General features: G+C 30.6%; 131 protein-coding genes, 2 tRNA genes and 1 pseudogene (1 of these 134 running past the window's edge). 101 read left to right on the forward strand and 33 right to left on the reverse strand.

Annotation, left to right across the window (positions count from 1 at the left end):
- The 10 genes from dnaA (at position 1) to CLLT_RS00050 (ending at position 9,878) form a co-directional block, all read left to right on the forward strand.
- Positions 1-1,329: a chromosomal replication initiator protein DnaA gene (gene dnaA, locus CLLT_RS00005; RefSeq protein ID WP_012660755.1), complete on the forward strand. Its 1,329-nt coding sequence runs from the start codon at positions 1-3 to the stop codon at positions 1,327-1,329.
- 132 nt (positions 1,330-1,461) lie between these two features.
- Positions 1,462-2,529, forward strand: coding sequence for a DNA polymerase III subunit beta (gene dnaN / locus CLLT_RS00010; protein WP_012660756.1), 1,068 nt, complete (start codon positions 1,462-1,464; stop codon positions 2,527-2,529).
- A gap of 9 nt (positions 2,530-2,538) precedes the next feature.
- Positions 2,539-4,857 carry a DNA topoisomerase (ATP-hydrolyzing) subunit B gene (gyrB, locus tag CLLT_RS00015; RefSeq protein ID WP_012660757.1) on the forward strand — a complete coding sequence of 773 codons (2,319 nt, stop codon included), beginning with the start codon at positions 2,539-2,541 and terminating at the stop codon, positions 4,855-4,857.
- A gap of 8 nt (positions 4,858-4,865) precedes the next feature.
- Positions 4,866-5,858 (forward strand): adenosine deaminase, encoded by a 993-nt coding sequence (locus tag CLLT_RS00020; protein ID WP_012660758.1) that lies wholly within the window; start codon positions 4,866-4,868, stop codon positions 5,856-5,858.
- A complete protein-coding gene (locus CLLT_RS00025) occupies positions 5,855-6,856 on the forward strand; it encodes an HrgA protein (protein ID WP_070255805.1) in 1,002 nt (333 codons plus the stop codon). Before CLLT_RS00020 ends, CLLT_RS00025 begins: the two co-directional genes overlap by 4 nt.
- Positions 6,832-7,215 (forward strand): preQ(1) synthase, encoded by a 384-nt coding sequence (queF, locus tag CLLT_RS00030; protein ID WP_012660760.1) that lies wholly within the window; start codon positions 6,832-6,834, stop codon positions 7,213-7,215. The genes CLLT_RS00025 and queF overlap by 25 nt, the downstream gene beginning before the upstream one ends.
- Before the next feature lie 171 nt (positions 7,216-7,386).
- On the forward strand, positions 7,387-8,637 hold the full coding sequence (gene sorA / locus CLLT_RS00035) for a sulfite:cytochrome c oxidoreductase molybdopterin oxidoreductase subunit (protein WP_074692278.1): 1,251 nt from the start codon (positions 7,387-7,389) through the stop codon (positions 8,635-8,637).
- A 2-nt stretch (positions 8,638-8,639) separates the two neighbouring features.
- A complete protein-coding gene (sorB, locus tag CLLT_RS00040) occupies positions 8,640-8,975 on the forward strand; it encodes a sulfite:cytochrome c oxidoreductase monoheme cytochrome C subunit (protein WP_012660762.1) in 336 nt (111 codons plus the stop codon).
- A gap of 42 nt (positions 8,976-9,017) precedes the next feature.
- Positions 9,018-9,659: an outer membrane beta-barrel protein gene (locus CLLT_RS00045; protein ID WP_115613967.1), complete on the forward strand. Its 642-nt coding sequence runs from the start codon at positions 9,018-9,020 to the stop codon at positions 9,657-9,659.
- A 9-nt stretch (positions 9,660-9,668) separates the two neighbouring features.
- Positions 9,669-9,878, forward strand: a complete 210-nt coding sequence (locus tag CLLT_RS00050) for an alkylphosphonate utilization protein (RefSeq protein WP_039617052.1) — start codon at positions 9,669-9,671, stop codon at positions 9,876-9,878.
- Between the two features lie 13 nt (positions 9,879-9,891).
- Here CLLT_RS00050 and thyX read toward each other — a convergent pair whose 3' ends face one another.
- Positions 9,892-10,524, reverse strand: coding sequence for an FAD-dependent thymidylate synthase (gene thyX / locus CLLT_RS00055; protein ID WP_039617054.1), 633 nt, complete (start codon positions 10,522-10,524; stop codon positions 9,892-9,894).
- Positions 10,525-10,624: 100 nt separating this feature from the next.
- On the opposite strand from thyX, the gene pyrG reads away from it, so the two are divergent.
- From pyrG to CLLT_RS00070, 3 genes are all read left to right on the forward strand, one after another.
- Entirely contained in the window at positions 10,625-12,262 is a 1,638-nt protein-coding gene (pyrG, locus tag CLLT_RS00060; protein WP_039627637.1) for a CTP synthase, read from the forward strand.
- Complete coding sequence (recJ, locus tag CLLT_RS00065; RefSeq protein WP_074692275.1) at positions 12,252-13,823, forward strand: single-stranded-DNA-specific exonuclease RecJ; 1,572 nt, start codon at positions 12,252-12,254, stop codon at positions 13,821-13,823. Before pyrG ends, recJ begins: the two co-directional genes overlap by 11 nt.
- A 68-nt stretch (positions 13,824-13,891) precedes the next feature.
- The gene (locus tag CLLT_RS00070) at positions 13,892-14,470 is read left to right on the forward strand and encodes a lytic transglycosylase domain-containing protein (protein ID WP_012660768.1); all 579 of its coding nucleotides are present in this window, start codon (positions 13,892-13,894) and stop codon (positions 14,468-14,470) included.
- 9 nt (positions 14,471-14,479) lie between these two features.
- On the opposite strand, the gene prfA is transcribed toward CLLT_RS00070, so the two are convergent.
- The 6 genes from prfA to rsmA form a co-directional block, all read right to left on the reverse strand.
- On the reverse strand, positions 14,480-15,547 hold the full coding sequence (gene prfA / locus CLLT_RS00075) for a peptide chain release factor 1 (protein ID WP_012660769.1): 1,068 nt from the start codon (positions 15,545-15,547) through the stop codon (positions 14,480-14,482).
- A gap of 3 nt (positions 15,548-15,550) precedes the next feature.
- Positions 15,551-15,814, reverse strand: a complete 264-nt coding sequence (rpsT, locus tag CLLT_RS00080; RefSeq protein WP_012660770.1) for a 30S ribosomal protein S20 — start codon at positions 15,812-15,814, stop codon at positions 15,551-15,553.
- Positions 15,815-15,898: 84 nt separating this feature from the next.
- Positions 15,899-16,039, reverse strand: a complete 141-nt coding sequence (locus CLLT_RS00085) for a hypothetical protein (protein WP_153801289.1) — start codon at positions 16,037-16,039, stop codon at positions 15,899-15,901.
- Between the two features lie 63 nt (positions 16,040-16,102).
- Positions 16,103-16,864, reverse strand: a complete 762-nt coding sequence (locus CLLT_RS00090) for a pseudouridine synthase (RefSeq protein WP_074692273.1) — start codon at positions 16,862-16,864, stop codon at positions 16,103-16,105.
- Between the two features lie 9 nt (positions 16,865-16,873).
- The gene (locus tag CLLT_RS00095) at positions 16,874-18,832 is read right to left on the reverse strand and encodes a ribonuclease J (RefSeq protein WP_012660772.1); all 1,959 of its coding nucleotides are present in this window, start codon (positions 18,830-18,832) and stop codon (positions 16,874-16,876) included.
- The gene (gene rsmA, locus CLLT_RS00100) at positions 18,798-19,619 is read right to left on the reverse strand and encodes a 16S rRNA (adenine(1518)-N(6)/adenine(1519)-N(6))-dimethyltransferase RsmA (RefSeq protein ID WP_074692270.1); all 822 of its coding nucleotides are present in this window, start codon (positions 19,617-19,619) and stop codon (positions 18,798-18,800) included. The genes CLLT_RS00095 and rsmA overlap by 35 nt, the downstream gene beginning before the upstream one ends.
- Before the next feature lie 90 nt (positions 19,620-19,709).
- On the opposite strand from rsmA, the gene CLLT_RS00105 reads away from it, so the two are divergent.
- The 4 genes from CLLT_RS00105 to CLLT_RS00115 are packed head-to-tail and all read left to right on the forward strand — an operon-like array spanning position 19,710 to position 22,431.
- Positions 19,710-20,243, forward strand: coding sequence for a nucleoside phosphorylase-I family protein (locus CLLT_RS00105; RefSeq protein WP_012660774.1), 534 nt, complete (start codon positions 19,710-19,712; stop codon positions 20,241-20,243).
- 10 nt (positions 20,244-20,253) lie between these two features.
- Positions 20,254-21,324, forward strand: coding sequence for a dual-specificity RNA methyltransferase RlmN (gene rlmN, locus CLLT_RS00110; protein WP_074692267.1), 1,071 nt, complete (start codon positions 20,254-20,256; stop codon positions 21,322-21,324).
- Positions 21,321-21,431, forward strand: coding sequence for a hypothetical protein (locus tag CLLT_RS07890; protein WP_230107697.1), 111 nt, complete (start codon positions 21,321-21,323; stop codon positions 21,429-21,431). The genes rlmN and CLLT_RS07890 overlap by 4 nt, the downstream gene beginning before the upstream one ends.
- Positions 21,421-22,431, forward strand: a complete 1,011-nt coding sequence (locus CLLT_RS00115; RefSeq protein ID WP_074692265.1) for a radical SAM protein — start codon at positions 21,421-21,423, stop codon at positions 22,429-22,431. The genes CLLT_RS07890 and CLLT_RS00115 overlap by 11 nt, the downstream gene beginning before the upstream one ends.
- Here CLLT_RS00115 and CLLT_RS00120 read toward each other — a convergent pair.
- Positions 22,428-23,330, reverse strand: a complete 903-nt coding sequence (locus tag CLLT_RS00120; protein ID WP_070255760.1) for an RluA family pseudouridine synthase — start codon at positions 23,328-23,330, stop codon at positions 22,428-22,430. The two genes, CLLT_RS00115 and CLLT_RS00120, sit on opposite strands and share 4 nt — an antisense overlap.
- A 79-nt stretch (positions 23,331-23,409) precedes the next feature.
- Here CLLT_RS00120 and purB point away from each other — a divergent pair, with 79 nt between their 5' ends.
- The 7 genes from purB to CLLT_RS00155 all read left to right on the forward strand — a co-directional run bounded on the left by purB (position 23,410) and on the right by CLLT_RS00155 (position 33,492).
- Positions 23,410-24,738 carry an adenylosuccinate lyase gene (purB, locus tag CLLT_RS00125; RefSeq protein WP_070255757.1) on the forward strand — a complete coding sequence of 443 codons (1,329 nt, stop codon included), beginning with the start codon at positions 23,410-23,412 and terminating at the stop codon, positions 24,736-24,738.
- Between the two features lie 13 nt (positions 24,739-24,751).
- On the forward strand, positions 24,752-27,127 hold the full coding sequence (locus CLLT_RS00130) for a ribonucleoside-diphosphate reductase subunit alpha (protein ID WP_074692305.1): 2,376 nt from the start codon (positions 24,752-24,754) through the stop codon (positions 27,125-27,127).
- A 15-nt stretch (positions 27,128-27,142) separates the two neighbouring features.
- Complete coding sequence (locus CLLT_RS00135; RefSeq protein WP_074692262.1) at positions 27,143-29,128, forward strand: OPT family oligopeptide transporter; 1,986 nt, start codon at positions 27,143-27,145, stop codon at positions 29,126-29,128.
- Positions 29,125-29,931 carry an undecaprenyl-diphosphate phosphatase gene (locus CLLT_RS00140; protein ID WP_012660781.1) on the forward strand — a complete coding sequence of 269 codons (807 nt, stop codon included), beginning with the start codon at positions 29,125-29,127 and terminating at the stop codon, positions 29,929-29,931. The genes CLLT_RS00135 and CLLT_RS00140 overlap by 4 nt, the downstream gene beginning before the upstream one ends.
- Before the next feature lie 106 nt (positions 29,932-30,037).
- The gene (gene thrS, locus CLLT_RS00145) at positions 30,038-31,849 is read left to right on the forward strand and encodes a threonine--tRNA ligase (protein WP_012660782.1); all 1,812 of its coding nucleotides are present in this window, start codon (positions 30,038-30,040) and stop codon (positions 31,847-31,849) included.
- Positions 31,846-32,367 carry a translation initiation factor IF-3 gene (infC, locus tag CLLT_RS00150; RefSeq protein WP_012660783.1) on the forward strand — a complete coding sequence of 174 codons (522 nt, stop codon included), beginning with the start codon at positions 31,846-31,848 and terminating at the stop codon, positions 32,365-32,367. The genes thrS and infC overlap by 4 nt, the downstream gene beginning before the upstream one ends.
- A gap of 33 nt (positions 32,368-32,400) precedes the next feature.
- Positions 32,401-33,492, forward strand: coding sequence for a DNA adenine methylase (locus CLLT_RS00155; protein WP_012660784.1), 1,092 nt, complete (start codon positions 32,401-32,403; stop codon positions 33,490-33,492).
- Here the strand turns inward: CLLT_RS00155 and CLLT_RS00160 are convergent.
- The 3 genes from CLLT_RS00160 to CLLT_RS00170 form a co-directional block, all read right to left on the reverse strand.
- Positions 33,489-34,355 (reverse strand): helix-turn-helix transcriptional regulator, encoded by an 867-nt coding sequence (locus CLLT_RS00160; RefSeq protein WP_012660785.1) that lies wholly within the window; start codon positions 34,353-34,355, stop codon positions 33,489-33,491. The two genes, CLLT_RS00155 and CLLT_RS00160, sit on opposite strands and share 4 nt — an antisense overlap.
- Before the next feature lie 78 nt (positions 34,356-34,433).
- Complete coding sequence (locus CLLT_RS00165) at positions 34,434-35,858, reverse strand: VWA domain-containing protein (protein WP_012660786.1); 1,425 nt, start codon at positions 35,856-35,858, stop codon at positions 34,434-34,436.
- Positions 35,859-35,889: 31 nt separating this feature from the next.
- Complete coding sequence (locus CLLT_RS00170) at positions 35,890-37,575, reverse strand: BspA family leucine-rich repeat surface protein (protein ID WP_074692260.1); 1,686 nt, start codon at positions 37,573-37,575, stop codon at positions 35,890-35,892.
- 172 nt (positions 37,576-37,747) lie between these two features.
- On the opposite strand from CLLT_RS00170, the gene rpmI reads away from it, so the two are divergent.
- From rpmI to CLLT_RS00185, 3 genes are all read left to right on the forward strand, one after another.
- Positions 37,748-37,939 carry a 50S ribosomal protein L35 gene (gene rpmI / locus CLLT_RS00175; protein ID WP_012660788.1) on the forward strand — a complete coding sequence of 64 codons (192 nt, stop codon included), beginning with the start codon at positions 37,748-37,750 and terminating at the stop codon, positions 37,937-37,939.
- Between the two features lie 97 nt (positions 37,940-38,036).
- Positions 38,037-38,390, forward strand: coding sequence for a 50S ribosomal protein L20 (gene rplT / locus CLLT_RS00180; protein ID WP_074692257.1), 354 nt, complete (start codon positions 38,037-38,039; stop codon positions 38,388-38,390).
- Positions 38,368-39,276, forward strand: a complete 909-nt coding sequence (locus CLLT_RS00185) for a DNA ligase (protein ID WP_074692254.1) — start codon at positions 38,368-38,370, stop codon at positions 39,274-39,276. Before rplT ends, CLLT_RS00185 begins: the two co-directional genes overlap by 23 nt.
- Positions 39,277-39,285: 9 nt before the next feature.
- On the opposite strand, the gene CLLT_RS00190 is transcribed toward CLLT_RS00185, so the two are convergent.
- The 3 genes from CLLT_RS00190 to CLLT_RS00200 are packed head-to-tail and all read right to left on the reverse strand — an operon-like array spanning position 39,286 to position 41,670.
- On the reverse strand, positions 39,286-40,095 hold the full coding sequence (locus CLLT_RS00190) for a metal ABC transporter permease (RefSeq protein WP_012660791.1): 810 nt from the start codon (positions 40,093-40,095) through the stop codon (positions 39,286-39,288).
- Complete coding sequence (locus tag CLLT_RS00195; RefSeq protein ID WP_012660792.1) at positions 40,088-40,837, reverse strand: metal ABC transporter ATP-binding protein; 750 nt, start codon at positions 40,835-40,837, stop codon at positions 40,088-40,090. Before CLLT_RS00195 ends, CLLT_RS00190 begins: the two co-directional genes overlap by 8 nt.
- Positions 40,834-41,670 (reverse strand): metal ABC transporter solute-binding protein, Zn/Mn family, encoded by an 837-nt coding sequence (locus CLLT_RS00200; protein ID WP_012660793.1) that lies wholly within the window; start codon positions 41,668-41,670, stop codon positions 40,834-40,836. The genes CLLT_RS00195 and CLLT_RS00200 overlap by 4 nt, the downstream gene beginning before the upstream one ends.
- 60 nt (positions 41,671-41,730) lie before the next feature.
- Here CLLT_RS00200 and CLLT_RS00205 point away from each other — a divergent pair, with 60 nt between their 5' ends.
- Entirely contained in the window at positions 41,731-42,429 is a 699-nt protein-coding gene (locus CLLT_RS00205) for a class I SAM-dependent methyltransferase (RefSeq protein WP_012660794.1), read from the forward strand.
- Positions 42,430-42,438: 9 nt separating this feature from the next.
- On the opposite strand, the gene pyrC is transcribed toward CLLT_RS00205, so the two are convergent.
- Genes pyrC through CLLT_RS00225 form a run of 4 tightly spaced genes read right to left on the reverse strand, consistent with a single transcriptional unit; the run spans position 42,439 to position 45,558 of the window.
- Positions 42,439-43,431: a dihydroorotase gene (gene pyrC, locus CLLT_RS00210; protein WP_074692249.1), complete on the reverse strand. Its 993-nt coding sequence runs from the start codon at positions 43,429-43,431 to the stop codon at positions 42,439-42,441.
- A gap of 8 nt (positions 43,432-43,439) precedes the next feature.
- Positions 43,440-43,670 carry a helix-turn-helix domain-containing protein gene (locus tag CLLT_RS00215; protein WP_012660796.1) on the reverse strand — a complete coding sequence of 77 codons (231 nt, stop codon included), beginning with the start codon at positions 43,668-43,670 and terminating at the stop codon, positions 43,440-43,442.
- Positions 43,655-44,026, reverse strand: coding sequence for a diacylglycerol kinase (locus tag CLLT_RS00220; RefSeq protein WP_012660797.1), 372 nt, complete (start codon positions 44,024-44,026; stop codon positions 43,655-43,657). The genes CLLT_RS00215 and CLLT_RS00220 overlap by 16 nt, the downstream gene beginning before the upstream one ends.
- Positions 44,026-45,558: a phosphoethanolamine transferase gene (locus tag CLLT_RS00225; RefSeq protein ID WP_012660798.1), complete on the reverse strand. Its 1,533-nt coding sequence runs from the start codon at positions 45,556-45,558 to the stop codon at positions 44,026-44,028. Before CLLT_RS00225 ends, CLLT_RS00220 begins: the two co-directional genes overlap by 1 nt.
- A 98-nt stretch (positions 45,559-45,656) precedes the next feature.
- Here CLLT_RS00225 and CLLT_RS00230 point away from each other — a divergent pair, with 98 nt between their 5' ends.
- The 7 genes from CLLT_RS00230 to dcuC all read left to right on the forward strand — a co-directional run bounded on the left by CLLT_RS00230 (position 45,657) and on the right by dcuC (position 52,429).
- On the forward strand, positions 45,657-46,415 hold the full coding sequence (locus CLLT_RS00230; RefSeq protein WP_012660799.1) for an exodeoxyribonuclease III: 759 nt from the start codon (positions 45,657-45,659) through the stop codon (positions 46,413-46,415).
- A gap of 69 nt (positions 46,416-46,484) precedes the next feature.
- Positions 46,485-46,559: transfer RNA gene (locus tag CLLT_RS00235), tRNA-Glu, on the forward strand.
- Between the two features lie 209 nt (positions 46,560-46,768).
- Positions 46,769-47,383 (forward strand): BspA family leucine-rich repeat surface protein, encoded by a 615-nt coding sequence (locus CLLT_RS00240; RefSeq protein WP_074692246.1) that lies wholly within the window; start codon positions 46,769-46,771, stop codon positions 47,381-47,383.
- A 131-nt stretch (positions 47,384-47,514) separates the two neighbouring features.
- Positions 47,515-49,794, forward strand: a complete 2,280-nt coding sequence (locus tag CLLT_RS00245; RefSeq protein ID WP_074692243.1) for an anaerobic ribonucleoside triphosphate reductase — start codon at positions 47,515-47,517, stop codon at positions 49,792-49,794.
- Positions 49,766-50,275 carry an anaerobic ribonucleoside-triphosphate reductase activating protein gene (gene nrdG, locus CLLT_RS00250; RefSeq protein WP_074692240.1) on the forward strand — a complete coding sequence of 170 codons (510 nt, stop codon included), beginning with the start codon at positions 49,766-49,768 and terminating at the stop codon, positions 50,273-50,275. The genes CLLT_RS00245 and nrdG overlap by 29 nt, the downstream gene beginning before the upstream one ends.
- 67 nt (positions 50,276-50,342) lie before the next feature.
- Positions 50,343-50,996, forward strand: coding sequence for a superoxide dismutase [Fe] (sodB, locus tag CLLT_RS00255; RefSeq protein WP_074692238.1), 654 nt, complete (start codon positions 50,343-50,345; stop codon positions 50,994-50,996).
- A 59-nt stretch (positions 50,997-51,055) separates the two neighbouring features.
- Positions 51,056-52,429: a C4-dicarboxylate transporter DcuC gene (gene dcuC / locus CLLT_RS00260; protein WP_074692236.1), complete on the forward strand. Its 1,374-nt coding sequence runs from the start codon at positions 51,056-51,058 to the stop codon at positions 52,427-52,429.
- 22 nt (positions 52,430-52,451) lie between these two features.
- Here the strand turns inward: dcuC and purM are convergent, their stop codons facing one another.
- Complete coding sequence (purM, locus tag CLLT_RS00265) at positions 52,452-53,441, reverse strand: phosphoribosylformylglycinamidine cyclo-ligase (RefSeq protein ID WP_074692233.1); 990 nt, start codon at positions 53,439-53,441, stop codon at positions 52,452-52,454.
- A 58-nt stretch (positions 53,442-53,499) separates the two neighbouring features.
- Between purM and coaE the strand changes: the two genes are divergently transcribed.
- The 3 genes from coaE to CLLT_RS00280 are packed head-to-tail and all read left to right on the forward strand — an operon-like array spanning position 53,500 to position 55,523.
- Complete coding sequence (coaE, locus tag CLLT_RS00270; RefSeq protein ID WP_074692230.1) at positions 53,500-54,081, forward strand: dephospho-CoA kinase; 582 nt, start codon at positions 53,500-53,502, stop codon at positions 54,079-54,081.
- Positions 54,082-54,091: 10 nt separating this feature from the next.
- Positions 54,092-54,841: a diaminopimelate epimerase gene (gene dapF, locus CLLT_RS00275; protein ID WP_074692228.1), complete on the forward strand. Its 750-nt coding sequence runs from the start codon at positions 54,092-54,094 to the stop codon at positions 54,839-54,841.
- On the forward strand, positions 54,816-55,523 hold the full coding sequence (locus CLLT_RS00280; RefSeq protein ID WP_012660808.1) for a glucosaminidase domain-containing protein: 708 nt from the start codon (positions 54,816-54,818) through the stop codon (positions 55,521-55,523). Before dapF ends, CLLT_RS00280 begins: the two co-directional genes overlap by 26 nt.
- Here the strand turns inward: CLLT_RS00280 and CLLT_RS00285 are convergent.
- Together CLLT_RS00285 and CLLT_RS00290 are read right to left on the reverse strand one after the other, a co-directional pair.
- A complete protein-coding gene (locus CLLT_RS00285) occupies positions 55,520-56,581 on the reverse strand; it encodes an ATP-binding protein (RefSeq protein ID WP_012660809.1) in 1,062 nt (353 codons plus the stop codon). The two genes, CLLT_RS00280 and CLLT_RS00285, sit on opposite strands and share 4 nt — an antisense overlap.
- A gap of 19 nt (positions 56,582-56,600) precedes the next feature.
- A tRNA-Ala gene (locus CLLT_RS00290) sits at positions 56,601-56,676 on the reverse strand.
- Between the two features lie 226 nt (positions 56,677-56,902).
- On the opposite strand from CLLT_RS00290, the gene rpsJ reads away from it, so the two are divergent.
- From rpsJ to map, 29 genes are all read left to right on the forward strand, one after another.
- Positions 56,903-57,214, forward strand: coding sequence for a 30S ribosomal protein S10 (gene rpsJ, locus CLLT_RS00295; RefSeq protein ID WP_012660810.1), 312 nt, complete (start codon positions 56,903-56,905; stop codon positions 57,212-57,214).
- A gap of 9 nt (positions 57,215-57,223) precedes the next feature.
- The gene (gene rplC, locus CLLT_RS00300; RefSeq protein ID WP_070255705.1) at positions 57,224-57,799 is read left to right on the forward strand and encodes a 50S ribosomal protein L3; all 576 of its coding nucleotides are present in this window, start codon (positions 57,224-57,226) and stop codon (positions 57,797-57,799) included.
- A complete protein-coding gene (rplD, locus tag CLLT_RS00305) occupies positions 57,796-58,410 on the forward strand; it encodes a 50S ribosomal protein L4 (protein ID WP_012660812.1) in 615 nt (204 codons plus the stop codon). The genes rplC and rplD overlap by 4 nt, the downstream gene beginning before the upstream one ends.
- 1 nt (position 58,411) lies before the next feature.
- Positions 58,412-58,693, forward strand: coding sequence for a 50S ribosomal protein L23 (locus tag CLLT_RS00310; protein ID WP_012660813.1), 282 nt, complete (start codon positions 58,412-58,414; stop codon positions 58,691-58,693).
- Between the two features lies 1 nt (position 58,694).
- Entirely contained in the window at positions 58,695-59,525 is an 831-nt protein-coding gene (rplB, locus tag CLLT_RS00315; protein ID WP_074692225.1) for a 50S ribosomal protein L2, read from the forward strand.
- 1 nt (position 59,526) lies between these two features.
- Entirely contained in the window at positions 59,527-59,808 is a 282-nt protein-coding gene (gene rpsS / locus CLLT_RS00320) for a 30S ribosomal protein S19 (RefSeq protein WP_012660815.1), read from the forward strand.
- A gap of 11 nt (positions 59,809-59,819) precedes the next feature.
- Entirely contained in the window at positions 59,820-60,194 is a 375-nt protein-coding gene (rplV, locus tag CLLT_RS00325) for a 50S ribosomal protein L22 (RefSeq protein WP_012660816.1), read from the forward strand.
- A 1-nt stretch (position 60,195) separates the two neighbouring features.
- Positions 60,196-60,897 (forward strand): 30S ribosomal protein S3, encoded by a 702-nt coding sequence (rpsC, locus tag CLLT_RS00330; protein WP_074692222.1) that lies wholly within the window; start codon positions 60,196-60,198, stop codon positions 60,895-60,897.
- A 2-nt stretch (positions 60,898-60,899) separates the two neighbouring features.
- Positions 60,900-61,325 (forward strand): 50S ribosomal protein L16, encoded by a 426-nt coding sequence (rplP, locus tag CLLT_RS00335; RefSeq protein ID WP_012660818.1) that lies wholly within the window; start codon positions 60,900-60,902, stop codon positions 61,323-61,325.
- The gene (rpmC, locus tag CLLT_RS00340; protein ID WP_012660819.1) at positions 61,312-61,497 is read left to right on the forward strand and encodes a 50S ribosomal protein L29; all 186 of its coding nucleotides are present in this window, start codon (positions 61,312-61,314) and stop codon (positions 61,495-61,497) included. Before rplP ends, rpmC begins: the two co-directional genes overlap by 14 nt.
- Positions 61,498-61,506: 9 nt before the next feature.
- The gene (gene rpsQ / locus CLLT_RS00345) at positions 61,507-61,758 is read left to right on the forward strand and encodes a 30S ribosomal protein S17 (protein ID WP_012660820.1); all 252 of its coding nucleotides are present in this window, start codon (positions 61,507-61,509) and stop codon (positions 61,756-61,758) included.
- Positions 61,758-62,126, forward strand: a complete 369-nt coding sequence (gene rplN / locus CLLT_RS00350; protein ID WP_070255702.1) for a 50S ribosomal protein L14 — start codon at positions 61,758-61,760, stop codon at positions 62,124-62,126. The genes rpsQ and rplN overlap by 1 nt, the downstream gene beginning before the upstream one ends.
- Entirely contained in the window at positions 62,126-62,353 is a 228-nt protein-coding gene (gene rplX / locus CLLT_RS00355; RefSeq protein ID WP_039664935.1) for a 50S ribosomal protein L24, read from the forward strand. Before rplN ends, rplX begins: the two co-directional genes overlap by 1 nt.
- 1 nt (position 62,354) lies before the next feature.
- Complete coding sequence (gene rplE, locus CLLT_RS00360) at positions 62,355-62,900, forward strand: 50S ribosomal protein L5 (RefSeq protein ID WP_012660823.1); 546 nt, start codon at positions 62,355-62,357, stop codon at positions 62,898-62,900.
- 1 nt (position 62,901) lies between these two features.
- Positions 62,902-63,087 carry a type Z 30S ribosomal protein S14 gene (locus CLLT_RS00365; RefSeq protein ID WP_012660824.1) on the forward strand — a complete coding sequence of 62 codons (186 nt, stop codon included), beginning with the start codon at positions 62,902-62,904 and terminating at the stop codon, positions 63,085-63,087.
- A 12-nt stretch (positions 63,088-63,099) separates the two neighbouring features.
- Positions 63,100-63,495, forward strand: a complete 396-nt coding sequence (gene rpsH, locus CLLT_RS00370; protein WP_012660825.1) for a 30S ribosomal protein S8 — start codon at positions 63,100-63,102, stop codon at positions 63,493-63,495.
- 76 nt (positions 63,496-63,571) lie between these two features.
- Positions 63,572-64,108, forward strand: coding sequence for a 50S ribosomal protein L6 (gene rplF / locus CLLT_RS00375; protein ID WP_012660826.1), 537 nt, complete (start codon positions 63,572-63,574; stop codon positions 64,106-64,108).
- 10 nt (positions 64,109-64,118) lie between these two features.
- Positions 64,119-64,475 (forward strand): 50S ribosomal protein L18, encoded by a 357-nt coding sequence (gene rplR / locus CLLT_RS00380; RefSeq protein ID WP_074692220.1) that lies wholly within the window; start codon positions 64,119-64,121, stop codon positions 64,473-64,475.
- A 16-nt stretch (positions 64,476-64,491) separates the two neighbouring features.
- Entirely contained in the window at positions 64,492-64,935 is a 444-nt protein-coding gene (gene rpsE / locus CLLT_RS00385; RefSeq protein ID WP_039617161.1) for a 30S ribosomal protein S5, read from the forward strand.
- Positions 64,936-64,938: 3 nt separating this feature from the next.
- Positions 64,939-65,331, forward strand: a complete 393-nt coding sequence (gene rplO, locus CLLT_RS00390) for a 50S ribosomal protein L15 (protein WP_074692217.1) — start codon at positions 64,939-64,941, stop codon at positions 65,329-65,331.
- Entirely contained in the window at positions 65,331-66,593 is a 1,263-nt protein-coding gene (secY, locus tag CLLT_RS00395) for a preprotein translocase subunit SecY (protein WP_012660830.1), read from the forward strand. The genes rplO and secY overlap by 1 nt, the downstream gene beginning before the upstream one ends.
- Positions 66,594-66,633: 40 nt before the next feature.
- Positions 66,634-67,374: a glutamate racemase gene (murI, locus tag CLLT_RS00400; protein ID WP_012660831.1), complete on the forward strand. Its 741-nt coding sequence runs from the start codon at positions 66,634-66,636 to the stop codon at positions 67,372-67,374.
- 115 nt (positions 67,375-67,489) lie between these two features.
- Positions 67,490-68,521, forward strand: a complete 1,032-nt coding sequence (locus CLLT_RS00405) for a type II asparaginase (protein ID WP_255198459.1) — start codon at positions 67,490-67,492, stop codon at positions 68,519-68,521.
- A gap of 80 nt (positions 68,522-68,601) precedes the next feature.
- Positions 68,602-69,249 (forward strand): ferritin family protein, encoded by a 648-nt coding sequence (locus CLLT_RS00410; protein WP_074692212.1) that lies wholly within the window; start codon positions 68,602-68,604, stop codon positions 69,247-69,249.
- A gap of 54 nt (positions 69,250-69,303) precedes the next feature.
- Positions 69,304-69,777 (forward strand): DNA-deoxyinosine glycosylase, encoded by a 474-nt coding sequence (locus CLLT_RS00415; RefSeq protein ID WP_070255693.1) that lies wholly within the window; start codon positions 69,304-69,306, stop codon positions 69,775-69,777.
- Complete coding sequence (gene rnhB, locus CLLT_RS00420; protein WP_074692209.1) at positions 69,777-70,328, forward strand: ribonuclease HII; 552 nt, start codon at positions 69,777-69,779, stop codon at positions 70,326-70,328. The genes CLLT_RS00415 and rnhB overlap by 1 nt, the downstream gene beginning before the upstream one ends.
- A 420-nt stretch (positions 70,329-70,748) precedes the next feature.
- The gene (locus CLLT_RS00425) at positions 70,749-72,032 is read left to right on the forward strand and encodes an aromatic amino acid transport family protein (RefSeq protein ID WP_049752003.1); all 1,284 of its coding nucleotides are present in this window, start codon (positions 70,749-70,751) and stop codon (positions 72,030-72,032) included.
- An 11-nt stretch (positions 72,033-72,043) separates the two neighbouring features.
- Positions 72,044-73,411, forward strand: a complete 1,368-nt coding sequence (locus CLLT_RS00430) for an L-serine ammonia-lyase (RefSeq protein WP_070255690.1) — start codon at positions 72,044-72,046, stop codon at positions 73,409-73,411.
- 89 nt (positions 73,412-73,500) lie between these two features.
- Positions 73,501-74,256, forward strand: coding sequence for a type I methionyl aminopeptidase (map, locus tag CLLT_RS00435; protein ID WP_070255687.1), 756 nt, complete (start codon positions 73,501-73,503; stop codon positions 74,254-74,256).
- A 16-nt stretch (positions 74,257-74,272) separates the two neighbouring features.
- On the opposite strand, the gene CLLT_RS00440 is transcribed toward map, so the two are convergent.
- From CLLT_RS00440 to CLLT_RS00450, 3 genes and pseudogenes are all read right to left on the reverse strand, one after another.
- Entirely contained in the window at positions 74,273-76,075 is a 1,803-nt protein-coding gene (locus tag CLLT_RS00440; RefSeq protein WP_012660839.1) for a methyl-accepting chemotaxis protein, read from the reverse strand.
- Positions 76,059-76,982, reverse strand: a complete 924-nt coding sequence (locus CLLT_RS00445; RefSeq protein WP_370510396.1) for a cytochrome-c peroxidase — start codon at positions 76,980-76,982, stop codon at positions 76,059-76,061. The genes CLLT_RS00440 and CLLT_RS00445 overlap by 17 nt, the downstream gene beginning before the upstream one ends.
- Before the next feature lie 53 nt (positions 76,983-77,035).
- Positions 77,036-78,328 (reverse strand): annotated as a pseudogene (locus CLLT_RS00450) (MFS transporter).
- Between the two features lie 133 nt (positions 78,329-78,461).
- Here CLLT_RS00450 and infA point away from each other — a divergent pair.
- From infA to flgE, 19 genes are all read left to right on the forward strand, one after another.
- The gene (gene infA / locus CLLT_RS00455) at positions 78,462-78,680 is read left to right on the forward strand and encodes a translation initiation factor IF-1 (RefSeq protein WP_012660842.1); all 219 of its coding nucleotides are present in this window, start codon (positions 78,462-78,464) and stop codon (positions 78,678-78,680) included.
- A 176-nt stretch (positions 78,681-78,856) separates the two neighbouring features.
- On the forward strand, positions 78,857-78,970 hold the full coding sequence (rpmJ, locus tag CLLT_RS00460) for a 50S ribosomal protein L36 (protein ID WP_002781429.1): 114 nt from the start codon (positions 78,857-78,859) through the stop codon (positions 78,968-78,970).
- Positions 78,971-78,973: 3 nt separating this feature from the next.
- On the forward strand, positions 78,974-79,339 hold the full coding sequence (rpsM, locus tag CLLT_RS00465) for a 30S ribosomal protein S13 (protein WP_012660843.1): 366 nt from the start codon (positions 78,974-78,976) through the stop codon (positions 79,337-79,339).
- A 9-nt stretch (positions 79,340-79,348) separates the two neighbouring features.
- Complete coding sequence (gene rpsK, locus CLLT_RS00470; protein WP_012660844.1) at positions 79,349-79,741, forward strand: 30S ribosomal protein S11; 393 nt, start codon at positions 79,349-79,351, stop codon at positions 79,739-79,741.
- A gap of 30 nt (positions 79,742-79,771) precedes the next feature.
- Positions 79,772-80,398: a 30S ribosomal protein S4 gene (gene rpsD, locus CLLT_RS00475; protein WP_012660845.1), complete on the forward strand. Its 627-nt coding sequence runs from the start codon at positions 79,772-79,774 to the stop codon at positions 80,396-80,398.
- A 14-nt stretch (positions 80,399-80,412) separates the two neighbouring features.
- Complete coding sequence (locus CLLT_RS00480) at positions 80,413-81,426, forward strand: DNA-directed RNA polymerase subunit alpha (RefSeq protein ID WP_012660846.1); 1,014 nt, start codon at positions 80,413-80,415, stop codon at positions 81,424-81,426.
- Between the two features lie 3 nt (positions 81,427-81,429).
- Positions 81,430-81,783 carry a 50S ribosomal protein L17 gene (gene rplQ / locus CLLT_RS00485; RefSeq protein ID WP_012660847.1) on the forward strand — a complete coding sequence of 118 codons (354 nt, stop codon included), beginning with the start codon at positions 81,430-81,432 and terminating at the stop codon, positions 81,781-81,783.
- Between the two features lie 110 nt (positions 81,784-81,893).
- Positions 81,894-82,793: an ATP phosphoribosyltransferase gene (gene hisG / locus CLLT_RS00490; RefSeq protein ID WP_012660848.1), complete on the forward strand. Its 900-nt coding sequence runs from the start codon at positions 81,894-81,896 to the stop codon at positions 82,791-82,793.
- 9 nt (positions 82,794-82,802) lie between these two features.
- On the forward strand, positions 82,803-84,083 hold the full coding sequence (hisD, locus tag CLLT_RS00495; RefSeq protein ID WP_070255684.1) for a histidinol dehydrogenase: 1,281 nt from the start codon (positions 82,803-82,805) through the stop codon (positions 84,081-84,083).
- Positions 84,080-85,147, forward strand: coding sequence for a bifunctional histidinol-phosphatase/imidazoleglycerol-phosphate dehydratase HisB (gene hisB / locus CLLT_RS00500; RefSeq protein WP_070255681.1), 1,068 nt, complete (start codon positions 84,080-84,082; stop codon positions 85,145-85,147). The genes hisD and hisB overlap by 4 nt, the downstream gene beginning before the upstream one ends.
- Positions 85,144-85,698, forward strand: coding sequence for a hypothetical protein (locus tag CLLT_RS00505; protein WP_070255678.1), 555 nt, complete (start codon positions 85,144-85,146; stop codon positions 85,696-85,698). Before hisB ends, CLLT_RS00505 begins: the two co-directional genes overlap by 4 nt.
- Positions 85,695-86,540, forward strand: a complete 846-nt coding sequence (locus CLLT_RS00510) for a DNA-methyltransferase (protein WP_070255676.1) — start codon at positions 85,695-85,697, stop codon at positions 86,538-86,540. The genes CLLT_RS00505 and CLLT_RS00510 overlap by 4 nt, the downstream gene beginning before the upstream one ends.
- Positions 86,537-87,118, forward strand: a complete 582-nt coding sequence (hisH, locus tag CLLT_RS00515) for an imidazole glycerol phosphate synthase subunit HisH (protein WP_074692207.1) — start codon at positions 86,537-86,539, stop codon at positions 87,116-87,118. Before CLLT_RS00510 ends, hisH begins: the two co-directional genes overlap by 4 nt.
- A 6-nt stretch (positions 87,119-87,124) precedes the next feature.
- Positions 87,125-87,859 carry a 1-(5-phosphoribosyl)-5-[(5-phosphoribosylamino)methylideneamino]imidazole-4-carboxamide isomerase gene (hisA, locus tag CLLT_RS00520; RefSeq protein WP_070255670.1) on the forward strand — a complete coding sequence of 245 codons (735 nt, stop codon included), beginning with the start codon at positions 87,125-87,127 and terminating at the stop codon, positions 87,857-87,859.
- Complete coding sequence (gene hisF, locus CLLT_RS00525; RefSeq protein ID WP_074692204.1) at positions 87,841-88,608, forward strand: imidazole glycerol phosphate synthase subunit HisF; 768 nt, start codon at positions 87,841-87,843, stop codon at positions 88,606-88,608. Before hisA ends, hisF begins: the two co-directional genes overlap by 19 nt.
- Before the next feature lie 11 nt (positions 88,609-88,619).
- Positions 88,620-89,246 (forward strand): bifunctional phosphoribosyl-AMP cyclohydrolase/phosphoribosyl-ATP diphosphatase HisIE, encoded by a 627-nt coding sequence (hisIE, locus tag CLLT_RS00530; protein ID WP_070255666.1) that lies wholly within the window; start codon positions 88,620-88,622, stop codon positions 89,244-89,246.
- A 626-nt stretch (positions 89,247-89,872) separates the two neighbouring features.
- Positions 89,873-90,514: a methyl-accepting chemotaxis protein gene (locus CLLT_RS08020; RefSeq protein ID WP_255198460.1), complete on the forward strand. Its 642-nt coding sequence runs from the start codon at positions 89,873-89,875 to the stop codon at positions 90,512-90,514.
- Positions 90,515-90,858: 344 nt separating this feature from the next.
- Positions 90,859-91,464 (forward strand): NYN domain-containing protein, encoded by a 606-nt coding sequence (locus CLLT_RS00540; protein WP_074692202.1) that lies wholly within the window; start codon positions 90,859-90,861, stop codon positions 91,462-91,464.
- Positions 91,465-91,599: 135 nt separating this feature from the next.
- Positions 91,600-94,074 carry a flagellar hook protein FlgE gene (flgE, locus tag CLLT_RS00545; RefSeq protein WP_074692199.1) on the forward strand — a complete coding sequence of 825 codons (2,475 nt, stop codon included), beginning with the start codon at positions 91,600-91,602 and terminating at the stop codon, positions 94,072-94,074.
- A gap of 167 nt (positions 94,075-94,241) precedes the next feature.
- On the opposite strand, the gene CLLT_RS00550 is transcribed toward flgE, so the two are convergent.
- Positions 94,242-94,823 carry an ATPase gene (locus CLLT_RS00550; protein ID WP_012660859.1) on the reverse strand — a complete coding sequence of 194 codons (582 nt, stop codon included), beginning with the start codon at positions 94,821-94,823 and terminating at the stop codon, positions 94,242-94,244.
- Positions 94,824-94,951: 128 nt separating this feature from the next.
- Positions 94,952-96,193: a multidrug effflux MFS transporter gene (locus tag CLLT_RS00555; protein WP_074692197.1), complete on the reverse strand. Its 1,242-nt coding sequence runs from the start codon at positions 96,191-96,193 to the stop codon at positions 94,952-94,954.
- Between the two features lie 122 nt (positions 96,194-96,315).
- On the opposite strand from CLLT_RS00555, the gene CLLT_RS00560 reads away from it, so the two are divergent.
- From CLLT_RS00560 to CLLT_RS00615, 12 genes are read left to right on the forward strand one after another with little or no spacing between them, the layout of a single operon-like run.
- The gene (locus CLLT_RS00560; RefSeq protein ID WP_041570315.1) at positions 96,316-96,585 is read left to right on the forward strand and encodes a NifU family protein; all 270 of its coding nucleotides are present in this window, start codon (positions 96,316-96,318) and stop codon (positions 96,583-96,585) included.
- Entirely contained in the window at positions 96,572-97,111 is a 540-nt protein-coding gene (locus CLLT_RS00565; RefSeq protein WP_012660862.1) for a hypothetical protein, read from the forward strand. The genes CLLT_RS00560 and CLLT_RS00565 overlap by 14 nt, the downstream gene beginning before the upstream one ends.
- Positions 97,095-98,378 carry a UDP-N-acetylmuramoyl-L-alanyl-D-glutamate--2,6-diaminopimelate ligase gene (locus CLLT_RS00570; RefSeq protein ID WP_074692194.1) on the forward strand — a complete coding sequence of 428 codons (1,284 nt, stop codon included), beginning with the start codon at positions 97,095-97,097 and terminating at the stop codon, positions 98,376-98,378. The genes CLLT_RS00565 and CLLT_RS00570 overlap by 17 nt, the downstream gene beginning before the upstream one ends.
- Positions 98,379-98,684, forward strand: a complete 306-nt coding sequence (locus CLLT_RS00575) for a YbaB/EbfC family nucleoid-associated protein (RefSeq protein ID WP_039667857.1) — start codon at positions 98,379-98,381, stop codon at positions 98,682-98,684.
- Positions 98,681-99,760 (forward strand): DUF7488 domain-containing protein, encoded by a 1,080-nt coding sequence (locus CLLT_RS00580; RefSeq protein WP_074692191.1) that lies wholly within the window; start codon positions 98,681-98,683, stop codon positions 99,758-99,760. Before CLLT_RS00575 ends, CLLT_RS00580 begins: the two co-directional genes overlap by 4 nt.
- Positions 99,760-100,605: a polyprenyl synthetase family protein gene (locus CLLT_RS00585; protein WP_074692299.1), complete on the forward strand. Its 846-nt coding sequence runs from the start codon at positions 99,760-99,762 to the stop codon at positions 100,603-100,605. The genes CLLT_RS00580 and CLLT_RS00585 overlap by 1 nt, the downstream gene beginning before the upstream one ends.
- A gap of 3 nt (positions 100,606-100,608) precedes the next feature.
- The gene (gene tkt, locus CLLT_RS00590) at positions 100,609-102,513 is read left to right on the forward strand and encodes a transketolase (protein WP_074692189.1); all 1,905 of its coding nucleotides are present in this window, start codon (positions 100,609-100,611) and stop codon (positions 102,511-102,513) included.
- A 1-nt stretch (position 102,514) separates the two neighbouring features.
- Positions 102,515-103,615 (forward strand): MlaE family lipid ABC transporter permease subunit, encoded by a 1,101-nt coding sequence (locus CLLT_RS00595; RefSeq protein WP_370510397.1) that lies wholly within the window; start codon positions 102,515-102,517, stop codon positions 103,613-103,615.
- Positions 103,612-104,334, forward strand: coding sequence for an ABC transporter ATP-binding protein (locus CLLT_RS00600; RefSeq protein ID WP_074692183.1), 723 nt, complete (start codon positions 103,612-103,614; stop codon positions 104,332-104,334). The genes CLLT_RS00595 and CLLT_RS00600 overlap by 4 nt, the downstream gene beginning before the upstream one ends.
- Positions 104,334-105,161, forward strand: coding sequence for an MlaD family protein (locus CLLT_RS00605; protein WP_074692180.1), 828 nt, complete (start codon positions 104,334-104,336; stop codon positions 105,159-105,161). Before CLLT_RS00600 ends, CLLT_RS00605 begins: the two co-directional genes overlap by 1 nt.
- A 1-nt stretch (position 105,162) precedes the next feature.
- Positions 105,163-105,756 carry an ABC-type transport auxiliary lipoprotein family protein gene (locus CLLT_RS00610; protein WP_074692177.1) on the forward strand — a complete coding sequence of 198 codons (594 nt, stop codon included), beginning with the start codon at positions 105,163-105,165 and terminating at the stop codon, positions 105,754-105,756.
- A 43-nt stretch (positions 105,757-105,799) separates the two neighbouring features.
- Positions 105,800-106,321, forward strand: coding sequence for a flagellar FLiS export co-chaperone (locus tag CLLT_RS00615; protein WP_074692175.1), 522 nt, complete (start codon positions 105,800-105,802; stop codon positions 106,319-106,321).
- A 31-nt stretch (positions 106,322-106,352) separates the two neighbouring features.
- On the opposite strand, the gene CLLT_RS00620 is transcribed toward CLLT_RS00615, so the two are convergent.
- Entirely contained in the window at positions 106,353-106,892 is a 540-nt protein-coding gene (locus CLLT_RS00620) for a superoxide dismutase family protein (RefSeq protein ID WP_074692172.1), read from the reverse strand.
- A 102-nt stretch (positions 106,893-106,994) separates the two neighbouring features.
- Here CLLT_RS00620 and CLLT_RS00625 point away from each other — a divergent pair, with 102 nt between their 5' ends.
- Complete coding sequence (locus CLLT_RS00625) at positions 106,995-107,873, forward strand: helix-turn-helix domain-containing protein (RefSeq protein ID WP_012660874.1); 879 nt, start codon at positions 106,995-106,997, stop codon at positions 107,871-107,873.
- 65 nt (positions 107,874-107,938) lie between these two features.
- The gene (locus CLLT_RS00630) at positions 107,939-108,775 is read left to right on the forward strand and encodes an NHL repeat-containing protein (protein WP_074692169.1); all 837 of its coding nucleotides are present in this window, start codon (positions 107,939-107,941) and stop codon (positions 108,773-108,775) included.
- 20 nt (positions 108,776-108,795) lie between these two features.
- On the opposite strand, the gene CLLT_RS00635 is transcribed toward CLLT_RS00630, so the two are convergent.
- The 6 genes from CLLT_RS00635 to CLLT_RS00660 all read right to left on the reverse strand — a co-directional run bounded on the left by CLLT_RS00635 (position 108,796) and on the right by CLLT_RS00660 (position 113,017).
- Positions 108,796-109,053, reverse strand: coding sequence for a TFIIB-type zinc ribbon-containing protein (locus CLLT_RS00635; RefSeq protein WP_012660876.1), 258 nt, complete (start codon positions 109,051-109,053; stop codon positions 108,796-108,798).
- A 49-nt stretch (positions 109,054-109,102) separates the two neighbouring features.
- Positions 109,103-109,792, reverse strand: a complete 690-nt coding sequence (ung, locus tag CLLT_RS00640; RefSeq protein WP_012660877.1) for a uracil-DNA glycosylase — start codon at positions 109,790-109,792, stop codon at positions 109,103-109,105.
- Between the two features lie 8 nt (positions 109,793-109,800).
- Positions 109,801-111,108, reverse strand: coding sequence for a sensor histidine kinase (locus CLLT_RS00645; protein ID WP_012660878.1), 1,308 nt, complete (start codon positions 111,106-111,108; stop codon positions 109,801-109,803).
- Complete coding sequence (locus CLLT_RS00650) at positions 111,098-111,784, reverse strand: response regulator transcription factor (protein ID WP_074692167.1); 687 nt, start codon at positions 111,782-111,784, stop codon at positions 111,098-111,100. Before CLLT_RS00650 ends, CLLT_RS00645 begins: the two co-directional genes overlap by 11 nt.
- A 1-nt stretch (position 111,785) precedes the next feature.
- Positions 111,786-112,202, reverse strand: a complete 417-nt coding sequence (locus CLLT_RS00655; RefSeq protein WP_074692164.1) for a DUF1104 domain-containing protein — start codon at positions 112,200-112,202, stop codon at positions 111,786-111,788.
- Between the two features lie 62 nt (positions 112,203-112,264).
- Positions 112,265-113,017, reverse strand: a complete 753-nt coding sequence (locus CLLT_RS00660) for an SIMPL domain-containing protein (RefSeq protein WP_074692162.1) — start codon at positions 113,015-113,017, stop codon at positions 112,265-112,267.
- A 74-nt stretch (positions 113,018-113,091) separates the two neighbouring features.
- Here CLLT_RS00660 and mutY point away from each other — a divergent pair, with 74 nt between their 5' ends.
- Positions 113,092-113,435, forward strand: the start of a protein-coding gene (mutY, locus tag CLLT_RS00665; RefSeq protein ID WP_234944979.1) for an A/G-specific adenine glycosylase. Its footprint extends 700 nt past the window's final position; only the first 344 of its 1,044 coding nucleotides appear in the window; the start codon lies at positions 113,092-113,094; its stop codon lies beyond the right edge, outside the window.

Raw genomic sequence — 113,435 nt, forward strand, 5'->3', positions numbered from 1 at the left:
ATGAATATAAAAGATTTTTTACTTGAGTTTAAAACTGAAATTAGCAATAACGAATACAATACTTACATTTCTCACTTACAATTTAGTGAAAAGTTAAGTAAAAATAATATCTTAGTATTTATAGCACCAAATCATTTTTTAGCTAAATTTATACAAACAAAATACGCACAAAAATTAGCTTATTTTTATGAAGTAAAAACAGGAATTAATCCTCAAGTTAAAATCATCACAAATAATCAAAAAATAGAGAAAAAACATTTTTCTACAGATATTTCACAAATTAAATTTCAAAGTACTATTTTAAATCCTTCTTTTACTTTTGAAAGCTTTGTTGTAGGAGATTCTAATCAATTTGCCTATGCAACTTGCAAAGCCATAACCGATAAAAGCAAACTTGGAAAATTATATAATCCTATCTTTATCTATGGCCCTACAGGACTTGGAAAAACTCACTTGCTTCAAGCTGTTGGAAATGTATGCTTAGATAATGGATATAAGGTTATTTATGCTACAAGTGATAATTTTATCAATGATTTTACCATGCATTTAAATAACAAAACCATGAGTAAATTCCATGAAAAATATAAAAATTGTGATGTTTTACTTATCGATGATGTGCAATTTTTAGGTAAGACTGATAAAATCCAAGAAGAATTTTTCTTCACTTTTAATGAAATCAAAGAAAAATTTGGACAAATCATCATGACAAGCGATAATCCCCCAAATATGCTAAAAGGCATAACAGAACGCTTAAAAAGTCGTTTTGCAAATGGAATTATCGCAGATATCACTCCACCTCAACTTGATACAAAAATCGCAATTATTAAGAAAAAATGCGAATTTAATGCTATTTATCTCAAACCTGAAGTCATAAGTTATATCGCTACTTCAATGGGAGATAATATCCGAGAAATCGAAGGTATGATCACTAACTTAAATGCTCAAGCAAGACTTTTTAATCAAGAAATTACTTTAGAAATCGTTAAAAGCTTTATGAAAGATCACATTAAAGAAACAAAAGAAAATATCAGTGTTGAAGATATACTTGCTGATGTTTCAAAAAGCTATAATCTTAAACCTAATGATATAAAATCAAATAAAAAAACACAAAATATCGTTATGGCAAGAAGGGTTGTGATATTTTTAGCAAGAGAGCTAACGACTATGTCTATGCCTCAACTTGCTAGATTTTTTAATATGAAAGATCACACCGCCATTTCACATAATATTAAAAAAATTCAAGAACTAATGAGTGAAAATGAAAACTTAAAAGCCATAGTAGAAGAATTAAGAAATAAAATTTTGACAAAAATAAAAAGCACCCTGTGAATAAAAGTGAAAAACAAAAAATTTTATTCTACAAGTAAAATTTCTATAAAAAAAGACTTTTAAAAAGCATTTCACATTTTCACATTGCCTATTATTATGATAAAATAAATTTAAAAAATAAAGGAAATAAAAATGAAAATTAGCGTAAATAAAAACACTCTTGAATCAGCTATAGTTTTAACAAATTCTTATGTTGATAAAAAAGACTCTAGTAATATAGCTTCACATTTACTTTTTGAAGTAGTTGATGATAAATTAATTATAAGAGCAAGCGATTATGAAATAGGAATTAATTATAAAATTAAAAAAATTAAAGTAGAAAATTCAGGATTTGCAACAGCTAATGCAAAAAGTATATTAGATATTATCAAAAGCTTAAATAATGAAGATGTTATTTTAGAAACTATAGAAAATTTCCTTTTTATTAGACAAAAAGGAACCAAATATAAACTTCCTATGTTTAATTATGAAGATTTTCCAAATTTCCCAAGCACTGAAGGAAAAGATAAATTTGATATTGACTCAAGTGATTTAAGTAGATCTTTGAAAAAAATCTTACCAGCAGTAGATACAAATAATCCAAAATATTCACTAAATGGTGCATTACTTGATATAAAAACAACACATATTAATTTTGTAGGAACAGATACAAAACGTTTAGCTGTTTTTACTTTAAATAAAACAAGTGAGAAAGAATTTAATCTTTGTATTCCTAAAAAAGCTATTTTAGAAATGCAAAAAATATTTTTTGAAAAAATAGAAATTTATTATGATGAAAATATGCTTATAGCAAAAAATGATAATTTTGAATTTTTTACAAAACTTATTAATGATAAATTCCCTGATTATGAAAGAGTTATCCCAAAAAATATCACAAAAGAATTTATTTTTAAAACTGAAGATTTTCAAGATGCATTGAAAAAAATCAATGTAATTACTGAAAAAATGAAATTAATTTTTCACAAAGATAAACTTGTGTTTGAAGGTATTAGCTTAGATAATATGGAAGCAAAAACTGAACTTGAAATGGAACTTAATGTAGATGAAGAATTTAATCTTTGCATAAAAAATAAATTCATTACAGACTTTTTAAATTCTATAGAAAGTGAAACATTTAAACTTAGTATAAATGAACCTCACATGGCATTTTTAGTTTCAAGTGAAGAATTACAAACTGTTATTATGCCAGTAATTTTATAAGGAATATAAATGCAAGAAAATCAAAATTATAATGCTGGAAATATAAAGGTTTTAAAAGGCTTAGAAGCTGTTAGAAAACGCCCAGGTATGTATATAGGAGATACAAACATAGGTGGGCTTCATCATATGATTTATGAAGTAGTTGATAATTCTATAGATGAAGCTATGGCAGGTTTTTGTGATACTATAAATGTAGAAATTACCACTGAGGGTTCTTGTATAGTTAGTGATAATGGTAGAGGAATTCCTGTTGGAATGCATCCTACTGAAAATATGCCTACTTTAACCGTTGTTTTAACCGTTTTACACGCAGGTGGTAAATTTGATAAAGATACTTATAAAGTTAGTGGTGGTTTACACGGGGTTGGTGTAAGTGTTGTTAATGCTTTATCAAAAAAATTAGTTGCTACAGTGCATAGAGATGGTGAAATTTATAGACAAGAATTTTCAGAAGGAAAAGTAACAAGTGATTTTGAAACCATAGGAACTAGTAAAAAAACAGGGACTATTATAGAATTTTGGCCAGATGATCAAATATTTGAAATAACTAATTTTGATTATGAAATTTTAGCAAAAAGATTTAGAGAACTTGCATATTTAAACCCAAAAATAACTATAAATTTTAAAGACAATCGCATAGGAAAAGCAGAAAGTTTTCATTTTGAAGGTGGTATAAGTCAATTTGTAACAGACTTAAATAAAAAACAAGCTTTAACTAAGGCTATATTTTTTAATGTAGATGAAGAAGATGTAAATGTAGAAGTTGCTTTACTTTACAATGATAGTTATAGTGAAAATTTACTTTCTTTTGTAAACAATATTAAAACTCCAGATGGTGGAACTCACGAAGCTGGTTTTAGAATGGGTCTTACAAGAGTAATAAGTAATTATATAGAAGCAAATGCTAGTGCTAGAGAAAAAGATTCTAAAATCACAGGTGAAGATGTAAGAGAAGGTTTGATAGCTGTTGTTAGTGTAAAAGTTCCTGAACCTCAATTTGAAGGACAAACCAAAGGAAAATTAGGCTCAAGCTATGTTCGTCCTATAGTTTCTAAGGCTTCTTTTGAATATTTAACAAAATATTTTGAAGAAAATCCTATAGAAGCAAAAGCTATAATGAATAAAGCTTTAATGGCTGCTCGTGGTAGAGAAGCTGCGAAAAAAGCAAGAGAATTAACAAGAAAAAAAGAAACTTCAAGTGTAGGAACTTTACCTGGAAAATTAGCTGATTGTCAAAGTAAAGATCCAAGTGAGAGCGAAATTTATTTAGTTGAGGGTGATAGTGCTGGAGGTTCAGCAAAACAAGGTAGAGAAAGAACTTTTCAAGCTATTTTACCTTTAAGAGGAAAAATACTTAATGTTGAAAAAGCAAGACTTGATAAAATTTTAAAAAGCGAACAAATTCAAAATATGATCACAGCTTTTGGTTGTGGAATAGGAGATGAATTTGATATAGAAAAATTAAGATATCATAAAATCATCATCATGACCGATGCTGATGTAGATGGTTCTCATATACAAACTTTGCTTTTAACATTTTTCTTCCGTTTTATGAATGAACTTGTAGCAAATGGACATATTTATCTAGCTCAACCACCTTTATACCGCTATAAAAAAGGACAAAAAAAAGAAATTTATTTAAAAGATGAAAAAGCTTTAAATGATTATCTAATAGAAACTGGTATAGAAAGTTCAAATTATGAAGGCATAGGCTTAAATGATTTAAAAGATTTTTTAAAAATAGTTGCTGCTTATAAAAATGTTTTAAAAGAATTAGAAAAAAGATTTAATGTAATTTCAGTGATTAGATATTTGATAGAAAATCCTGATTTTATTAAAGCTTCTAATGAAGAATTATTTAAAGTGGTAAAAGAATTTTTAGAAAAACAAAATCACAATATCTTAAATTCATATATCAATGAAAGTGAAATTCGTCTTTATGTGCAAACTGAAAATGGTTTAGAAGAGCTTATAATAAATGATGATTTATTTACAAATCCTTTATACGAAGAAGCAAATTATATTTATCAAAAAATTAAAGATAGGGATTTGAAATTTGATAAAGATATTTTAGAAATTTTAGATGATGTTGAAAAAAATGCTAAAAAAGGTGCTTATATACAGCGTTATAAAGGTCTTGGTGAAATGAATCCTGATCAACTTTGGGAAACTACTATGGATCCAAATAATCGTCGTTTATTAAAAATTACTATAGAAGATGCTCAAAGAGCTGATGAAACATTTAATCTTTTCATGGGAGATGATGTAGAACCACGCCGTGAATATATACAAGCACATGCTAAAGATGTTAAACATTTGGATGTTTGATTTTTAAAATGAAAACTTTTTTACAAAATATCCCAAAAGTAGAATTACACTTACACATTGAAGGCTCATTAGAGCCTAAAATGATGTTTGAATTAGCTAAAAGAAATAACATCACTTTAAAATATAAAAGTGAAGATGAGATTAAAAAAGCTTATGATTTTTCGAATTTGCAAGATTTTTTAGATATTTATTATCAAGGTGCAAATGTCTTACAAACCAAGCAAGATTTTTATGATCTAACCTTTGCTTATATGAAAAAGTGCAAAGAGCAAAATGTAGTTCATACTGAAATTTTCTTTGATCCTCAAACTCATACTGCTAGAAATATACCTTTAAAAGATGTTATAGAAGGAATTTGGCAAGCTTTGCAAAAAGCAAAAGAAGAATTTGGAATTTCAAGTTTTTTAATCGCTTGTATTTTAAGACATTTAAGTGAAGAAGAAGGCTTGAAAACTTTAGATGAACTTTGTTTATATAAAGATAAAATCAAAGCCATAGGACTTGATAGTTCTGAACTTAACAATCCTCCTTTTAAATTTAAAAATTTATTTCAAAAAGCTAAAGAAGAAGGCTTTTTGTTAGTTATGCATGCGGGTGAAGAAGGAAGTAGTGAGTATATCAAACAAGCTTTAGAGCTTGGTGTAAATAGAATTGATCATGGAGTAAGATGTCAAGAGGACTTAGAGCTTGTAAAACAATTAGCTAAAAGTCAAATTCCACTAACAATATGTCCTTTATCAAATATAAAATTAAAAGTTTTTCAAAATATGCAAGAACATAATATTTTAAAACTTTTAAAACAAAATCTCTGTGTTTGTGTAAATTCAGATGATCCTGCATATTTTGGTGGATATATCTTAGAAAATTTTATAGCCTTAGATGAAACTTTTAAGCTTAGTAAAGATGAGGTTAAAAAACTTTGTATTAATGCTGTAAATGCATCATTTTTAAATATAAATGAAAAAGAAAAGTTGGTAAAACAAATTAAGGCTTATAAATGAAATATAGTTTTTTGGATTTAATCAAAGAAGTTTTGAGTGAGTGTGAGTTTCCACTTAGTGGTAATGAAATTTGGAATTTAGCTTTAATCAAAGGTTATGATAAAAAATTGCAAAGTTATAAGGATGGAACTTTAACTAAAACTCCTATTCATAGCTTATTGGCAAAAGTTTATACAAATTTAAAAAAAGAAAATTCTATTTTTTTAATAGCATCAAAAAGTCCTACAAAATTTTGGTTAAAAGCTCGTGAGCATGAGTTAAATTCTAAAAAAATAGAAGACATACAAAAAAAAGAAGAAAAACAAAAAACAAAAAATCATTTTCATGAAAGAGATTTGCACCCTTTAGTTGTTAAATTTTTATACGATAATGCTAATTTTAACCTTTTTAGTAAAACTATTTTTCATGAAAAAAGCACTAGGGCAAAAAGTGGTGAAAATGAATGGATACATCCTGATATTGTCGGAGTGCATTTTCCGTTTAAGGATTATGAAAATGATTCTTTTGAACTTTTTAAGAATTTAAATCAAATTTCTTATAAACTTTATAGTTTTGAACTTAAAATTAGACTTGATTTTTCAAATTTAAGGCAATGTTATTTTCAAGCTGTGAGTAATTCTAGTTGGGCTAATGAAGGATATTTAATAGCATTAGAGTATGATGAAGAAATTTTAGATGAACTTTGGAGATTAAATAATGCTTTTGGTATAGGATTTATCAAACTTGATGTGAGTGATTTAAATTCTTCTCAAATTATTATTCCAGCGAAAGAAAAATTAAATTTAGATTTAAAAACTTTGGATTTGTTAGTATATAAAAATACAGATTTTAAAAATTTTATAGAAAATATAAACAAAGATATAAATGTAGGTGATTACAACCGTATAGGAATTTCATTTTATGATGAAATTTTAGAAGATGAAGAGATGGAAAAATATATAATAGATAAAAAAATCATAATAAAGGAAAAACAATGCGATACGGTGAAAAAGAGATAAAAGAATTTGATGTTGAAAATATGGAAGTTTGGCCAAATGATGCTAAAAATGATTATGTGATTAAAATAACTTTACCTGAGTTTATGTGTTGTTGTCCGCGTAGTGGGTATCCTGATTTTGCTACTATTTATCTTGAATATATACCAAATAAATTAGTAGTAGAGCTTAAAGCCATAAAACTTTATATCAATACTTTTATGTATAGAAATGTTTCACATGAAGCAAGTATTAATGAAATTTACAATACTTTAAAAGAAAAACTCGATCCAAAATGGATAAAAGTAGTAGGTGATTTTAATCCGCGTGGTAATGTGCATACTGTTATAGAATGTAGATCTGATTTAGTAGTGCCACAATGATTTTAAGATTGAATAAGTCTTAAAATCAATATTATATTAACTTTAAAAATACAAAAATTAAACCACTTTACTTTTAGAAACACTTCATTATAAATAAGACTATTTTTATATTATTTTGTGTAAAAATGTTTTAGAATTTTATTTGTAAAATTTATATTTGAAGGATAACATATGCAAGATTATTTAGAACAAAATTCTCAAGAAGACCGTAGAGGATTTTTAAAAAATTTAGGTATTACTCTTTTAGGAGCTAGTGCCTTAGCAAACGTTTCACTTGATAATTATTTTTTAGGAAGTAAAGTACTTGCTAAAGAATTGGACACATTTAAAATCGAAGGTAAAAAAGATGTGATTTATCATGGGGAAAGACCTATGACAGCTGAAACACAAATTTATGCTTTAGATTCTGATTTTACTAAACCTGAGAATTTCTTTGTAAGAAATAATGGTGTTCCACCAGAAATGAGTAAAATAAAAGAAAGAATGAAACAAGGTTGGACACTTGAAATTGGCGGAGAAAGTGTAAAAACTGCAAAAACATATACTCTAGATGAGCTAAAGAAAAAATTCAAACATTATACCTATGCATTGACTTTAGAATGCGGTGGTAATGGAAGAGGTGAAGTTATACCTAGTACTAAAGGGACTCAATGGGGTTATGGAGCTGTTGCTTGTGGTAGATGGACAGGAGTTAGACTAAAAGATATTTTAGAAGATTGTGGTGTAAAAGATGATGCTGTTTATATAGGATATTATGGAATTGATACTAAATTAAATGGCGAAGAATCTTCTCCTATTAGTAGAGGTGTGCCTATTAAAAAAGCTATGCAAGAAGAAACTTTAGTTGCTTGGGCATATGAGGGCAAAGATATACCTTGGATTAATGGTTATCCACTTCGTTTAGTATGTGGAGGATATCCTGCAAGTACAAGTGGCAAATGGCTTTCAAAAATTGTTGTAAGAAATAAAGTTCATGATGGTGAAAAAATGGATACTTCTTATAAAGTTCCAGTAAATCCTGTAAAACCAGGTGATTTTACAAGTAAAGGTGAAATGAAAATCATAGAATCTATGCCTGTAAAATCTATCATAACAAATATCAAAAACAACGATAAAGTAAAAGCAAATAAAAAATTTGAAGTTAGAGGGAAAGCTTGGGCAGGTGAGTTAGAAGTAAAAGAAGTTTATGTAAGTAATGATTATGGTGTAACTTGGACTAAAGCAAAAGTTGAAAAACCATTAAACCGTCTTGCATGGCAAAAATGGAGCACTCAAATTTCAATTCCATCAAAAGGATATTATGAAATTTGGGCTAGAGCGGTTGATAGTGAAGGAAATAGTCAGCCTATGGTTTTAGCTCAATGGAATCCAAATGGATATATAAACAATGCTTGTCATAGAGTAAATGTTTATGGAGTATAAAAATGTTTAAAAAAATTGCTTTAATTTTATGTATAGGATTAACTTTATCTTTTGCAGCAGAGCAACCTAAAGTAAATCCTGACACAGGTTTGATTATTGATTCAGATTCACCTTTAGTAGAGGCACATTGTCTTGCTTGTCATGGATCAGGTTTGATAACAAATATGCGTGCAAGTAAAGAAGCTTGGCTTGCTGCAATTAGATGGATGCAAGCTTCTGAAGGTTTATGGGAAATTCCAGCTAATGATGAGGAAAGAATTCTTAATTATCTTACAAAATATTACGGAGAAAAATACGACACAAGAAGAAGAATTCCTTTAGTTTTATTAGAAAAATAATCAAATATTTTGTATTATTATACAAATTAATGGAGGAAAACTATGAAATTAAAAATATTTTCTTTAGTTGTATGTGTTGCTTTAACTTCAAATTTAGCTTTAGCTGATGAAAATTCAGGTTTGCTTTTAGGTATTGATGCAGGATGGTTCCATACTAAGGTAAAATCTGATCTTGATAATACTAAAAATAATAAAAAATTTAATGGTGATTTAGAAGGTGATGTTCCTGTTTTTGGTTTAAAAATAGGTTATCGCTTGAGTGAAAATCATAGACTTTATGGTGCTTATAATTATTCAAGTGAATTTAGTGATGTAATCAATACCACAAGATTAAAAATTGATGGAGAATTTACTACACATAAGTTTTTACTTGGTTATGATTTTACTCCAAAAATCTTTGAAAAAACAAGAGCAGTTTTAGGTGTATATGGTGGTTATGCAAGAACGGATATGACTTTAAAAACAAGTATATTATCATTATCTCAAGACTTTGATGGTTATACGTATGGGGCAAAAATCGGTGCTTTATATGAGTTAAATCAAGCAAATGAAATTGAGTTTGGTTTTAAAGCTGAACAAACTCATTATGATACAAGAAATTTCAGCACTGCTAATTCATCAAACTTTTATGATCCTAAACAAACAAATTATGGTTTATATCTAGGATATACTTATAAATTTTAAGGAGAATATATGCCAAAAGATGCAAATGGAACCGAGCTTAATGCAGGTGATAGTGTAAGTGTTGTGAAAGATTTAAAGGTTAAAGGTGCAAGTACTACTTTAAAGCGTGGCACGACTATAAAAAATATTAAACTTACAAACAAAGACACTGAAATTGAAGCTAAAGTAGATAAATTTGGTGTGATTGTTTTAAAAACTGAATTTCTTAAAAAAATATAGTAAAAATTCCCAATCAATCTTGGGAATTTTCTTCTTGATAAACACAATGCTTAAAAATAAATTGATGTTCCTCAGGTAAGTTCTCAAATAAAGCATTTGCGAGTTGTCTTATCTCCCAAAGGGCTGATTTTGAGCTTCTTAGAGTAATAAAATTTTGCAAACTTCTTGCATTAATCGTTAAAGTTAATTCTGTTTTATAGCTTTCTGGTAAGCAGTATTTTGCTATGTCTAAACTAATACTATTTTGCAAAATCAAACGCAAATTTTCTAAAGCTTTGATACTTGCATTATCTACTACTTCATTTCCGGTTAATACCAAGTATCTTTTAGCATTTTCAAAGTCATTTTCTTTAAATTCACTTTCATTTCTTAGCTCTTTTAAAGTATATCTTGTGCTTTTTACACTAGGACTAGTATGGCGGTGTCTTGCGACTTCTTGCAAGCATGCTCTTGAAATACCTTGTATATAAAAAGTATAGTTTAAATGCTCTAAGGTTGAAGCATGTTTAAATTTATTTCCCACTCGATCGATTAATTCTTTATCTTTTTCGCCACCACAATCGCCTTTGTCAAAACTTTGCCAACATGTTCTTGTTGCATGAGAGCATACAGAAAGTGGAGTATGGTTTAATAATGTGATTTTCATCAAAAAATTCCTTCAAAAATAATTGAATTTTACACAAATGTTTATAAAAATAAAATTTTTTATTCGTTATAATTTCAAAAAAAGAAATTAAGGTTATTTTATGAAATTAAAACAAACTAAGTATATTTTTGTAACCGGTGGTGTTTTAAGCTCATTAGGAAAAGGTATAGCAGCAGCTTCTATAGCTACGATTTTAAAAAATTCAGGTTTAAAAGTAAGTATTTTAAAAGCAGATCCTTATATCAACGTAGATCCTGGTACTATGAGTCCTTTAGAGCATGGGGAAGTTTTTGTTACAGATGATGGAGCTGAGACAGATTTAGACTTAGGACATTATGAGAGATTTTTAAATGAGAGCTTATCTCAGGATAATAACTTCACAACAGGTAGAGTTTATCAAAGTGTTATAGAAAAAGAAAGAAGAGGAGATTACTTAGGAAAAACTATACAAGTAATCCCTCATATAGTTGATGAGATAAAAGATCGCATTAAAAAGGCCGGAGTTGATAAAGATATTTTAATCGTTGAAATAGGTGGAACAGTAGGAGATATAGAAGGCTTGCCATTTTTAGAAGCCATTAGAGCTTTAAAGCTTGAAGTGGGTAAATATAACGCTATTAATATTCACTTAACTTTAGTGCCATTTATTAAAGCAGCAGGAGAACTTAAAACAAAACCAACTCAACATAGTGTGGGAGAATTACGCCGTATAGGTATAAGCCCTGACATGATCATTTGCAGAAGTGAAAAATCTTTAGATAGAGAGTTAAAAGACAAAATCGCAATTTCATGCGGAGTTGAAAAAAACTGCGTTATAGAAAGTGTGGACGCAGCTAGTATTTATCAAATTCCACTAAATTTCTTAAAACAAGATATTTTAAACTCTATTGCAAGTTTATTAGATCTTCAAAATTTAAAGCCAAATATGAATGAATGGGATTCTTTAGTAAAAAGAGTCATCGCTCCAAGTAATGAACTTAGCATCGCTTTTGTAGGAAAATATGTAGATTTAAAAGAAAGTTATAAAAGCTTAACAGAGGCCATTATCCATGCAGGTGCAGCACTTGATGCGAAAGTAAATTTAAAATGGATTGATAGTGAAAAATTAGAAAATGCAAATGTCGAAGAAAGCTTTAAAGATGTAAGTGGGATTTTAGTAGCAGGTGGTTTTGGTTATCGTGGGGTAGAAGGAAAAATCAAAGCCATACAATATGCAAGAGAAAATAAAATTCCATTTTTAGGAATTTGTTTGGGTATGCAGCTTTCTTTAGTGGAATTTGCACGCAATGTTTTAAAACTTGAAGATGCAAATTCTCATGAGTTTAATCCAAATTGTAAAAATCCTATCATCTTTTTGATTGATGAATTTATTGATGCAAGTGGAGAAAAGCAAATTAGAACAAGTAAAACTCCACTTGGTGGAACTATGCGTCTTGGAGCTTATGAGTGTCATATCAAGCCAAATACACTTTTAAGTAAGGTTTATGATAATCAAAAAAGTGTAAAAGAACGCCACCGCCACCGCTATGAAGCTAATCCAAAATATAAAGAAATGTTTGAAAAAAATGGGCTTATTATAAGCGGGGAAAATGAAGGTTTAGTTGAGGCTGTGGAGCTTAAAGATCATCCATTTTTCTTAGCAGTGCAGTTTCACCCTGAATTTACTTCACGCTTAGTTAGAGTTAATCCGGCTATTTTTTCTTTTATCAAGGCATCTTTAACAAATCATGCTAAATAAAGCTAAAATAAAAGAAATTTTACACCAGCGTTTTATCAACGATACACATGTAAAGCTTTGTGATTTACCTATGCCATCTTGTTTAAAAGATGTCTATAAGGGTGCTTTGCGTATCAAAGAAGCGATTGAAAAAAATCAAAAACTTGCTATTGTTGGGGATTATGATGTAGATGGGGTGATTTCTTGTGTGATTTTATCTGAATTTTTTGATGATATCGGATATGATTATGTGGTAAAAATTCCAAATCGTTTTAAAGATGGATATGGTCTAAATGAAGAAATCATCAATGAACTTGATGGGGTAGATTTAATCATCACTGTAGATAATGGTATAGCAGCATTTGAAGCAGCAGAGCTTTGTTTGCAAAAAGGAATTGATTTAATCATTACCGATCACCATATGCCTCCAGCTACTTTACCAAAAGCTTATGCGATCATTAATCCTAAACAACAAGATTGTGATTTTCCTGATATTGAAATTTGTGGTGCTCAAGTGGCTTGGTATTTAGTCGCTGCGATAAAAGAAGTGTGTAAGATTAATTATAATATGTGTAAATTTATAGAACTTTTATCCATCGCAATTATCGCAGATATGATGGAGCTTAGAGATTTAAACAGAGCCTTAGTTAGAAAAGGTATAGAATGTATTAATGACTCTAAACGAGTGGCATTTAAAGCGATCAAGCAGTATTTTGGTAAGGATAAATTTGAACTTGATAATATCAGCTTTTTAATTGCACCTTTGATTAATAGTGCAGGTAGAATGGATGATGCAATTATTTCTTATAAATTTTTACATTCTAAAAATATCGATGAGGTTATGGGTTATTTAGAACAAATCATTACTTATAATAATAGCCGTAAAGATGAAGAACGAGAGCTTTTTAAGCAGTGTTTAGAACAAGTTGATGAAAATGATCCTGTGATTATTGTCAATGGGCAAAATTGGCATGAGGGTGTTTTGGGTATAGTTGCAAGTCGTTTGGCAAAGCATTTTAACAAACCTGCCTTTGTTTTTTCAGAATGTGAGCAAAAGGCTAAGGCTAGCGTTAGAAGTGTAGGTAGGATAGATATTTTAAATGTTATAGAACAAGCTAAAGAATTTGTTTTAAGCTATGGTGGGCATAAAGGTGCAGCTGGAGTTTTAGTAGAACTTGAAAAATTTGGTGTTTTTAAAAGTAAGCTTTATGAAATTTGTCAAAATATCCCTAAAGATGATTTTTACAATGCTGATGAGGTTTTGGGTAGTATTGATCCAAATGAAGTTGATTTTGAACTTTTAGAGATATTAGAATTTTTTGAGCCTTTTGGGCATAAAAATCCAAGGCCGTATTTTAAATTTGATAAGCTTTTTGTAAAAAATAAAAGAAAGCTAGGTAAAGATGAAAATCATATGAAGCTTATTTTAACTCAAGGAAATAAAACTTTAGAAGCTTTATTTTTTAATTTTGACTATGAGCCAGAGCTTGGAGAAAGCATTGATCTTATAGCTAGTGTTTCTAAAAATAATTTTAGAGGATTAATCACCCCGCAACTTACTATAAAAGAAATTCTTAGATAATTCATTAACTTATTTGCATAGTTTTTATTTATAAATTTGCTATAGCATAAGTATTACAAAGGAGTAAAATGTTAAAAAAAATTTTATTATTAGTAGTATTTTTTAATTTTACTTTCGCTTTTGATACCAAAATTTTTATAGGTGATACTTATATACCTGAAGATTTTTATAAGTATGATAAAGACTTTAAAACTGCGGCTAGAAAGTACAATATACCTACAGCTTTACTCAAAGCCATAGCTTTAACAGAAAATGCAGCTTATAAGCATAATATCACCAGTAAAAATAAAAATCAAACAAGAGATTATGGTTTAATGCAAATTAATAGCATTCATTTAAAACGCTATGGAATTAGTGAGAGTGCGATTGTAAAATCTAGTGTAAATATTGACATAGCAGCAAGATTGCTTCATGAAATTATACAAAAACATGGTTTTAGTTGGAGTGCTATTGGAAGGTATCATTCAGCAAATGATAAATATAAAAATATTTGGCTTGATAAAGTGATGAAAAATTTAGTTGCTATAGTTTTAAAAGATAGCAAAGATCTTTTTATAATGGAAAAATTCAGAGCTTTTAAACTTGCTTCTCTTTTAATAAATGTGGATAAAAAACAATATAGAATTTTATTGGCAAGTAATAATTAAAACAAGAAATTATAAATTTTCTTGTTTTAAAGCTTCTGCTTGGTAATAAGCGATCAATGGTTCTACTATCTCATCAAATAAACCACCTTCTAAAATCGCATCAAGTCTATATAGAGTAAGATTTATTCTATGATCGCTAATTCTATTTTGAGGAAAATTATAAGTGCGTATGCGCTCGCTTCTATCGCCACTTCCAACTTGAGATTTTCTTGCCTCGCTTTCTTTAGCTAAGCGTTCTTGCTCTTGCATTTCAAAAAGTCTTGCTTTTAAGACTTTCATAGCGCTTTCCTTGTTTTTATGCTGACTTTTACCATCTTGATTTACTACAACTATACCTGTTGGAATATGGGTAATTCTTACAGCACTATCTGTAGTATTTACACTTTGTCCGCCATGACCACTACTGCGCATTACATCAATTTTTAAATCATTTGGGTTAATTTGAATTTCAACATCATCAACTTCTGGCATAATAGCTACTGTGATGGCTGAGGTATGAACTCTACCTTGAGATTCTGTTTCAGGAACCCTTTGAACTCTATGCGTGCCACCTTCGTATTTTAATCTTGAATATGCCCCATTTCCTTTGATAAGAATGATGATTTCTTTAAAACCACCAACACTACCCTCGCTAGAACTTACAATTTCATATTTATAATCACGATTTTCAGCATAGCGTATATAAGCTTTTACTAAATCTCCAACAAATAAAGAAGCCTCATCTCCACCAGTTCCTGCGCGAATTTCTAAAAATATATTTTTATCATCGTTTGGATCTTTAGGCAATAAAAGAATTTTTAATTCTTCTTCTAAATTTGGTTTAAGAAGTTCTAAATTTTTTAATTCTTCTTTGGCTAATTCACCGAGTTCTGGGTCAGATAAGAGGAGTTTATTTTCCTCTATATCATCTAAAGTTTTAAGATATTCTTTTGCTTTTTCTACTATGGGTTCTAAATTTTTTTGCTCTTTTGATAGAGCAGTCATTTTAGAAATATCATTAGAAATATTAACATCACTTAAAAGAGTATTTAACTCATCAAAGCGTGTTAAAAAAGGTTTGAGTTTATCAGCTAGCATTAATTAAGCTATTTTATTTACCAATAATGCTAATCTACTCACACGGCGTGACGCAGTTTGTTTTTTCAAAAATCCACGGCTTACCATAGCATGAATACTTTTATTAGCTATTTTTAATGCATTTGCCGCTGCTTCTTTGTCATTATTTGCCGCTGCTTCGCGAACTGCTTTTGTTATATTTTTTAATCTTGTTCTATAAAATCTATTTCTTTCAGTTCTTTTTATAGTTTGTCTTGCTCTTTTTTCAGCAGATTTATGGTTTGCCATAATTTTCCTTTATTTATATAAATTAAATTGCTAATTATACAAGATTAAAATTAAAATTTAATTAATTTAAGTAATTTTAAAGTATCAATTAATCATATTCATGACTTTTACTATACAAGATTTTTGATCTTGGCATTGATTTTCTAATTTTTCTGCAAGAGTTTCTTCATGTGTTATCGCAATAAAAACCATAATTACACTAAAAAGAGTAGTTAGAATTTTCATCAATTTTTCCTTTTTTAAATATTTTGAAAAATTATAAAAATTCTTTGTGGAAATAATGTGAATTTAATATTTTATATTATTTGTCTTTAAAAAATCGCGTAGTTTTTCGTACTCGCCATTTTCCAAATAACGATATTTGCCAGCTTTTAACATACCAAGATCTAATGCTCCAAAAGCTACTCTTTTAAGATCCATCACTTCTAAATCAAAATGCCCAAAAAAGCGTCTTAGTTCTCTATTTTTACCTTCATTAATGATTACTTTTAGCTTCGTATAGCCTCCGCTTGAGCCAAAAATTTCAAAGCCTAAAAATGGGGCAAAACTCATTGAGGTTATTTTGGTTTTAGTGTGAGCTCCTTTTTTTTCATTTTGAATTTCTAAGCCATTTTGCATAGCCTCGATGACATTTTTATCTATATTACCTTTTACTTTCAAGTAATATTCTCTTTCTAAATCACTATGCGTCAACGCATCTGCAATCACAGGAGAATCGGTTAATAAAAGCAAACCTTCACTTGCAAAGTCAAGCCTACCAACGCTAAGCCATGTGCTAAATTGTTTTGGCAGGGTATGATAAATGGTTTTTCTACCTCTATCATCTTTTTTACTAACTATTTCACCTTTTTGTTTGTGATAAATGATGACTGAAAATTGTGTTTTTTTATGGAGTTTTTTACCATTGATAAAAACTTTATCTTCAGCATTTACACTATCATTTAGCAAGGCTGTTTTTTTATTGATTTTTACTAAGCCTTGCTTGATTAGCTCATCAGCCTCACGGCGAGAATATTTGCTATTGTGTGAGATGAATTTATTAATTCTCATAATTTTTCTTTACATCACAAAAATAGTTGGTACTATGGTTGGATATTTTTTGATTTTTCTAAAAATATGCTTTCTTAGTACTTGTCTAATTTGAGCTTCTAAAACTTTTGGATTATCTAAAATTTCATCTTTTACATTTGGGAAAAATTGACTTAAAACATCACTCATTTCTTTTGAGAATGCTCCATCTTGTTTATCAGCTACCAAGCCATAGCTAAATACTCTTGGTTTATTAATCAGTGTTTTACTTGCTTTATCAAGCTGAGCAATGATGACAACTATACCGCTATCTGCTAGTTTTTGTCTATCAATTACTACATCATCTGCGATTTGTTTGTTGATTTGATTATCTACAAAGACCTTTCCTGTTTTAACTGTTTTTACGCGTTTGATGTATTTTTGGCAAAGCTCTACTTGATCTCCATCACTCATTAAGTAGATATTTCTTTCAGGTATACCACATTTTAGAGCAGTTTCCTTGTGTTTATTGATATGATTATACTCTCCATGCACTGGCAAGAAAAATTTAGGTTTTATTAAAGTTAGCATGAGTTTTTGCTCTTCTATACTAGCATGTCCGCTTACATGAATTTCGCTAAATTCTTGATAGGCTACTTTAGCCCCTGCTTTTAAAAGAAAATCAAGCACAGCAGAAACATTTGCTTCATTTCCAGGTATAGCTTTAGCTGAAATGATAACTTGATCACTAGGTTTAATTTTGATAAATTTATGCTCATCTGTAGCCATTCTATATAAAGCACTCATAGTCTCACCTTGACTTCCTGTAGTGACAATTAGTACTTCGTTGTCTTTATATTTGCTAACCTCATCTGCATCAATGAAAATTTTTCTATCAAGTTTGATGTAACCAAGTTCCATGGTAGTATAAAGATTTCTTTCCATAGAGCGTCCTATAACACACACTTTTCTGCCATATTTTAAACCATAGCTAATAGCTTGATATACACGGTGGATATTAGAGCTAAAGGTGCTCATAATCACCCTGCCTTTAGTTTTGGCAAAAATTTGATCAAAAGTAGGCCCTACGGAGCTTTCACTTTTTGTATAACCTTCTTTATATGAGTTTGTACTATCACTTAAAAGACAAAGTACGCCTTCTTCTCCATATTGAGCTAAACGATTTAAATCCGTTGGATAACCATCAATTGGGGTTTGATCTATTTTAAAATCACCAGTATGTATGATGGTTCCTGCTTTAGTTTTAATAGCTAAAGCACAAGCATCGATGATAGAGTGGGTTATGTGAATCCATTCTAAATTAAAATCACCTATTTCATAAATTTGTCTTTTTGTTATAGGTCTAAACCATTTTCTTTCAGCTTTTAATCCATGTTCTTCAAATTTATTTGAAATCATACCTAGTGCTAAAGGTGTTGCGTAGATAGGAAATTGAAATTCTTTGAAAAAATACGGCACAGCACCAATGTGATCTTCATGAGCATGAGTGATGATGATGGCGCGAATTTTGTTTTTAATCTTTCTTACATAGTCAAAATCAGGTATGATAATATCTACTCCATGCATGCTTCCATCTGGAAAACTCATGCCTATATCAACGATAATCGCATCGTTGTTGGTTTCAAAAACAGTGATATTTCCACCGATTTCTCCAAGCCCACCCAAAGGCGTAATACGAATTTTATGTTCGCTTGAGTTGTTGTGTTTTAAAGGGTGGAGTCTTAGTTCGTGCATGATTTTATTAGCTTCTATACTTTTGGCAAGTTCTATTTGCCATTCTTCATTACCGCTTAATTTAGATGGTAAATTTCTATTTTTTTTCTTTTTCTTTTTTTCTTCGCTAGCTCCAGTTTGAGTATTTTCTATTTTTGTTTCATTTTTAATTTCACTATTTTGCTCTTGATTTTGTGAATCTTTTTTTCTTTTGTTTTTAAATTTATTAAATCTTTTAGTTTTATTTTGTTCTTGAGTTTTGTTTTCTTCGCTCATAGTCATCCTTTAAATAGTCATAAATTTTAAGGTATGAATCAACGCTAATTTCATGAGCTCTTGAGGTAGAAGAGATATCTAGTGCTTCAAATGCTTTTAAAATTTTTTCTTTTTTATTTTTAAAATTAGATAAGAGTTGTTTTCTAGGATTTTGAAAACAAGCTCTAAGAAATTCTTTAAAAGCTTCTATATTTTCGCATTTTTGCTGATAATGAGTAGTTTTTATTAACTTCATTACAGCTGAAGTAACTTTTGGTGGAGGATTAAAGCTTTGTGGTCGTATATCAAAAAGCATCTGTCTTTGGCATATCAATGCACAAAGCACCCCTAAAGCCGAAAAATTACTTTCTTTTTCATTTGCACAAAATTTCTGTGCCACTTCTTTTTGCACCATTACTATAAGCCCAAGACAATTTTGATCTTCTAAGGCTTTTAAAATCAAATTTGTAGCAATATAATATGGTAAATTTGCTACCAAAAAGTACTCTTTATCGCTTAAACTTCCTTGATCAAAAGCATCGCCTGCATTTTGATGGATAAGCTCAAAATTTCCACCTTCAATCTCATTTTGAAATTTTTTATTTAAAATAGGAATCAAATCTTTATCAATCTCATAAGCTCTAATATGAGCTTGTGGGATTTTCAAAAGTTCTTGCGTTAAATCACCTAAGCCAGGCCCAATCTCAACTATATTTTTAGTATCTTTGGGTATGGCTTGGATGATTTTATCTACCACGCTTTTATCACATAAAAAATTTTGTCCAAAATGTTTTTTTGCTTTTATCATAAATTTATTTTATCTAAAAAATATTAATTATAGCATTATTTTAAGCGCTAATTAGATAAAATTTGAATTATTTTTTATAAAGGCTAATTTTTGAAAAATCTTATAGTATGTGCAGGGGGAAATGAGGATTTTAAATTTGCACAAAGTATTGGTATAGGTTTGGTTAATTCTGCTTTTTCTTTAGGTAAAATTTTAAGTCAAGTAAAAGTAGATAGAGTGATTTTTATAGGTACATGTGGAATTTACCAAGAAGGAAAAATTTTAGATATTTATGAAAGTTCTAATGCAGCGAATTTAGAATACGCAGATTTATTTGATAGTTTTTATACGCCTATAGCAAATGAGATTAGATTAAATGTTTCACATGAAACTATGATTAATTCTTCAAACTATATTTGTAAAGATGAAAATATCGCCAAAGAGTTTTTTAAAAAAGGTATGCATATAGAAAATATGGAAGCATACGCAGTGCTTTCTTGTGCAAAAATGCAAGAGATAGAAGGAGTTTGTTATTTATGTGCGACAAATTTTTGTAATGAATTGGCACATGAAGATTTTTTAAAAAATCACCAAAAGGCAAAAGAATTGTTAAAAGATTTTTTGTTAGATAAAAAACTTATATAGGAAAAAAAAATTGAGTGAATTAAAAAACATATTAGATTTTACTAAAGAAGAATTAGAGAATTTAGTCCAACCAAAATTTAGAGCAAAGCAAATTTTTGAATGGGTATATAAAAAATATGCAGACGATTTTTTGCAAATGTCGTCTTTGCCAAAAGATTTTAGAGTGTACTTGCAAAAAAATTTTCATTTTTCACCTTTAAAATGTGTGAAAGATGAAAAAAGCAAAGATGGAAGCATTAAGTATCTTTTTGAGCTTTTAGATGGTAAAAAAATAGAAGCTGTTTTACTGCCTATGAAAGAAGAACTTGTAGATGAAAATGGAAAAATCATCAAACATGCAAGATATACCATTTGCGTTTCTTCTCAAGTGGGGTGTAAAAGTGGGTGTAGTTTTTGTCTTACTGCCAAAGGTGGTTTGAGTAGAAATTTAAGCGCTGGAGAAATAGTTGGACAAATTTTATGGATTAAAAAACACAATAAAATTCCATACGAAAGAAGAGTTAATATAGTTTATATGGGTATGGGTGAGCCTTTGGATAATCTTAAAAATGTTTCAAAAGCTGTCAAAATTTTAGCCGACAATGACGCTTTAGCTATAAGCCCTAGAAGACAAACTATAAGTACAAGTGGTTTGGCAAAACAGATTAAAGAGCTTGGAGAAATGAATTTAGGCGTGCTTTTGGCTATTTCGCTTCATGCTGTAAATGATGAGCTTAGAAGTGAATTAATGCCTATTAATAAAGCTTATAATATAGCAAGCATTATGGAAGCGGTGAGAAATTTTCCTATAGATCAGCGTAAAAGAGTGATGTTTGAATACCTTTTAATTGATGGAATAAATGATAAAATAGAGCATGCAAAAGAACTAGTCAAGCTTTTAAATGGCATAAAAGCTAAAGTGAATTTAATACTTTTTAATCCACACGAAGGAAGTTTATATAAAAGACCAAGTGTTGAAAATGCCATTAAATTTCAAGATTATCTAAGTGCCAAGGGTGTTACTTGTACTATAAGAGAAAGCAAAGGGCTTGATATATCAGCAGCTTGTGGGCAGCTTAAAGAAAGGCAGAGTAAACAATGACTTTTTTAGATATAGCTCAGCTTATTTTTATAAGCATAGTGGTGATCATAGGACTTGGTGGGATTGTTTATGTATTAAAAAATGAGGGGAAAAATAATGATAGATAAAAAACAATTATTAGAAAATGAATTATTTCAAAAAAGATATATAAAAGCAAATATTTCTTGGTATTTTTCTTATTTAAATGGCAAAAGAGGATTTGGAAGAATTTTTAAAATTCCTTATGCTGCAATGATGAAAAAATTTTATCTTAAAAAATATTTTGAAAAAAGAGTTTTAAATGATAAAATAGATATACCATATCTAGAATTAGTTTTGACTACAAAATGCACTTTAAGATGTGAATCTTGTAATAATTTGATGCAATATTTTTCTCCATCAAACCAATACACTTGCACTTTTGAAGGGCTTAAAAATTCTTTAGATCTTTTATTATCAAAAATAGATAGCATAGGAAGAGTTAGGATTATCGGTGGAGAGCCTTTGCTTTTTAAAGATTTACCAAAACTCATAGATTATTTAGAAGAGCAGAAAAAAATTCTAACTTTTGATATATTGACCAATGCAACCATAGATTTTAAAGATGAATTAATCCAAAGATTTAAATCATCAAAAAAAGCTAGAAAAATAAGTATATCTGATTATACAAAATCGCCAAATTTAAAAGTTCCATTAAAGCAAGAAAGCATATTAAAAAAATTAAAAGAAAACAATATAGCATTTTCATACAACACCACAGATCATTGGTATGATATAGATAAAATTTATAAGCGCGGAAGAAGTAAAGAAGAGATCATTAAAAACTATTATAATTGTCAAATGCCATGTGTAAGTTTGATGACTTCTGAAGGTCTAAATGATAAAACTTTGGCTCCAAATGGCGCTGTATTTGTGTGTCCTATATCATCTTCTTTATCTCGTTTGAAAAGCCTTGAAGAATTTAATGGAGATTTTATAAACTTAGATGATAATAGAGAAAGAATTTTAGAATTTTATACTCAAGATTTTTATAAATCTTGTGATTATTGTAGAGATTATAGTAAGGCTATTAAAAAAATTCCAATAGCAATTCAAACTGATAAAGTTTTAAAATTAGAAAAAGATTAAGGTAGATTTTTTAAAAATTCACCTTTTACATCTTTTTGAGATTGTATCAAAAATTTTTGATTTTTATATATAAATTCTAAGCTAAAAGAGTGTAAAAGCAGTCTTTTAGCCCCTGTGATGTGAGCTCTTTTGATATCACTCATTTTTCCATCTAATATTTGCTCTATTTGTGTTTTTTCTAAACCATATAAAGGTTCACCTAAAATTTTATGTTTCACATGAAACAAATGTAGTCTTATTTGATGTTGTCTGCCTGTTAGAGGTTTAGCTAAAATTAAACTGACATCTAAATTTTCAAAATATTCTAAAGTGTAAAATTGAGTTAAAGCTTCTTTGCCATTTTCACAAATATGCATCCTAGTTTTGACTGCATCATAGTCTTTAGCTAAATCCATACTTTTATCTACTATAAATTCTTCTTTGGTTTTTCCCTTTACTAGAGCAAGATAGCTTTTTTGCACTAATCTTTTTTCAAACATGGTTTTTAATTCAATTTGTGCATTTTTGTGTTTTGCTATGAGTAAAAGCCCACTCGTTTCTTTATCTAGTCTATGAGCCACGCAAGCATTTTGTCCCCATAAATGCCAAATTTCATCACAAAGACTATAAGTACAATTGCGTCCATTAGGATGAGTTAGCACTCCACTTGGCTTTTCTACGATGGCAAAATCTTCATTTTCAAAAACTATTTCCAATCCTTTAGGGTTATTTTCATATACGATTAATTCCACTAAGCCATCTAAAAATTTGTTTTTTTCTTCTACTAAATTTCCATTGCAAAATAGTCTTTTTTTATCAATGAGTTTTTGTGCCTCACGCATAGAAATTTTTAACTCATCCATAAGTAGTCTAAATGCCTTTTTTCCATTATTTGCTAGTTTCTTTTTTATATATGCCATTTAATAACTTTCTTAGGTAATTTATAATAAAATTCAAACTATTTTTTTCATAAAAATTATATAAAAAAAGGTCTTGAAAATGGTTGAAAGATATAGTAGAGAAATCATGGCTAAAAAATGGGACATGCAAGCAAAATATGATGCATGGTTAAAAGTAGAATTAGCTGCCGTGAAAGCATGGAATAAACTTGGTCTTATTAAAGATGATGATTGTGAAAAAATTATAAAAAATGCAAAATTTGATATAGCAAGAATAGATGAGATAGAAAAAACCACCAAACACGATGTTATCGCATTTTTAACAAGTGTTAGTGAAAGTTTAGGCGAGGAAAGTCGTTTTGTGCATTATGCGATGACAAGTTCAGATTGTATTGATACTGCGGTTGCATTACAAATAAAAGATAGTTTAGAATTAATCTTGCAAGACTTAGATCAAGTTTTAGCAGCGATTAAAACAAGAGCGTATGAGCATAAAAATACTTTAATGGTAGGAAGAAGCCATGGAATTCATGGCGAGCCTATAACTTTTGGTTTGGTTTTGGCTATTTGGTATGATTCACTAGTTCATGCAAAAGATTTAATCATCCATGCAAAAGAAACAATTAGCTATGGGAAAATCAGTGGAGCTATGGGAAATTTTGCTCATGCTCCGCTTGAATTTGAAGAAGAAGTTTGTAAAAATTTAGATCTTAAACCAGCACCAGTTTCAAATCAAGTCATACAAAGAGATCGTTATGCTCAAGTTATATCAGCTTTGGCTATTTTGGCTTCAAGTTGTGAGCAAATTGCTGTTGCTATCCGCCATTTTCAAAGAACAGAAGTATATGAAGCTGAAGAGTATTTTTCACAAGGACAAAAAGGAAGTTCTGCTATGCCTCATAAGAGAAATCCTGTATTAAGTGAAAATATCACCGGCCTTTGTAGGATGATAAGAGCTTATGTGATGCCAGCTTTAGAAAATGTAGCATTGTGGCACGAAAGAGATATATCGCATTCTAGTGTTGAAAGATTTGTATTGCCTGATGCTTTTATCACGACTGATTTTATGCTTGCAAGATTATGCGGTGTGATAGAAAAACTTTTGGTGTATCCAGAAAACATGATGAAAAATTTAAATTTAACTGGAGGATTAGTATTTTCTCAAAGAGTGTTACTTGAACTTCCATTTAAAGGTATAAGCAGGGAAGAAGCTTATAAGATCGTTCAAAGAAATGCTATGAAAGTTTGGGCTGATTTGCAAAATGGCAAGCCTGCGTTAAATGAAAAAGGCGAGAGTTTGTTTTTGTTAGCTTTATTAGCTGATGAGGATTTGAAAAAGTCTTTAAGCCAAGAAGATATTAGAAATTGTTTTGATTATAACTACTATACAAAGAACGTAGATAAAATTTTTGAAAGAACATTTAAATAAGGGGTGGGTTGCAATGAAAGTGCTAAAAAGAAATGGTAGGACTGAAGAGTTAGATGTTTCTAAGATTAAAAAATATACTACCGATGCAGTTGCAAATTTGGATAATGTTAGTCAAAGTGAGCTAGAAGTTGATGCAAAAATTCAATTTCGTGATGGTATAAGCACAGAAGAAATCCAGCAAACTTTAATCAAAACAGCAGTAGATAAAATAGATATTGATAGACCTAATTGGACCTTTGTTGCTGCAAGGTTATTTTTATATGATTTGTATAAAAAAGTAAGCGGTTTTACTGGATATAAACATTTAAGAGAATACCTTGAAAAAGGTGAAAAAGAAGGTAGGATTTTAATTGGTTTAAAAGAAAAATATGATTTAGATGATCTTAATGCTTATATCAAGCCAGAACGAGATTTGCAATTTACTTATCTTGGCATAAAAACTTTATATGATAGATATTTGATTAAAGATTCTAAGGGTATGCCTATAGAATTACCACAGCAAATGTTTATGGCTATAGCTATGTTTTTAGCACAAAATGAGCTAGATTCTCAAACTTGGGCTAAGAAATTTTATGATTTAATCTCAACTTTTGAAGTAATGCTTGCAACCCCAACCCTTTCAAATGCAAGAACCACAAGACATCAATTAAGTTCATGTTATATAGGAAGCACTTCTGATAATATAGAAGGGATTTTTGATTCTTATCAAGAAATGGCACTTTTATCTAAATTTGGCGGTGGTATAGGCTGGGATTGGTCTAAGGTGCGTGCTATGGGTGGAAGTATAGATGGACATAAAAATGCAGCAGGTGGGATTATACCATTTTTAAAAATTACTAATGATATAGCAGTAGCTGTTGATCAACTTGGCACTAGAAAAGGTGCAATTGCTGTTTATATTGAACCTTGGCATATGGATATAAATGACTTTTTAGATTTGCGTAAAAATTCAGGTGAAGAAAGAAGAAGAGCGCATGAGCTTTTCCCTGCTTTGTGGATTAATGATTTATTCATGAAAAGAGTAAGAGCAAATGACAAATGGACGCTTTTTGATCCTGCTGATACAGCAAGTTTATGTGATTTATATGGGCAAGAATTTGAAAAAAGATATGAAGAATTTGAAAAAGATGAAAGTATAGTTAAAGAAATTGTTGATGCAAAAGAGCTATGGAAAAAAATACTTTTATCTTACTTTGAAAGTGGCTTGCCGTTTTTGTGTTTTAAAGATAGCGCAAACAAAACAAATCCAAATTCCCACGCAGGGATTATAAGAAGTTCAAATTTATGTACAGAAATTTTTCAAAATACCGAGCCAAATTATTATCAAATCAAAATCATATTTGATGATAAAACAGAACTTCATTTAGACGAGGATGAAGAACTTACAATAGATGGAGGATATAAAAAGCTTGCTAAAAAAGTTTCTACTTTAGATAGTATTAATGGTAAAAAAGTCTATATAGTAGAAAAATATAAAAACGAAGGAAAAACCGCAGTTTGTAATCTTGCAAGTATAAATTTAAGTAAAATCAACACCAAAGAAGACATCCAAAGAGTAGTACCAACAGCAATAAGAATGCTTGATAATGTGATTGATTTAAATTTTTATCCTCATGTAAAGGTTAAAAATACCAACCTAAAATCACGAGCTATAGGGCTTGGTGTAATGGGCGAAGCACAAATGCTAGCTGAAGCTCAAATTTATTGGGGCTCTAATGAACATTTTGAAAAAATTGATCGCATTATGGAGATGATTAGCTATGAGGCTATTTTAGCTAGTTCCAATTTAGCTTTAGAAAAAGGAAGTTATCCTGACTTTGAAGGATCAAATTGGAGTAAAGGTATAGTGCCAATTGATGTAGCAAATGAAAATGCCAAAAAGCTTACTGCAAGCGAAGGTTTGTTTGATCAAAGTGAGTGTGATTGGGAAAAATTAAGAGAAAAACTAAAAAGAGATGGTATAAGAAATGGTTATTTAATGGCTATAGCGCCAACCTCTTCTATTTCTATTTTAGTGGGTACTACTCAAACAATCGAACCTGTATATAAAAGAAAATGGTTTGAGCAAAACTTAAGCGGTATGATACCAACTGTAGTGCCAAATTTGAGTGCTAACACTTGGCAGTATTATACTCCTGCTTATGAGCTTGATCAAAAAATCCTAGTAAAAGCAGCAGCGATTCGTGGTAAATGGATTGATCAAGGCCAATCTTTAAATATCTTTGTTTCTTTAGATAAAGCAAGTGGTGGGTATTTAAATGAAATTTATCAACTTGCTTGGGAATTAGGTGTTAAATCAACTTATTATCTAAGAAGTGAAAGTCCTGATAGTCAAAAAGTAAATGATGATGTGGTTGATAGAACTATAGAATGTGAAGGTTGTCAATAAAAATGGAGAAACAAAATGCATACAAAAAACTCACTACCGGAGCTTACGCTTAGGGGTATAATACTAGGAAGTATTTTAACGATTATTTTTACCGCCTCAAATGTATATTTGGGGCTTAAAGTTGGTCTTACTTTTTCTACTTCTATCCCTGCTGTTGTGATTGCAATGGCTGTTTTAAAAATCTTTAAAGACTCTAATATTTTAGAAAATAATATGGTTCAAACTCAAGTTTCAGCCGCAGGTACGCTTTCGGCTGTGATTTTTGTTATACCAGGTCTTTTTATGTGTGGATATTGGTTTGAATTTCCTTTATGGCTTACTTTTATGCTCTGTCTTTGTGGGGGTGGATTGGGTGTGCTTTTTACCATACCTTTGCGTAGAGCCATGGTGGTAGAGAGTAAATTAGCTTATCCTGAAGGAAGAGCTGCTGCTGAAATTTTAAAAGTAGCCAATAAAGATCAAGCTGATAAAAAAGGAAAAGTAGGCTTAAAAGAAATCACACTTGGTGTGGCTTTTGCTTCTATGATAAGTCTTTTTTCAAGCGGTTTTAAACTACTTTCAAGTGGAAGTAGTTTTGCATTCATTTGGCAAAAAATGACTTTTGGCTTTTCTATGGGTTATTCAGTGGCGCTTTTGGGCGCTGGATATTTAGTGGGTATAGCTGGAGGTGTTGCATTGCTTGCGGGTATGGTGCTTGCTTGGATGGTTTTTGTGCCATATTTTTCTGCTAAAGAAAGCTTTGATGCGAGTTTAAGTGCGCTTGATATAGCTAATCAAATTTGGGCTCAAAAGGTGCGTTTAATAGGTACAGGAGCTATAGCTATAGCAGCATTATGGACTTTAATAGAACTTGCAAAACCTGTATATGATGGCATGAAAAATATGCTTAAAAAAACCTCATTAAATCTCTCACAAGATCCTAAAGATATGGATTTATCTTTAAAAGCTATGCTAGGTTTATTTGTACTTATGTGTATAGGTTTGTTTGTTTCATTTTATGCTTTTGTGGCTGATTCAAATTTAGCAAGTGGTTATCAAATTCTTTTTGCCTTGGTAGGAACTTTAGTAGCTATTTTCATAGGCTTTTTTGTAGCTTCTGCTTGTGGGTATATGGCAGGTTTGGTGGGTTCATCATCTTCTCCTATTTCGGGTATAGGACTAATTGGGATTATGATTTCTTCTTTGATTATTTTACTTTTGGGATATCAAGTAGATTTATTTAGCGATCCTTTAATGTCTAAATTTGCCATCGCTTTTGCTATATTTACTACTAGTGTTATTTTAGCAACTGCTGCTATTTCTAATGATAATTTACAAGATTTAAAAACGGGATATTTAGTGGGTGCAACTCCTTGGAAACAACAAGTTTCTTTGATTATAGGTTGTGTATTTGGAGCTTTAGCTATAGCTCCTGTTTTAAATTTATTATACCAAGCTTATGGTTTTGTGGGTGCAATGCCAAGAGAGGGAATGGATGAGGCAAATGCGCTTGCTGCACCGCAAGCAAATTTGATGAGTACCATAGCGCAAGGTATTTTTAATGCTAATATTGATTGGAGTTATATTATAGCGGGAGCCTTTGTGGGTGTTGGTATAATTATCATCGATCGTTTATTGAGAAAGAAAAATATGTCTTTACCACCTTTAGCTGTGGGCATAGGTATATATTTACCACCTGCTGTTAATATGCCTTTGTTTATAGGTGGATTATTAGCGTATTTAATTAAAAAGCGTTTAGAGCAAAGATATGCTAAAAATGCACATAAAAAAGAACTCATTCAAGAGCATGAGCAAAAAGGAACCTTATTTGCCTCTGGTTTGATAGTAGGTGAGAGTTTATTTGGAGTGCTAATAGCTGGTTTAACTGTGCTTTCTATTAGTAGAGGTGGGGCTGAAGATCCACTTGCTATTGCAACTTCATTTAAAGATGATGGGATTATAGGTTTTGTAGTTTTTGTAGCGATTATGCTAATTTTTGCAAGAAGAGTACTTAAAAAATGAATTTAGATTATTATTATGCTTTGATTTTAGGAATTATCGAAGGTTTGACAGAATTTTTACCTGTTTCATCTACAGGGCATATGATTTTAGGTGCTGAAATTTTGGGTTTGGATATTAATGAATTTTGGAGAAGTTTTTTTATTATTATCCAACTTGGTTCTATACTAGCGGTGATTTTTATTTTCAAAGATAAACTAACTCAAAAACTTGATATTTGGTTAAAACTTGCTGTGGGATTTTTGCCAGCAGGTGGTTTTGGTTTTATAATGTATAAATTTTTAAAAGAAATTTTTAATGGCTATACCGTGGCTACTATGTTAATCATTGGTGGGATTATTTTTATCATCATAGAGCTTAAACATAGAAAAAAAGACTATGATATACATTCTTTAGATGAGGTAAGTTATAAACAAGCTTTTTTGATAGGTTTAACCCAAGCTCTTGCTATCATACCAGGTACTTCAAGAAGTGGGGCGAGTATTATAGGTGGATTATTGCTTGGGCTTGACCGCAAGGTTGCTTCTGAATTTTCATTTTTACTCGCAATTCCTACTATGATAGTAGCAACAGCTTATAGCATTTATAAAGAACCACAGGTTTTAAGTAATATGAATAATTTCATTCCTTTAGCCATAGGTTTTATAACAGCATTTATAGTGGCTTTTGTGGTAATTAAAATATTTTTAAAATTAATCAGCAAGATAAATTTCATACCTTTTGGAATTTATAGGATAATTTTAGGTTTTGTATTTTTATACCTTTTTATGAGTGGTGCTTTAGATATATCAAGAACGGGTGTTTGAAATATAAAAATATCCTTTATTTAAAAAAAGTTTAAGTTTTTCATAGCTAAAATTAGTCTTATATTTTAATTTAAGCTCACAAGGTTAGTGAGTGTTAAGGGTAGAAATGACAAAAGATATAATTGCATATGCAAATAATGAAACTTTAGTGGATACTCAAAGTTTTAACAATGATACAAATTTAACTCCGATTTATTTTGATAATTCTAAAGAAAGTTTAGAAGTTATCCGCCACTCTTGTGCGCATTTAATGGCTCAAGCGATTAAAAGTTTATATCCAGAGGCTAAATTCTTCGTAGGACCTGTGATAGAAGATGGGTTTTATTATGATTTTAGGGTTGATAGTAAAATTTCAGAAGAAGACTTAAGTAAAATCGAAAAGAAAATGAAAGAACTAGCAGAGGCAAAGCTAGATATCACAAAATATGAACTCTCAAAGGCCGAGGTTAAAGAAAAATTTGCTAATGATGATTTAAAACAAGAAGTTTTATTAAGAATTCCTGATGGTAAAGTAAGTATTTATAAGCAAGGCGAATTTGAAGATTTATGCCGTGGACCCCATGTGCCAAATACTAAATATTTAAGATTTTTCAAGCTTACCCGTGTAGCTGGAGCGTATTTGGGTGGTGATGAAAAAAGAGAAATGCTCACAAGAATTTATGGTACTGCCTTTGCGGATAAAGAAAGTTTAAATGAATACTTAAAAATCATAGAAGAGGCCAAAAAAAGAGATCATAGAAAACTTGGCAATGAAATGAAACTTTTTGCTTTTGATGATGAGATAGGTGGCGGGCTTCCTATATGGCTTAGCAATGGGGCAAAATTAAGAAGTAAATTAGAGCATTTATTATATAAAGCTCATAGATTAAGAGGCTATGAGCCTGTGCGTGGGCCTGAGCTTTTAAAAGCTGATGCATGGAAGATTAGCGGGCATTATGCAAACTATAAAGAAAATATGTATTTTACGCAAATTGATGAGCAAGAATATGGCATAAAGCCGATGAATTGTGTAGGGCATATTAAAATTTATCAAAGCGATGTTAGAAGTTATCGCGATTTGCCTTTGAAATTTTTTGAATATGGCGTGGTGCACCGCCATGAAAAAAGTGGTGTTTTACACGGACTTTTTAGAGTTAGAGAATTTACTCAAGATGATGCACATATTTTTTGTATGCCAAGTCAAATAAAAGAACAAGTTTTAGAAATTTTAAGCTTTGTTGATACTTTAATGAAAGCTTTTGGGTTTGATTATGAAATGGAAATTTCAACACGCCCAGCAAAAGCAATAGGCGATGATGAAATTTGGGATATAGCCACAAACGCTTTAAAGCAAGCTTTAGATGAGCAAGGTTTAAAATATGGCATTGATGAGGGTGGTGGAGCTTTCTATGGGCCAAAAATTGATATCAAAATTACTGATGCGCTAAAGAGAAAATGGCAGTGTGGAACTATACAAGTTGATTTTAACTTGCCAAGTCGTTTTAAACTTGAATACACAGACGCAGATAATGAAAAAAAACAACCTGTAATGCTTCACCGCGCGATTTTGGGATCTTTTGAAAGATTTATAGGAATTTTAATAGAGCATTGTGCGGGTGAGTTACCATTTTTCATAGCTCCAACTCAAGTAGCTATAGTGCCTATTTCACAAAATCATCATGAGTACGCAAAAGAAATAGCTAAAAAGCTTTTAGAGCTTGGTATAGATAGTGAAGTATATAGCAAAAATGAAAGCTTAAATAAAAAAATTCGCACCGCAGAAAAAGCACATGTGCCTATGATACTTGTATTAGGTGATGAAGAAGTGGCAAATAAAAGTGTGGCTTTAAGAGATAGAAGAGCAAAAGAACAAAAAACATTAACTTTAGATGAATTTATAACCCTAACAAAGGAGAAATTAAGTGAGGTGCGCTTTTGAGTAAAGAAAAAGAAGTTTTGCTAAATGATGAAATTCAGGCAGATGAGATTAGATGTATAGGTGATGATGGCAAGGTATATGGCATTATAAGTAGTGATGAAGCGCTAGATATAGCAAATAGACTAGGGCTTGATTTGGTGATGATAGCTCCTGAAGCCAAACCACCTGTATGTAAGATAATGGATTATGGAAAATTCCGTTATCAGCAAGAAAAAAAGCAAAAAGAAGCAAAGAAAAAACAAAAAGTTATTGATATAAAAGAGATCAAACTTTCTGTGAAAATTGCTCAAAATGATATAAACTATAAAGTTAAACATGCAAGCGAGTTTTTAGAACAAGGAAAGCATGTAAAATTTAGAGTATTTTTAAAAGGCCGTGAAATGGGTTCTCCTGAGGCAGGAGTAGCTTTGCTTGAAAAAATTTGGCAAATGGTTGAAGATATAGCAGATAGAGACAAAGAACCTTTACTTGAAGGGCGCTATGTAAATATGCTAGTAACTCCTAAAAAGAAAAAATAATCACAAGCCTTTTAAGGCTTGTATTTTAAACTTATGCTAGAAGAAAATCCGCAATTTTTAAAAGAACAAATCATAACTTATCTTGGAAACAAAAGATCCTTGCTTGATTTTTTAAGTAAGGGTTTTAAATTCGCACAAAATGAGCTTAAAAAAGAAAAATTTAGTTTTTGTGATGTATTTAGTGGATCAGGTGTAGTTTCGCGTTTTGTGAAGCCTTATGCAAGTTTTATAATAGCAAATGATTTAGAAGATTATTCTAAGATTATAAATGAATGCTATTTGAGTAATCAAAACGAACATCTTTTGCAAGAACTGCAAAAATATTATAAATTCTTAATTACTGATTTAAAATTAAAAAAAGGCTTTATAAGCGAACTTTATGCTCCAAATGATGATAAAAATATCCAAAAAAACGAAAGAGTTTTTTACACGCTTAAAAATGCGATGTATTTAGATACTATGAGGGAAAAAATTTCAAACCTGCCAAATAATATGCAAAAATATTTTTTAGCTCCACTCATTTATGAAGCAAGCGTGCATGCAAATACAAGTGGAGTTTTTAAGGGTTTTTATAAAGATAAAAATGGAATTGGAAAATTTGGAGGAATTGGCGAAAATGCACTAAGTCGCATAAAAGGTGATATAGAGCTTAAAATACCTGTTTTTTCAAATTTTACTTGTGAATATGAAGTGTTGCAAAAAGATGCAAATATTTTAGCAAAAGAACTTAATGATATAGATGTGGTGTATTTGGATCCACCTTATAATCAACATCCTTATGGATCAAATTATTTTATGTTAAATTTAATAGCAAATTATAAAAAACCTAATGAAATTTCTAAAATTTCTGGCATACCAAAAGATTGGAATAGAAGTGTTTTTAACAAACACAAACACGCTGAAGATGCTTTATATGAATTAATCAATGATATAAAAGCAAAAATTGTTTTACTTTCTTATAATTGTGAAGGTTTTGTAAAAAAAGAAAAGTTTTTAAAACGCTTGCAAAAATTTGGAAAATGTGAAATTTTAGAACAAAAATACAATGCCTTTAGGGCTAGTAGAAATCTCTCTAAACGCTCTATGCATATACAAGAACAACTTTATGTTTTAAAAAAATATTAATCATGCATATATGCGTTTAATTGCTCAAAAAGTTTTTCTTTTAAGGCAAGAGGTTTTTGTATCTTAATATATGGTATCCAATATCTTATCAAATTTAAAAGCTCATCATCATAAGTATAAAATGCCTTGATATAAATGAAATTTTCATCCTCATCTACGCATTCGTATTTAGCAAGGGCATTTTTTCTTAAGAAGTATTCTTTGGCTTTTTTATCAAGTTTTAAAATAGCTTCTTTGTTTTCTTTGCTTATCCAATTGCTTTGATTTTTTTGAATTTGCTTTAAAAAGTCTTCTTTTAAAGCGAAATTTTCTTTTTTTTCTATATATAATCTTGTGATTTTAGAAAAAGTAAAGGTTTTTAAAGTGCCACTTTCATCTGCTAAAAGATACCATATGTTTTCGATGTTTATAAGTTTGTAAGGATTTACATGGCGATTTTTGTCTTTATAGCAAAATTTTATAGGATGATTTGCTATGATGGCTGCGCTTAATTTTTCAAAAATTTCTCTATCAAGTGTTTCGTAATTTTGAGTTTTGACTAAAAAGGCTTTGTTGATTTTTTCATTAAGTAAATCGTTTAAAAATTCTTTATCTAAACTAGGATAAAGCTTGCCTATGCCACTTAATATGGCAAAATTTTGTATATCTTTAAAGCTTAATTTTCCTAAAACATAACTTTCTAAAAAATACTTTCCATTCTCTTTTTTTATAGGGATAAAAGCAAGGCGATCATGCAAGTCTCTTTGTATAGTGCGAATGCTGACATTAAATTCTTGCGCAAGCTCTTCTAAGCTAAAACGCTCGCCGTTGTTTAAATACTGCAATATAGCTACCAAGCGTGTAGAAAGCTTGTCTTTATCCATGCAAAAACCTTTTTTGTTTTTGCTTATTTTAGCAAATCTTTGATGTTTTGTTTGCTATAAATTATATTGGCTTACTTATCAAATTATGTTTGTGTTTTTGATATCATAAAGTGTTGTTATAATTTTGGTTGAGGTGTCATATTTCCAGTGTTTATCAAAAATGGTTTTTACTTTATCACATCCATTGATATCCAAAAGATAAAATTTATTTTCTTGCTCTCTTTGTTTTTCCATTTGTTTTAAAATTTTATTATCTATATCACCAAAAAATCCATCGGAAATAACAAGTAAATCAGACCTTTCAAAACCATCTTCTTGCATTTTCTTTACACCTTCTTTTAAGGCTATGCTTACATCAGTTCCTCCATTAAAACTAAAACATAAAAAATCAAATAGTTTTTTCATACCTTTTGAAAGATCGATTTCTTCGCATTTTGTTTTTGTACTAAAATTTATCAAATAACAAGCGCTTTTTTCTTTTAGTGCTTTCTTGACCATATAATATGTAATTCCTTTAGCGATGATTTCAGGCTGGCCATCCATGGATCCACTACTATCTACACAAATTATTATAGCTCCTTTATTTTTATGATTTTGCATTTTGTTTATATAGCCTTGTTTTTCAAAGCAAAAAAGTCTATTTTCTAAGTATTTTAAAACAAACAAATTTTCCAAATCTTCATCATTTAAAAGTCCAAGTTCTTGCGCTAGTAATTCTTCCAAATTTCTTCCTAAAATAACCCCTTTGATTTCTTCTTTAGATTCTTTACTGGTCTTTTGAGCATTATTGTTAAGATTACTATCGTTTTTTCCTTCTTTATTATCATCATTTCTTGACTTTCCTAACAAATCACAAATTTCTTTTAAGGCGTGATTATTTTTGATAATTTCAAAATAATCTATTATAGATTTTATGCTTAGCTTTTTTTCGCATCCTGTATTATTTCCATAATATGGATTTTTATCGTGAAAATCCTTAATGAATTCAAGTTTGAAATTTTCTAATATATTTTCTATGTTATTAGCATTAGTTTCAAAAAAATCATTTTTTGAAACACTTATTGCTTTATTACCTTCACAATTTTCACTTCCTAAAATATTTTCTTTCTCTATTTTTTCCATTAAAATACAAACTTGTTTATTATAGTGCTTTAAAAATTTTTCTTCGTATTTTTTGATTTTCTTGTTTAATTCTTCGTTCCAAATTTTTAGTAGAAAATCTCTAAGTTCTTTTTGTGATTTATTTGTATTTTCTAGACTATCTAGTATAAAATCTATATTTTTTCTATTGTATTTTCTAAATTCTGTAAGATCTTTTAATATGATTTTTTTTTGGGTTCTTGCTATAATTTCTCTATAAGATAATATTTTTTTCTCTTCTATAAAAAGACGAAATCCTTTCATCTTTTTAATATATACATGTAATTGATCTAAAAAATCAGTAATTTTAGATCTTATATTGGGATTTTTTATTTTTTGTATTTTTTCTAGTATTGTTATCATTATATAAACTTTCAGTTATTTAGATAAAATTTTAAATCTTGTTTGTATTTTTGTGTTTAGACATATGGTGTTTGGAAGCCTCATTTGACATATTCCACTTTTCTAATGATTGGTTAAAATTTGTACAACCATAAAACATATTATCCATATAAACAACATTACTCACATCCCATTCTTCTAATGGTTGGTTAAAATTCACACAACCACAAAACATATTGCTCATATTAGTCACATTACTTACATTCCATCCTTCTAATGATTGATTAAAATTTGCGCAACAATAAAACATATCGCTCATATTGGTTACATTACTCACATCCCATTCTTCTATACCAGAAAAATCTTTTCTTTTTGAATTATTAAATAAGTTGCTCATGTCCGTGATATTTGACACATTAATATCACCTAAATTTACATGTTGATTGTTTATTAGATCTATTAATTCTTCTTTGTTTTTCGGAAAATATTTATAAGTTTTATGTTTTTGATTTTTAATGATATTGATATTGTATAGTATTTGTTCTATTTTCATTGATTCATATTTTATATTTTCTGATAACTTATTGAAATAACTTAAATATGTTTTATAAGAATAATCACTTAAAAATATATTCAATTCTTTTTGTTTTTCTTGTATTTTTTGCTCTAAATCAATGATATTTTTTTGAATACTTTGAAGTTTTGGCAAAAAATTATCGCTAGATTTTTGTTTTTCTTGAAGAGATTTCTTTTTGTTTTGTATCACTGTATCAAATTTGTTTTCTAAATCCAAGATAGCGTTTTTTATCTTAATAAAATCATTGCTAAATGAAAGATTTTTTTGCAGTATTTCTTTGATTATGATTTTATCTTTTTCATTGCTCCATAAACAATGTTCTAATAAAGCTAAGTCTATAGGCAATATTTCATTTCTATCGTTTAGATAGGCACATACAGCTAGTAATTCAGCCACGCTTTTATATCTTCTATCTGATATATAAATTAACTCATCTATATCTTCTAAGTTTTGATTATGTAGTTCTATGTCTGATTTTATATTTAAAAGTATCTCTAAAGCTTCTTTGCTAAAACAAATTTCTTGGCTTTTGGTTTGTATAATGTGTAAATCATCTAAGCTTATAAATTCTTGCAAGTTTATAGGCTCTTGCTTGCGTTTTTGCACCAAATTCTCAAAACTCTCTCTTTGCTCTAAAGGCAATACCTCATATCTTATAAGCATTCTATCATACAAAGTTTCTAAGCCTTGATTAGCTGCAGGAAATTCATTAGAAGCACATATAAGTCCATATAAAGGAACTTCTATATTATCTTCTCCATCTTTATAAATTTTCTCATTGATAATAGTTAATAAAGTATTTAATATAGCAGGAGAACTTTTCCAAATTTCATCTAAGAAAGCAAAATTTGCACAAGGTAAATATCCTTTAGTTACTCTTTTTAATTTATTCTCTTTTAAGGCTTTAATGTCTATAGGTCCAAATACTTCTTCTGGTGTAGAAAACCTATTCATCAAATAAGTAAAAAAATGATTATCTTCTCCAAAGGCTAAAGCACTTCTTCTTGTTATCATACTTTTAGCTGTTCCAGGAGGTCCATATAAAAATATAGATTTACCTGAAAAAAATGCTAATAAAACAAGTTTTATTACTTCATCTCTTTCTAATAATCCTTTGTTTAATTCTTGTATGATATTTTGTATTTTATTTGCATAAGACATTTGTTTATCCTTTCGTTGTTTAGATAAATTTATAAATGATGTTTATATTTTTTGTGAAAATTATATTTAACTCTTGCGACAAGCTGTGTCATATAAAATTTAATTTTTCTAAAGCATAACTATAGTAAAATCTTAGCTTTCTTTTATGAAAAAATTTATCCAAAGGATACACATGCCAAAAATGAAAAGCGTTAAAAGTGCTGTTAAACGCTTCAAAGTAGGTAAAAATAAAATTAAAAGAGGCTCAGCTTTTAGAAGCCACATTTTGACTAAAAAACCTGCTAAAAGAATGCGTGATCTTCGCACTTCTAAGTATGTTCATTCAACCAATGTTAAAGCGGTTGAAAAAATGTTAGGAATTTAAGCTCGCTTAAATTTAGTTTTTGACAAAAAGTCATTCAAACTCCCCTTATTAGAGGGCAAGATTCGTTTAACGAACGCCAATTTGTGAAAGGATAAATATGGCAAGAGTAAAAACAGGTGTTGTAAGACGCCGCAGACATAAAAAAGTTTTAAAACTTGCGCGTGGTTTTTATAGTGGTCGCCGCAAACACTTTAGAAAAGCTAAAGAACAATTAGAAAGAAGTTTGGTTTATGCGTATCGTGATAGACGCCGCAAAAAACGTGATTTCCGTCGTCTTTGGATAGTACGTATCAATGCAGCTTGCAGACTAAATGATATTAGTTATTCAAAATTTATAAATGGTCTTAAAAAAGCAGGCGTTGAGCTTGATAGAAAAATCTTAGCTGATTTAGCGATGAATGACGCAGCTGCTTTTGCTAAAATCGCAGATGCTGCTAAAAAAGCACTTTAATCTTACCACAAGGCTTTTTGCAAGCCTTGTTCTTTTTTGTTTTCTTCCTTTAAATTTCCTTTTTGCAAAAGATATTTTACTTTTTAAAGTTTATGATGAAAAAGCATTTAAAGATGTAAATTTAAGCCATTATTTAATGAGTGAAAAACTCGATGGTGTTAGAGGACTTTGGGATGGCAAAACTATGCAAACAAGAGCGCAAAATCTTATAAAACTTCCTTTATTTTTCACAAAAAACTTTCCTAAATTTGAATTAGATGGAGAGCTTTGGATAAAAAGAGCCTCTTTTGAAGAAATTTCATCTTTGGTGCGCCAAGAAAATGCTGATGATAAACTTTGGGAAAAAGTAAGTTATAATGTCTTTGATGTACCAAATGCTTGTGAAGAATTTAAGCTTGAGCCTTGCACTTTAGAGGCAAGATTAGAAGTTTTAAAAAAATATTTGGCTAAAAATCCTAATGATTTTATAAAAATCATCCCACAAATTCGCATAAATGATAAAAAACATTTAGAGCAATTTTACCAAGATATCATTTCTAAAAAAGGTGAGGGTGTGATCATAAGATCAAACAACGCACCTTATGAAAAGAAAAGATCAAACAATGCTTTTAAATTAAAACCTTTTGATGATGCAGAATGTGTAGTGCTAAAGCATTTTGAAGGTAAGGGTAAATTTGAAGGTAAAATGGGCTCATTGCTTTGCGAAGCTAATATCAATGATAAAAAAGTAAATTTTAAAATAGGTTCAGGTTTTAAAGAAAGTGATCGTTTAAATCCTCCACCAATTGGTTCTATCATCACTTTTAAGTACAATGGCTTAAGCAAAAATGGCAAGCCAAAATTTGCTAGCTTTTTAAGAGTACATGAAAATAGCGCTTTAAAGTAAAAGTAAATTTTAACTTTTCTTTAAAAAAGCACTAAAGCAAAGATAAAACACAAAAGCTATACAAGCACTTGCTATGATACAAGCTCCACTTGCAAGATTATAATAAAAACTCACAAAAAGCCCTATCACACAAAAACTTATGCTCAAAAGCGTAGAGATGATCATCATTTGACCAAGCTTTTTAGAAAAGCTCTCAGCGATAAATGCAGGTATGCTAAGCAAAGCTATCACAAGTATAAGTCCTACTACTTTGATACTTATAACGATACAAAAAGCCATCATTGCGATTAAAAGATAATGAAAAAGATTAATTTTAACCCCTCTTAAGCTTGCAAATTCTTTATCAAAGCTTAGAATTTCAAATTGGCGGTAAAAAAGCAATGCTAAAATGATAAAAATCACATCAATCACTGCAAATAAAACTATATCTTGCGTAGGTACAGACAAAATACTACCAAATAAATACCCCATTAAATCACCATTATAACCAGGGGTTAAGTCTATAAGTATGATCCCAACAGCCATTCCAAAAGCCCATATAACACCGACTATATTGTCACTTCTAAAAGGGTATTTTTGCACTAAAAACGCTACAAGCAAAGCTAAAAAAAGAGTAAACAAACTCGTGCTAACAAGTACTGGCAAACCAAAATAAAATGCTATACCTATACCTCCAAAAGCCCCATGCGTAATGCCTCCTGCCATAGAGCTTAAGCGGTTGATCATGATCAAAGTCCCTATAATCCCACAAGCGATGCTAGTTAAAAATGCAGCCAAAAAAGCATTTTGTATAAAAGAGTTAGATAAAAGTTCAAGCATGGTTTTTTCCTTCACAGCAACACTGCTCCAAGCTAAGCTCCACATCACAAAAATGCGTGTGATTTTGGCTTAAATGTGCTAGTAAATGTGCCTTTTTTTCAGGGGTGTTTTCATGCAAGAATAATTCTTTATTTAAATATGCGATTTTGTTTGCATAAGCTAAGCTTACATTTAAATCATGGCATATTACTATCACACCAACCCCGCTTTCGTGTAATTTTTTCAAAAGCTCAAAAATCTGCACCGAGCCTTTAGTATCTATACTTGCGGTAGGCTCATCAAGGATCAAAAGCTTGCATTCACTTGCTAGGGCTCTTGCTATATAAACTCTTTGTCTTTGGCCTCCGCTTAATTCGTTGATTTTTTTATCCCAAAAATTTCTCATACCTACTTTTTCTAGAGCTATTAAGGCTTGCTCTTGATCTTTTTTGGTATAAAAACCAAAGAATTTTTTATCCACCCTTCCCATCATTACCACTTCTAGCACGCGCACTGGAAAGTTTGGATTGGCTAAAGTATTTTGTGGGACATAGCCTATATCTTTTAAGCTCAAGTTTTCAAAGTTTATGTTTTTTTGGCTATTTAGCAAGCCTAGTATGAGTTTTAAAAGCGTAGATTTGCCCCCGCCATTTGGCCCTACTATGGCTAAAAAATCTTTGCTTTCATAGTTTAGGTTGATATTTTTTAAAACCTCATCTTGATTATATGAAAAGTTTAAATTTTTAATATTGATTTTTATCATTGTAAAACGCTTGCTATATTTTTTGCATCTTTTAAAAGCTCATTTTTATAATCATTTGGCAAATGATCAAGTTCTATGATTTTAAGATTATAACTACTCGCCATAGCTTTAATAGTATTGTTATTAGCTCCTTTAGGTACAAAAATAGCTTTTATTTGCTCTTTTTGTATGAGTTTTGCAAGCTTGGCTAGGTCTTTTGGCTTAGGTTCTTTGCCTTCTATTTCTACAGGAATTTGGCTTAGATGATATCTTTTTGCAAAATACCCCCAAGATGGATGATAGACTAGAAAATGTTTGTTTTTTGCATTTTTAAATAAAGCTTGTATTTGTAAATTTAATGCATCCATTTCTTTTAAGAAATTTTCTAAATTTTGTTCATAAAATGCTTTATTTTGTGGGTATTGTTCTATAAGTGCTAGGGTGATATTTTTAGCATGAGTTTTTGCTAAAAGCGGATCAAGCCATGTGTGAGGGTCATCTCCATGGTGATGGTGTCCTTCGTGAGCATGATCTTGCAAAGGTAAAAAATTAATACCATTTTGAGTAGAGATGATTTTGGTGTTTTTGAGATTATCTTTAAGTTTTAAAATCCAAATTTTTTCAAATTCTAAATTGGCTGTGAAGTAAATATCGCTTTTTTCAAGTTTTAAAATACCACTTGGTTTAAATTCGAAAGTATGCTCATTTGCATTAGGTGGTATGACTATATTTATATCCAAAGTATCTTTGGCAATTTGCTGTACAAAATAAGCTTGTGGGGCTATACTAACACTTACTAAATCTTTGGCGTATATACTTAAAAATGAAATCAAACACAAAAACAATACACGCATAATTTTCCTTTCCAAAAACAAAAAAATATTATACTATATTAGAAAAAATAAGGAGTGAAGATGAATTTATGGAATAAAAAAGCAAAAAGCTATGCAAGATATAGTTCTAATTTAAATGAAATTCAAAAAGCTACCTTTGCAAAACTTGGGTCTTTGCAAGGTAAAAGCGTAGTAGATATAGGCTGTGGGAGCGGTGTTTGGACTTTGCATTTAGCACAAAAAGCAAAAGATGTTTTGGGTGTAGATAGCTCTAGTGCTATGCTTGAAATTTTACAAGATGATGCCAAAACTCATGCTATATCAAATATAAAAACCATAAATTTGGATTTTGAAAATTTTTATAAAAATAATAAAGAAAAATTTGATCTAGCCTTTTTAAGTATGTCTCCTGCTTTGCAAAATGAACAAGATTTTTTAGCTTTTTTAAATTTGGCACCCAAAAGAATTTATCTTGGTTGGGCTAGTAGAAGAAAAAGTAGCTTTTTAGATCCCATATTTGAGCATTTTAATACACATTTTAAAGGTTTTTATGAAAATGACTTACAAAGCTTTTTAGATGCACAAAATATCCCTTATGAGAGTGAAATTTTTAGCGAAACTAGGGTAGTAAAAAGAGATAAAGAAAGTGCGATAGAAAATGCCTTGTGGCATTTGAGTATGAATGGCATTAATGCAACTAAGCAAGATCTAGAGTCTTTTGTAAAAGATGAGATAGAAGAGATTATAGAAGCTAAGATAAAACTTTTGATTATCGATTAAATTTCAAGGTTAAATAACCTTGAAATTTAGAGTTTTTCCGGCCATAAAAGGCACTACATCGCCGTATTTTTGTGGAACTTGCCATGTGTTTTTTTCTAAGGTGATGATTTTTTCTTTTTCAAATTTGAGATTATGAATTTTGCAAGCATTGTCACTTATGAATTTTTGTAAATTTTCTTCATTTGAATTTTTTTCAAAAAGCTCAGCCAAAACAGGTAGTATAACAGGAGCACTAAATACTCCAGCTGCACAACCACAGCATTCTTTAGTATGTAAAGGATGTGGTGCGCTATCGCTTCCAAACATAGCCTTTTCATAACCGCTAAAAGCAAGCTCACATAAAGCATCTTTGTCTTCATAGCGTTTTGCTATAGGCTTGCAAAATAAATGAGGATCCATCTTGCCACCTATTACATCATCAAGTGTTATCATTAAATGATGTAAAGTTATAGTTGCATATAAATTTTCATAATTTTTCAATAAATCACATAAAACTTTAGTGGTAATATGCTCCATTACAATTTTTAATTTTGGAAAATTTTGAGCTAATTTTTCATAGATTTTAGCAAAATTTGCTTCTCTATCCATGACAAAATCATTGGTTTCTCCATGCACAAGCAAAGGCAAATTAAGCTCACTCATAGCATTTAGTGTAGGTTTTAGTTTTTCTATATCAAAGCTTGAAATTCCATTATCTGAATTTGTAGTGATTCCAGCTGGATAAAGCTTTATAGCAAAAATTTCATCTTTTGCTTGTTCTAAAAATTTCTCATCATAGTTTTGAAAAAACAAAGTCATTAAAGGTGTAAAATCTTCATTTTTACAAGCTTTTAAAATGCGTTCTTTATAAGCTTTAAGTGCAGTTGTTTCAGTAAGTGGGGTGATTAAATTTGGCATGATAACCCCCGCTTTAAAGTCTTTTGCACTATATGGGGCTACAAGTTCAAGCATACTTTCATCGCGTAAATGTAAATGCATGTCCAAAGGGTTTTTAAGTGTCATTTTATCTCCTATTTGAGTTTATATAAGCCGTTTTTGAGCTTTTCAAGCAAGGCTTTTTCTTCTAAAAATTTAAAAGTAGAAATGATGGTAGGTTTGCTGATATTTAACTTTTTAGAAAGTTCTTCTATGTTTGCAAAGACAAAGCCATCTTCATTAGCATGAAGGGCTAAAAATTCTAAAATTTCAAAGCGTTTTTTACCAAAGATTTTTATGCATAATGTTTTTACTTTATCATCCATTCTCTAACCAAATCAAAAAGAATAAAACTCCAAGTAATTATAGCCAAAACCACACTAAAAAATACTCCAGCACTCGCACAATCTTTTGCCTTTTTAGCTAAGATGTGAAATTCATTTGTGCAAAGATCTACGCAAGCTTCTATGGCTGAATTTAGCGCTTCTACGATTAAAATTAATACCAAAACAAATACAAGTACAAAATGCTCTAAAAAACTCACAGGTAGAAATAAGCTTGTAAAAATCAAAGGTAAAATAATGGCAAATTCTATCCTAAAAGCCATTTCATCTTTTAGCAAAAATTTAACCCCGCTAAGTGCGTAAGAAGCGTTTTTAAGTAAAGAGTATTTTGGTTTCATTAAGGATTTTCCTTTAAATTTTTGCTAAATATATCATAATTTGCCTCATATTCTTTGCTATTTACACCAAAATACCCCAGCAAGCTTGAAAAAAGATTATCTTGAGAAAGTTTATAGTCTTTTTTACTTTGTAAATCTTGGCTTAATTTATTATCTTTACTCCAAAATATCATCGGTATATGCTTTTGATCTTTTGGTGCTATTAAATAAGGCATACCATGAAGATAAATCCCATTTTCACCTAAACTCTCCCCATGATCTGATAAATAAAGCAAAGAAGCTTCTTTGTTAGGATTTTGCTTAAGCATATCTATAAGGCTTTTTATAATAAAGTCTGTATAAAGTAAAGTATTATCATATGTGTTTATGATTTGTTCGTGGGAGCAGGTATTTAGCTCGTTTGTATCACATGTTGGCATAAATTTTTTAAATGCATTTGGATAGCGTTTATAGTAAGTTGGCCCATGTGAGCCTTGTAAATGTACAACGATGATTTTGTTTGAGCCTGTATCTTTTAACTCTTGCTCGACAAATTCTAATAAACTCTCATCATAGTCTTTTGCAATGAGTTTGTGTTTTATACGATCACAATTTCCTTTACAACCTCCTGAGTTGTTGCCAAACCATACACTTTTTACTCCAACTTTTTGTAAAACATCTAGAGCATTTTCTTCATAAAGGCTATTATCAAAAGTAGTTCTTTTATGTCTTGAAAACATACAAGGTAAACTTCTTGCAGTAGCAGTCCCACATGAGCTTACATCGCTAAAATACACTAAATTTGGCTCGTTTTTAGTATAAAAATTCGTATCATTAGTCTTATAAGTACCTAAAGAATAATTACTCGCCCTAGCGGTTTCACCTATGACTAAAATCATAAGCTTAGTTGTATTGGTATCTTTTAAACTTGCATCATCTGAAATGATAGTTAGTTCTTTTTTACCTGCTAGTTTTTTCTTTGTAAATTCTATGCTTGAGTATATTGGGTAAAAAGGTAGATTATACATTCTAACGATATTATGTGATCTTAAAAAAGGTAGAAGTGTCTTTGAGCTAAGAGCTACCAAAGCAAAGCAAAATACTAAAGAAGTTAAAAACAATACACTTTTTTTGAAAAAATATCCTTGATAATCAATCTTAATAAAAATCACAAGCAAACTAGGAAAAATCACAAAGGCTAAAATATATAAAGCAAAGGAAAAATTAAAATAAGAAAAAAATTCTCTATTATCTGTTTCAATGACATTTTGTATCATATGATCATCGATTAAAACCCCATAATTACTAACAAAATAACTACAAATAGCACAAGTACTAAGTAAAAATACACTTAAAATTTTGCTAATGTAGGGAAAATACACCAAAGACAAAATACTCAAAACCAAGAAAAAATAAATTCCAAAAAACACACCAAAAAGCATAGTGTTTTGATCTATCTTTTCATATACAAATTCAAACAATGGGAAATTAAACGCCATGATAAAAATCGTATTAAGTAAGGTAAATTTTGTCCATGAAAGCTTTAAACGCATTTTTTTCCTTTGGAATAAAATAAAAACTTAGTCTATTTGAATAAAATTAATAAATCGCATATAAAATAGCAACAAAAGAAGATTAGTAAAGGTATTTTATGAAATTATTATCATGGAATGTAAATGGCCTAAGGGCAATTTGTGATAAAAATGCACTTGATTGGATAGAAAAAGAAAATATAGATTTTATAGGCTTTCAAGAAATCAAAGCACACGAAGAAAAATTTCCAAAAAGAATTTATGAATATGATTTTAAACATATGTATTTTAATAGTGCTAAAAGAGCGGGATATTCAGGCGTAATGAGCCTTTTAAATTTTGATTGTGAAACTAAAAAATGTGAATTTTTTGATGATGATGAAGGTAGGGTTTTAGAGCATAGATTTAAAAATATAGCTTTGTTTAATATATATTTTCCAAATGGTCAAAAAGATGAAGAGCGATTAAGTTTTAAAATGAAATTTTACAATGATTTTTTAGTGTATTTGGACAAACTTTTAAAAGAAGGCAAAGAAATTATTATATGTGGAGATGTAAATACAGCTCACCGTGAGATAGATTTAACTCATCCAAAAGCAAATGAAAAAACTTCAGGATTTTTGCCGATTGAGCGTGCTTGGATAGATGATCTTTTAGAGCTTGGATTTGTTGATACTTTTAGATATGTAAATGGCGATATTAAAGAAAAATATTCGTGGTGGAGCTATAGAATGAAGGCAAGAGAAAGAAATGTAGGCTGGAGGATTGATTATTTTTTCATCTCTAATGGTTTAAAAGATAAGCTTAAAAATGCTTTTATAAGAGATGATATTTTTGGTTCTGATCACGCTCCTGTAGGAATAGAAATAGATATTTAAGGTTATTTTAATGCCTTAAATATTTATTAAGTAAAAATTGATATAATTTCAACTTTATTACTTTTAAATGGCCCATTCGTCTAGCGGTTAGGACATCGCCCTTTCACGGCGGTAACACGAGTTCGAGTCTCGTATGGGTCACCACTCTATATTTTCTCCACAATATTATTTTTTTATTTTTTATCAAAATTTATCCGTTTATCTATAATTATTTATTAATTTGTAAATATATATTTATATTAAGTTAATTTTAAATTAATAATTATTAATATTTAAAATCTTTTGTTTAATTTCATTAAATTTATATTGACTTCACACTTGTTTTTTAAAATATACAAAAAAGGAGGGGTAAAATGTATAGACCTAAAAACAAAAATGAGTTGATGAATTTGGTGCACAATGAAAGAATTTCTCTAAAAGATATTGATGTATCTTTGGTAGATGATTTTTCTTATGTGTTTTATTATTCTAAAAGACTAGATTTTTTAGGTATTGAACGTTGGGACGTATCAAATGCTAAAGATATGTCTTATATGTTTTATTGTTGCGAAAGTTTTAATGCAGATTTGTCGCGTTGGAATGTTTCTAAGGTTGAAAATATGGCAAGTATGTTTTTTAACTGCAAAAATTTCAATCAAGACTTATCAAAATGGAACACACAAAGTCTAAAAGATATGTCTTATATGTTTTTTAATTGTACTAAATTTAACCACTCTTTGTTGCATTGGAAGACTTCAAATGCTACTAGAATGGCGCATTGCTTTGAAAACTGCCATGCATATGAGCATAGCGTTGCAAATTGGGATGTACAAAATGTAATTACCATGGCCTATCTTTTCCATAATTGTAAAAATTTTCATCACGAGCTAGATGAATGGAATATTCAAAAAGATTGCAATACTCAAAAAATGTTTGGAAACCGTGGTATTGATAAACTTTATGCTGTAAAAGGCGTGGAGCTAAAATAATCAAATTCACACATTTTTTGTGTGAATTTTTCTTTTATCTTTTTAAGTTTCTCATCAAGTTTTTGTACTACACTTATCTTTTTAAAGTGCTATTTTTAAGCACTTAGAGATTATTTTTTAGGAAAATTTCCATGAAAATAAAATTTATTATAAAAAGAGATAAGAGTCAAGTTGCATTTGATATTTTTAAAATCAAAAATGCTATTTTCAAAGCTAATATAAACTCCACAGATGAAAAATTAAACAAAGATTTTTTAGATAAGCTTTGTGATGAGGTTGTAGCTTTGCTTGATGAAAAGCACACACAAGTAGAGCAAATTCAAGATAAAGTTGAAGAAGTTTTAATCAAAAATACCTTAGTCAATACTGCAAAATCTTATATTTTATACCGTCAAAAAAGAACACAAATTCGCAATGGTAGTTGTGATTTACTTAGTTTGTATGATGATTTAACTTTTAAAGATTCTAAAGAAGCTGATTTAAAAAGAGAAAATGCAAATATTAATTCAGATAGCGCTATGGGTATGATGTTAAAATATGGCTCAGAAGGCGCAAAATACTATGTAGATGAGTGTATTTTGCCAAAACATATCGCAAATGCACACAAAAACGGCGATATACACATACACGATAAAGACTTTTATATGCTAACACAAACTTGCTGTCAAATAGACTTATTAAAGCTTTTTGAAAAGGGTTTTGGCACGGGACATGGAAGCTTGCGTGAGCCAAACGATATTAGATCTTACGCTTCTTTAGCTTGTATTGCCTTGCAGGCTAATCAAAATGAGATGCATGGGGGTCAATCTATACCCAATTTTGATTTTGCTATGGTAAAAGGCGTGGCAAAGACTTTTCAAAAAGAGTATAAAAAGGCTATAAATGCTTTTTTTGAAATAAAATTAGAGCAAAGTTTGGATGAGCAATGCTTTAAAAATGCTAATTTTCAAGTTTCAAGCGAAAAAGAATGCTTCAAAGAGCTTTTAAAGCTTGATTTAAATAGCGATGAGAATTTTTTAAAACAAGCAAACGCTTATGCTTATAAAAGAGCATTAAAGCAAACTCAAGATGCGACTTTTCAAGCTATGGAAGCTTTAATACATAATCTTAATACTATGAACTCAAGAGCAGGAGCCCAAGTGCCTTTTAGCACGCTAAATTATGGCACTGATACATCTTTTGAAGGGCAAATGGTGATAGAAAATTTACTAAAAGCTACGATGAGAGGTTTGGGAAATGGCGAAACGCCAATTTTTCCTGTGCAAATTTTTAAAGTAAAAGAGGGTGTTAATTATAATGAAACAGATCCAAACTATAAGCTTTTTAAGCTTGCCATAGAATGCGCTTCTAAAAGACTTTTTCCAAATTTTAGCTTTTTAGATGCAAGTTTTAATGCAAAATACTATAAAAAGGGCGATTATAATAGCGAAGTAGCTTATATGGGTTGTAGAACTAGGGTTATGGCAAATGTTTATGATGAGAGCAAAGAAATCACAAGTGGCAGGGGAAATTTAAGCTTTACAAGTATAAACCTTGTGCGTTTAGCCATAGAAGCCAAAGGAAATTTAGAGCTTTTTTACTCACTTTTAAAAGAAAAATTAGAGCTTGTGTATGAGCAATTACTTCATAGATACAAAATTCAAAGTCTAAAAAAGGTTAAAAATTTCCCATTTTTAATGGGCGAGGGAGTTTGGATAGATTCAGATACTTTAAAAGAAAATGATAGCGTAGAAAAAGTTATTGCACACGGGACTTTGGCTATAGGTTATATAGGACTTTGTGAGAGTTTAATAGCTTTGATAGGTTCTCATCATGGACAAAGTCAAGAAGCAAGGGAGCTTGGCTTGCAAATCGTGCGTTTTATGCGTGAATTTGTCGATGAAAAAGCGCGTAAAGATAAACTGAATTTTTCACTCATAGCTACTCCAGCTGAGGGTTTAAGTGGAAGGTTTTTAAAGCTAGATCAAAAAAAATACGGCATTTTAAAAGGCATAACTGATAAAGAATTTTATACTAATTCCTTTCATATTCCTGTGGATTTTCCTATCAATATCTATGAAAAAATTCAAATAGAAGCCCCATATCATGAGTTAAATAATGGTGGGCATATTACTTATGTAGAATTAAATGGCGATGTAAGTAAGAATTTAGAAAGTTTTGAACGCATTATAAAATGCATGAAAGAAAGCAATATAGGCTATGGCTCGATTAATTTCCCACTAGATAGGGATCCAGTTTGTGGCTATAGTGGCGTGATAGATGAGTTTTGTCCAAAGTGTCATAGAGAAGAAGATGATATTAAATTTGAGCGCATCAGAAGAATCACGGGTTATTTAGTAGGAACGCTTGATCGTTTTAATGATGCTAAAAAAGCTGAAGTTCATGCAAGAATTAAGCACGATTTTTCTTAGATTAGCTGGTGTTATAAAAGAATCCATAGTCGATGGCTATGGTTTGCGTTATGTGATTTTTACTCAAGGATGCCCTCATAAATGCAAAGCTTGTCATAATCCACAAACGCACGATTTTAACAAAGGATATTTGCAAGATTTAGCAAGTTTGTATGATGAGATTTGTAAAAATCCTTTGCTTCAAGGTGTTACTTTTAGTGGCGGAGAGCCTTTTATGCAAGCAAAAAATTTAAGCATTTTAGCAAAGCACATTAAGACTTTAGGGCTTGATCTTACTATATATACAGGTTTTACTTATGAAGAGTTGTTGCAAGAAAAACCAAAGAAAGAATTACTTATCTTAGCTGATGTTTTAATCGATGGGAAGTTTATTTTAGAGCAAAAAGACTTATCTTTAAAATTTAAAGGTAGTAAAAACCAACGCATTATCGATGTAGCAAAAAGCTTAGATCAAGGCAAAGTAATACTTTTTGAAAAATAAAGACTCATTTAGTCTTTTTTAATTTAACTATGTTAGAATGCTATAAAATTTAAAAAAGGAGAACAAAATGTTTGAATTAAGAAAACTACCTTATGAAGCAGATGCTTTTGGAGACTTTTTAAGTGCAGAAACTTTTGCGTTTCATCATGGCAAACACCATCAAACTTATGTAAATAACCTAAACAATCTTATCAAAGATACTGAATTTGCAGGAAAAGATTTAGTTTATATTATTCAAAACTCAAATGGTGGGGTTTTTAACAACGCTGCTCAAGTTTATAATCATGACTTTTATTTTGATTGCATTAAACCAAAAACATGCTGTGGCTGTGGCTGTTCTTTAAGTGATGAGTTTAAAGCAGCAGTTGAAAAAGATTTTGGCTCTATGGAGAATTTAAAAGAAGAATTTATTAAAGGTGCTACAGGAGTATTTGGTTCTGGTTGGTTTTGGCTAGTTTATAATACTCAAAATCAAAAATTAGAACTAGTAGCTACAAGTAATGCTGCTACACCTATTACTGAAGGTAAGGTTCCGCTTTTAGTAGTTGATGTATGGGAGCATGCTTACTATGTAGATCACCGTAATGCGCGCCCTGCGTATTTAGACAAATTCTACGCGCACATTAACTGGGAATTCGTAGCAAAAGCTTATGAATGGGCTATCAAAGAAGGTATGAACTCAGTAAGTTTTTATGCAAACGAATTGCACCCTGTAAAATAATCAAGTTTTTTTAAGAAAAACCCCGTAAAATAGACTAAATACAAAAATTAGGAGGTTTTATGGAGGTTTTTCTTTCTGTTGTGGCTACTTTATTTTGTGTATTTTTAGTAGCCTATTTTATTCTTAAAAAATACAATCCTATCTTTACTTTTTTTCTCTCAGGTATTATTATTTTAATCATCATTTCTTTAGCAACTGGTGAGTCTGTGTTAAAACAAAGCTTAGGAAATCCTGTTTTTGATGTCTTTGGCTTTGTAACTCAAACTTTTAAAACTAACTTAGCTGGTGTGGGGCTTATTATAATGTCTGTTGCAGGTTTTGCAGCTTATATGAAACACATTAATGCTTCAGCAAAATTAGCTTTTGTAGCAAATAAACCACTAGGCAAGATTAAAAATAAATATCTAGTTTTAAGTGGAACTTTTGTAGTGGGTATGGCTTTAAAAATAGTTATTTCAAGTTACACTGGATTGTTGCTTTTATTGCTTGTTTCGATTTATCCTGTTTTAATTGCCATAGGAATTCGTCCTATTACTGCTGTGTCGGTTTTATCATTAATCGCACTTGATTATGGTCCTAAAGATGGAAATTCTATAAATTTAGCAGATATGGTAGGCATTGAAAATGTTGTTGCTATGTTTTTTGAATACCAAATTTATCCTGTTATAGCTTATGTTGTTGTGATAGCTTTGCTTATTCCGTTTTATTATAGTTATATGGACAAAAAAGACTTAGCAAAAGGTGTTGTAGATAATATCGAACACATGGAAATAAAAAACCCAAATTGCCCTTTATTTTATATTTTCTTGCCTTGGCTTCCTATAGTGTTTTTATTTGGTGCTTATTTTGCAAGTTTATATGGGTATAAAGTGAAGTTAGATGTGGTGAGTGCTAATTTTTTAAGTATAAGTTTGGTTTTTATTTTAGAGTATGTTAGACATAAAGATGCAAAAAAACTTGCAGATGATTTAATGGTGATACTAAAAGCTATGGCAGAAATTTTTGTAAGTGTTGTTTGTATTATCATTGCAGCTTCTATTTTTGCAGAAGGCATTAAAGCGTTAAAAGGTATAGAACATTTAGCCTTAGCAGTATCTTCTATGGGGGCTTCTGCTGTGTTGCTTACTATTATGGTTTTAAGCTTTATTGTGTATTTTGCAAGTGTGATTATGGGTAGTGGGATTGCTGCCTTTAATGCTTTTGGAAGACTTGCTCCAGATATTGCTCAAAAACTAGGGATTAATCCTATCTCGCTAGCTTTGCCACTTGAGATTGCTTCTTGTTTAGGGCGTGCTGCCTCGCCGATATCGGGTGGAATTTTAGCCTTGGCAGGTTTTGCAAAATTAGATCCTATAGCCATTGTTAAAAGATCTACTCCTATGTTGCTTGTAGGAATGGCTTTAAATATCCTAATAGCTTGGTATTTTGCATAAATTTAGAGTGATGGTTTAGCTATCACTCTAAAACAACCCCTTCATTTAGCACAACTTCGCCTATTACATAAGCATCTGAGCTTTCTAAAACTTTTCCTACATTAGATGGATCTACTACCATAACTAAACCCACACCCATATTAAAGCTTCTATACATTTCAGCTTCTTCTACACTTTGGCCTATTTGGTAAAAAATTTCAGGAGTTTTTAAATGATGTTTTCTAATGATAGCACCTATTCCTCTTGGGAAAACTCTAGGTAAATTTTCTACTAAACCACCGCCAGTGATATGAGCTAGTGCATTGATAAATGGTTTTAATTTTAAAAAGTCTTTTACATAAATTCTTGTAGGTTCAAGTAAAATATCGATTAAATTTTTACCATCTATTTTATCATCAAACTTAAGCTTTTGTGCTTCAAATAATACTTTTCTAGCTAAAGAATACCCATTAGAATGAAGCCCACTGCTAGGAAGTGCTAGCAAGATATCTCCATTTTTTACAAAATTTCTTCTATCTATCTCATCTTTTTCAGCCATACCCACTGAAAAACCTGCTAAATCAAAGTCATTGCTATGATACATTCCAGGCATTTCAGCGGTTTCTCCGCCTATTAAGGCACAATTTGCTTTTTTACAACCATTAGCAATCCCTGCTACAACTTTTTTAGCTACTTCTACATCTAATTTTGCACTTGCATAGTAATCTAAAAAAAACAAAGGCGTAGCAAAATTACAAATCAAATCATTCACACACATTGCTACTAAGTCCTCGCCTATAGTGTCAAATTTTTGACTATCAATAGCAAGGCGCAACTTCGTACCCACTCCATCAGTTGCTGCCAACATAACAGGATTTTTAAAACCGCTTGGCATAGCAAAAGCACCTGAAAAAGAGCCTATGCCACCTAAAACATTTTTATTAAAAGTTTCTTTTACTAAAGGCTTGATTGCCTCCACAAAAGCATTGCCATTGTCTATACTTACGCCCGCATCTTCATAGCTTATATTCATTTATCTTCCTTTAAGAATTTAAAAGGTATTTTAACTAAAAATGTTTTAAGGTTAAATTATGCAAAATGCTTATTTTGTAACTTCAAGCATAGCAGGTGGAAAGTCAAGCTTTATAAAAATAGTTCAAAATTTGGGTTTTGATACTTTAAGCGCAGATGTGATAGCTCATGAGCTTTTAAATGAAAATGCAAATTCCATAGCTAAGCTTTTTAACGATGATGATTTAATCATAGCAGGAAAAATAGATAGAAAAAAACTTGGTGCTATTGTATTTAATGATTTAAATGCTAAAAAAAAGCTAGAAGATTTTTTACATCCTAAAATCAAAGAAGTGATTTTACGAAAAGCCCAAATTTTAGATAAAAAAAACAAAGCTTTTTTTATAGAGCTACCTTTATTTTTTGAAAACAATCACTATCAAAATTTAGGAAAAAGCATATTGATTTATGCTCCAAAAGAACTTTTACTTCAAAGATTAATGCAAAGAGATAATTTAGATGAGAAAGAAGCTTTAAAAAGGATAAATTTACAACTTGACATAGAGGAAAAATTAAAAAAAGCAGATTTTGTGATAAAAAATATTTCAAGTTATGAAAATTTTGAGAAAAATGTGCTAAATTTTTTAAAACACACTTTTTAAAGGTTAAAAAATGAAATTTTATAAGTACTGTGCTAGTGGGAATGATTTTGTAATATTTGCAGATAGTGAAAAAAAAGATCGTAGCGAATTAGCTAAAATTCTTTGTAATCGTTATGAAGGCATAGGTGCTGATGGGCTTATAGTGATAGTACCTCATGATAGATATGATTTTGAATGGGAATTTTATAATTGTGATGGGAGTAAGGCAAGTATGTGTGGCAATGGCTCAAGAGCGGCAGCGCACTTTGCTCATCATCATTTAAAAAAATCTCAATATTTAAATTTCTTAACCGGCGCAGGACTTATAAAATCTTTTGTTGATGATGATATAGTTGAAATCAAACTTAGTGGAATAAAGGATATTAAAGAAGCTTTTGAGTATAAAGATAGAATTTGGCAAGGATGTAATACGGGAGTTCCGCACATAGTAACCTTTGTTGATGATTTAAGTGAATTTGATATAAATTTATGTAAGGAAGTGCGTAAAAAATACAATGCAAATGTCAATTTTGCTAAAGTAGAAGATGATGAATTTATAAGAGTTAGAACTTATGAGCGCGGGGTGGAAGATGAGACTTTAGCTTGTGGTACAGGTATGGGAGCTTGTTTTTATCTTGCATATTTAAATCAAAAAGTAAAAGATGATATTTTGATAAAGCCAAAAAGTAACGAAAGTTTGTATTTTAGATTAGAAGAGGATCAAATATTTTTTAGAGGAAAGGTGAAGTGCTGTTTTGAAGCTGATTATAATTTTACTTAGTAGCGTTTTATTTTTAAAAGCTGAATTTGTAGCAGGATTTGATGCACAATATTATGCTTTAAATATAAAAGAAAAGCGTGAGGTTTTTATTAAAAAAATCAATGCTTTGTTAGATGTTTCATTTGAGGCAGTGGAAAAAGAAAAAGAATTTGTAGAATCATTTTTCAAAGAAGCGTTAAAAAATAATTTTAGGTCTTTAAATTCTAATGCTATAAAAAAATTATGGTTATTAAAAGAAAAATACCGTGTGAAAAATTTATACGATTTGCATGAATATCGCGTGCGTATTCAAGTGGTGCCAAAGTCTTTAGCCATAGCTCAAGCCATTATTGAAAGTGCAACTGGTACAAGTCGTTTTGCTAAAGAGGCAAATAATTTATTTGGAGAATGGACTTGGGGTGAAAAAGGTTTGATTCCAAAAGAAAGAGGTGAAGGTAAAACTCACAAAATTCGTATATTTGATAGTTTGCAAGAAAGTGTGGATTCATACTTGCTTAATTTGAATCGCCATGATGCTTATAAAGAATTTAGAACTTGGCGGTGGAATGCGATAAGCGAAAATGAAAAACTTGATGGCAAAGAAGCAGCAGGTCATTTAGAAAAATATTCAGAGATTAAAAGTAATTACACTAAGCTTATTATTTCTATTATAGAACAACATAAGCTTGATGAGCTAGATTAATTACCCAAGGTCCACTCATCAAAAGGTAAAATCATCACACGCACCCCTTCAATGAAAAATTCATCTCTTTGTGAAAGTGTGATGATATAAATAGTCGAAAGCGCAAGTTGATTTTTGCTAAGAATTTTTTTGACTTTTAAGCTAAGCAAATCTTTATCTTTAAAGGGTGAGCATAAAAATGCATTTTTAAGACTTGGTAAGTAAAAATCAAAATATTTGGTGTAAAAAATTTCTTGTTTAAATTTAAACAACTCGCTTAAAATTAAATTTTCAAACAAAGCGCTAAAGTCTTTTTGTATGCTTAGAGAATTTTTTAGTGAAAAGTCCCAAAAATATACTTTTTTTAAATTTTTTTCAAAATTTTTTACAAAATACAAAGTGTAGTTTGATTCTAGTTTTTCTATGCTTTTATATAAGGTATCTTTGGAAATTTTTATGGTATTTTTTAGTGTTTTTAATAACTCATTAACGCTAAATTCACTCCCAAGTTCTAAGGCAATTTGTTTGAGTATAGTAAGCTCTAATGGAGTATAAAAGCTTTTTAAGTACGATGAGTTTGTGTTAAAGTTATGATTTAAAATCACATTGCGTCCTGTGTGTAAAAAATAACTTACCATGGTTTTGGTATCAGCATATTTTTTGTTTAGGCTTAAAAATTCTTCAAAATCTAAATAATCTAAATGAAGTTCTTCAAACTGATCTAAGCAAAAATTACTATCACAAACGCTTAATATGATTTGCAAATTAAGATGTTTTAAACTAGCAAAGTCAAAATCATGAGCAAAATTACAAAGTGCTAAAAATTTAATCTGTGGATTATAAGTTAAAAATGAATTTAAATTTATTAAAGCACTTGCTTGAAATTTTAAATCATCACAATCAATAAAAAGTATATTTTCTGCTTTATACAAAGACAAAAAATTTAAGATCAAATTTTTCTTACCACTTGCAAAACCACCTTTTATAATGATGTTTTTATGAGTTTGAATTTTAATTTTTCTTTCATCAAATTTTTGAAATTTTGGGTAATTATCGTAAAAAAATTGCAGTGATTTCATAGGTTTCTTTAATACCAAATGGTGGAGCATAGCGGGTTCGAACCGCTGACCCCAACGCTGCCAGCGTTGTGCTCTCCCAGCTGAGCTAATGCCCCTTTAGATTTTAAAATCATACTATATTTTTTCTTAGATTTTCTTAATGCATAAAAAATCTTGTAAAATTTATAAAATTTAATTTTTATCCTTCTTAGAAGGAAAATAATTAAAAAAAATGTATAAATTTCTTGACATAGCAAAGTATGTTTTTATATAATTTCAACATCATTTTATATGGTGGTTAGATTCTTATGGGTCTAACGAGTTCTTTATAAAGGAAAAAATATGGAAAGAATCAGGCTTAAGCTAAAAGCTTATGACCACAGAGTTCTAGATCGCACAGTTGCAGCAATTGTAGAAGCTGTTAAAAGAACAGGTGCTGACATCAGAGGTCCAGTGCCAATGCCTACAAAAATCAAAAGATACACAGTTTTGAAATCTCCGCATATTAACAAAGACTCACGCGAACAATTTGAAATGAGAATTCATGCTCGTATGCTTGATATTGTAGCAGCTACTCCAGATACAGTAGATTCACTTACTAAGCTTGACTTGGCTCCAGAGGTCAATGTTGAAGTAAGAGCTATGGGTAAATAAGGATAGAATATGGAATACATTGTAGAAAAAATTGGTATGAGTAGAACAATCAGCACACCAAGCATTCCTGTAACCTTACTTAAACTTGTTCAAACTAAAGTATGTGAAGTAGAAAATGGAAAAGCTTTGGTTGCTTATGTAAAAGGCAAAGCAAATAATAAATGCATTGCAGGTCAGCAAAAAAAATATAATCTTTCAGCTGAATATAATAGATTTGCTTCTTTAGAAGTAGCAAACACAGAGGCAGGTGATATTGATCTTAATCCTTTAAAAGAAGCTTCTATCTTAAAAGTAAGCTTTAATTCTAAAGGTAGAGGTTATAGCGGGGTTGTTAAAAGACACGGATTTGCTGGGGGTCCTGCAAGTCATGGTTCAAGATTCCACAGAAGACACGGATCAATTGGTAACCGCGAATGGCCAGGTCGTGTTCAACCAGGTATGAAAATGGCAGGTCATTATGGTAATGTAAAAGTTACTGTGAAAAACGAAGTAGTATCATTTGATGAAGAAAATGGCATCTTAGTTGTAAAAGGTGCAGTACCAGGACATAATGGTGCTATGGGTAAAATAAGGATTGCAAAATGAGTAAAGTAACTGTTTTAAATGATAAATTTGAAAAAGCTAGTGAGCTCGATCTTCCAGCAAAATATGCAGAAGTTAATCCTCACAACCTTTACTTATATGTAAAATCTTACCTTGCAAGTTTAAGAGCAAACACAGCTCACACTAAAGGTAGAAGTGATGTAAGCGGTGGTGGTAAAAAACCATGGAGACAAAAAGGTCGTGGTGGCGCAAGAGCTGGTTCAACAAGAACGAATGTTTGGGTTGGTGGTGCTGTAGCATTTGGTCCAAAAAACAACCGCAACTATTTCCAAAAAGTTAATAAAAAACAAAAACGCTTAGCGCTTGAAAGAGCATTGGAAGATAAAGCAGCTAAAAATGCATTATTCTCAGTAGATAGTTTAAGCATTGAAAGCGGTAAAACAAAAGATGCGAATGCAGTTATTAAAAAGCTTGGTTTAAAAGATGTTTTAATAGTAAAAGATTTACTAGATGAAAAAACACTTCTTGCATTTAGAAATTTAGCAAATTGCTATGTTGTAGATGTAAACGAAGTTAATGCTTATTTAGTATCTGTATTTAATGCTGTTATTATTGAAAAAGCAGCGCTTGAATCTATCGTAAAAGAGGGTTAAAATGGCAGATATTACTGATATAAAAACAATACTTTACACTGAAAAAAGTCTAAACCTTCAAGAACAAGGTGTTGTGGTAATTCAAACATCACCAAAAATGACTAAAAATGGTCTAAAAGAAGTATTAAGAGAATATTTTGGTGTAACTCCAGTAAGAATTAATTCTTTAAAAATGGATGGAAAAATAAAGCGTTTTAGAGGTCGTGAAGGTCAAAGAAATAGCTTTAAAAAATTCTATGTTAAGCTACCAGAAGGTGTTAGCTTAGAAAGTTCGGAGGCATAAGATGGCAATTAAAACATATAAACCATATACTCCAAGTAGAAGATATATCACAGGCGTAAGCTCAGAAGATATTACAGCAAAAGCTAGTGTTCGTTCATTGCTTGTAAAACTTCCAGCGCATGCAGGTCGTAACAATAATGGTAGAATCACAAGCCGCCATAAAGAAGCAGGTGCTAAAAAGCTTTATAGAATTATAGATTTTAAAAGAAGAAAATTTGGTATTGAAGGTAAAGTTGAAGCAATCGAGTATGATCCATACAGAAATTGCCGTATAGCATTAATCTCTTATAGAGATGGTGAAAAAAGATACATCTTGCAACCAAAAGGTTTAGGTGTAGGTGATATTGTATGTGCAGCTGAAAGCGGACTTGATATAAAACCAGGTAATGCAATGAAGCTTAGAAATATCCCTGTTGGTACTATAGTTCATAATATAGAATTAAAACCAGGTAAGGGTGGTCAAATGATCCGCTCAGCAGGTGCTTATGCACAACTTATGGGTAAAGAAGAAAAATATGTTATTTTAAGACTTGCAAGTGGTGAAATGAGACAAGTTTTAGCTGAATGTATGGCAAGTATTGGCGAAGTTGGTAATGAAGAGTGGTCAAATGTGACTATTGGTAAAGCTGGTCGTAATCGTCACAGAGGTATTCGCCCACAAACTAGAGGTTCTGCTATGAACCCAGTAGATCACCCACACGGTGGTGGTGAAGGTAAGAAAAATTCAGGCCGTCATCCAGTAACTCCATGGGGTAAACCAACTAAGGGTGCAAAAACTCGTCGTAAAAAAGCTAGCGATAAGCTAATAATCTCAAGAAGAAAAGGAAAATAAGATGGCTAGGTCACTAAAAAAAGGTCCTTTTGTTGATGATCATGTAATGAAAAAAGTCATCGCTGCTAAAAAAGTTAATGATGGTAAGCCAATTAAAACTTGGTCAAGACGCAGCACTATAATACCTGATATGATAGGTTTAACTTTTAACGTTCATAATGGAAAAAGTTTTATACCAGTTTATATAACTGAAAATCATATAGGTTATAAATTGGGTGAATTTGCACCTACTAGAACTTTTAAGGGTCACAAAGGCTCTGTTCAGAAAAAAATTGGTAAGTAAGGAGGAAATTTATGAGTAGAGCGTTAATTAAATTCATAAGATTATCTCCAACTAAGGCAAGATTAATCGCAAGAGAAGTTCAGGGAATGAATGCTGAACTTGCATTAGCTAGTTTAAAATTTATGCCAAATAAAGGTGCTAAATTCATAGCAAATGCTATTTCAAGTGCTGTTGCAAATGGTGGTTTTGAAGCAAATGAAGTGATTGTTTCAAGTTGCCGTGTTGATGCTGGTGCAGTTTTAAAAAGATTTAGACCAAGAGCTAGAGGAAGCGCTAGTCGTATTAGAAAGCCAACTTCACATATTTTAGTAGAAGTTAGCAAGGCAGAAGTAAGTGCTGAAAAAACTACAAAAGCTAAAAAAGCATCAGTGAAAAAGGAAAGCTAATATGGGACAAAAAGTAAATCCGATTGGTTTAAGATTAGGAATTAATAGAAATTGGGAATCAAGATGGTTTCCTACTAAAGCTAATATGGCAGAAAATATTGGTGAAGATTATAAAATCAGAACTTTCTTAAAAAGAAAATTATATTATGCTGGAATTAGCCAAATCCTTGTAGAAAGAACAGCGAAAAAATTAAGAGTAACTGTTGTTGCTGCAAGACCAGGAATCATTATTGGTAAAAAAGGTAGTGATGTTGATGTATTAAGAAAAGAACTTCAAAACTTAATTGGTAAAGAAGTAAATATCAACATTAAAGAAGAAAGAAAAGCAGGTGCTTCAGCTCAACTTGCTGCAGAAAGTGTTGCTACACAACTTGAAAAAAGAATTGCTTTTAGAAGAGCTATGAAAAAAGTAATTCAAGGTGCGCAAAAAGCAGGTGCTAAAGGTATAAAAGTTTCAGTTTCTGGTCGTTTAGGTGGAGCTGAAATGGCAAGAACTGAATGGTATTTAGAAGGACGTGTTCCACTTCATACTTTAAGAGCTAAGATTGATTATGGCTTTGCAGAAGCCCATACTACTTATGGAAATATAGGTATTAAAGTATGGATTTTCAAAGGTGAAGTTTTACAAAAAGGTGTTCAACCTGAAAAAACCGAAGAAAACGCTCCGGCTAAAAAACCAAGAAGAGCAAGAAGAGGTAAATAATCATGTTAATGCCAAAAAGAACAAAATATCGTAAAATGATGAAAGGGCGTAACAGAGGTTATGCCAACAGAGGGACTGAATTTACTTTTGGTGATTTTGCCCTAAAAGCAACTGAAGCTGGCCGTATAAATTCACGCCAAATAGAAGCAGCTCGTATTGCTTTAACTCGTTTTGTAAAAAGACAAGGTAAAACTTGGATTAGAGTTTTCCCTGATAAACCTTTAACTAAAAAACCTTTAGAAACTCGTATGGGTAAAGGTAAAGGTGCAGTTGAGGAATGGGTGATGAACATTAAACCAGGTCGTATCATTTATGAAATGGCAGGAGTTAATGAAGAAATGGCAAGACAAGCTTTAACTTTAGCTATGCATAAATTACCATTTAAAACTAAGTTTGTTACAAGAGAGAGCCAAAATGAAATATACTGAGATTAAAGATAAAACAGCAGGTGAGCTTGCAACAATGCTAAAAGAAAAAAAGGTGCTTTTATTTACTTTAAGACAAAAGCTAAAAACAATGCAGCTAACTAATCCTAAAGAAATTAGCGAAGTTAAAAAAGACATCGCTAGAATCAATACTGCAATTAGCGCTTTAAAATAAGGATAGACAATGGCATTTAAAAGAGAAATTCAAGGCGTTGTTGTTCAAATAGCTGGCGATAAAACAGCTACTATTTTGGTTGAAAGAAAAGTGGTTCACCCAAAATACAGAAAAATCGTAAAACGCTTTAAAAAATATTTAATTCATGATGAAAGAAATGAACTTAAAGTTGGAAACACTGTAATTGCTATAGAGTGCAGACCACTTTCTAAGAGAAAATCATTTCGTTTAAAAACTATAGTATCAGCAGGAGTTGAGTAATGATTCAAAGTTTTACTAGGCTTGCAGTTGCTGATAATAGCGGTGCAAAAGAATTAATGTGTATTAAGGTTTTAGGTGGTAGTAAAAGAAGATACGCTACTATAGGTGATGTAATAGTTGCATCTGTAAAAAAAGCTTTGCCAAATGGTAAAGTAAAAAAAGGTCAAGTAGTTAAAGCTGTTATAGTAAGAACTAAAAAAGAAATTCATAGAGATAATGGTTCTTTGATTCGTTTTGATGAAAATGCAGCAGTTATTCTTGATGCTAAAAGAGAGCCTATCGGAACTCGTATTTTTGGACCAGTAGGTCGTGAAGTAAGATATGGTGGCTTTATGAAAATCGTTTCACTAGCACCGGAGGTGTTGTAATGAAATTAAAAATCAAAAAAAATGATATGGTAAAAGTTATCGCAGGTGATGACAAAGGTAAAACAGGTAAAGTTTTAGCAGTTTTTCCTAAAACAAATAAAGTAATTGTTGAGGGTTGTAAAATTGCTAAAAAAGCTGTAAAACCAAGTGATAAAAATCCAAATGGTGGTTTTGTAAATAAAGAAATGCCAATGGATATTTCAAATGTAGCAAAGGCAGGTGAGTAAAATGATGAGATTAAAAGAAAAATACACTCAAAATATCAAACCTGCTTTGGTAAAAGAATTTGATATTAAAAATCCTATGCTTATACCTTTTATAGAAAAAGTTGTTATAAGTGTTGGTGCTGGAGAATTAGCTAAAGATCAAAAAGTATTGCAAAATGTTGCTGATACTATTTCTTTAATAGCTGGACAAAAAGCAGTTATCACAAAAGCTAAAAAATCAGTTGCTGGTTTTAAAGTGAGAGAAGGCTTCCCAGTAGGTGTTATGGTAACTTTAAGAAAAGATAATATGTATGCTTTTTTAGATAAATTAATTACCATTGCACTTCCTCGTGTGAAAGACTTTAGAGGTCTTCCAAGAGATGGTTTTGATGGAAGAGGAAATTACAACTTTGGTTTAGACGAGCAGTTAATGTTCCCAGAAGTTGAATATGATAAAATTTTAAGAACTCATGGTATGAATATTTCTATCGTTACAACAGCAAAATCAGATAAAGAGGCACAAAAATTATTAGAATTATTTGGCGTGCCATTTGCAAAAGGAAAGTAATATGGCTAAAAAATCAATGATTGCAAAAGCTGCCCGCAAACCTAAATTTAGCGTTAGAGGGTATACTAGATGCCAAATTTGTGGAAGACCACATTCAGTTTATAGAGATTTTGGAATTTGTAGAGTTTGCTTAAGAAAAATGGCAAATGAGGGTTTAATTCCTGGTCTTAAAAAAGCAAGTTGGTAAGAGGAAAGAACCATGATAAATGATTTAATTTCAGATTCACTAACAAGAATTAGAAATGCAGGGATGAGAAGATTAGAAACTACTCAACTTTTGCATTCTAAAGTTATCGAGGCTTTACTTGGAATTTTTCAAGCTAAAGGTTATATCGAAAGCTTTAATGTAATTGAAGAAAATAAAAAGAAATTCATCAATGTAGTTTTAAAATACGATGAAAAAGGTAAAAGCGTGATCAATGAAGTAAAACGCGTTTCAAAACCTGGTCGTCGTGTTTATAAAGGCAAAGATGAAATTAAAAGATTTAAAAACGGTTATGGTACTATAGTAGTAAGCACTTCAAAAGGTGTTTTAGCTAACGATGAAGCTTATAAAGCTGGAGTTGGCGGCGAAGTTTTATGTACTATTTGGTAAAAGTTTCTACTTTTTATGGTATTCGGTATCCATTCTTTAAAAGTAGTCATATCGTAGACAAATAAAAAGGAAAAATATGTCACGTATCGGTAAACAACCAGTTGCTATTCCAAGTGGAGTAGAAGTAAAATTAGAAGGTAATTTGCTTAAATTTAAAAAGGGAAATTTGGCAAAAGAGCTTGATACAAAAGCAAATGTTAATGTTGAGATTAAAGAAGGTCAAATTCTTTTTTCTCCTAAAGGTGAAGACAGACAAAGTAGAGCATATTGGGGAACTTATAGAGCTTTAACTCAAAATATTATTATAGGTTTAACTGATGGCTTTAGCAAGACTTTAGAAATTAATGGGGTTGGTTATAAGGCTGCATTAAAAGGTAAAGTATTAGAACTTGCTTTAGGCTTTTCTCATCCTATAAACTATGCTATACCAGAAGGTATTGAGATCACTGTTGATAAAAATAATATTATTGTTAAAGGTAGTGATAAACAAGTTGTGGGTCAAGTTGCTGCTCAAATTCGTGAATTTAGACCACCTGAGCCTTACAAAGGAAAAGGTGTTAAATATTCTACTGAGCGTATTATACGCAAAGCTGGTAAAACATCTAAAAAGTAAGGGATAGAATATGAGAGCAAATGTATTAAAAAGAAAATTATCTTTAAGAATTAAAAGAAAAAAAAGAATTAGAGCAAAAATTTCAGGAACACAAGCTCTTCCAAGAATCTCTGTTTTTAAATCAAACAGAACTTTATATATCCAAGCTATTGATGATGTTAAAGCAGTTACTTTAGCAGCTGTTGATGGTAGAAAAATTGGTGTAAAAGCAAATAAAGAAGGTGCTAAAAAAATAGCAGCTGAATTTACAAAAGCTTTAAAAGCAAAAAATATTGAAGAAGCAGTGTTTGATAGAAATGGTTATTTATACCATGGTGTGATTGCGGTTTTAGCTGAAGCACTAAGAGAAAATGGAATCAAACTATAACCCAAAAGGAAGATCGATGGAAAAATATAATAGAGAAGAATTTGAAGAAGTAATCGTCGATATCGGCAGGGTTACTAAGGTTGTTAAAGGTGGTAGAAGATTTAGATTTACTGCTTTGGTTATTGTTGGAAATAGAAAAGGTTTAGTTGGTGTAGGTTATGGAAAAGCTAAAGAGGTTCCAGATGCTATAAGAAAAGCAGTTGATGATGCTTTTAAAAATATTGTTGAAGTTAAAACAAAGGGTTCAACTATCCCTCATGATGTAGAAGTAAAATATAATGCAAGTAGAATTTTACTTAAACCAGCAAGTGAAGGTACAGGGGTAATCGCAGGTGGATCAACTCGTCCTATAGTAGAACTTGCAGGTATTAAAGACATTTTAACTAAGTCTTTAGGTTCAAACAATTCAGCAAATGTAGTGCGTGCTACTATCAAAGCACTTACAATGCTTAAAGGATAATCAATGAATTTAACAAAAGCACCAGGTTCAACACACAAAACCAAAAGAATAGGTCGTGGTCAAGGTAGTGGTATGGGTAAAACTTCTACTAAGGGTGGAAAAGGCCAAACTGCTAGAAAAGGTTATAATGAAAAAAGAGGTTTTGAAGGGGGTCAACAACCACTTCAAAGAAGATTACCAAAAGTTGGTTTTACTTCTAAATTTGAAAAACCTTATGTGATTAATGTTGAAAAAATCACTGCTATAAAAGAACTTAGTGAGATTACTTTTGAAACAATCAATAGTGTTCATAAGCTTTCAAAAAATGTTAATAAAATTAAGCTTATTGGAGCTAGTGCAAAAGATCTTGCAAGTAAAATAAAAGATGAGAAGATCACTTTTAGCGGACAAAAATAATGAATAAAGCATTGACAAATAAAATTCTCATTACATTAGCTTTTTTATTTGCTTATAGAATATTAGCTTATGTTCCAGTTCCGGGGGTTAATGTCAGTGTTATCAAGGAATTTTTTGATTCTAATGCTTCTAATGCATTAGGCTTGTTTAATATGTTTAGTGGAGGTGCTGCTGAAAGACTTAGTATCATCTCTCTAGGCATTATGCCTTATATTACTGCTTCTATTATTATGGAGCTTTTAGCTGCAACTTTTCCTAACATAGGAAAGATGAAAAAAGAACGCGATGGTATGCAAAAATATATGCAAATTATCCGTTATGCTACTATAGCTATCACTTTAATCCAAAGTATAGGTGTTTCTATAGGCTTGCAAAGCTTACATGGAAAAGCTGGGCAATCAGCTATTATGATAGATATGAATACTTTTATAGCACTATCAGCTGTTTCAATGCTAGCAGGAACTATGCTTTTGATGTGGATAGGTGAGCAAATCACCCAACGCGGTATAGGAAATGGTATTTCATTAATTATCTTTGGTGGTATTGTTTCTACTATCCCAAGTGCAATTAGTGGAACGGTAAATTTGGTAAATACAGGTGAAATGAATTTCTTGACTATCATTGCTATTTTAGTTGTAATTTTACTTACTATTTGGGCTATTATAGTAGTAGAACTTGGAGAGAGAAGAATTCCTATTTCTTACTCAAGAAAAGTAATCATGCAAAATCAAAACAAACGCATTATGAATTATATTCCTATCAAGATAAATTTAAGCGGGGTAATTCCTCCTATTTTTGCAAGTGCGATTTTGATGTTTCCAAGTACTATTTTACAAACGAGTACAAATGAATATGTGTTAAAAATTTATGATTTTTTAAATCCAAACGGATTTTTCTTTCATATTTTAACATTCTTACTTGTTATTTTCTTTGCTTATTTTTATGCTTCAATTGTCTTTAATGCAAAAGATATAGCTGAAAATCTTAAAAGACAAGGTGGATTTATACCAGGAATTAGACCAGGGGAAGGAACTGCAAATTATTTAAATGAAGTTGCTTCAAGATTAACGCTTTCGGGTTCTATTTATTTAGGATTAGTATCTACTTTACCTTGGTTGATAGTTAAATTCTTTGGTGTGCCATTTTATTTTGGTGGAACTTCTGTATTGATCGTTGTTCAAGTTGCTCTTGATACGATGAGAAAGATTGAAGCTCAAATTTATATGAATAAATACCAAACTTTAAGCGCAGTAGGTTTATAAGAAAGTAGATTTTCTACTTTCTTCTCTTTTAAGGATTTTGATGAGACTAGGCGTTTTTGATAGCGGTGTAGGTGGGCTTAGTGTTTTAAAATCTTTACTTCAAGCAAAACTTTTTAAAGAATATATTTACTATGGGGATACCGCAAGAGTGCCTTATGGAGTTAAAGATAAAGAAACCATCATTAAATTTTCCCTAGAAGCTTTGGAGTTTTTCAAAGAAAAAAAAGTCGATATGCTTATTATTGCGTGCAATACAGTTAGTGCACACGCTTTAGAAATTCTAAAAGCAAATGCATCATTTCCAGTTCTTGGGGTTATAGAAGCAGGGGTTTTAGCGGTTAAAAACTCTTTAGAAGATAAAAACTCCAATATATTAGTCATTGCAACCCAAGCTACCGTTGATTCTCACGCTTATAAACGAGCTTTAATTAAAGAAGGCTTTTTAAAAGTAGAAGAAAAAGCAACTGGGCTTTTTGTGCCTATGGTTGAAGAAGGGATTTTTCAAGGAGATTTTTTAAAAGCTGCTTTTGAGTATTATTTCAATAAGCTCAAATTTCATCCTAATGCTTTAATCTTAGCATGTACACATTTTCCTTTAATTGCTCATTCTTTGTCAGAGTATTTTGGTAAAAATACAAAACTTATTCATTCAGGTGAAGCTATAGCTTTGCAATTACAGCAAGAATTTAACTTAACATCAATCCAAGAAGAAGCTAATGTCGAATTTTATGCTTCAAGTGATGTGGAAAAATTAAAAAAAATTGCAAATTTATGGCTTTAAATTAATAGTTATTTACTAAAGTATTTTTTATATTTATAATTTATTTTTATTTAAACATAGTTGCATTATAATCTTTATCATTTCTAATGAAAGGACTAGCATGAAAAAAATGTTAATGTGTGCAGCTATGGCACTAAGTTTAGGAGCAGGAATTTTGGAAGCAAAACCAAAAGTTGCGATTTTAGCTACAGGCGGAACTATAGCTGGTTCGATTGATAGTTCGGTAGCTACTACAGGTTATACAGCCGGGGTTTTGGGGGTTGATGCTTTGATTAAGGCAGTACCTCAAATTCAAGATTTGGCAGTAATTAGCGGAGATCAAATTGCTAATATTGATAGTAAAGATATGACAAATGAAATTTGGCTAAAACTTGCTAAAGAAGTTAATAGGCTTTTAAAATCTGATGTAGATGGAGTTGTAATTACCCATGGTACTGATACTATGGAAGAGAGCGCATATTTCCTAAATTTAACCGTAAAAAGCGACAAACCTGTTGTTTTGGTTGGTGCAATGCGCCCATCAACTGCAATTAGCGCAGATGGTCCTAAAAATCTTTACAACGCAGTAGCTCTAGCAGCAAACCCTGATGCAAAAAATAAAGGCGTAATGGTGGTTATGAATGACAGAATTCAAAGCGCTAGAGGCGTTATGAAAACTCATAGTTTAAATGTAAATGCGTTTAGCTCACCAGATATGGGCGATATGGGTTATATAGTAGATGGAAAAGCATTTTTCTATAATACTAATACAAAATTACACACCAAAAAATCCCCATTTGACGTTAGCAAGCTAAAAGAACTACCAAAAGTAGATATTCTTTATAGTTATGCAAATGATGGTAGCGGTGTTGCAGCAAAAGCTTTGTTTGAAAATGGAACTAAAGGTATAGTTGTAGCTGGAACAGGTGCTGGTAGTATTCATGATTATCAAAAAGATGTATTAAAAGAATTGCTTAAAAAAGGTCTTAATGTAGCGGTAAGCTCACGCGTAGTAGCTGGTAGAGTTGCGGTAAGTGATGCTGATGCAAAGCTTGGTTTTATTGATACAGGTGATATGAGCCCACAAAAAGCTAGAATTTTATTAATGCTTGCTTTAACAAAAACGAACAATCCTAAAGAAATTCAAGAGTATTTTTTAAAATACTAAAAACTAATTACCCAAATTGTAGTAAAATGATTTGGGTAAAGTTAAAAACTTTCATTTAAATTGTCTAATAAGGAGAAATGATGAGACAATATGAAACATATAAATGCTCAAAATGTGGCAATGAGGTTGAAGTGCAAAATGTAGGTGGCGGAAAGCTTAGTTGTTGTGGTCAAGAAATGGAGTGTATTACTAAAGATTTAACGGCTGTAAATTTAATGAAAGCATTTGCAGGTGAATCTATGGCAAGAAATAAATATGATTTATTTGCAGATATCGCTCAAGAAGAAGGTTGGCATACTATAGCAAAGCATTTTAGAGAAGCTGCAGAAAATGAAAAATGGCACGCAAGAGCTGAGTTTAAAGCTTATCATGAACTAGTAGATGGTAAAGCTTTAGAAGAAACTGCTAAAAATTTAATCTGTGCAGCAGAGGGTGAAAACTATGAGCATACTACTATGTATCCAAATTTTGCAAAAATAGCAGAAGATGAGGGCAAAAGAAATATAGCAAGATTGTTTACAGCTATAGGTAAAGTAGAAATTGAACATGAAAGAGAATATCTAGCGCTTAAAAAAATGCTTGAAGAAGAAGATTTCTTTAATTCAGAAGTAGAAGAATTATGGGTTTGTGAAGTTTGTGGGCATATACACCGTGGCAAAAAAGCACCAAATGCCTGTCCTTTATGTAAAGCTCCAAAAGAATACTTCAAACGCGAATTTTTAGGATAATTTTAAAAATCTTGATAAAAATGATAAAATATTTTATTTTTATCAAGGTCTAATATGCAAATTCTAACTCATCCTTTTGAACCTTTTTTTGACGAAAATTCAAAAGTTTTAATACTAGGTTCTTTTCCATCCATTAAATCAAGAGAAGAAAATTTTTATTATCAACATAGCAAAAATCGTTTTTGGCGTATTTTTGAAATATTATTTGAGTGTGAGTTAAAAACAGTGCAAGATCAAAAAGCTTTTTTAAAAGCAAATCATATAGCACTTTGGGATGTTATAGCAAGTTGTAAGATAAAAAATTCAGACGATAAAACTATTTCTTATGCTAAAGCAAATGATATAAATATTATTTTAGATAAGGCAAATATAGAAAAAATTTGTGTATTAGGTAAAGTTGCAAGTAAATATTTTACTAAATTTTATCCTGAACAAGAATTTTTTGAACTTCCTTCAAGCTCTCCTGCTAATATGAATTATTCTTTAGAAAATTTAGTAGAAAAATATAACATTTTAAAGGAAAAATAATGGCTTTAGTTGGAGTAGATGAGGCTGGTCGCGGGGCTTTGGCTGGAGATATGCATATAGGGGCTTGCAAGCTTTTAAAAAATATCGATGGTTTAGCTGATTCTAAAAAATTAAGTGCAAAAAAAAGAGAAGAACTATATGAGCAAATTCTTTCTAATTCAAATTTTTTAATCCTTGCTTTTTCGCCTTTGCAAATTGATACTTTAGGGCTTAGTCAATGTTTACAACTGGCTTTAAAAATTATTAAGAAACATTTTAGCCAAGATGAGATTTTATATGATGGAAATTTAAATTATGGTATTTTGGACATAAAAACTATGGTCAAAGCTGATATGAAGGTGCAAGAAGTTTCAGCAGCTAGTATATTAGCCAAGGTAAGTCGTGATCAAAAAATGCGTTATTTTTCTAAAATACACAGTAATTATGATTTTGATAAACATAAAGGTTATGGCACAAAGGCTCATATAGAAAAGATTAAAGCATTTGGTTATTCTCCTTTACACCGAAAAAGCTTTATGCTAAAGTGTTTTGAGAAAAGCTTATTTGATTAAAATGTATTGTTTTTACACTTTTTCATTTTAAATTTTTATTTGCTTTTACAAAAATAGAAAAATTAATATTTAAAATATTTATTATTGAGATAAAAAAATATAGTCAAAAAATATTTTTTTGATAATTATTTATTATAACTTATAATATCAATTAAAAATATAATGTATTTTAAGAAAAATTAATTTTTTTCTATTATAGTAATATAAAAATATTTCAAGGGTATTATGTCTTTGAAATCCAAATTTTACAAATGAAGCTATAGTCGCTTTAAATGAAAGAGAAAAAAATATGTCAAATTATCCCAGAGCATATTCGTAAAATAATACAAAAAGTTTTTTTTAGGTAAAAGCTTTTTTTATTATTTTTTACAAGGAGAAAATGTGGATAATCTTAAGTGGAATTCTTTTGATACGCGTTGGATGCTTTCTCTTTTTGGGACTGCAGTTGGTGCGGGGATTTTATTTTTACCTATTAAGGCAGGTGTTGGCGGTTTTTGGCCAGTTGTTGTAATGGCTTTGATTATTTTTCCTATGGTATATTTAAGCCATAGGGCTTTAAGTCGCTTTGTGTGCCAAGCAAATGGTAATGATAAAGACATTACTCATGCGGCTGAAGAGTATTTTGGTAGAAAAGTAAGTATTTTTATTTCTATACTTTATTTCTTTGCAATTTTTCCAATTTGTTTAGCATACTGTGTGGGTATAACTAATACTTTTGAGAGTTTTATTTATAATCAATTCTTGCCACTTTTAGATCCAAATGGTTCTTTTGCAAGTGCAATTAGTGCTATGTATCAAACAAGTGTTAATGAGCAAGGAAAAACTATAGCTAATTTACTTCCTTTTTATAGAGCAGTTTTTGCTTTTGTTTTAGTAAGTATTTTTATGCTTATTATGCTTTTTAGTGAAGAATTAATCACCAAAGTATGCGAGTGGCTTGTATATCCTTTATGTGCTATTTTATTCTTATTTTCTTTATATCTTATCCCACAATGGTCATTTGAAAGTTTTAGTGCTATTCCTGGTACGAAAGAATTTATCACTATAGTATGGTTAACTTTACCAGTTCTAGTGTTTTCGTTTAACCACTCACCAGCTATTTCTACTTTTTCTCTAAGTGTAAAAAGAGAATATCCTGAAAATTCAGTGCAAAAAGCAAACCAAATTTTACTTAGAACTTCTGTAATGTTGCTTGCTTTTGTTATGTTTTTTGTGGTATCTTGTGTGCTTTCTTTAACTCCAACTGAGCTTGCTGAAGCTAGAGCGCAAAATATACCTGTTCTTTCTTATTTTGCTAATAAGCTTGATAATCCATTTATTTCTTATGGTGGTCCACTAATCGCATTTTTAGCAATTTCAAGTTCATTTTTTGGACATTATTTTGGTGCTAGAGAAGGCGCTTATGGTATAGTTAGAAAATGTTGTAAATTAGCAGGCAATGAAAATCCTGATTTGAAAAAAATTGCAGTTTATTCTACTTTAGTAATGTATATTGTTATGTTAATTACTGCTTATATAAATCCAAGTATTTTAGGTTTTATTGAAAGCCTAGGTGGTCCAATTATTGCTGCAATTTTATTTTTAATGCCTATGATTGCAATTTACACTGTCTCTAAAATGAAAAAATTCCAAAACAAAGCTTTGGATGCATTTGTATTTATCACAGGTATTTTGACAATTATTACTGTAATTTATACTTTTTAAGGTGTTAGTGAATGAGTAGTAATTTAAGTATATTTAAAGTTGGTGTTGGTCCTTCATCTTCTCATACTTTAGGACCAATGCTAGCAGGTAATATGTTTTGTGAAAAGATTAAAGAGAAAATCACACAAATTACAAAAATTCAAATTAGACTTTATGGCTCTTTATCGCTTACTGGTAAAGGCCATTTAAGTGATAAGGCTATTATATGGGGCTTGAGTGGTTTAAGAGCAAAAGAACTCAACGCTGCTTTGCAAGATCGTGTATTTAATAAAATTTTACAAGATAAAATTTTGGTTTTAAATAGCCAAAAAGAATTAAGTTTTGATTATGATAAAGATTTGATTTTTGAAAAAGACTTTTTACCTTTACATGAAAATGGGTTAAAAGTAAGCGCTTATGATGAAAATGGAGAAATCATTGCTGAAGAAATTTATTATTCAGTGGGTGGTGGTTTTGTTATGAGTGAAGCTGAACTTCAAAAACACAAAGATGGAGCTTGTGAGCAAAAACACACTAAATTAGAACTTGATATTAACAATGCAAGCGATGCTTTAAAAATTTGTGAAGAAAGATCATGGGATCTAGCAAAACTTTCTTATGAATATGAATTGCAATTTCATACAAAAGAAGAAATAAGAGCTTATTGTTTGGAAATTTGGGAAGTTATGCAAGAAGTTTATTATAATGGTATTCATCCAAGTTCAGATTTTCTTCCTGGAAATTTACATTTAAAGCGCCGTGCTAAAGGGCTTAATGAGCGTTTGGCTATGACAAGTGATCCTTTAGGGATTATTGATTTTATTTCTTTGTATGCTATTGCTATTGCAGAAGAAAATGCAAGTGGGGCTAGAGTAGTAACTGCACCAACTAATGGAGCTTGTGCTGTTGTGCCTGCTGTAATGCTTTATCTTAAAAACCACACTGTTGGTTTTAATGATGAAAAAGCTATCAGCTTCTTGCTTGCTGCGATGTTAATAGGTTCTTTTTATAAAAAAAATGCAAGCATAAGTGGTGCTGAAGCTGGCTGTCAAGCTGAAATTGGCAGTGCAAGTTCTATGGCAGCAGGAGCTATGGCTACTGTGATGGGTTTTGATGCAAAGATAGCTTGTAATGCTGCTGAAATTGCGATGGAGCACCATTTAGGATTAACTTGTGATCCAGTAAGTGGTTTGGTGCAAATTCCTTGTATAGAAAGAAATGCCTTTGGAGCGATTAAAGCAATTTCTGCTGCTAGAATGGCAATGAGTAGAAAATCAACTCCAAAAGTAAGTCTTGATGAGGTTATAAAAACTATGTATGAAACCGGCAAAGATATGAACTCAAAATACAAAGAAACCTCCTTAGGTGGCTTAGCTACTAATCTTACAAGTGTATGTTAAAATCTTAAGTTTTAGAACTTAAGGTTTTTCCTTAAAGCTTTTAAAAGCGCATAAATGCTAAATTTTTAAAAATTTTAAGGAAAATATAAATGATAGAAATCAAAAAACCAGCAGAGATAGAAAAACTACGCAAAGCAAATGAGCTTGTAGCTAGAACGCTTGATTATCTAGAAACTATCATAGTTCCAGGTATGAGTTTAAAAGAAATTGATATTAAAGCAGAAGAATTTATACTTGATCATGGTGCAAAACCATCTTTTAAAGGCTTGTATGGTTTTCCAGGTAGCATTTGCATTTCACTTAATCAAGCTTGCATTCATGGTGTGGGCGATGAGCGTGTTTTAAAAGAAGGTGATATTTTAGGTCTTGATGTGGGCACTTGTATAGATGGATATTATGGCGATGCAGCAAGGACTATACCTATAGGTAAAATTTCAGCTACAGATGAAGCATTAATTGCTTGTGCAAAAGATGCTTTATATTATGCTATAGATATCATTAAAGAGGGTATGCGTTTTAAAGAGCTTTCTTATGAGCTTGGCGAGTTTATTACTAAAAGAGGTTTTGTGCCTTTGAAAGGTTACTGTGGTCACGGCATAGGTAAAAAACCACATGGAGAACCTGAAATTCCAAATTATCTTGAAAATGGAGCTAGTGCTAAAAGTGGACCAAAGATAAAAAATGGCATGGTATTTTGCATAGAACCTATGGTATGCCAAAAAGATGGCACACCTGTGCATTTAAAAGGTAATTGGGAAGCAGGAAGCAAAGATGGTTTAAATGCTGCTCATTATGAGCATTGTGTTGCCATTATAAATGGTAAGGCAGATATTTTATCTAAGTAAGAAAGTTTAGTCTTTCTTACTCAAATGTTTTTAGTTTTTCTGAAAGTTTAGAAGCATTTTCTAAAACATCTTGTGAAATTTGTGTTAAATCAAGGGAGTAATTTTTAACACAATTTGCAAGCTCGGTTACTTTTTCTATATTTTGTTCTAACTCACTCATTTTAGCTTTTGATTCATCACTTTTTTCTTCCATGATTTGTGTAGAATGAATACTTGTTTTTAATTTTTCTATAGAAGTTCCAACTTCACCTTGTAAGATGTTGGCTTTATTGGAAGTATCATTCATGGATTGATGAATTCCATCCATCAAACTTTTATTATCATTGATTTGTTGCACTATGGTTCTTACGGTAGTTTCTATAGCAACTAAAGATTTTGTGGTTTTATCGGCTAGATTTCTAACTTCATCTGCAACCACAGCAAAGCCGCGTCCGTGTTCACCTGCGCGCGCTGCTTCAATAGCTGCATTTAGCGCAAGTAGGTTGGTTTGATCGGCTATATCTTTTATGGTTGTGGTAACTTCTACTATACTATCAGCACTTTGTACTAACATGTCCATAGCGCTTAAAACACTTTGTTCTTTTTCGCCACTTAACAATATAAGCTCTACTAATTCTTTAAGCGTAAGTTCGACTTTAGCCATTACCTCTTGCATATCATGCATATCATTTATAGTATTTTTAGCTAAATTTTGTGTTAAATCTATATGACTTTCCAAGATAGAACTTATTTCATGGACATTAGAAATTTGTTCATGTTGTAAAAGTGAGCTTTGCTGTAAAACTTCAGCATTTTGAGACAGTTTTTGTGAGCTTTTGTGGCTTGAATTTGCAGTTTGTATAGCTTCTAAAATTGAATTTTGTACTATTTGTATAAAAGAGTTTATATAGCCAGCACTTGTAGCTAATTCACTTTTTTTATCAATATTTAATCTTGCGCTTAAGTTTGCATGTTCTCCTGCTAGATTTGCACTTAGTTTTTCAAGCAAAGATATAGGTATGATTACTTTTTTTAATGTTAGTAATATAAAAAATACCAATACAATTAAAGTAAATAAGAAAATTCCTATAGCGGTATAAAGATTGTATTTATTATTAAGATTGATTTCTTGCGTAATGAAACTTTTGTGGGATATGATTTCTTTTTGTAATTCTTGATCAAGATAACTTTGAGAATTATCTTTTAAAATTTTAATTTGGTTTAATATCATTTTGCAGTGTGTGCTAAAAAGTTCAAATAATTCTCGTGGAAGTTGAGAATTTTCTATGTTTAAGCTCGATATTAAACCTTGCAATCTATTTTGAGCCAATGGTTCTAAAATATCCATAGTACCTATGATACTCAAAATATTTCCCATCGTATTAATTTGTTTTGCTTCTTGTGCGCTAAGTGCTATTTTGTTAGTTGCTTTGATGATTTCTTGTTGAATTTCATAAAGATAAAGTTTTGAATTTATAGCGATAGAATTAGCCGATTTAAAATGCTGTAATTGAGTATTTTTTTTCTCAAAAATCGTTTGTATTTTTTTGATGTCAATTTTATTGGCTTTTAAAATTGCTAAAGTATTTTCAAAATCTTGTATTAAAGCAACGCTAGTGTCATAATTTTGCAAATTGAGTTTGTTTTTAAAAATCTCGTCTATTTTAGTATCTAGAATTTCTAATTTTTGAAAAGAACCCATGATGAGTGAATTTTTTTTAGTAGTGCTATAAGTGTTAAAAATAAATAAAGTTAAAGTTAAAAGTAGTACTAAAACTACAGCTGATAAAGTAATAAATTGCTTTAAAAAAGAAAAAGATTTTTTATTTGAGTGGGTCATGGTATTCTCCTGTTAAAGAATTTAAAAAAGCAACTATATCATCAACCACATTTTGTTCTAAAAATTTACCAAGTTGATAATAAGCCATAAATTGCACGCAAGCATCAAGTGTTGGCATAGAACCATCGTGAAAATAAGGCGCAGTTTTAGCTATATTTCTAAGACTTGGTACTTTTACTACAAACTGATCATGAGGATCTTGGGTAATCTCATAGCGTCCTTTCCAGTTTGTTCCATTATCATAAGGTACAAATACCCCCATTTTTTGATACATATTGCCACCTATATTTTGACCTTGATGACAGGCTATACAACCATTAGATAAAAAAGCGTTATAACCTCTTTTTGCCTGTTCACTTATAGCATTTTTTTCACCTTTTAAGTAGCGATCAAAAGGGGAATTTGGAGTTAGTAAGGTTTTTTGAAACTCAGCTAAAGCGTGTGTTATGTTTTCAAAGTTGACTTCTCCATAAAGTTTTTTAAACTCTTTTTCATAAATTGGATTAGCTTTTACAATTTGTATTACTTCACTTTCATCTTTTAAACCCATTTCTTTAGGATTTAACAAAGGATGTTTGGCTTGATCTTGTAAGTCTTTTGCGTTACCTCTCCAAAATTGAGATAGATTGAAAACCGCATTGAAATTTGTAGGTGTATGAAATGGCTCATCTATTATGCCATTAATACCTGTTGAAAAAGTTTTATTATCTACTCCAAATTTTGTAATATCATGACAAGTATTGCAAGATACTTTTTTGTCTTTTGATAAACTTGTATCCATGTAAAGTTTTTTGCCTAAGATAGCCTTTTCTTTATCATAAGGAATACTTTCAGGCAAAGGGGTAATCATTTCAAGTGCTAAAAGTGGTAGCAAAGAAAATATTAAAATAATAAAAGTTTTCATAATTATTTCCTTTTATTTCATTAATTTTTGATTAATAATTTTTCTTAATTATAGCACTAAAATCTTAATTTCTTATAAGTAAATACAGTAGCTAGAAGTGTTGTTGAAGATAAAAATAAAATATAAATAAAAATTCCATAAATAAAAGGATTTTCAGGTCTTATAGCTAAAGAGTGTAGTGCGAATACAAGTTGAGGTGTAAAACCACCTGCTATAGCATAAGCTATATTATATGAAAAAGATATTCCACTAAAACGAATGCTTGGTTTAAAGATTTTACACATCAAAATAGGTGCTAGAGCATTAATGCCACCAAAAAAAACATGCAATAAAATAAAAATATATACTTAAATGCAAAATTTGTGCATAAAAAAAGTAAAAATAAAAAAAGCAAGAAAGACTAAAACCTATTGTAAATATTAAACTAGTAGTTAAAAAGCCAAATTTATCTACCCAAATTCCAGCAAGCAAGGTCCCGCAAGATAAAATCACTATTGCAATCATCTGTATTAAAATAGCATCTATTTTATTAAGAACTAAAATTTCTGGTATAAAATTTGGCATAAGTAGAATAAGTATAATTACACAAGCTGTTAGCATCCATGTTAAAAGCATAGAAGCGATGATGTCCAAAAAAATATTTTTTTCTTTAAAAAATGTTTTTAGTGGGAATTTTTCTAAATTATTTTCTTGATACATTTTTTTAAAAACAGGTGTTTCATCTAGAAATTTTCTAAGATATATAGAAATAATGCCAAAAAATCCACCTATGGCAAATGGAATACGCCAAGCATAATCATAAATTGATTTTTGATCAAAATAATAGTTGATCGCCAATGAAACAACACATCCTAGAAGAATGCCAAAAGCCATAGATGCGTTAATAGCACTAATATAAAAACTATCTTTACCTTCGGGTGCGTGTTCTTTTGCAAATACCCACGCACCAGGCAATTCCCCGCCTATGGCTATACCTTGAGCTATTCTAATAAATAATAAAAATACCGGAGCTAAATAACCTATACTTTCATAAGTAGGTATAAAAGCCAAAGAGAAAGTTGGAAGAACCATGAGTAATATACTTAGCATAAACATTTTTTTACGGCCTAATTTATCACCAAAATGAGCCATAACTATACCGCCAAGTGGTCTAGCTAAATAGCCTGCTGCAAAGGTTCCATAAGTGTTTAAAAGCTTCCAAAAATCACTCATCTCGCTTGGGAAAAAATTTTTTGAGATATAATTAGCAAAAAAGACAAAAATTACAAAATCATAAAATTCCAAAGCCCCACCCAAAGAAGATAGAGAGAGAGTGTTTTATAGTCTTTTCTTTTTAAAGTTTTTAACATTTAAATACTTTCTTTTTGTAGTAATTTTATAATTATAATAAAAATATTAAAAATTGTATAAGAAATATTAAAAATTTAAAAAGAAAATTATGATAAAATAGTACCTTTTTATTTTTTAGAAAGGAGAAAAACATTGGCAAAAGATGATATTATCGAAATTGATGGTAATGTAATTGAAGCTTTACCAAATGCAACCTTTAAAGTTGAACTAGATAATAAACATGTAATACTTTGTCATATCGCTGGCAAAATGCGTATGCATTATATAAGAATTATGCCTGGTGATAGAGTTAAAGTAGAACTAACACCTTATAGTCTTGATAAGGGTCGTATAACTTTTAGATATAAATAAGTCTAAGTTGTTTAAAAGCAAAAGTAGAATATAATTAGCACTTTTGCAGAAATTGCAATTAAACTGTATGAAGAAGTATTTTCAAAATCACCACTTATTTTGAAAATAGTTGGTTATTCAAAAAACCTGGTGCAGTTGTAAAATCAAAGTGGAATTTACATAAACAGGAGAATAGCATGAAAGTTAGACCATCTGTTAAAAAGATGTGTGACAAGTGCAAAGTAGTTCGCCGTAAAGGCGTAGTTCGCATTATTTGCGAAAATCCAAAACACAAACAAAGACAAGGATAATTTATGGCTCGTATTGCAGGTGTGGATTTACCAAAGAAAAAAAGAATTGAATATGGCTTGACTTATATTTATGGTATAGGTTTGCATACTTCAAGAAAAATTTTAGACAAAACAGGAATTTCTTACGATAAAAGAGTTCATGAATTAAGCGAAGATGAAGCTGCAGCTATCCGTAAAGAAATTCAAGAAAACTATATGGTTGAAGGTGATCTTAGAAAACAAGTTGCTATGGATATCAAAGCATTGATGGATTTAGGAAGCTTTAGAGGCTTAAGACACAGAAAAGGCTTACCAGTTCGTGGTCAAAAAACAAAAACAAATGCCAGAACTAGAAAAGGTAAGAGAAAAACTGTTGGTGCAAAATCATAAGGATAAGAAATGGCAAAAAGAAAAGTAGTTAAGAAAAAAGTAGTTAAGAAAAATATTGCAAAAGGTATAGTTTATATCAGCGCAACATTTAACAATACTATGGTAACAGTTACAGATGAAATGGGAAATGCTATAGCTTGGAGTAGTGCAGGTGGTTTAGGATTTAAAGGTTCTAAAAAATCAACTCCTTATGCAGCACAACAAGCAGTTGAAGATGCTTTAAACAAAGCAAAAGAACATGGCATTAAAGAAGTAGGGATTAAAGTTCAAGGACCAGGAAGTGGTCGTGAGACAGCGGTAAAAAGTGTAGGTGCTATGGAAGGTATTAAAGTAACTTTCTTAAAAGATATAACTCCATTAGCTCATAATGGTTGTAGACCACCAAAACGTCGTCGTGTCTAAGAATAAGATATAAGATTTTAGGAGAATATTATGGCAAGATATAGAGGACCAGTTGAAAAATTAGAAAGACGACTTGGCGTAAGTTTAGCAATGAAGGGCGAGAGAAGATTAGCAGGTAAAAGCGCTTTAGATAAACGTCCTTATGCACCAGGTCAGCATGGACAAAGAAAAGCAAAAATTAGTGAATACGGACTTCAATTAAGAGAAAAACAAAAAGCTAAATTTATGTATGGAGTTAGCGAAAAACAATTTAGAAGATTATTTGCTGAAGCTGCAAGAAAAGATGGTAATACAGGTGCGCTTTTAATCCAGCTTTTAGAGCAAAGACTTGATAATGTTGTTTATAGAATGGGCTTTGCAACAACTCGCCGTTTTGCAAGACAACTTGTAACTCATGGACACATTTTAGTAAATGGTAAAAGAGTGGATATTCCTAGTTATAGAGTTGAAGCAGGTCAAAAAATCGAAGTGATTGAAAAAAGCAAAAACAATCCACAAATTTCAAGAGCGATTGAACTTACTGCTCAAACTGGTATAGTTGCTTGGGTTGATGTAGAAAAAGATAAAAGATTTGGAATTTTTACAAGAAAACCTGAAAGAGAAGAAGTTATCATTCCGGTTGAGGAAAGATATATCGTTGAGTTGTACTCTAAATAATAAAGGGTTTTGATATGAGACATATTACAACTTCTGCTTATACACCAACAGAGTTTAGTATTGAAAATATCAGTGATACAGTAGCAAAAGTAAGCGCATGGCCTTTTGAAATCGGCTATGCTATTACTTTGGCGCATCCTTTGCGTCGTTTGCTTTATTCAAGTACAGTAGGTTTTGCTCCAACAGGAGTTAAAATCAAAGGCGTAGCACATGAATTTGATAGTATGCGTGGTATGCTTGAAGATGTAGCATTGTTTATTATCAATCTAAAAAAATTAAGATTTAAACTAAAAACAGATTCTGAAAAAGAAATCGTAACTTTTAGTTTTAAAGGACCAAAAGAAATTTGCGGAAAAGACTTAGATAACGATGTTGTTGAGGTTGTGAACGCAGATAGCTATCTTGCAACGATTAATGAAGATGCGGATTTAGAATTTACCTTAATCATTGAAAAAGGTATAGGTTATGTGCCTTCTGAAGAAGTACAAAATTTCTTAGATCCTGAATTTATAGCACTTGATGCATTCTTTACCCCGGTAAAACATGCGGTTTATGATATAGAAAAAGTGCTTTTTGAAGACAATCCAGACTATGAAAAAGTAGTTTTCACTATAACAACTGATGGCCAAATTTCACCAAGTGATGCTTTTAAAAATGCTTTAGAAGCAATGTATAAACAATTATCAGTGTTTGATAAAATCACTAATGCTCAAAGCGTTGTAAGAAGCCAAACACAAAATAATGAAGTAGAACATGTAAAATTACTTCAAAATATAACTGAGTTAAATTTAGGTGCAAGAAGTTTTAACTGTTTAGAAAAAGCAAATGTAGTTTATATAGGCGAACTTGCTTTAATGAACGCAAGTGAACTTGCAGATTTAAAAAATCTAGGTAAAAAATCTTTAGATGAGATTAAAAGTGTAATGGAGTCTATAGGTTTTCCTATAGGAAATTCAAAACTCAGTGATAGTGCAAAAGAAACGCTAAAGAAAAAAATTACAGAATTAAAAGCACAAAATGAAGGATAATCAATGAGACATAGACATGGATATAGAAAGTTAGGTCGCACTTCTACTCATCGTGCAGCCTTATTAAAAAACCTTACCATTGCTATTATTAAAGCAGGTAAAATAGAAACAACATTACCTAAAGCAAAAGAATTAAGAGGTTATGTTGAAAGATTAATTACTCGTGCAAGAAAAGGTGATTTTAATGCCCATAGAGCAGTTTTTGCTAGCTTGCAAGATAAAGAAGCTACAAACAAACTTGTAACAGAAATCGCACCTAAATTTGCAGATAGAAACGGTGGTTATACAAGAATTATTAAAACAAGAATTCGCCGCGGTGATGCTGCAGAAATGGCTTTCATCGAATTTGTAGCTTGATTTTTAGCCTTTTTAAAGGCTAAAAACTTCTTCTTTTTTACTTACTATTTTTTGTATTTTTATCCATTTTTTGCTACTATTAATCTTTTTAACTACAAAAAAGGAAAAAAATGCAAGAAAATTCAAGATTACGCATAGCTATACAAAAATCAGGTCGTCTAAGTAAAGATTCTATTGCCCTACTTGAGTCCATAGGTGTAAAACTTCGCATACACGATCAAAGTTTGATTGCTTTTTCTACAAATTTACCCATTGATCTACTTAGAGTAAGAGATGATGATATACCAGGATTAATTTTTGATGGAGTAGTAGATCTTGGCATAGTTGGAGAAAATGTTTTAGAAGAAAATGAATTAGAAAGAAAATCAAAAAACGAAAACGCAGATTTTATAATGCTTAAAAAACTCGATTTTGGCGGATGTCGTTTGTCTTTAGCATTGCCAGAAAATAGCGAGTATAAAGGTGTAGAAAGTTTTAAAAATTTACGTATAGCAACTTCTTATCCACAGCTTTTAAAGCGTTTTATGGAAGAAAATAACATTCCTTATAAAACTTGTATGCTAACAGGCTCAGTTGAAGTAGCACCAAGTGCAAATTTAGCTGATGGAATTTGTGATTTAGTTTCAAGTGGTGCTACTTTAAAAGCAAATGGACTTAAAGAAGTTATGGTGATTTATAAATCAAAAGCGTGTATTATCCAAAGAAAAGAAAGCTTGGTTTCACATAAACAAGAATTAATCGATAAATTACTTATTAGGATTAATGGAGTTATGCAAGCAAGAGAGTCAAAATACATCATGCTTCATGCTCCTATTGAAAAGCTAGAAAAAATTACAGCTTTATTGCCAGGTGTTGAAAAACCTACGATTTTACCTTTAGAAAATGATAAAGCTAGAGTGGCGCTACATATGGTTAGCCAAGAAAATTTATTTTGGGAAACTATGGAAGCTTTGAAAAAAGAAGGCGCAAGTGCGATTTTAGTTTTACCTATTGAAAAAATGCTCTCTTAAAGGATAAACATGCAAATACTTGATTTTGAAAAATTAAACCAAAGCGAACAAGAATTAGCACTCAAGCGTCCTGCTATAAGCGCTAATGCACAGGTTAAAACCATAGTAGAGCAAATCATTGAAGATGTCAAAATAAATGGTGATGAAGCTTTAAAACAAATGGCTATAAAATTTGATAAAGTGGAGTTAAATTCCATCAAACTAAGCGATGAAGAACTTAGTAATTTAGCAGAGCAAATTGATGATGAGTTAAAGCAAGCTATCAAAATAGCTTATGAAAATATCTATAAATTCCACAAAGCTCAAGAAAGTAAAACCATAGAAGTTCAAACCTTTGAAGGAGTAACTTGCAAAGTACTAACAAGAGCTATTGAAAAAGTGGGACTTTATATACCAGGAGGTTTAGCACCGCTTTTTTCAACTGCACTTATGCTAGCTATACCAGCAAAAATTGCACAATGTAAATTCATAGCCTTAGCTTCCCCAGCACCACTTCATCCTGCCATTGCTTTTGTAGCAAAACTTTGCGAAGTTGATGCAGTGTATCAAATAGGTGGAGCAGGAGCCATAGCAGCACTTGCTTATGGAACGCAAAGCGTGCAAAAAGTAGATAAAATTTTTGGCCCAGGAAATGCCTTTGTAACTGAAGCCAAAAAGCAAGTTAATAATCATGGAGTAGCTATTGATATGCAAGCAGGGCCTTCTGAGGTGTTAGTTTTAGCGGATGAGTTTGCTAATGCTAAATTTATAGCTTCAGATTTACTTTCACAAGCTGAGCATGGAACAGATTCTCAAGCAATTTTAGTTTGCACAAGTGAAAAATTAGCCAAAGAAGTAGATAGTGAAGTTGCTTTACAGCTTGAAAAACTTTCGCGTAAAGAAATTGCTTCAAAATCTTTAGCACACTCAAAAATCATTCTTGCAAAAGATATAAAACACGCTATAAGCATTTCAAATGACTATGCACCTGAGCATTTGATCATTCATACACAAAATCCATCTAGCTTGCTTGATGATATTATGCATGCAGGTTCAGTATTTTTAGGTGAGTATTCTCCAGAATCCATGGGAGATTATGCAAGTGGGACAAATCATGTATTACCAACTTATGGTTTTACTAAGTCTTATTCTTCATTAGGACTTGCTGATTTTATGAAAAGAATGACTGTACAAGAACTTAGCAAAGAAGGCTTTAAAAAACTTGGTCCTGTGGTGGAAATTTTAGCAGCAGCTGAAGGGCTTGATGGGCATAAAAATGCCGTGAGTTTAAGATTAGAAAGTCTAAAATGAGTGCAAAAATTTTATTTATCGATAGAGATGGCACGCTCATTGATGAGCCAAAAAATGATTTTCAAATTGATTCTTTAGAAAAGCTTGAGTTTGAAAAAGGTGCCATCAATGCACTTTTAAAGTTAAAAAATTTCGGTTTTAAATTTGTTATGGTGAGTAATCAAGATGGCCTAGGCACAAATTCTTTTCCTAGGGAAAATTTTGACAAGGCTCATGAAAAAATGCTAAGTGTTTTTCAAAGTTGTGGTATAGAATTTGAAGATATCTTTATATGCCCGCATTTTGAGCATGAAAATTGTGCTTGTAGGAAGCCAAAAACTGCCATGCTTGAAAACTATATCAAAAATAAACTTTATGACAAAAATAAAAGCTTTGTTATAGGCGATAGAGACAGCGATATGCTTTTGGCGCAAAATCTTAAAATTCAAGGTTTAAAATATGACAAAAACGACTTTAATTGGGAGCAAATTGCTGATTTTATCTTGCAAAATTACCGCAGCGCCTATATAGAGCGTAATACCAAAGAAACTCAAATTCAAGTTAAAATAGCTTTTAATGAAAAAGCAAAAGCTAATATAAAAACAAATATCGCATTTTTTGATCATATGTTAGAGCAAATTGCTACGCATGCAAATATATCTTTAGAGATAAAATGCAAAGGGGATTTAGAAGTGGATGAGCATCACAGTGTAGAAGATGTAGCACTTGCCTTGGGCGAGGCTATCAAAAGCGCACTTGATCAAAAAATAGGCATTGCAAGATATGGCTTTGTTTTACCTATGGATGAGTGCTTGGCAAGTTGTGCGATTGACTTTTGCAACCGACCACATTTAGTTTATAAGGCTAAATTTAAAAAAGAAAAGCTTGGCGAACTTAGCACAGAAATGATAGAGCATTTTTTCTACTCACTAAGCTATGCTATGGGTGCGAGTTTGCATTTAAAAGTTAAAGGCAAAAACGATCATCACAAAGTCGAAGGACTTTTTAAGGCCTTTGCAAGAGCTTTAAAAATGGCTATAAAAATAGAAAATGAAAACCTAGCAAGCTCTAAAGGAGTGATATGATGAATGTAAACATAGTAGAATTAAATTTATACTCTACATCAAGAGAAGCAATTAGAAGAGAGTTAGTTGAGGTGTTCTTAAGAGAATTACCAGGAAATGGAAATCAAGAACAGGCGAGTAAATATTGTTATATTGTAGAAAATGCTGATGGTTATAATATTATATTAAAACGTCCTGCTCCGCTAAATAAAGGATTTGATTTTGTTGTAAATGTAGAAAATTTTTATTTTAATGAAAACAATACAAGACGCCATTCAGCTCCATCGCATGATGATATTTTATCTTTATTGATGAAATATAAGAGTATGTATGAAGAAAATTATTTTAAGATAAGAGATATTATAATACAAATTTATAATTGTGAAAAAGTAGTTTTAAATCAAAATACACAAAATTTTCCAAAGTTTGTTAACTTTGATAACCAAGAATATCCAATTTCTATATTATTATATTGTATTAAATGGTTATTTATAGAACAAGATATTACATATTGGAATTATTCTGGAAGAAGAAAATTTTTTGAAGCTCTTTGTGAGTGTGGACTAGCATGATAATAAAATCTATTTTTACAAGTAAAGATAAACTTTTTCAGCTTTATCAAGATGATTGTAATAAATTATTGCCTCAATTTGAAAATCAAATTGATCTAATTTTTGCAGATCCTCCTTATTTTTTATCTAATGATGGTTTGAGTATCCAAAGTGGTAAAATAGTAAGTGTGAATAAGGGGCAATGGGATAAAGGTGATGATATTGAAAAAATAGATGAGTTTAACTTAAAATGGCTCTCAAATGCAAAAATAGCGCTAAAAGATACTGGAAGTATTTTAATAAGTGGAACTTATCACAATATTTTTTCTCTTGGTAGAATTTTACAAAAACTTGATTTTAAAATTTTAAATATTATTACTTGGCAAAAAACCAACCCACCGCCTAATTTTTCTTGTAGATATTTAACTCATTCTACAGAACAGATTATATGGGCTAGAAAAAGTCCTAAACACAAACATATATTTAATTATGAGTTGATGAAAAAATTAAATGATAATAAGCAAATGCGAGATGTGTGGCAATTTAGCGCTATAGCTCCGTGGGAAAAAAATAATGGCAAACACCCTACTCAAAAGCCATTACCCTTACTTGTTAGATTAATTTTAATGGCAAGTAATGAAAATTCGTTAATTTGCGATCCATTTAGTGGAAGTTCGACTACAGGGATTGCAGCCAATTTATTAAATAGAAAATTTATAGGTTTTGAAAAAGAAGATGAATTTATTAAAATTTCTGTAAATCGTAAAATAGAGTTAGAGAAAAATTTTCAAATGATTAAAAATAAAATTAACGATTTAAAAGTTTTAACAAAAGCAAATTTATTTCAAGAGAGAATAATATGAAACTAGCTATTATAGATACAGGTTGTGCGAATTTGGCTTCTCTTGCTTTTGCACTCGAGCGTGTAGGGCAAAAATGCATTATCAGTAATGATGTAAAAGAACTCTCATGTGTAGATAAGCTTTTACTTCCTGGGGTTGGCACAGCAGCCAAAGCGATGGAAAATTTACAAGCACTTAATTTAGAAAATTTTATCCAAACTACCACAAAACCACTTTTAGGCATTTGTCTTGGTATGCAAATTTTGGGTAAATTTTCAGAAGAATTACGCCAAAAAACACTTGGTATTATGCCTTTTAAAACACAAAAATTCCAAGAAAAAGCAAATTTTACTTTTCCGCATATGGGGTGGAATCAAGTCTTTAGCTCGCATGAGCTTTTTAAAGGCTTAGATGGAGCTTATTTTTATTTTGTGCATAGTTATTGTGTGGGGTTAAATGAATACACCATCGCAGAGTGTGAGTACTCTATCAAATTTAGTGCAAGTTTAAACAAAGACAATTTTTATGGCGTGCAGTTTCACCCTGAAAGAAGTGGCGAAGCGGGTGAAATATTATTAAAAAATTTCATAAATATGTAGGTAAAAATGCAAACTCAAATCATTCCAGCATTGGACTTAATAGATGGCAAAGTAGTAAGGCTTTATAAAGGAGATTATACTAAAAAGCAAGAATACAGCTTTGATCCTTTAGCTAAATTTCAAGAGTATGAAGCTCAAGGCGTTGCTTGGCTTCATTTGGTGGATTTAAGTGGTGCAAAAGATCCTAGCAAAAGACAGCTTAAGCTTATAGAAAACCTAGCTTCTAAGATTAGAGTGAATCTTCAAGTAGGTGGTGGAATTCGCACTAAAGATGAGATTAAAGCTTTGTTTGATAGTGGTGTTAAGCGTGTAGTCATAGGTTCTTTAGCAGTTAAAAATAAAGCCTTTACGCAAGAGCTTTTAAATGAATTTGGCGTAGAAAATATAGTCTTAGCGCTTGATAGTGTTTGCATTAAAGATGAGTTTTTTGTGGCTATTGATGCATGGAGCAAAACAAGCGATGAAAAATTATTTGAGCTTTTAAATTTTTACAAAAATGTAAAGCATATTTTATGCACAGATATTTCTAAAGATGGCACGATGAGTGGAGCAAACATCACTTTATATAAAGCTTTGCATGAGAAATTTCCACATTTACAAACCCAAGCAAGCGGAGGCGTGGCGAGCTTAAAAGATTTTAAAAAGTTAAATGGCATAGTAAGTGGTATCATTGTAGGCAAAGCCTTACTTGATAAAGAATTTAGCATAAAGGAGGCTAAAGAATGCTTGCAAAACGCATAATTGCATGTTTGGATGTAAAAGATGGTAGAGTAGTTAAAGGGGTGCAGTTTAAAAACCATGAGGATATGGGAGATATTATAGAACTTGCTAAATTTTACTCACAAAACGGCATTGATGAGCTTGTATTTTATGATATAACAGCCTCAGCTAAAAATGAGCGTATCAATAGAACTTGGGTAAGTAAAGTAGCACAAAATATCTCTATACCATTTTGCGTTGCAGGGGGCATAAAAAGTGAAGATGATGCAAAAGAACTTTTAGCAAATGGTGCTGATAAAATTTCTATTAATTCCCCTGCTTTAAATGACCCTGATTTAATTTCACGCCTTGCAAAAAACTTTGGAGTTCAATGTGTAGTCGTAGGCATAGATACTTTTAAAGATGAAAACAACGAGCTTTTAGTATATAAATACACCGGAGATGAGAGTAAATCTCATCACAGTGGTAAAAAAACACTAGAATGGGTAAAGCAAGTATGTGAGCTAGGAGCTGGCGAAATCGTGCTAAATATGATGAATCAAGATGGCATGAGAAAGGGCTATGATCTTGATCAACTTGCTAAAGTTAGACAAATTTGTCCCGTACCTTTAGTAGCAAGCGGTGGCGCAGGGGCCAAAGAGCATTTTTTGGACGCTTTTAAGCTTGGTGTTGATGGGGCTTTAGCAGCTTCAGTGTTTCATAAAAAGCTGATAGATATTAAAGAATTAAAACTATTTTTAAAAGATCAAGGCATACAAATTCGTATTTAAAAGGAAAAGCTATGAATATAAATGAAGAAGAATTTATAAAAAGTATAAATTGGCAAAAGGTTAATAACCTTATCCCCGTGATAATCCAAGATTATCATTCTTGTGAAGTTTTAATGCAAGGTTTTATGAATGAACAAGCTCTAAGAGAGAGTTTTAAGCACCAAAAGGTTGTGTTTTACTCACGCACTAAAGAGCGTTTGTGGATGAAAGGCGAGCAAAGTGGGAATTTCTTGCATATTATAGATATGGGGCTTGATTGTGATAGAGATTGTATTTTAATCCTTGTAAAAGCTCAAGGTGCTACTTGTCATACAGGCGATACTTCTTGTTTTGAAGCACTTTCTAAAAAAGCTGATTTTGTATTTTTATCGCGTCTTGAAAGACTTATCAACTCACGCAAAAACACTTGTGCAAGCTCTTCTTACACGGCTGAACTTTTTTCAAAAGGCACTAAACGCATAGCACAAAAAGTAGGTGAAGAAGGCGTTGAAACCGCTTTGGCTGCTACTATTAAAGATAAAGATGAGTTGATAAATGAAGCTGCTGATTTACTTTATCATTTAGAAGTGTTATTGGCCGATGCAAATTTGAGTTTAAATGATGTGATTGCTAAATTAAAAGAAAGAAATACTAAATGATTGTTGCGAAATTCTACATATTATTTTTTAAATAAGATTAATTTAGTTTTATTAACATAAATCAAGAAAATTCAATAACACTTTATGTTAAAAGTCTATAAAACAAAAAAAAGGATTTTAATATGTTTCGTTCATTGTATTTTCGTATGAGAATAATTCATATTGTAGGTATTATAGTTTTGTTGATTAATGCTTATTTTTTTACTCAAAATATAATAGGTCAGATTATCCAATATTTTATGGCTCTCGCTTTGATTTTTCACGACACAGATGAGAAGAAATGGGGTGTGGATATGACTAAAACTATTACTAATGAGTTGGAAAATCTTTCTTTAAATTCTACTAGCAAAATTAATACTTATTTAAGTATAGAAAATGAGAAAATTCTTTCTTTGATAGAAAAATTCAAACAAAAAATCAAAAATATTCTTGTTGTTATCACACAAAAAAGCATCTGTGTAGAAAAAAATATAAAAGGTTTAGATGGTATCTCAAATGCCTTGTTTGATTCTAGTAAAACTATGAAAGAATTGATTGATTATACGCAAGATAAAAGTATGCAAAGTAATGATTTATTAGACAATTTTATAAAAGATATTTTATCAGGAAAAAATAATCAAGAAAATATGTTTGAAGTGGCACAAGAAATCAAATCATTGCTAGAAAATGTAAAAATCATAGTTGAAAAAATAGTTCTTCAAAATTCAGATTTAATCAAGCATTTTGATGATTTGCACTCGAATACACAATCTATTACTAAAATAGTAGAAGCTGTAAGAAATATAGCTGATCAAACCAATCTTTTATCACTTAATGCAGCTATAGAAGCAGCTCGTGCAGGCGAGCATGGAAAGGGTTTTGCTGTGGTAGCTGATGAGATTAGAAAACTAGCAGAATCGACTCAAAATTCTCTTTTAGATATTGATTTAAATGTAAAATCTATCACTCAAAATGTAGATAAAAGCAAGGAAAGTTTAAATTCTAGTAAGTTTAGCGTGGAAAATCTTCTTTTAGAAAGTAATACTACAAGCGAAAAGATAGATAGTTTTGAAACATTATTTCAACAAAATTTTAAAAACATAGAACAAATCATATCTCATAGTTCCACTACTAAAGAAAATTTAAATTTTATAGTAAAAAGTATCAATCACATAGTTGCTTTAGCAGATGAAAATCTTCAAAATTCACATAATATAAAAGAATTTTCAAGATACATAAAAGATGATTTTTCACAATTACAAAAAGAAGTTTCTAATCTATCAAGCTAGTATAAAGTTAAGCGTGATTTCTCACGCTTAATTAAGCAATATTTTTGAAAAGATTCACTAACTATATCGAGTAATTTTAAAAAAACTTTACAAAATTTTTACAAATGCCTTTTTGAAAAGTTATAGCAATTTTAATTTATTATGTTATAATAAATCATCATTGCATAGCGAGAAGTCGTCTAGCCGTTTATTTTTAGATTGACATCTCGTTATGTATTTAGGATTTTTAAGAGTAACCTTAACGAAAACATAAATTTTTCCATCATACAGCCTAGAAAAACCGCAGTTTTAGTAGATTTGTCTTTTTTTATAGAAAGATATAACACTTTAAACATATCAAAGATATGACTCCTGAAGAATTAGCTAAAAGATTAAAAGACTATGTGTTTGAGTCTGTTAAAAGAAATAGAGATTATTTATATAGAGTTTATGTTTATGACTGCGAACCATTAAATAAAAATGTTCCTATGTCACCTATAGAAAAAACAGATAAATCATTAAATCTTGGAAAAACCGATACTTTTAAATTTAGAACTAGTTTGTTAGATTGTCTAAGACAGCAACCATATTTTGCTGTAAGATTGGGCGAGATTGATGAAAATAGTTTTCAATGGAAAATCAAAGATTATAAAAAATTTCAACAGCTTTTGCAAAAAGAAATAAAAATCGATAGTTTAACTGAGGATGATTTTGTTTTAGATATTAGGCAAAAAGGTGTTGATATGAAAATAGGACTAGATATTGCTACTTTGTCTATAAAAAAGCAAATCGAAAAAATCATTCTTATCACTGCAGATAGCGATTTTATACCAGCTATAAAACACGCAAGAAAAGAAGGAGTTATTGTTCAGTTAGATCCTATGAGAGTTCCAAATTCTCAAATCAAAAAAGGTTTATTAGAGCATATAGATATTCTTTCATCAGTTTTTAAAAATACTAGCAATTCTTAATTACACAATTCACATTATAAATTTATACAAGTTTTAGAAATATTTGTATTTTTGGAACACTTATTGCTTTATTTTTGCTAAGCAATAGAATATTGTGAGATATTCACAAAGCAATATTTTTTAAAGGATTTAATTATGATGAGATCTCTTTGGGCTGGAGTTTCAGGACTTCAAGCGCACCAATACGCAATGGATGTAGAAGGTAACAACATAGCAAATGTTAATACATTTGGTTTTAAATATTCTCGTGCGGATTTCTCAACGCTTATGAGTCAAACTTCTAAGATAGCTACAGCTCCAGATGGTAATTTAGGTGGTAAAAACCCTATGCAAGTTGGACTTGGTGCAGGTGTAAATTCTACTACAAGAATTCACTCTCAAGGTAATATACAAACTACAGATAAAAACACCGATATGGCTATTAATGGTGATGGATTTTTCATCGTTTCAAATGATGGTGGTACTACTCAGTATTATACTCGTGCAGGGGACTTTAAAACAGATGCAGTAGGAAATTTCGTAGATAATAACGGCTATACCGTTCAAGGCTGGAATTATAATCAAGAAACAGGTCAAATCGACTCTTCAAAATCAGTAACAGATATAGTCATCCCACCAGGTATGAGTATGCCAGCTAAACCAAGTACTATAGTAAGTCTTACTGCTAATCTTGATAGTGGAAATTCTTTAGGTGCTAATGCTTCTGCTAAAAGACCTATTTATGCACTAGATTCTACTCATGGTAGAAGAGAGGACACTGGAACGGCTATAGATGAAAATGATACAGGTCATACTGAGTTTTATACTACTTCAAAAACTGGAGCCCAAGTCACCGAAAAAGGTGTAGATATGGGCGTAGTGTTTAATGCTCAAGGTGAAGGTTTAAACTTAAGAGATGGTCAAGGTATATGGGTAAGTTATGCGGATGCTAAGCATCAAAGTAATATAAAAATGGATGGGAATTTACCTACAGATAGATCTCAATTTACTCCAAATACAAATTATACTTTTTGGGGATTTAAAGATGGAGACCAAACATATCCAGCTACATTAGATATTACAATAAATGGTGTAAATATAAAAGCAGAAGGTGTGGGACAAGAAACTTTCATCAATGCTATCAATGCTAAGACAGCTGAAACTGGAGTAGTGGCTTCTATAGTAGATGGTAAAATTACATTTACAAATGATAATAGTACAGGAACTACAGCCAAATCCAAAAATTTAAATATTACTATAAATCCTGATGGTACTACAGCTGGCGCTCAGGTTACTACAAGAGGAACTGATGTGTCAACTGGTGGAGATATAGCAGGACTTTTAGTTGGAAGAGGTACAGCTGATAGAGCTTGGCTTGGAACACAAGATGGACAACCTAATGGTCAAGTTAAAACGAATATTCAAGTTATAACAGCACATGAATATATTTATAGTTCTAGTAGTGTAGATATAGGTGCAAATCCAAATCCTAATGCGGCTACACAAGCTGAAGCTAATATGCCTCAACCTACTGGTCAGAGAACTTTTCACACAACCGAAGATTTAAGAGAGCTTTTGCAAAGAGATGCTAGATGGGCGGTTGATTATGATGGCGATGGGACTATAGAAAATTGGGCAAATGCAGCTGGTACACAAGGCTCTAAACAAGATGCGAATGCAGCTGTAGAAGTAGTAGTGGAAAGTGATGGTAGATTTAAAATCACAAATCCAAAAACAACAGAATCCAAAGACATGACTTTTAAAGTTACAGGCTATTCTAATGAGGCAAATAAAATCGCAACTAACGATAAATTCACAGCGATGTTTAGTGCCTTAGATGGAAATTTCAACGCAGGTAATAATGAAAAATATTCTCAAGATATGTACTTATCAGCTCATACTGCTAGTATAGAAATTTTTGACTCATTAGGAACTAGACATGAGCTAACTGTGCAATTTACTAAGCAGACTAAAACAGCAGATGGTGGGGCTGAATGGTCTATCATCATTTCAGTGCCTGAACCTGCAGAGATAAATTTTAGTGGTGATGGCGCACCTGGAAATATAGTAGTAGGAAATTTAAGATTTGGCAATGATGGCTCGCTTCAAAGCTATACGCCAAATGTATTAAACTTCACCGGAAATAACGGCTCAAAACCTGATCAAGTGGTAAAACTTGACTTTGGTACAACAGGTGGTTTTGATGGCTTAACAAGTTATGATAAAGACTCAGCTACCACTAAACAAGAAACAGATGGTTACACAGGGGGTAATCTAAAGCCAGATGCATTAAGAACTGATGAGAATGGTTATATCTACGGAGAATTTACAAATGGTAAAACTTTGGCTCTAGCTAAGGTTGCCTTGGCTTCTTTCCCAAATAATATGGGTCTTGAAGAAATGGGTAATAACCTTTTCAAAGCAACAGCAAACTCAGGAACACCTACTATAGGCCATGCTGGTGAAGGTGGTAGAGGGGGCTTAAAAGGCTCAGCCATAGAAATGTCGAATGTGGATTTAAGCCGTGCATTAACAGAGCTTATCGTAATCCAAAGGGGTTATCAAGCAAACTCAAAAACGATTACCACAAGCGATCAGCTTTTAAATACTTTGCTTCAATTAAAACAATAATCTTAACCCAAGGTTTTAAAAACCTTGGGATCAAGCTTTACAAGGTTATTAAGGTAACTTTGTAATACTTGATAGCCTTGAAGCCTTCAATCTATTGCTAACTCACTTCTTTCTTGCCTTAAGAAGTGAGTAGCATGATTTGCATATCGACAAAAGAAAATGAAAATTTATAAATTTTGGCTTTTAAAATTTATCATTAGTGGTTCTAGCCATTTGGTAGTTTCAAATACTTCTAGCTTGTTGTTTTTAAATTCTAAGAGTTTTTTATAATTTTGAGTATTGTCAAAAACAGTAATGTGATTACAAAATTTAGCAACGATGTTAAAATTTTGTAAAGACTCATAATATCTTTTTTCTATGAGTTCTTCTTTTATATCATGCCCGCCTTTAGCTACGCGAATTTTAACTCTTTGTTTTGCTGTGTTTGGAGAGTCTAGTCCGATGTAGTAAAGATTTATAGTGTAAGAATTTTTTTGTAGCTTTTTGAATAAAGATAAAATGCTAGTGCCACAAAGTGTGGTTTCTTGGTTAAAATCATAAGCTTTTTTAATATAGTTTTCACGCATTTTAATGGCTATCCTTGAAGCTCTAAATTGATCTTCTTGATTTTTCCAATCTCCAAAGCTACTTACGATTTCATCGATGTTGATTCTAAGTCCAAAGTCTTTGTTTTTTTCAAGTTCATTATAATATAAGGTAGTTTTTCCACATCCATTAACACCTGCAAAAATAGTAGCTATTTTTTTCATTAATAAAGCCTTTATTGATTGATGAGAAATTTTAACATAAATTGTTTATAAGTGTTTTGAAAATAAATATAAAGTTTTTTGAAAAAGGTTCGATATAGTCAGTGAATCTTTTCAAAAATATTGCTTAATTAAGCGTGAGAAATCACGCTTAACTTCTTTTTGATTTTATTTAACTTTCTTTTATTAATCAAACTCAGATAAGAAATCAAAGATAAAAACGCACAAGTTCCTAAAATAAGTGATAAAAATATAGGTGTATTAGCATTTAAAAGACTTACTAAAAATGCCATTACTCCTGCCATAGCAAATTGTGCTGCACCTAAGAGTGCTGAAGCGCTACCTGCATTTTGTTTTGATCTTGCCATGGCTAAGGTTGTGGTATTTGGCAGGATAAAACCCAAACTTGCTATGATAAAACACAAAGGAATTTCAAAAGCCCAAAAACCTAGCTCAAAAGTTGCACCCAAAATGAGTAAAAAAGTTAAAAAAGTAATCACCATAAGCGCTCTAGGGAGTATATAATAAGGAGAAAATCTAAGGACTAATCTTGCATTGATATTTGCACATATAACAAAGCTTAGAGCATGAGCTCCAAAAAGGGCTGCATATTGTTGCTCGCTTAATCCAAAAACGCGTGTAAAAACAAAAGATGAGCCGGTTAAATAAGCAAAAAATCCCGCAAAAATTAAATTCCCACAAAGCAAATACACTACAAAACGACGATCTTTTAAGATGTTTTTGTAACTTTTTGCAACTTCTTTGTGATTAAATTTCTTACCTTGGGTGTTGAGGTTGCTTTCTTTTAGAGCAAAAATAATAAGCAAAAATAAAATAAAACCCAAGATAAATAATGTCAAAAATATACTACGCCAAGAAAAAAACTCAAGCAAAATCCCACCAAAAGTAGGAGAGAGCATAGGTGCTAAAGAAGTAAAAACCATCATCAAAGCATAAACCCCTGCTGCTTCTTTAAGCTCAAAAACATCATTTACTATAGCTCTTGCTACGACTACGCCCACACAACCTCCCAAAGCTTCAAAAAAACGCAAAGCTATAAAAGCATGAATAGAATCAACTAAAACACAAGCAATACTTGAAGAAATAAAAAGAAAAAGTCCTATATATAAAGGTTTTTTTCTGCCATATACATCACTTAATGGCCCATAAAAAAGCTGACCCAAAGAAAAGGCTATAAAAAAACTTGCAAGGGAAAGTTGAGTGTAAAAAGAATTGGTTTGAAAGCTTTTTTCTACTTCGTTTAAAGCAGGTAAATACATATCAGTTGAAAGTGGTGCTATGGCAGATAAAAAGCCTAGTATGAAAATGAGTTTGAGTTTTTCAAAACCTTTTATTTGAGTGCATTTTTGCATACAAAATCCTAAAATATTTTTATCATTGTATAGCAAAAAGTCTAAAATAAACAATAATTTACATTTTTTAAAGGCAAATAAGATAAAATTAAACTAAAAATAATCAAGGAAAAGTTATGAATATGCCTTTTAGTGATGAGGAATTAATCGAACCTGTAAAAGCAAGTTTGGCTAAAACTATGCATATTTTAGAAAATGATGGTGGAGGACTTGATTTTTTAGGGGTTAAAAATGGTGTGGTTTATGTGAAATTAACCGGAGCTTGTCATGGCTGTCCTTCAAGTGGAACTACCTTAAAATATGGCTTAGAAAAACAGCTTAAAATCGACATACACCCAGATATAACTATAGTAAATTTAGCAGGTGGGGAAAGCGAATTTGCAAAATTATAAAAAAATAGCCATAGAATGTTTTTATAAAAAAGATTTTAAAAATGCTAAAATGTACTTTTCTCTTGCGTATGAAAAGCGTAAAAATAAAAGACTTTTAACCTTTATCAATATTTGTGATTTAGCTTTAAAAAGCCCTGAAGAAGCCTTTGTATTTTTTGAGTTTTTTATGCAAAATTATAAAAATACTAAAGTAGATAAAGACTTAGAAAAACTCATTAATCTTAGTCAAAGTGTGCAGTTTGAAGAAGAAAGTGAAGACTTTGAGGGTTTGAGTTATCAAGATTTTTTACTAAGTGAAGCAAAAGTTGGGTTTAAACAAGCCTTGGAAAATGTTATAATATCAAATAAACTTATCATTAATGATAAAGAAGATTTTGTGGATTTTTTAGAAAAACTTTTAGAACATGGTTATAAAGATATGCTTGTTGCCTATATGGAAGATGTTTCGGTGCATTTTTATTCTAATTATAGATTTATCAAGCTTAGCGAGAAAATCAAGGAATTAAATTATGATAGTAAAGATTGAAAATACTTTCATTTGTGATAATTCTAAGGAATGCGAAAAAGATTGTTTTTTCTTAAAAACTTCTCAAAATGAAAAATTTACTCATCAAGCTTTAGAAAAACAAGCAAAAATTATAAGCATAGCTGAGTGTAAAAGTCTTTTAAATATAGATGAAAATATCAAAATCATAGGCATTACAGGGACAAATGGTAAAACAACCACAGCAGGTGCTATTTATTCTATCTTGCTTGATTTGGGTTATAAATGTGCTCTAATGGGTACAAGGGGTAGTTTTATAAATGATAAAAATATCACCCCAAAAGGCTTAACCACTGCGCCAATTTTACAAACCTTAGAAATTTTATCCTTAGCAAGTGAGCAAAAATGTGAGTTTTTAATCATGGAAGTAAGCTCGCACGCTTTAGTACAAAATCGCATAGAAGGGCTGAAATTTAGTGCTAAGATTTTTACAAATCTTACTCAAGATCATTTAGATTTTCACGGGAGTTTTCAAAATTATCAAGCAGCTAAAGAAAGTTTTTTTACTGATGAGTGTATGAAATTTATCAACAAAGATGCAAACGCTATCGCATTTAATGTAAAAAATTCTTTTTCTTATGGCATAGAAAATCCAAGTTATTATCACATTAAAGCTTATGCTTTGAAAAATGGCATAGAAGCTGTGGTAAATTTTGGTAAAAACAATTTTACTATAGAATCATCTTTAGTTGGACTTTTTAATCTTTATAATCTTTTAGCTGCAAGTGCTTGTGTGAATGAACTTGTTAAGCCAAATTTAAAAGAGCTTGAAAAGGCTATTAGCAATTTTGGTGGCATAGAAGGTAGAATGCAAGTGGTTGCAAAAGATGTGATTGTAGATTTTGCTCATACACCTGATGGCATAGAAAAAGTGCTTGATGCTTTAAAATATAAGAATTTAATTGTAGTTTTTGGAGCAGGGGGTAATAGAGATAAAACTAAGCGTCCTTTAATGGCAAAAATTGCTAAACATTATGCTAAAAAACTCATCATCACAAGCGATAATCCTCGCTTTGAAGAACCAATGGATATCATAAATGATATTTTAAGTGGTATAGAAAAAGATGAAAGTATTTTTATAGAATGCGATAGAAAAAAAGCGATTAAAAAAGCTTTAGAATTTAAAAATGATGATGATTTTGTCGTGATTTTGGGTAAGGGTGATGAGACTTATCAAGAGATCAAGGGTGTAAAATATCCTTTTAATGATAAAGAAGTAGTTTTAGAGATTTTAAAAGAAGGAAAATAAATGTTTGAAAATATGGATTTTTCAAAAATGGGCGAGCTTTTAACTAAGGCTCAAGAAAAAGCAAATGAATTAGAACAAGAAGCTTTAAAAAAAGAATTTAGCGCAAAAAGTGGCGGTGGTTTAGTGAAAGTTAGTGCTAATGGAAAAGGCGAAATTATAGATATTAACATTGATGATTCTTTGTTAGAAGATAAAGAGTCTATGCAAATTTTACTAATAGCAGCGATTAATGATGTGATGAAAATGGTAGAACAAAATAAAAAATCAATGGCTAGTAATTTATTTAGCGGAATGGGAATGCTATGAAAATTTTACTTTGTATTTTGGGTGTAGTTTGCACACTTTTTGCTGTGCCAAGACCGACTTTTAATGATTTTTTGGGTTGTTATGAAAAAAATAAAGCTAGTATGTTAATTTATGAGGGCTTACCTGCCTTTGTTTTAAATGAAAATACTTTAGCAGTAGTTAAAACTAAAAACGCAAAATTAAACAGCTATACTAAATATGATCCATTCTTAAATTTGTATTTAGTAAAAACTGATTTTAGTTTAATTCCTGCTCCTATGGGCGATGAAGAAGAATTAACACGCAATAGCTGGGTGGGAATTTTAGATAATAATCAAAGCTATATAGGACATTTAAAGTATTTTGGACAAAGTTTAACAGAGCGCGATCAGCTTGATTTTACTTCTAAAATCGGAGAGCTTAATTCTCCATGTTGTAAAATGCTTGGTATAAGCTTAGAAGATGGCAAACTTATAGGTAATCGCTACTTAAAACACTTTGCAAAATATCCTGATGTTTATTGGGGTGATATAGGTGTAGATTTTGAAATTCGTGATGGCAAAATTTATGTAAAAAATGTACGCAAAAATGGACAATTTTTACTTAATGATGAGCTTGTGAGTGTAGATGGGCAAGTTTATGATGATATAAGAAAGTTAAACGAGAAAATTTTATTTGCTGATCGTGGTGCAACTTTGTATTTTAATATGCTAAGAGATAATAAAGATGTAAATATTTCTACGACAGTTTTTGATAAAGATTTGGGCATATTTGCTAAACCTAAAAAAGTAGTTCAAGCTAAGCCAACTTCTTTTTATAGTAATCTAGGATTACGCGTAGATATGAAAATGAATGTTACAGAGGTAACTCCAAATTCTAAAGCGCAAATGGCTGGATTTTTAAAAGGGGATAAGATTTTAAGAATTAATAATCAAAAAATCAACAATTTCAATGAACTTCAAGCTATATTAGCTCAAGCTAATTCTTTTGATATTTTAGTTTCAAGACAAGCAAGTAATATGCCATCAGCACAAAATAACGAACTTGAGCAAATAAAACGAGGGTATTTTGACTTTTTTATAAGGCTTACTAAGTGATCTTAGAAAAATTTAAACAGCATTTAGAGCAAAATTTTCCTAGTATTCAAAGCTTTCATCCTTTTTTTAATGAGGCTTTAAAATGGATGTTAGAAGCTGGTGGGAAGCATTTTAGAGCCCAACTTCTTTTGGGTATAGTAAATGCTAAAAATCCTGCCTTATTTAGCAAGGCTTTAAATGCAGCTTTGGCTTTGGAATTTATCCACACTTACTCTTTGATACACGATGATTTACCTGCTATGGATAATGCTTCTTTGCGCAGAGGCAAGCAAACCTTGCATAAAAAATACGATGAAACCACTGCTATTTTAGTAGGTGATGCACTAAATACTCAAGCTTTTTTACTGCTTTCAAAACTTGATTTAAAAGAAAATGTAAGGTTAAAACTCATAGAAACCCTAGCCTTTAATGCAGGGCTTGGCGGTATGATCATTGGTCAGGCGATTGATTGTTATTTTGAAGATATACCTTTAAATTTAGAACAAGTTGAGTTTTTGCACATTCATAAAACTGCAAGATTAATCGCAGCGGCTTTAAAAATGGGTTGTGAAATTTGTGAGTTAGATGAAAAAGAATGCGAGCAAATTTATGATATAGGGCTTTTAATAGGCTTAATTTTTCAAATTAAAGATGATATCATCGATGCGACTTTAGATACCCAAGAAGCAGGTAAGCCAACTCATAATGATTTACATAAAAATTCTTTCATAAATCTTTTGGGCTTAGAAGGTGCTAAAAAGGCTAAAGATGATAAAATTGCATTATGCGAAGAAAAGATAAAAAATTTAGACTCTAAGCTTGCTAATGAGCTTCAAATTTTAATTGATAAATATTTAAAAGGTTAAACAATGTTACAAAAACAAGCCAACACTATAAGATTTTTATGTGCGGATATGATACAAAAGGCAAATTCAGGCCATCCAGGCGCACCTATGGGTTTAGCAGATATTATGAGTGTTTTAAGTACTCATTTAGTACATAATCCAAAAGATCCCACATGGTTAAACCGCGATAGATTAGTCTTTTCGGGGGGTCACGCAAGTGCTTTGCTTTATAGTTTTTTACATTTGAGTGGTTATGATATAAGTTTAGAAGATTTAAAAAACTTCCGTCAATTACACTCTAAAACCCCTGGACATCCTGAAATTTTTACCTCAGGTGTTGAAATAGCTACAGGGCCTTTAGGGCAAGGTGTGGCAAATGCAGTTGGTTTTGCAATGGCAGCTAAAAAAGCAAGCTTGCTTTTGGGTGAGGATATTATCAATCATAAAGTGTATTGTTTGTGTGGTGATGGAGATTTGCAAGAGGGAATTTCATATGAAGCTTGCTCTTTAGTTGGGCTTCATAAGCTTGATAATTTAATCATCATTTATGATAGTAATAATATTTCAATCGAAGGTGATGTGGCTATTGCTTTTAATGAAAATGTAAAAGAGCGTTTTAGGGCTCAAAATTTTGAAGTACTTGAGATAGATGGGCATGATTTTGAGCAAATTGATTTAGCGCTTAAAACAGCTAAGCAAAGTCAAAAGCCTTGTCTTATCATCGCTCATACTAAGATAGCAAAAGGAGCCTTAGAACTTGAGGGAAGTCATCATTCTCATGGGGCACCTTTGGGTGAAGAGCTTATAAAAAAAGCAAAAGAAGCTTTGGGTTTTGATCCGCAAAAAACTTTTGAAATTCCAGAAGATGTTAAAATTCGCTTTAGCGGAGCAATAGAACTTGGAGATTTAGCGCAAGCTAAATGGAATCAAAAAGTGCAAAATTTAGATGAGAGCAAAAAGGCTTTATTGAAAGAATTATTAGAGCCTGATTTTAGCAAGATTAATTTTCCAGATTTTAAAGGAAAAGATTTAGCTACTAGAGATAGCAATGGTATGATTTTAAATGCTATCGCTAAAGCCTTACCAGGATTTTTAGGTGGAAGTGCGGATTTAGGACCATCAAATAAAACTGAACTAAAAGATATGGGTGATTTTCCAAATGGTAAAAATATCCACTATGGCATAAGAGAGCATGCAATGGCTGCTATATCAAATGCTTTTGCAAGATATGGTTTGTTTTTGCCTTATTGTGCAACATTTTTTATATTTAGTGAGTATTTAAAGCCTGCTGCAAGAATAGCTGCATTAATGAAAATCAAACATTTTTTCATCTTTACTCACGATAGCATAGGGGTTGGTGAAGATGGGCCAACTCATCAACCTATAGAACAACTTAGCACCTTTAGAGCTATGCCAAATTCATTGACATTTAGAGTGGCTGATGGGGTTGAAAATGTGAAAGCGTGGCAAATAGCACTTAAAACTAATATGCCTAGTGTTTTTGTTTTATCGCGTCAAAAATTAAGCGCTTTAAATGAGCCTGTTTTTGGAGATGTTTTAAATGGAGCTTATTTACTAGAAGAAAATGAAAATGCAAATTTCACGCTTTTAGCAAGTGGTAGTGAAGTAGCATTGTGTGTAAAAACTGCAAAAATTTTAAAAGAAAAAGGCGTGAGTGTTAATGTAGTTTCTATGCCTTGTTATGAATTGTTTATCAAGCAAGAAAAATCTTACAAAGATAGAATTTTACAAGGTAAGGTTATAGGGGTAGAAGCTGCAAATTCTAATGAACTTTATAGATTTTGTGATGAGCTTTATGGCATAGAAAGTTTTGGGGAAAGCGGTAAAGATAAAGATGTGTTTGAGCATTTTGGCTTTAGCGAGGAAAAATTAAGCTCATATATTTTAAGTTTATGTAATGAAAAATAAAATCATCAAAGATGTTAAAAATCAAGAATGCATTTTTAGTGTCTTTGGTATATGGGATAAAACTAGTGTAGGAAAATTGGAAAAATTAGATTTTCCTACTCAAAAAAATATTATTTTTGATTTTACAAATTTAGATTTTATAGATACTGCTGGGATTAGGTATTTTCTAGCTTTAGAAAATGAGTTAAAACAAAAAGGTTTTGAGCTTAGCAGGGTAAATCTTAAAAGCGAGCATGCTAAACTTTTTGAACTTTGTCAAAAACATTACAAAAGCTTTTGTGATTCTTATGAAGATAAAAAAACAATCAAAGATTTTTTTGAAAATTTAGGAAAAAAGGTTGTTGAATCTTTTACACTTTTGGTGCAGTTTTTAAATTTCATAGGGCTTATTATAGCAACTTGTTTTAATACTTTATTTCACTTAAAAAAATTACGCTTTAGAGCATTTTTATATCATGTAGAAAATAGCGCCATTAATGCTTTACCAATCATAATGCTTACATCTTTGCTCGTGGGTGTTGTTTTAGCTTATCAAGCTGCTTATCAGCTTGCCCAATTTGGAGCAAATATTTATATAGTTGATTTAATGGGAATTTCAGCTACTAGGGAGCTTGCGCCATTAATTAGCGCTATAGTTATAGCTGGTAGGAGTGCGAGTTCTTATACAGCTCAAATTGGAGTGATGAAGCTTACAGATGAAATTGATGCTATGAAAACTATGGGTTTTAAAGAGAGTGAATTTATCATTTTGCCTAGGGTTTTAGCTTTAACTTTAGCTATGCCTTTTGTGGTGATAGTAGCTGATATTTTAAGTGTATTGGGTGGAATTTTAGTTGCTTGGATGAGTTTAGAAATAAATGTAAGTGAATTTATGAGCCGTTTTAAAGAAGCAGTGGAGTTAAAACATATCATCATAGGACTTATAAAGGCGCCTATTTTTGGATTTTTGATTGCTTCCATTGCTTGTTTTAGGGGATTTTTTGTGCAAAAAACAACTGAAAGTATAGGAATTTACACTACAAAAAGCGTTGTAAATGCTATATTTTGGGTGATAGCTTTTGATGCAATTTTTTCTGTATTTTTAACAAAGGCTGGAATTTGATTATAAAAGCTAGAGGGATTAGTACTTATTTTGGTGCAAAATGCGTGCATAAAAATATAAATTTTGATATAAAAGAAAATGAAATTTTTGGCGTATTAGGTGGAAGTGGTAGCGGAAAATCTGTGCTTTTAAGGCAAATGCTTTTGTTAGAGCATTTTGATGATGGTGAGTATGAAATTTTAGGAAAAAAGCTAAGAGGGATTAGCGATGATGATGCTTTGTTTTTACAAAAACAATGGGGTGTTGTTTTTCAATATGGAGCATTATTTAGTTTTTTTAATATACTTGAAAATATTAGCATACCTTTAAATGAATACACAAAATTAAATAAAAACGATATCAAAGAAATAGCCATGATGAAGCTTAAAATGGTAGGGCTTGATGAAAGTGCTGCTAAGCTTTATCCTAGCGAAATAAGTGGTGGTATGAAAAAAAGGGTGGCTATAGCTAGGGCTTTAGCACTTGATTCTAAATTGCTTTTTTTAGATGAGCCAACTTCAGGGCTTGATCCTTATAGTTCAAGAGAATTTGATGAGTTGCTTTTGAGCTTAAAACATAGTTTTAATTTGTGCGTGATATTAGTTACCCACGATCAAGAAAGCATGAAGAAAGTTTTAGATAGATTTTTGATCATAGATAATAAACAAATTGGCTTTTTAGGAACTATGGATGAATTAAAAGTGCAAAATACAAATTTATATGAGAGGTTTATGAGTTAATGGAAAATAGGGCAAATTATATTTTAATTGGAATTTTTGTATTTATATTATTTTTTATCAGTTTGTTTTTTGTGGTTTGGTATGGAAATTTAAAAGATGAAAAAACTTTTAAGTATTATGAAATTTTTATGGAAGAATCAGTAGCAGGACTTAGCGTTAAAGCTCCGGTTAAATTTTTGGGTGTTGATGTAGGAAGTGTTGAAAAAATAGGCATTGATACTAAAGGATCAAATTTTAGAGTAAAAATTTTGGTTAAACTTGATTCTGAATTAATCATCAAAACAGATACTTATGCAAGCTTGCAAATTCAAGGCATAACAGGATTTAAATTTATACAACTTTCAGGAGGCAGCGAAAAGGCTCCTGCTTTAAAAGCATATAATGAAGAATATCCAATTATCCCATCAAAAGAAAGTTTTTTCGCAAGTCTTGATAAACAAACTACAAATATCATAGAATTAATTTCTAGCTCTAAAGAAAAATTAGATAAGCTCTTTAGTGATAAAAATTTAAATAATATAGAGCGTATTTTACAAAATACATCCGAGTTTTCTGCGTATTTAAATACCAAGGCGCCAGTATTTTTAGAAAATTTAAATAAAACAAGTTCTAAACTTGGTAAAAGTTCAGATGATTTTTCAAATTTTTTAAATAATGCTAATGGCCAACTTAACGAGCTTAATAAAAGCAGGATACTTTTAAATGAAAATTTAGATATTTTAAGAGTTTTGTTTTTAGATTTTACGCAATTATTAAAAAATTTAAAGCAAAATCCTTCAGATGTAATTTATAAAGACAAAGCCATTCAATATGCTCCAGGAGAATAAAATGAAATTTTTATATATTAGTTTAATAGCCATTTTTTTTAGTGCTTGTTCTTTGGTTAGTCCAAGTCAAACTTTGCCTGCAAATAAATATTTTAGTATTAATTTAGAAAAGCTAGAACAAAGTCAAAATAAAATGAAAAATTCTACTATCATAGTTTCTTTACCTAAGGGCTTATCTTATACTAATGAAATTTTTTATAAAAAAGATCATGTTGTTAATGCTTATGCTTATCATTTTTGGAAAGAAAATCCTGCTTTGATGATTAAAACTTTTTTGGAATTTCATTTGCAAGATTTGGGGGTATTTAAAGCGGTTTTAAACCAAGATAGTCTAGCTAGCGCTGATTATGTTTTAGAGAGCAAAGTAGATATATTAGAGCAAGATTTTAGCGATGAGATGTATTCTAAAATAAAATTAGGCATTAATTTAAATTTGGTGCAAATAAATACTAAAAAACTTATAGCAAGTAAGTATTTTTACTATGAAAAAGAATTAAATGACAATAATCCTCAAATTTTAATCCAAAATTATGATGAGGTTTTTTTGCTTTTTGCTAAAGATTTTAGAGTTTGGATAGATCAAAATTTGGAATAAAAAATGCTTTCCTTAGTTGTAGCAATAACAAGGAAGGTGTATTATGAGAGATGAATTAGAAATCTTGCAAAAGCATTTAGGACAAGTAGGTTCAAGTATAGATGGTGCGAATTTAAAGCATCAAACACAAAAATTTAGCGAAGATATCACTGATGCAAATGATTTTGTCGGTGCTTTACAAATTTTAGATTCTTCGTTGAAAAAAATTTTAAAACTTTTAGAAGATAAAAATTATGAAGATGTGCAAGATAAAGTATTAATTGCAAGTGAAAGTTTAAAGATAGTAGATAATTGCTCGTTTTTAGGTAATGCTTTATTTGATAATAATTATAATGTAAATGTAGGCTCAAAGGCTTTTGCTTTTGAAATTTACAATCCTTTAAAAATTTTAGAAACCAGTGATTATGAAGGTATGAAAGCTTATATAATAGATAAAAGAGAAGAAATAGCTTCTATGCTTAGCGAACTTGCAGTAGCTATTGCTACTTATAGTCCTAGCCAAAGTTTTGGCGGATCAAGTCATGATTTTATGAATGATTTAGATTTTACTAAGCTTTTTAAATAATACTAAAGGCAAAAAGCCTTTAGTATGTGTATTACTTAATAACTCCACAAGCCATTCTAGCGCCACCACCGCCAAGTGCTGCAGGATGATCGCTATGATTATCTCCTCCAAAATGTATCATTAAAGAATGATTTTTAAGCTCATCAAGAGTTTTGATTTTTGGTGCTAATACAGGATTAGTCGCTTTGCCATCTTTGTCTACATAAAGTGGTGGTAAATCACCTCTGTGACCTTTATCATCCCATGGACTTGAGTGTGCGTCAGTTTTTTCAGGATCCCAGTGACCACCAGCTTTCATACCTAAACCCTTATCAGTTGCTCCACAATCAGCGTTTGCATGAACATGAAAACCATGAATTCCACTTTCTAAACCTTGAAGATTTGGGTAAAACGCTACTCCATAAGGAGTTTGCACCGCTACCACTTCACCTGCATTTTTATTGGTATTTTTATCAAGAATTTCCATTTTGATAACTAAATGATCTTTTTGTGTTTTTGGATCAAAATTTTCTAAATTTGCCCCAATTAAAAAGCTTGATGCTAGCAAAGAGCCTATAATTATTTTTTTCATTTTTTCTCCTTTTGTTAAAATTATTTTATTGTAACATATATTATTAATGAAAAATTATTTTTTATAAAATATAATAATCAAAAAACTTATAAAAAGGTTTTAATGTTAGTTTTTCCAAAAGATTTTGAAAAAGTGAGTCAAAAAGTTTTACATAATTCTTTATTTTCTTTGTGTTATTATCAAAAACAACTATCAAGCGATATAAATCAAGAAGTGGTATTTAAAGACTATGCTTTGGTTTTTATATTAGAAGGTTCTAAAAGTATTTATACTATTGATAATCATTTTAAGGCAAACAAAGATGAAATTATTTTTTTTACAAAAAACTCTTTTTCCATTAGAGATTATTTAAATGAAGCAAATATATATAAATCTGTTATTTTGTGCTTTAAAGAAAGTATTTTAATAGAACTTGTTTTTAAATATCAAGATTTAATTTCTACATTAAACTCTTTGGAATATTCCAAGAGCTTATTTAGTTTAAAATCAGATTTAATAACTAAAAGTATTTTTCAATCTTTTTTACCTTGCATAGGCGCTTCTAAAAACGGTGAATTTTTACTAAGATTAAAATTTGAAGAATTATTTTTGTCTTTATTATACAGCGAAGACAATGCAGAATTTCTTGCTTTTTTAAAAGCCATTTTAAGTGGTTTTAAATTAGATCTTTATCAGATGTTTGCATATTGTAAAAATGATTTTGAAAATGTAGCTTCTATGGCTAAATTTAGCAAAATGGATATTGCTAGTTTTAGTCGAAATTTCAAGCAAAGTTTTGGGATTAGTCCTAAAGAGTGGCTTGATAATAAGCGCTTTGAGAAGGCTAAATTTTTATTAGAATTTTCCACTAAAAATATTACTCAAATTTGTCATGAGCTTGGATTTAATTCTCCTGCTTGGTTTATAGCAAGATACAAAAAAAGATATGGTATTACTCCAAAACAAGAGCAAAAATCAAAAAACTTATATTTTTTATCCTAAAAGTGATAGATTTTATTTTAAATTTTTACTAGAATTTTTGAATAAAATTTAAGAAAGGTAACAATATGAAAAAAAGTATCTTAACTTTAGCTTTGTTTGCATTTTGTAGCGCAAATGCTTTAGAGCTTCAAGAATTTAAAGGTTTTGCACATCCTGAAAGTGTGTATGTAGATGAAAGCGTTGTTTATGTGTCTAATGTAGGAAAAGAATTAGCTCCATTAAACAAAGATAACGATGGCTTTATCTCAAAATTAGATAAAAATGGAAAAGTTATAGAACTAGAATTTATCAAAAATCTTAATGCTCCAAAAGGCATGTCTAAAATAGCTGATGTTTTGTATGTGGTGGATATTGATATTTTATATGGCTTTGATGTAAAAAGCAAAAAAGAAATTTTCAAACTTCCTATAAAAAATGCAGTATTTTTAAATGATATAGCAATTTTAGATAATGATACATTGTTAGTGAGTGATACAGGCACAGGATATATCCATAAAGTATTTTTAAAAGATAAAAAATACGAAAACTTCATCCATTTAGATTCAAAATACGGCGGTCCTAATGGTTTGCTGGTAGAAAAAAATACTTTATTTGTAGCAGGTTATGATCCAAGTGATAAAGCAGGTGGAAAAATCATCAGCATTGATTTAAATACAAAGAAAATTCAAGAATTAAGCAAAAAAATAGAACAATTTGATGGTATTGTATATGATAAAGATAAAAATCTTTTAGTATCAAGCTGGGGTAAAAATCTTCAAGGATATATTTATACTCTAAAAGATAATAAAGAGATAAAACTAGATCTAAGCCCTATAAAAGGCCCTGCGGATATGTTTTTTGATGGGGAGTATTTATGGGTGCCAAAAATGGCAGAGAATGCCTTAATCAAAGTAAAATTATAAAAACTTTTAAGCCTTTTGGCTTAAAAGTCAAATAATTCTCCAAGCCAACTTTCTTTTTTCTTGTATTTATAACCATTGTTATGATGATAGTTTGCTTGTTGGTTGTAATTTTGTTGATGAGATTGTTGTGGCGCGCTTTGAGGCGTACTTCTTTCTATGATTTTATCAAGTTCACCGCGATCAAGCCAAACACCACGACATTTTGGACAATAATCAATCTCAACTCCATTTCTTTCACTCATTAATAAATCAGTATTTATGCAAACTGGGCAATTCATATTTTATCCTTTATAAAAAATTTCATAAAGTATATAGATTTAAAGTAAATTATAAGTTTAAGTTCCAATCAATAGGACTTTTGCCAAGTTTTAATAAAATTTCATTGCTTTTTGAAAAATGTTTGCAACCTAAAAAAGCATTCCTTGCTAAAGGCGATGGATGTGCTGCTTCTAGGATAAAGTGTTTTTGAGGGTTGATTAAAACTTTTTTGTTTTTAGCATAATTTCCCCAAAGCAAAAACACTAATCCCTCTTTTTCATCGCTAAGTTTTGATATAACTGCATCGGTAAATTTTTGCCAGCCAAAATGTGCATGTGAAGCAGGTTTGTTGGCTTCTACACTTAAAATAGAATTTAAGAGTAAAACCCCTTGTTTAGCCCATTTACTTAAATCACCATGTTTTGCCATAGGAATGTTTAAATCATTTTGTAATTCTTTGTAGATATTAAGTAAAGATGGGGGAATTTTAACTCCCATTGGTACGCTAAAGCTTAAACCCATAGCTTGATGAGGGTTGTGGTAGGGATCTTGTCCTAAAAGTATGATTTTTAAATCCTGTAAAGGAGCTAGGTTAAATGCATTAAAGATTAAATTTGCTGGTGGATATATAGTTTTTCCTTCGTTTAAGGCGTTAATATAATGAGTTTTTATCTCTAAAAAATAAGGTTTTAAAAACTCATCTTTTAAAAATTCTTTCCAAGTTTGTTCTATTTTTATTTTTTCTAAACAAATATCCATTTTTATCCTTACCAAGAAAGTATAAACTCACTTCCTTCATTTTCTTTGCTTAAAACTTTAATGTTGATATTGTTTTTATCAGCTATTTGCTTAACCAAGTTTAAACCTATGCCAAAGCCACCTTGATCTTGATTAAAGCGTTTGTAGCGTGTAAAAATTTGAGCTATTTCTTTAGCACTCATACCTTGACCCTCATCTTTAATACTAAGTATTTTTTCTTTTAAGCAAATATAGATTTTTTTATGAGCATTGGTGTATTTTATAGCATTATTTAAAAGATTATCGATTAAAATTTGCATTTCTTCTTTATTAGCATAAAAGTTTTGCTCCAAAAGATTTTTTTCAATGATGAGGTTTTTTTGTGTGATTAAAGTTTCAAAGTATTCTAGTCTTTGTTCTAAAAGCTCTTTTAAATTGATATCTTCTTTGATATTTTCTTTTTGTAAGAAAAAATTTAAGGCTATGAGATTTTGATAGATATGGTTTAAATTTTTACTTGCTAGCTTGATATGGTTTAACTTTTTTATATTATTTGGATTTAAATTTGTATCATCAAATTTTTTAATACTAGCTAAAATAACACTTAAAGGCGTATTAATTTCGTGCGTAGTGTCTTTGATGAAATCATTAAGCGCTTTAAATTGCTCTTTGATATTTTTAAAGACAAGCAAGATGAGTATATAAGCAACCACAGCAAGCAACAAAATACATATAAGAGTATAAAAAATGGTTTTTAATTTTAATTTCCAAAGTTCATTGGAAAAATCGTTGATGTCTAGATTATTATAATTATCTTTGCGGTATTGTTCTTTTTTAAAACCAAGATCATCAGTTTCTATAATGATATGAATATTTTTATGTCTTAAAAAATGAGAATGGCGTCTCGGTTTTTTTAGATTGCTTATGTCTATATAGGTGTTGAGATTTCTAATCCTTGAAAAATCTATAAATAATCTTTTGTTTTCATTGTAAATAAAATCATTTTTTTTAAGTTGTGTTAATATTTTTAAAGCATCGAAGGTTAAATTACTAAAAACAACTTGGTTATTTATAATAATGGCAAATTGAGTGTTGAGTCTTTTGGATATATAGGAAAAATCTTCTTGATTTAAATATGTTCTATCGTGTCTTGCTTCGATGATATTTTGCAAAATATAATTATAGTGAGTATATGAATGTGTTATTTGATTTAATCGTATATAGTTTGCTTCTTTTTGATAAAAAGTGATAAAAAAAATCGTTAGAAACACACCACTTGTGATGATGTAAAGGGCTAAAATTTTAAAAATAGTATTATTAAAATTTTCACTTTTCATTTTCTAGCCTTATGGCATAGCCTATGTTTCTTTGGTTGATGATTAAATCTTTGCCAAGAATTTTTCTTAAATTTTTTACATAAACTCTAAGACTCATAATCACAGGTTCTTCATCCAAACTCCAAATTTCATCAAAAATGGTTTCTATGCTTACAAAATGTGGACGTTTTTTTAAAAGCAAGACTAAAAGCTCTTTTTCTTTGTTGGTAAGATTGATGATTGTTTTGTCTTGATAAAGAGTTTTATTAAGTGGATCAAAAGAAATATTTTTTGAGGAGTTAAGCAAAATCAAATCTTCTTTTTGGTGGCTAAAATTTCTTTTAATGATATTTTTTACACGGATAATTAATTCATCTATGTCAAAAGGCTTTTTAATATAATCATCACAACCTGACAAAAATCCTTGTTTTACATCATCAAGCATGGATAAAGAAGTTAAAAATATAGCAGGAGTATTTTTACCACTTTCTCTTAATTCTTTTAAAACTTCAAAGCCATTGCCTTTTGGAACTTTAACGTCAAAAATCCAAAGATCAAAAATTTCTTCATAAGCTTTTTCTAGTGCCTCTTGTGCATCATATACACAAGAGACTTTAAAGCCTTCATCGCTTAAGGCTTCATTTATAATTTCATTTAAACTTAAATCATCTTCTAAGAGCAGAATTTTTGCTGCCATTTTATCTCATCGGACAATTTGCATGGTGTGCTTTGAAACCATGATAATTTTTGTGCGAATGGGCGTTGTTGTAATGGTGCAAATTTAACTCTCTTATTTCTTTGCCGCTCATTTCATCGGTTAGTTTTTGCATATCTTCTTGAACGATAACTCTTCTTTGGCTTCTTTCTTGAGTAGAGAGTTTAGAGATATTTTCGTGTAAATTAGCTTTAAATTGTTGATGAAAATTTCTCGCATCTTTGTATTTCATTTCATTCATTCTTTTTTTCATCTCAATAACTAAATCAGCTTGATCTTGTGCTTTTACACTTTTTGCAAGATTTAAAATCTCATCATTGCTTTTTTTAGAAAAATCAGCTCCTAAGGCAAATGAAGCAGCCAAAGAACCCACGATAAATAAACTTACAATTTTTTTCATTGTTTCTCCTTTAAATTAATGATGAGAAATTATAAAAACTCAAAATAAAGCCAAAATGAAATTTATTGACAAATAAAAAGTACATTGGCTTTTAAGTTTTGTTTTTCACTTTTAATAATAGGCAATACAACACTATCTGCACTAGCTGCTAAACTTGGGGAGTTGTATTTAATATTGCAACTATCAAAATGAATATTTTTTATCATGCAAGTTTTTGCTAGAGTTTTAGAATAATATTGAGCCTTTTCAAAAGCTTTTTTAAATGCAAGATCATATAAATCTTCTTTGTTTTCTTCTAAAATAACTTCATCAAAACCAGCTTGTAAGGCTTTGGTGTTAAAAGAAATTAAGGCATTGGTAGTACTAATGCTTTCTATATCTTTTATAAGATTTTCATAGTCTTTGTTTTTGTTTTGTGGTATTTGACAAGTAAAGTTAGAATGTAATCTATATCCATTAAGTGTTTTTACTCCTTGGTAATAATTATAACTTGGCTCTAAAGTATAACTTCCACCTTTGCAATAATTTTCTTTAGCAATACGATCTGAGATTTCTTTGAAAGTTTTAGCAATATGATTTTTTTCTTCACTAGAAACAATGGTTTTTTTACTAAGTTCCTCGCTGGCACTAAAATTTAAAGTAGCATTAAAAATATTCGGCATGATTTCATTGGACACTTCTATACTTCTTGAAAATTCTATATTTTGATTATTATGGTTTTTTAAGCCTAAAAATTCAGTGTTAAAAACCACTCCTAATACAAATAATACCAAACAAAGTAGCCCTAAGCCTAAGCCTTTTAAAAAACTTTTCATTTTTGCTCCTTTTTAAAAAATATTTTTTATTTTAACATAAAGCTTTTAGGAATTGATTGTATAATTTTTAAAAAATAAAGAAAGTCTTAATGCAAAAAATTCATAAAAGTATTTTAAAGTGGTATGAACAAAATGGCAGGAAAAGCCTTCCTTGGCGTATTTTACATGAAGAGTATAGAAAATATGGTAGCGAGGATGATTTAAAAAAGCTAAAAAATATTGACATTGCTTATGCAGTTTATGTTAGTGAGATTATGCTTCAGCAAACTCAAGTAAAAAGTGTTTTGCAAAATTATTATTTTCAGTTTTTAGCTCAATTTCCTTCTTTAAAAGCACTTTCTATGGCAAGTGAAGATGAGGTTTTAAAAGCTTGGCAAGGACTTGGGTATTATACTAGAGCTAGAAATATACACAAATG

The organism is Campylobacter lari subsp. lari (assembly GCF_013372185.1).
Taxonomy (GTDB): Bacteria; Campylobacterota; Campylobacteria; order Campylobacterales; family Campylobacteraceae; genus Campylobacter_D; species Campylobacter_D lari.

Coding starts and splice junctions, on each gene's coding strand:
- dnaA (WP_012660755.1), top strand. CDS start 1: ATGAATATAAAAGATTTTTTACTTGAGTTTAAAACTGAAATTAGCAAT.
- dnaN (WP_012660756.1), top strand. CDS start 1,462: ATGAAAATTAGCGTAAATAAAAACACTCTTGAATCAGCTATAGTTTTA.
- gyrB (WP_012660757.1), top strand. CDS start 2,539: ATGCAAGAAAATCAAAATTATAATGCTGGAAATATAAAGGTTTTAAAA.
- CLLT_RS00020 (WP_012660758.1), top strand. CDS start 4,866: ATGAAAACTTTTTTACAAAATATCCCAAAAGTAGAATTACACTTACAC.
- CLLT_RS00025 (WP_070255805.1), top strand. CDS start 5,855: ATGAAATATAGTTTTTTGGATTTAATCAAAGAAGTTTTGAGTGAGTGT.
- queF (WP_012660760.1), top strand. CDS start 6,832: ATGCGATACGGTGAAAAAGAGATAAAAGAATTTGATGTTGAAAATATG.
- sorA (WP_074692278.1), top strand. CDS start 7,387: ATGCAAGATTATTTAGAACAAAATTCTCAAGAAGACCGTAGAGGATTT.
- sorB (WP_012660762.1), top strand. CDS start 8,640: ATGTTTAAAAAAATTGCTTTAATTTTATGTATAGGATTAACTTTATCT.
- CLLT_RS00045 (WP_115613967.1), top strand. CDS start 9,018: ATGAAATTAAAAATATTTTCTTTAGTTGTATGTGTTGCTTTAACTTCA.
- CLLT_RS00050 (WP_039617052.1), top strand. CDS start 9,669: ATGCCAAAAGATGCAAATGGAACCGAGCTTAATGCAGGTGATAGTGTA.
- thyX (WP_039617054.1), bottom strand. CDS start 10,524: ATGAAAATCACATTATTAAACCATACTCCACTTTCTGTATGCTCTCAT.
- pyrG (WP_039627637.1), top strand. CDS start 10,625: ATGAAATTAAAACAAACTAAGTATATTTTTGTAACCGGTGGTGTTTTA.
- recJ (WP_074692275.1), top strand. CDS start 12,252: ATGCTAAATAAAGCTAAAATAAAAGAAATTTTACACCAGCGTTTTATC.
- CLLT_RS00070 (WP_012660768.1), top strand. CDS start 13,892: ATGTTAAAAAAAATTTTATTATTAGTAGTATTTTTTAATTTTACTTTC.
- prfA (WP_012660769.1), bottom strand. CDS start 15,547: ATGCTAGCTGATAAACTCAAACCTTTTTTAACACGCTTTGATGAGTTA.
- rpsT (WP_012660770.1), bottom strand. CDS start 15,814: ATGGCAAACCATAAATCTGCTGAAAAAAGAGCAAGACAAACTATAAAA.
- CLLT_RS00085 (WP_153801289.1), bottom strand. CDS start 16,039: ATGAAAATTCTAACTACTCTTTTTAGTGTAATTATGGTTTTTATTGCG.
- CLLT_RS00090 (WP_074692273.1), bottom strand. CDS start 16,864: ATGAGAATTAATAAATTCATCTCACACAATAGCAAATATTCTCGCCGT.
- CLLT_RS00095 (WP_012660772.1), bottom strand. CDS start 18,832: ATGAGCGAAGAAAACAAAACTCAAGAACAAAATAAAACTAAAAGATTT.
- rsmA (WP_074692270.1), bottom strand. CDS start 19,619: ATGATAAAAGCAAAAAAACATTTTGGACAAAATTTTTTATGTGATAAA.
- CLLT_RS07890 (WP_230107697.1), top strand. CDS start 21,321: ATGACTTTTTTAGATATAGCTCAGCTTATTTTTATAAGCATAGTGGTG.
- CLLT_RS00115 (WP_074692265.1), top strand. CDS start 21,421: ATGATAGATAAAAAACAATTATTAGAAAATGAATTATTTCAAAAAAGA.
- CLLT_RS00120 (WP_070255760.1), bottom strand. CDS start 23,330: ATGGCATATATAAAAAAGAAACTAGCAAATAATGGAAAAAAGGCATTT.
- purB (WP_070255757.1), top strand. CDS start 23,410: ATGGTTGAAAGATATAGTAGAGAAATCATGGCTAAAAAATGGGACATG.
- CLLT_RS00130 (WP_074692305.1), top strand. CDS start 24,752: ATGAAAGTGCTAAAAAGAAATGGTAGGACTGAAGAGTTAGATGTTTCT.
- CLLT_RS00135 (WP_074692262.1), top strand. CDS start 27,143: ATGCATACAAAAAACTCACTACCGGAGCTTACGCTTAGGGGTATAATA.
- CLLT_RS00140 (WP_012660781.1), top strand. CDS start 29,125: ATGAATTTAGATTATTATTATGCTTTGATTTTAGGAATTATCGAAGGT.
- thrS (WP_012660782.1), top strand. CDS start 30,038: ATGACAAAAGATATAATTGCATATGCAAATAATGAAACTTTAGTGGAT.
- CLLT_RS00155 (WP_012660784.1), top strand. CDS start 32,401: ATGCTAGAAGAAAATCCGCAATTTTTAAAAGAACAAATCATAACTTAT.
- CLLT_RS00160 (WP_012660785.1), bottom strand. CDS start 34,355: ATGGATAAAGACAAGCTTTCTACACGCTTGGTAGCTATATTGCAGTAT.
- CLLT_RS00165 (WP_012660786.1), bottom strand. CDS start 35,858: ATGATAACAATACTAGAAAAAATACAAAAAATAAAAAATCCCAATATA.
- CLLT_RS00170 (WP_074692260.1), bottom strand. CDS start 37,575: ATGTCTTATGCAAATAAAATACAAAATATCATACAAGAATTAAACAAA.
- rpmI (WP_012660788.1), top strand. CDS start 37,748: ATGCCAAAAATGAAAAGCGTTAAAAGTGCTGTTAAACGCTTCAAAGTA.
- rplT (WP_074692257.1), top strand. CDS start 38,037: ATGGCAAGAGTAAAAACAGGTGTTGTAAGACGCCGCAGACATAAAAAA.
- CLLT_RS00185 (WP_074692254.1), top strand. CDS start 38,368: ATGCTGCTAAAAAAGCACTTTAATCTTACCACAAGGCTTTTTGCAAGC.
- CLLT_RS00190 (WP_012660791.1), bottom strand. CDS start 40,095: ATGCTTGAACTTTTATCTAACTCTTTTATACAAAATGCTTTTTTGGCT.
- CLLT_RS00195 (WP_012660792.1), bottom strand. CDS start 40,837: ATGATAAAAATCAATATTAAAAATTTAAACTTTTCATATAATCAAGAT.
- CLLT_RS00200 (WP_012660793.1), bottom strand. CDS start 41,670: ATGCGTGTATTGTTTTTGTGTTTGATTTCATTTTTAAGTATATACGCC.
- CLLT_RS00205 (WP_012660794.1), top strand. CDS start 41,731: ATGAATTTATGGAATAAAAAAGCAAAAAGCTATGCAAGATATAGTTCT.
- pyrC (WP_074692249.1), bottom strand. CDS start 43,431: ATGACACTTAAAAACCCTTTGGACATGCATTTACATTTACGCGATGAA.
- CLLT_RS00215 (WP_012660796.1), bottom strand. CDS start 43,670: ATGGATGATAAAGTAAAAACATTATGCATAAAAATCTTTGGTAAAAAA.
- CLLT_RS00220 (WP_012660797.1), bottom strand. CDS start 44,026: ATGAAACCAAAATACTCTTTACTTAAAAACGCTTCTTACGCACTTAGC.
- CLLT_RS00225 (WP_012660798.1), bottom strand. CDS start 45,558: ATGCGTTTAAAGCTTTCATGGACAAAATTTACCTTACTTAATACGATT.
- CLLT_RS00230 (WP_012660799.1), top strand. CDS start 45,657: ATGAAATTATTATCATGGAATGTAAATGGCCTAAGGGCAATTTGTGAT.
- CLLT_RS00240 (WP_074692246.1), top strand. CDS start 46,769: ATGTATAGACCTAAAAACAAAAATGAGTTGATGAATTTGGTGCACAAT.
- CLLT_RS00245 (WP_074692243.1), top strand. CDS start 47,515: ATGAAAATAAAATTTATTATAAAAAGAGATAAGAGTCAAGTTGCATTT.
- nrdG (WP_074692240.1), top strand. CDS start 49,766: ATGCAAGAATTAAGCACGATTTTTCTTAGATTAGCTGGTGTTATAAAA.
- sodB (WP_074692238.1), top strand. CDS start 50,343: ATGTTTGAATTAAGAAAACTACCTTATGAAGCAGATGCTTTTGGAGAC.
- dcuC (WP_074692236.1), top strand. CDS start 51,056: ATGGAGGTTTTTCTTTCTGTTGTGGCTACTTTATTTTGTGTATTTTTA.
- purM (WP_074692233.1), bottom strand. CDS start 53,441: ATGAATATAAGCTATGAAGATGCGGGCGTAAGTATAGACAATGGCAAT.
- coaE (WP_074692230.1), top strand. CDS start 53,500: ATGCAAAATGCTTATTTTGTAACTTCAAGCATAGCAGGTGGAAAGTCA.
- dapF (WP_074692228.1), top strand. CDS start 54,092: ATGAAATTTTATAAGTACTGTGCTAGTGGGAATGATTTTGTAATATTT.
- CLLT_RS00285 (WP_012660809.1), bottom strand. CDS start 56,581: ATGAAATCACTGCAATTTTTTTACGATAATTACCCAAAATTTCAAAAA.
- rpsJ (WP_012660810.1), top strand. CDS start 56,903: ATGGAAAGAATCAGGCTTAAGCTAAAAGCTTATGACCACAGAGTTCTA.
- rplC (WP_070255705.1), top strand. CDS start 57,224: ATGGAATACATTGTAGAAAAAATTGGTATGAGTAGAACAATCAGCACA.
- rplD (WP_012660812.1), top strand. CDS start 57,796: ATGAGTAAAGTAACTGTTTTAAATGATAAATTTGAAAAAGCTAGTGAG.
- CLLT_RS00310 (WP_012660813.1), top strand. CDS start 58,412: ATGGCAGATATTACTGATATAAAAACAATACTTTACACTGAAAAAAGT.
- rplB (WP_074692225.1), top strand. CDS start 58,695: ATGGCAATTAAAACATATAAACCATATACTCCAAGTAGAAGATATATC.
- rpsS (WP_012660815.1), top strand. CDS start 59,527: ATGGCTAGGTCACTAAAAAAAGGTCCTTTTGTTGATGATCATGTAATG.
- rplV (WP_012660816.1), top strand. CDS start 59,820: ATGAGTAGAGCGTTAATTAAATTCATAAGATTATCTCCAACTAAGGCA.
- rpsC (WP_074692222.1), top strand. CDS start 60,196: ATGGGACAAAAAGTAAATCCGATTGGTTTAAGATTAGGAATTAATAGA.
- rplP (WP_012660818.1), top strand. CDS start 60,900: ATGTTAATGCCAAAAAGAACAAAATATCGTAAAATGATGAAAGGGCGT.
- rpmC (WP_012660819.1), top strand. CDS start 61,312: ATGAAATATACTGAGATTAAAGATAAAACAGCAGGTGAGCTTGCAACA.
- rpsQ (WP_012660820.1), top strand. CDS start 61,507: ATGGCATTTAAAAGAGAAATTCAAGGCGTTGTTGTTCAAATAGCTGGC.
- rplN (WP_070255702.1), top strand. CDS start 61,758: ATGATTCAAAGTTTTACTAGGCTTGCAGTTGCTGATAATAGCGGTGCA.
- rplX (WP_039664935.1), top strand. CDS start 62,126: ATGAAATTAAAAATCAAAAAAAATGATATGGTAAAAGTTATCGCAGGT.
- rplE (WP_012660823.1), top strand. CDS start 62,355: ATGATGAGATTAAAAGAAAAATACACTCAAAATATCAAACCTGCTTTG.
- CLLT_RS00365 (WP_012660824.1), top strand. CDS start 62,902: ATGGCTAAAAAATCAATGATTGCAAAAGCTGCCCGCAAACCTAAATTT.
- rpsH (WP_012660825.1), top strand. CDS start 63,100: ATGATAAATGATTTAATTTCAGATTCACTAACAAGAATTAGAAATGCA.
- rplF (WP_012660826.1), top strand. CDS start 63,572: ATGTCACGTATCGGTAAACAACCAGTTGCTATTCCAAGTGGAGTAGAA.
- rplR (WP_074692220.1), top strand. CDS start 64,119: ATGAGAGCAAATGTATTAAAAAGAAAATTATCTTTAAGAATTAAAAGA.
- rpsE (WP_039617161.1), top strand. CDS start 64,492: ATGGAAAAATATAATAGAGAAGAATTTGAAGAAGTAATCGTCGATATC.
- rplO (WP_074692217.1), top strand. CDS start 64,939: ATGAATTTAACAAAAGCACCAGGTTCAACACACAAAACCAAAAGAATA.
- secY (WP_012660830.1), top strand. CDS start 65,331: ATGAATAAAGCATTGACAAATAAAATTCTCATTACATTAGCTTTTTTA.
- murI (WP_012660831.1), top strand. CDS start 66,634: ATGAGACTAGGCGTTTTTGATAGCGGTGTAGGTGGGCTTAGTGTTTTA.
- CLLT_RS00405 (WP_255198459.1), top strand. CDS start 67,490: ATGTGTGCAGCTATGGCACTAAGTTTAGGAGCAGGAATTTTGGAAGCA.
- CLLT_RS00410 (WP_074692212.1), top strand. CDS start 68,602: ATGAGACAATATGAAACATATAAATGCTCAAAATGTGGCAATGAGGTT.
- CLLT_RS00415 (WP_070255693.1), top strand. CDS start 69,304: ATGCAAATTCTAACTCATCCTTTTGAACCTTTTTTTGACGAAAATTCA.
- rnhB (WP_074692209.1), top strand. CDS start 69,777: ATGGCTTTAGTTGGAGTAGATGAGGCTGGTCGCGGGGCTTTGGCTGGA.
- CLLT_RS00425 (WP_049752003.1), top strand. CDS start 70,749: ATGCTTTCTCTTTTTGGGACTGCAGTTGGTGCGGGGATTTTATTTTTA.
- CLLT_RS00430 (WP_070255690.1), top strand. CDS start 72,044: ATGAGTAGTAATTTAAGTATATTTAAAGTTGGTGTTGGTCCTTCATCT.
- map (WP_070255687.1), top strand. CDS start 73,501: ATGATAGAAATCAAAAAACCAGCAGAGATAGAAAAACTACGCAAAGCA.
- CLLT_RS00440 (WP_012660839.1), bottom strand. CDS start 76,075: ATGACCCACTCAAATAAAAAATCTTTTTCTTTTTTAAAGCAATTTATT.
- rpmJ (WP_002781429.1), top strand. CDS start 78,857: ATGAAAGTTAGACCATCTGTTAAAAAGATGTGTGACAAGTGCAAAGTA.
- rpsM (WP_012660843.1), top strand. CDS start 78,974: ATGGCTCGTATTGCAGGTGTGGATTTACCAAAGAAAAAAAGAATTGAA.
- rpsK (WP_012660844.1), top strand. CDS start 79,349: ATGGCAAAAAGAAAAGTAGTTAAGAAAAAAGTAGTTAAGAAAAATATT.
- rpsD (WP_012660845.1), top strand. CDS start 79,772: ATGGCAAGATATAGAGGACCAGTTGAAAAATTAGAAAGACGACTTGGC.
- CLLT_RS00480 (WP_012660846.1), top strand. CDS start 80,413: ATGAGACATATTACAACTTCTGCTTATACACCAACAGAGTTTAGTATT.
- rplQ (WP_012660847.1), top strand. CDS start 81,430: ATGAGACATAGACATGGATATAGAAAGTTAGGTCGCACTTCTACTCAT.
- hisG (WP_012660848.1), top strand. CDS start 81,894: ATGCAAGAAAATTCAAGATTACGCATAGCTATACAAAAATCAGGTCGT.
- hisD (WP_070255684.1), top strand. CDS start 82,803: ATGCAAATACTTGATTTTGAAAAATTAAACCAAAGCGAACAAGAATTA.
- hisB (WP_070255681.1), top strand. CDS start 84,080: ATGAGTGCAAAAATTTTATTTATCGATAGAGATGGCACGCTCATTGAT.
- CLLT_RS00505 (WP_070255678.1), top strand. CDS start 85,144: ATGATGAATGTAAACATAGTAGAATTAAATTTATACTCTACATCAAGA.
- CLLT_RS00510 (WP_070255676.1), top strand. CDS start 85,695: ATGATAATAAAATCTATTTTTACAAGTAAAGATAAACTTTTTCAGCTT.
- hisH (WP_074692207.1), top strand. CDS start 86,537: ATGAAACTAGCTATTATAGATACAGGTTGTGCGAATTTGGCTTCTCTT.
- hisA (WP_070255670.1), top strand. CDS start 87,125: ATGCAAACTCAAATCATTCCAGCATTGGACTTAATAGATGGCAAAGTA.
- hisF (WP_074692204.1), top strand. CDS start 87,841: ATGCTTGCAAAACGCATAATTGCATGTTTGGATGTAAAAGATGGTAGA.
- hisIE (WP_070255666.1), top strand. CDS start 88,620: ATGAATATAAATGAAGAAGAATTTATAAAAAGTATAAATTGGCAAAAG.
- CLLT_RS08020 (WP_255198460.1), top strand. CDS start 89,873: ATGTTTGAAGTGGCACAAGAAATCAAATCATTGCTAGAAAATGTAAAA.
- CLLT_RS00540 (WP_074692202.1), top strand. CDS start 90,859: ATGACTCCTGAAGAATTAGCTAAAAGATTAAAAGACTATGTGTTTGAG.
- flgE (WP_074692199.1), top strand. CDS start 91,600: ATGATGAGATCTCTTTGGGCTGGAGTTTCAGGACTTCAAGCGCACCAA.
- CLLT_RS00550 (WP_012660859.1), bottom strand. CDS start 94,823: ATGAAAAAAATAGCTACTATTTTTGCAGGTGTTAATGGATGTGGAAAA.
- CLLT_RS00555 (WP_074692197.1), bottom strand. CDS start 96,193: ATGCAAAAATGCACTCAAATAAAAGGTTTTGAAAAACTCAAACTCATT.
- CLLT_RS00560 (WP_041570315.1), top strand. CDS start 96,316: ATGCCTTTTAGTGATGAGGAATTAATCGAACCTGTAAAAGCAAGTTTG.
- CLLT_RS00570 (WP_074692194.1), top strand. CDS start 97,095: ATGATAGTAAAGATTGAAAATACTTTCATTTGTGATAATTCTAAGGAA.
- CLLT_RS00575 (WP_039667857.1), top strand. CDS start 98,379: ATGTTTGAAAATATGGATTTTTCAAAAATGGGCGAGCTTTTAACTAAG.
- CLLT_RS00580 (WP_074692191.1), top strand. CDS start 98,681: ATGAAAATTTTACTTTGTATTTTGGGTGTAGTTTGCACACTTTTTGCT.
- tkt (WP_074692189.1), top strand. CDS start 100,609: ATGTTACAAAAACAAGCCAACACTATAAGATTTTTATGTGCGGATATG.
- CLLT_RS00605 (WP_074692180.1), top strand. CDS start 104,334: ATGGAAAATAGGGCAAATTATATTTTAATTGGAATTTTTGTATTTATA.
- CLLT_RS00610 (WP_074692177.1), top strand. CDS start 105,163: ATGAAATTTTTATATATTAGTTTAATAGCCATTTTTTTTAGTGCTTGT.
- CLLT_RS00615 (WP_074692175.1), top strand. CDS start 105,800: ATGAGAGATGAATTAGAAATCTTGCAAAAGCATTTAGGACAAGTAGGT.
- CLLT_RS00620 (WP_074692172.1), bottom strand. CDS start 106,892: ATGAAAAAAATAATTATAGGCTCTTTGCTAGCATCAAGCTTTTTAATT.
- CLLT_RS00625 (WP_012660874.1), top strand. CDS start 106,995: ATGTTAGTTTTTCCAAAAGATTTTGAAAAAGTGAGTCAAAAAGTTTTA.
- CLLT_RS00630 (WP_074692169.1), top strand. CDS start 107,939: ATGAAAAAAAGTATCTTAACTTTAGCTTTGTTTGCATTTTGTAGCGCA.
- CLLT_RS00635 (WP_012660876.1), bottom strand. CDS start 109,053: ATGAATTGCCCAGTTTGCATAAATACTGATTTATTAATGAGTGAAAGA.
- ung (WP_012660877.1), bottom strand. CDS start 109,792: ATGGATATTTGTTTAGAAAAAATAAAAATAGAACAAACTTGGAAAGAA.
- CLLT_RS00645 (WP_012660878.1), bottom strand. CDS start 111,108: ATGAAAAGTGAAAATTTTAATAATACTATTTTTAAAATTTTAGCCCTT.
- CLLT_RS00650 (WP_074692167.1), bottom strand. CDS start 111,784: ATGGCAGCAAAAATTCTGCTCTTAGAAGATGATTTAAGTTTAAATGAA.
- CLLT_RS00655 (WP_074692164.1), bottom strand. CDS start 112,202: ATGAAAAAAATTGTAAGTTTATTTATCGTGGGTTCTTTGGCTGCTTCA.
- CLLT_RS00660 (WP_074692162.1), bottom strand. CDS start 113,017: ATGAAAAGTTTTTTAAAAGGCTTAGGCTTAGGGCTACTTTGTTTGGTA.